76 protein-coding genes, 1 tRNA gene and 2 pseudogenes are annotated in these 89,796 nt (G+C 58.1%); 34 read left to right on the top strand and 45 right to left on the bottom strand.

What is annotated here, in order from left to right; translation table 11 throughout:
• From CKW23_RS26740 to CKW23_RS24055, 3 genes are all read left to right on the top strand, one after another.
• Positions 1–9,294: hemagglutinin repeat-containing protein (locus CKW23_RS26740; RefSeq protein WP_177434671.1), on the top strand; the 9,294-nt coding region annotated here is incomplete at its 5' end.
• Positions 9,295–9,322: 28 nt separating this feature from the next.
• A complete protein-coding gene (locus tag CKW23_RS26375) occupies positions 9,323–9,715 on the top strand; it encodes a hypothetical protein (RefSeq protein WP_143499008.1) in 393 nt (130 codons plus the stop codon).
• Positions 9,716–10,641: 926 nt separating this feature from the next.
• Positions 10,642–11,247: a hypothetical protein gene (locus tag CKW23_RS24055; RefSeq protein WP_025259391.1), complete on the top strand. Its 606-nt coding sequence runs from the start codon at positions 10,642–10,644 to the stop codon at positions 11,245–11,247.
• A gap of 119 nt (positions 11,248–11,366) precedes the next feature.
• On the opposite strand, the gene CKW23_RS24050 is transcribed toward CKW23_RS24055, so the two are convergent.
• The gene (locus CKW23_RS24050; protein ID WP_095068474.1) at positions 11,367–11,771 is read right to left on the bottom strand and encodes a DUF4124 domain-containing protein; all 405 of its coding nucleotides are present in this window, start codon (positions 11,769–11,771) and stop codon (positions 11,367–11,369) included.
• A 140-nt stretch (positions 11,772–11,911) separates the two neighbouring features.
• Here CKW23_RS24050 and CKW23_RS26735 point away from each other — a divergent pair, with 140 nt between their 5' ends.
• Positions 11,912–12,076: a DUF6021 family protein gene (locus CKW23_RS26735; protein ID WP_038399780.1), complete on the top strand. Its 165-nt coding sequence runs from the start codon at positions 11,912–11,914 to the stop codon at positions 12,074–12,076.
• Positions 12,077–12,168: 92 nt separating this feature from the next.
• Here CKW23_RS26735 and CKW23_RS24040 read toward each other — a convergent pair whose 3' ends face one another.
• The 6 genes from CKW23_RS24040 to CKW23_RS24015 form a co-directional block, all read right to left on the bottom strand.
• Positions 12,169–12,537 carry a cytochrome c family protein gene (locus CKW23_RS24040; RefSeq protein WP_025259393.1) on the bottom strand — a complete coding sequence of 123 codons (369 nt, stop codon included), beginning with the start codon at positions 12,535–12,537 and terminating at the stop codon, positions 12,169–12,171.
• A gap of 86 nt (positions 12,538–12,623) precedes the next feature.
• Positions 12,624–12,713, bottom strand: a tRNA-Ser gene (locus CKW23_RS24035).
• A 176-nt stretch (positions 12,714–12,889) separates the two neighbouring features.
• On the bottom strand, positions 12,890–13,639 hold the full coding sequence (locus CKW23_RS24030) for a 3-oxoacyl-ACP reductase family protein (RefSeq protein WP_025259394.1): 750 nt from the start codon (positions 13,637–13,639) through the stop codon (positions 12,890–12,892).
• Positions 13,640–13,726: 87 nt separating this feature from the next.
• Entirely contained in the window at positions 13,727–14,440 is a 714-nt protein-coding gene (locus CKW23_RS24025) for a DUF3142 domain-containing protein (protein ID WP_025259395.1), read from the bottom strand.
• 6 nt (positions 14,441–14,446) lie between these two features.
• Complete coding sequence (locus CKW23_RS24020; RefSeq protein ID WP_095068472.1) at positions 14,447–16,621, bottom strand: outer membrane assembly lipoprotein YfiO; 2,175 nt, start codon at positions 16,619–16,621, stop codon at positions 14,447–14,449.
• Between the two features lie 69 nt (positions 16,622–16,690).
• Positions 16,691–17,230, bottom strand: a complete 540-nt coding sequence (locus tag CKW23_RS24015) for a cytochrome b (RefSeq protein WP_025259397.1) — start codon at positions 17,228–17,230, stop codon at positions 16,691–16,693.
• A 328-nt stretch (positions 17,231–17,558) separates the two neighbouring features.
• Between CKW23_RS24015 and CKW23_RS24005 the strand changes: the two genes are divergently transcribed.
• From CKW23_RS24005 to CKW23_RS23995, 3 genes are read left to right on the top strand one after another with little or no spacing between them, the layout of a single operon-like run.
• The gene (locus CKW23_RS24005) at positions 17,559–18,272 is read left to right on the top strand and encodes an endonuclease/exonuclease/phosphatase family protein (protein ID WP_081741922.1); all 714 of its coding nucleotides are present in this window, start codon (positions 17,559–17,561) and stop codon (positions 18,270–18,272) included.
• Positions 18,269–19,531, top strand: coding sequence for a cardiolipin synthase ClsB (clsB, locus tag CKW23_RS24000; protein ID WP_095068471.1), 1,263 nt, complete (start codon positions 18,269–18,271; stop codon positions 19,529–19,531). Before CKW23_RS24005 ends, clsB begins: the two co-directional genes overlap by 4 nt.
• Entirely contained in the window at positions 19,528–20,508 is a 981-nt protein-coding gene (locus CKW23_RS23995) for a lysylphosphatidylglycerol synthase domain-containing protein (RefSeq protein ID WP_025259400.1), read from the top strand. Before clsB ends, CKW23_RS23995 begins: the two co-directional genes overlap by 4 nt.
• A gap of 100 nt (positions 20,509–20,608) precedes the next feature.
• Here the strand turns inward: CKW23_RS23995 and CKW23_RS27335 are convergent.
• From CKW23_RS27335 to CKW23_RS23985, 3 genes and pseudogenes are all read right to left on the bottom strand, one after another.
• Positions 20,609–21,046: pseudogene (locus CKW23_RS27335) on the bottom strand (methyl-accepting chemotaxis protein); the annotation flags it as partial.
• A 108-nt stretch (positions 21,047–21,154) separates the two neighbouring features.
• Positions 21,155–21,928, bottom strand: a pseudogene (locus tag CKW23_RS27330) (PAS domain-containing protein); the annotation flags it as partial.
• Positions 21,929–22,228: 300 nt separating this feature from the next.
• A complete protein-coding gene (locus tag CKW23_RS23985) occupies positions 22,229–23,137 on the bottom strand; it encodes a MurR/RpiR family transcriptional regulator (protein ID WP_025259402.1) in 909 nt (302 codons plus the stop codon).
• A 294-nt stretch (positions 23,138–23,431) separates the two neighbouring features.
• Here CKW23_RS23985 and iolC point away from each other — a divergent pair, with 294 nt between their 5' ends.
• The 14 genes from iolC to CKW23_RS23920 all read left to right on the top strand — a co-directional run bounded on the left by iolC (position 23,432) and on the right by CKW23_RS23920 (position 40,291).
• The gene (gene iolC, locus CKW23_RS23980; protein WP_095068470.1) at positions 23,432–25,369 is read left to right on the top strand and encodes a 5-dehydro-2-deoxygluconokinase; all 1,938 of its coding nucleotides are present in this window, start codon (positions 23,432–23,434) and stop codon (positions 25,367–25,369) included.
• A gap of 46 nt (positions 25,370–25,415) precedes the next feature.
• A complete protein-coding gene (gene iolE / locus CKW23_RS23975; RefSeq protein WP_095068469.1) occupies positions 25,416–26,315 on the top strand; it encodes a myo-inosose-2 dehydratase in 900 nt (299 codons plus the stop codon).
• A 14-nt stretch (positions 26,316–26,329) separates the two neighbouring features.
• The gene (gene iolB, locus CKW23_RS23970; RefSeq protein WP_095068467.1) at positions 26,330–27,139 is read left to right on the top strand and encodes a 5-deoxy-glucuronate isomerase; all 810 of its coding nucleotides are present in this window, start codon (positions 26,330–26,332) and stop codon (positions 27,137–27,139) included.
• A gap of 26 nt (positions 27,140–27,165) precedes the next feature.
• On the top strand, positions 27,166–28,668 hold the full coding sequence (locus tag CKW23_RS23965; RefSeq protein ID WP_095068465.1) for a CoA-acylating methylmalonate-semialdehyde dehydrogenase: 1,503 nt from the start codon (positions 27,166–27,168) through the stop codon (positions 28,666–28,668).
• Positions 28,669–28,701: 33 nt separating this feature from the next.
• Entirely contained in the window at positions 28,702–29,529 is an 828-nt protein-coding gene (locus tag CKW23_RS23960; protein WP_025259407.1) for a TIM barrel protein, read from the top strand.
• Between the two features lie 71 nt (positions 29,530–29,600).
• The gene (gene iolD / locus CKW23_RS23955; RefSeq protein WP_025259408.1) at positions 29,601–31,538 is read left to right on the top strand and encodes a 3D-(3,5/4)-trihydroxycyclohexane-1,2-dione acylhydrolase (decyclizing); all 1,938 of its coding nucleotides are present in this window, start codon (positions 29,601–29,603) and stop codon (positions 31,536–31,538) included.
• A 42-nt stretch (positions 31,539–31,580) separates the two neighbouring features.
• Complete coding sequence (locus CKW23_RS23950) at positions 31,581–32,591, top strand: Gfo/Idh/MocA family protein (RefSeq protein WP_025259409.1); 1,011 nt, start codon at positions 31,581–31,583, stop codon at positions 32,589–32,591.
• Between the two features lie 38 nt (positions 32,592–32,629).
• The gene (locus tag CKW23_RS23945; protein WP_025259410.1) at positions 32,630–33,646 is read left to right on the top strand and encodes a Gfo/Idh/MocA family protein; all 1,017 of its coding nucleotides are present in this window, start codon (positions 32,630–32,632) and stop codon (positions 33,644–33,646) included.
• Between the two features lie 245 nt (positions 33,647–33,891).
• Positions 33,892–34,062 (top strand): hypothetical protein, encoded by a 171-nt coding sequence (locus CKW23_RS26535; RefSeq protein WP_155951531.1) that lies wholly within the window; start codon positions 33,892–33,894, stop codon positions 34,060–34,062.
• A 62-nt stretch (positions 34,063–34,124) separates the two neighbouring features.
• Positions 34,125–35,066: a sugar ABC transporter substrate-binding protein gene (locus CKW23_RS23940; protein WP_025259411.1), complete on the top strand. Its 942-nt coding sequence runs from the start codon at positions 34,125–34,127 to the stop codon at positions 35,064–35,066.
• 61 nt (positions 35,067–35,127) lie between these two features.
• Positions 35,128–36,711 (top strand): sugar ABC transporter ATP-binding protein, encoded by a 1,584-nt coding sequence (locus CKW23_RS23935; protein WP_025259412.1) that lies wholly within the window; start codon positions 35,128–35,130, stop codon positions 36,709–36,711.
• Positions 36,712–36,756: 45 nt separating this feature from the next.
• Complete coding sequence (locus CKW23_RS23930; RefSeq protein ID WP_025259413.1) at positions 36,757–37,782, top strand: ABC transporter permease; 1,026 nt, start codon at positions 36,757–36,759, stop codon at positions 37,780–37,782.
• 293 nt (positions 37,783–38,075) lie between these two features.
• The gene (locus CKW23_RS23925) at positions 38,076–38,480 is read left to right on the top strand and encodes a TraR/DksA C4-type zinc finger protein (RefSeq protein ID WP_025259414.1); all 405 of its coding nucleotides are present in this window, start codon (positions 38,076–38,078) and stop codon (positions 38,478–38,480) included.
• 329 nt (positions 38,481–38,809) lie between these two features.
• Positions 38,810–40,291, top strand: a complete 1,482-nt coding sequence (locus tag CKW23_RS23920; protein ID WP_025259415.1) for a DUF2235 domain-containing protein — start codon at positions 38,810–38,812, stop codon at positions 40,289–40,291.
• Positions 40,292–40,301: 10 nt separating this feature from the next.
• Here CKW23_RS23920 and CKW23_RS23915 read toward each other — a convergent pair whose 3' ends face one another.
• Complete coding sequence (locus CKW23_RS23915) at positions 40,302–40,538, bottom strand: DUF2789 domain-containing protein (protein WP_025259416.1); 237 nt, start codon at positions 40,536–40,538, stop codon at positions 40,302–40,304.
• Positions 40,539–40,902: 364 nt separating this feature from the next.
• Between CKW23_RS23915 and CKW23_RS23910 the strand changes: the two genes are divergently transcribed.
• Positions 40,903–41,370, top strand: a complete 468-nt coding sequence (locus CKW23_RS23910) for a hypothetical protein (protein WP_025259417.1) — start codon at positions 40,903–40,905, stop codon at positions 41,368–41,370.
• A 59-nt stretch (positions 41,371–41,429) separates the two neighbouring features.
• On the opposite strand, the gene CKW23_RS23905 is transcribed toward CKW23_RS23910, so the two are convergent.
• The 8 genes from CKW23_RS23905 to CKW23_RS23865 form a co-directional block, all read right to left on the bottom strand.
• Positions 41,430–41,810 carry a Na+/H+ antiporter subunit G gene (locus CKW23_RS23905; RefSeq protein WP_025259418.1) on the bottom strand — a complete coding sequence of 127 codons (381 nt, stop codon included), beginning with the start codon at positions 41,808–41,810 and terminating at the stop codon, positions 41,430–41,432.
• A complete protein-coding gene (locus tag CKW23_RS23900) occupies positions 41,807–42,085 on the bottom strand; it encodes a K+/H+ antiporter subunit F (protein ID WP_025259419.1) in 279 nt (92 codons plus the stop codon). Before CKW23_RS23900 ends, CKW23_RS23905 begins: the two co-directional genes overlap by 4 nt.
• Complete coding sequence (locus CKW23_RS23895; protein WP_025259420.1) at positions 42,082–42,570, bottom strand: Na+/H+ antiporter subunit E; 489 nt, start codon at positions 42,568–42,570, stop codon at positions 42,082–42,084. Before CKW23_RS23895 ends, CKW23_RS23900 begins: the two co-directional genes overlap by 4 nt.
• Positions 42,570–44,255 carry a monovalent cation/H+ antiporter subunit D gene (locus CKW23_RS23890; RefSeq protein WP_025259421.1) on the bottom strand — a complete coding sequence of 562 codons (1,686 nt, stop codon included), beginning with the start codon at positions 44,253–44,255 and terminating at the stop codon, positions 42,570–42,572. The genes CKW23_RS23895 and CKW23_RS23890 overlap by 1 nt, the downstream gene beginning before the upstream one ends.
• Positions 44,252–44,596 (bottom strand): Na+/H+ antiporter subunit C, encoded by a 345-nt coding sequence (locus CKW23_RS23885; protein ID WP_007251310.1) that lies wholly within the window; start codon positions 44,594–44,596, stop codon positions 44,252–44,254. The genes CKW23_RS23890 and CKW23_RS23885 overlap by 4 nt, the downstream gene beginning before the upstream one ends.
• A complete protein-coding gene (locus CKW23_RS23880; protein ID WP_025259422.1) occupies positions 44,596–47,538 on the bottom strand; it encodes a monovalent cation/H+ antiporter subunit A in 2,943 nt (980 codons plus the stop codon). The genes CKW23_RS23885 and CKW23_RS23880 overlap by 1 nt, the downstream gene beginning before the upstream one ends.
• A gap of 148 nt (positions 47,539–47,686) precedes the next feature.
• Positions 47,687–47,878: a hypothetical protein gene (locus CKW23_RS23875; protein WP_025259423.1), complete on the bottom strand. Its 192-nt coding sequence runs from the start codon at positions 47,876–47,878 to the stop codon at positions 47,687–47,689.
• Positions 47,879–48,331: 453 nt separating this feature from the next.
• A complete protein-coding gene (locus tag CKW23_RS23865) occupies positions 48,332–49,246 on the bottom strand; it encodes a DMT family transporter (RefSeq protein WP_025259424.1) in 915 nt (304 codons plus the stop codon).
• Between the two features lie 108 nt (positions 49,247–49,354).
• Between CKW23_RS23865 and CKW23_RS23860 the strand changes: the two genes are divergently transcribed.
• Together CKW23_RS23860 and CKW23_RS23855 are read left to right on the top strand one after the other, a co-directional pair.
• Entirely contained in the window at positions 49,355–49,924 is a 570-nt protein-coding gene (locus CKW23_RS23860) for a helix-turn-helix domain-containing protein (protein WP_025259425.1), read from the top strand.
• Positions 49,925–49,962: 38 nt separating this feature from the next.
• Entirely contained in the window at positions 49,963–51,390 is a 1,428-nt protein-coding gene (locus CKW23_RS23855) for an FAD/NAD(P)-binding protein (RefSeq protein WP_025259426.1), read from the top strand.
• Here CKW23_RS23855 and CKW23_RS23850 read toward each other — a convergent pair.
• Entirely contained in the window at positions 51,379–52,485 is a 1,107-nt protein-coding gene (locus CKW23_RS23850; protein WP_025259427.1) for a sigma-54-dependent Fis family transcriptional regulator, read from the bottom strand. The genes CKW23_RS23855 and CKW23_RS23850 overlap by 12 nt on opposite strands.
• Positions 52,485–53,624: an FMNH2-dependent alkanesulfonate monooxygenase gene (gene ssuD, locus CKW23_RS23845; RefSeq protein ID WP_025259428.1), complete on the bottom strand. Its 1,140-nt coding sequence runs from the start codon at positions 53,622–53,624 to the stop codon at positions 52,485–52,487. Before ssuD ends, CKW23_RS23850 begins: the two co-directional genes overlap by 1 nt.
• Positions 53,625–54,017: 393 nt before the next feature.
• On the opposite strand from ssuD, the gene CKW23_RS23840 reads away from it, so the two are divergent.
• A complete protein-coding gene (locus CKW23_RS23840) occupies positions 54,018–54,992 on the top strand; it encodes an aldo/keto reductase (protein ID WP_095068463.1) in 975 nt (324 codons plus the stop codon).
• 65 nt (positions 54,993–55,057) lie between these two features.
• Here CKW23_RS23840 and pssA read toward each other — a convergent pair whose 3' ends face one another.
• Entirely contained in the window at positions 55,058–56,401 is a 1,344-nt protein-coding gene (gene pssA, locus CKW23_RS23835) for a CDP-diacylglycerol--serine O-phosphatidyltransferase (RefSeq protein ID WP_025259430.1), read from the bottom strand.
• A gap of 134 nt (positions 56,402–56,535) precedes the next feature.
• Positions 56,536–57,690 carry a glycerophosphodiester phosphodiesterase gene (locus tag CKW23_RS23830; protein ID WP_025259431.1) on the bottom strand — a complete coding sequence of 385 codons (1,155 nt, stop codon included), beginning with the start codon at positions 57,688–57,690 and terminating at the stop codon, positions 56,536–56,538.
• 255 nt (positions 57,691–57,945) lie between these two features.
• On the opposite strand from CKW23_RS23830, the gene CKW23_RS23825 reads away from it, so the two are divergent.
• The 4 genes from CKW23_RS23825 (at position 57,946) to CKW23_RS23810 (ending at position 60,690) form a co-directional block, all read left to right on the top strand.
• Positions 57,946–58,878, top strand: coding sequence for a 2-hydroxyacid dehydrogenase (locus tag CKW23_RS23825; RefSeq protein WP_025259432.1), 933 nt, complete (start codon positions 57,946–57,948; stop codon positions 58,876–58,878).
• 149 nt (positions 58,879–59,027) lie between these two features.
• On the top strand, positions 59,028–59,762 hold the full coding sequence (locus CKW23_RS23820; RefSeq protein WP_095068461.1) for a CTP synthase: 735 nt from the start codon (positions 59,028–59,030) through the stop codon (positions 59,760–59,762).
• Complete coding sequence (locus CKW23_RS23815) at positions 59,759–60,094, top strand: antibiotic biosynthesis monooxygenase (protein WP_025259434.1); 336 nt, start codon at positions 59,759–59,761, stop codon at positions 60,092–60,094. The genes CKW23_RS23820 and CKW23_RS23815 overlap by 4 nt, the downstream gene beginning before the upstream one ends.
• A gap of 95 nt (positions 60,095–60,189) precedes the next feature.
• Positions 60,190–60,690, top strand: a complete 501-nt coding sequence (locus CKW23_RS23810) for a MarR family winged helix-turn-helix transcriptional regulator (protein ID WP_025259435.1) — start codon at positions 60,190–60,192, stop codon at positions 60,688–60,690.
• On the opposite strand, the gene CKW23_RS23805 is transcribed toward CKW23_RS23810, so the two are convergent.
• The 3 genes from CKW23_RS23805 to CKW23_RS23795 form a co-directional block, all read right to left on the bottom strand.
• Positions 60,660–62,084, bottom strand: a complete 1,425-nt coding sequence (locus CKW23_RS23805) for a short-chain fatty acid transporter (RefSeq protein WP_025259436.1) — start codon at positions 62,082–62,084, stop codon at positions 60,660–60,662. The two genes, CKW23_RS23810 and CKW23_RS23805, sit on opposite strands and share 31 nt — an antisense overlap.
• A 90-nt stretch (positions 62,085–62,174) precedes the next feature.
• Positions 62,175–62,831 (bottom strand): CoA transferase subunit B, encoded by a 657-nt coding sequence (locus tag CKW23_RS23800; RefSeq protein ID WP_025259437.1) that lies wholly within the window; start codon positions 62,829–62,831, stop codon positions 62,175–62,177.
• Between the two features lie 69 nt (positions 62,832–62,900).
• Positions 62,901–63,602 (bottom strand): CoA transferase subunit A, encoded by a 702-nt coding sequence (locus CKW23_RS23795; protein ID WP_025259438.1) that lies wholly within the window; start codon positions 63,600–63,602, stop codon positions 62,901–62,903.
• A 115-nt stretch (positions 63,603–63,717) separates the two neighbouring features.
• Here CKW23_RS23795 and CKW23_RS23790 point away from each other — a divergent pair, with 115 nt between their 5' ends.
• From CKW23_RS23790 to CKW23_RS23780, 3 genes are all read left to right on the top strand, one after another.
• Positions 63,718–64,626 (top strand): LysR family transcriptional regulator, encoded by a 909-nt coding sequence (locus CKW23_RS23790; RefSeq protein ID WP_095068459.1) that lies wholly within the window; start codon positions 63,718–63,720, stop codon positions 64,624–64,626.
• Between the two features lie 68 nt (positions 64,627–64,694).
• Positions 64,695–64,976 carry a hypothetical protein gene (locus tag CKW23_RS23785; protein ID WP_025259440.1) on the top strand — a complete coding sequence of 94 codons (282 nt, stop codon included), beginning with the start codon at positions 64,695–64,697 and terminating at the stop codon, positions 64,974–64,976.
• A gap of 135 nt (positions 64,977–65,111) precedes the next feature.
• Positions 65,112–65,720 carry a LysE family translocator gene (locus tag CKW23_RS23780; protein WP_025259441.1) on the top strand — a complete coding sequence of 203 codons (609 nt, stop codon included), beginning with the start codon at positions 65,112–65,114 and terminating at the stop codon, positions 65,718–65,720.
• A 102-nt stretch (positions 65,721–65,822) separates the two neighbouring features.
• On the opposite strand, the gene ssuE is transcribed toward CKW23_RS23780, so the two are convergent.
• The 16 genes from ssuE to CKW23_RS23700 form a co-directional block, all read right to left on the bottom strand.
• On the bottom strand, positions 65,823–66,404 hold the full coding sequence (ssuE, locus tag CKW23_RS23775) for an NADPH-dependent FMN reductase (protein ID WP_025259442.1): 582 nt from the start codon (positions 66,402–66,404) through the stop codon (positions 65,823–65,825).
• A 229-nt stretch (positions 66,405–66,633) separates the two neighbouring features.
• A complete protein-coding gene (locus tag CKW23_RS23770) occupies positions 66,634–67,722 on the bottom strand; it encodes a polysaccharide biosynthesis/export family protein (protein WP_025259443.1) in 1,089 nt (362 codons plus the stop codon).
• Positions 67,723–67,885: 163 nt separating this feature from the next.
• Entirely contained in the window at positions 67,886–69,298 is a 1,413-nt protein-coding gene (locus CKW23_RS23765) for an undecaprenyl-phosphate glucose phosphotransferase (protein WP_025259444.1), read from the bottom strand.
• Positions 69,299–69,311: 13 nt separating this feature from the next.
• Positions 69,312–70,538: a glycosyltransferase family 4 protein gene (locus CKW23_RS23760; protein ID WP_095068457.1), complete on the bottom strand. Its 1,227-nt coding sequence runs from the start codon at positions 70,536–70,538 to the stop codon at positions 69,312–69,314.
• A 77-nt stretch (positions 70,539–70,615) separates the two neighbouring features.
• Positions 70,616–71,731: a glycosyltransferase family 1 protein gene (locus CKW23_RS23755; RefSeq protein WP_095068455.1), complete on the bottom strand. Its 1,116-nt coding sequence runs from the start codon at positions 71,729–71,731 to the stop codon at positions 70,616–70,618.
• 219 nt (positions 71,732–71,950) lie between these two features.
• The gene (locus CKW23_RS23750) at positions 71,951–73,234 is read right to left on the bottom strand and encodes a hypothetical protein (protein ID WP_236249349.1); all 1,284 of its coding nucleotides are present in this window, start codon (positions 73,232–73,234) and stop codon (positions 71,951–71,953) included.
• 106 nt (positions 73,235–73,340) lie between these two features.
• The gene (locus CKW23_RS23745) at positions 73,341–74,576 is read right to left on the bottom strand and encodes a glycosyltransferase family 4 protein (protein WP_025259448.1); all 1,236 of its coding nucleotides are present in this window, start codon (positions 74,574–74,576) and stop codon (positions 73,341–73,343) included.
• Positions 74,573–75,574 (bottom strand): glycosyltransferase, encoded by a 1,002-nt coding sequence (locus CKW23_RS23740; protein ID WP_025259449.1) that lies wholly within the window; start codon positions 75,572–75,574, stop codon positions 74,573–74,575. Before CKW23_RS23740 ends, CKW23_RS23745 begins: the two co-directional genes overlap by 4 nt.
• Positions 75,575–75,667: 93 nt before the next feature.
• Complete coding sequence (gene rfaH, locus CKW23_RS23735; RefSeq protein ID WP_025259450.1) at positions 75,668–76,177, bottom strand: transcription/translation regulatory transformer protein RfaH; 510 nt, start codon at positions 76,175–76,177, stop codon at positions 75,668–75,670.
• Between the two features lie 4 nt (positions 76,178–76,181).
• Positions 76,182–76,970, bottom strand: coding sequence for a WbqC family protein (locus tag CKW23_RS23730; RefSeq protein WP_025259451.1), 789 nt, complete (start codon positions 76,968–76,970; stop codon positions 76,182–76,184).
• Positions 76,971–77,023: 53 nt separating this feature from the next.
• On the bottom strand, positions 77,024–79,240 hold the full coding sequence (locus CKW23_RS23725) for a polysaccharide biosynthesis tyrosine autokinase (protein WP_025259452.1): 2,217 nt from the start codon (positions 79,238–79,240) through the stop codon (positions 77,024–77,026).
• Positions 79,241–79,693 carry a low molecular weight protein-tyrosine-phosphatase gene (locus CKW23_RS23720; protein ID WP_025259453.1) on the bottom strand — a complete coding sequence of 151 codons (453 nt, stop codon included), beginning with the start codon at positions 79,691–79,693 and terminating at the stop codon, positions 79,241–79,243.
• Entirely contained in the window at positions 79,683–80,615 is a 933-nt protein-coding gene (locus CKW23_RS23715; protein ID WP_095068453.1) for a glycosyltransferase family A protein, read from the bottom strand. The genes CKW23_RS23720 and CKW23_RS23715 overlap by 11 nt, the downstream gene beginning before the upstream one ends.
• Before the next feature lie 3 nt (positions 80,616–80,618).
• Positions 80,619–82,136, bottom strand: coding sequence for a lipopolysaccharide biosynthesis protein (locus CKW23_RS23710; RefSeq protein WP_095068475.1), 1,518 nt, complete (start codon positions 82,134–82,136; stop codon positions 80,619–80,621).
• Positions 82,137–82,141: 5 nt separating this feature from the next.
• On the bottom strand, positions 82,142–83,263 hold the full coding sequence (locus CKW23_RS23705) for a DegT/DnrJ/EryC1/StrS aminotransferase family protein (protein WP_025259456.1): 1,122 nt from the start codon (positions 83,261–83,263) through the stop codon (positions 82,142–82,144).
• A gap of 62 nt (positions 83,264–83,325) precedes the next feature.
• Positions 83,326–84,111, bottom strand: coding sequence for a hypothetical protein (locus CKW23_RS23700; RefSeq protein WP_025259457.1), 786 nt, complete (start codon positions 84,109–84,111; stop codon positions 83,326–83,328).
• An 816-nt stretch (positions 84,112–84,927) separates the two neighbouring features.
• Here CKW23_RS23700 and CKW23_RS23695 point away from each other — a divergent pair.
• Positions 84,928–86,106, top strand: coding sequence for a cysteine desulfurase family protein (locus CKW23_RS23695; RefSeq protein ID WP_095068451.1), 1,179 nt, complete (start codon positions 84,928–84,930; stop codon positions 86,104–86,106).
• 54 nt (positions 86,107–86,160) lie between these two features.
• Positions 86,161–87,960 carry an aminopeptidase P family protein gene (locus CKW23_RS23690; protein ID WP_095068449.1) on the top strand — a complete coding sequence of 600 codons (1,800 nt, stop codon included), beginning with the start codon at positions 86,161–86,163 and terminating at the stop codon, positions 87,958–87,960.
• A gap of 24 nt (positions 87,961–87,984) precedes the next feature.
• Here CKW23_RS23690 and CKW23_RS23685 read toward each other — a convergent pair whose 3' ends face one another.
• The 3 genes from CKW23_RS23685 to CKW23_RS26825 all read right to left on the bottom strand — a co-directional run.
• Complete coding sequence (locus tag CKW23_RS23685; protein ID WP_025259460.1) at positions 87,985–88,299, bottom strand: hypothetical protein; 315 nt, start codon at positions 88,297–88,299, stop codon at positions 87,985–87,987.
• Positions 88,300–88,493: 194 nt separating this feature from the next.
• A complete protein-coding gene (gene rhtA / locus CKW23_RS23680) occupies positions 88,494–89,378 on the bottom strand; it encodes a threonine/homoserine exporter RhtA (protein ID WP_025259461.1) in 885 nt (294 codons plus the stop codon).
• 144 nt (positions 89,379–89,522) lie between these two features.
• The coding region (locus tag CKW23_RS26825) for a hypothetical protein (protein ID WP_218250574.1) at positions 89,523–89,796 on the bottom strand (274 nt) is incomplete at its 5' end.

Here is an 89,796-nt window from a genome sequence, read left to right as displayed (position 1 = left end):
AACGCCGGCGGCACCCTGGCCAGCCAGCAGGCCCAGACGCTGACCCTGAGCGGCGCACTGGATAACCGCGCCGGTTTGATCAGCAGTGAAGCGGCGTTGACGGTCAAGGCCGCTTCCCTGGACAACATGCGGGGCACGCTGTCCAGCGCCGGAGCGCTCAAGGTCACCACCGACGGCGAACTGATCAACCAGACCGGCTCGATCACCACCGACGCGGCCCTGACCGTGGTCAGCGCCAGCCTGGACAACCGCGAAAAAGGCAAACTCTCCGGCCTGGGCGCCACCACCGTCACCACCGGTGCGTTCGACAACAGCCAGGGCGGGCAATTGACCAGCAGCGACACCCTGGAACTGATTGCCGGTGAAGTCATCAACCAGAGCGCGGGCCGTATCGCCAGTGCACTGGCCCTGACCGCCAGCGTCACAAGCCTGGATCAGCAGGGCGGCGAACTGTTCAGCAACACCACCCTGAGTCTGGACCTGAACAACGGCCAGTTGAACAACCAGAACGGCCTGATCAACAGCCCCGGCGCACTGCTGCTGAAAAACCTCAAGGCGGTGGACAACCAGGGCGGTGAAATCTCCAGCGCCCAGGCCTTTACCCTCGCGGCCAAAAGCCTCGACAACAGCGGCGGCAAACTGCTGAGCAGCCAGGGGCTGACCCTGGACCTGGTCGAGTTCTTCAGAAACCTCAAGGGCACCGTGTCGGCCACCGGCCTGAACATCGACAGCGACAGCCTGGACAACGCCGAAGGCCTGATCAGCAGCCGCGCCGGCCTGAAACTGACCGTCGACAACACCCTGAGCAACGTCAAAGGCACCGTGATTGCCGATGGCGACCTTGAAATAAGCGCCGCCAGCGGCGACAACACCCAAGGCCAGATTTCCAGCAAACAAGCCCTCACCGCCATGATCGGCAACCTGCAACAGCAGGGCGGGCAACTCTTTGCCCTGGGCACCCTGAACCTGACCGGCGCCACCCTGAACAACAGCCTCAAGGGCTTTGTCGGGGCCGGAGAGGCCCTGACCCTCACCGTCGATGACGTCGACAACCAGGGCGGCGAAATTTCCAGCCAGCAGGGCATCACCCTGACCGGCCAGACGCTGACCAACACTGGCGGCCAGATCCTTGCGCAACAGTTACTGACCCTCGACATCGCCAAGACCACCAACCGCAGCGACGGTGTGCTGTCCGGCAAGACCGGCCTGACCCTGACCGGCACCTCACTGGACAACACCGGCGGCGTGCTGCTCAGCCCACACGACCTGAGCATCGACCTCTCGGACACCCTCGACAACAGCCAGGGCCTGATCAGCAGCGAAGGCACCTTGACCCTCGACGTCGGCAGCCTGACCAACACGGCGGGCAGCGTGTCCAGTGCCGGCAAGCTGACCCTCGACAGCGCCGGCGCGATCCTCAACCAGGGCGGCGAACTGGTCACCGATGGCGAACTCGACCTGGACAGCACCGCCCTCGACAACAGCCTGCAAGGCACCGTCAGCGCCAAGGGCCGGATCACGATCGACACCGGCGACCTGAACAACAGCCAGAAGGGCCGGATCAGCAGCGGCGAGCGGATGGACCTCACCGCTGCCAAACTGACCAACCACGACGGCAGCATTGCCAGCAGCCAGGCACTGGTTGCGAGCGTCAACAGCCTCGAACAACAGAAAGGCAGCCTGACCAGCGCCACCTCTCTGAGCCTGGACGTCAACCAGGGCCTGCTCGATAACCAGGGCGGCCTGATCAACGCGCCCGGCACCCTGCTGCTGAAAAACCTCGGGGTCGTGCTCAACCAGGGCGGTGAGATTTCCAGCGCCCAGGCCTTCACCCTCAAGGCCCTATCGCTGGACAACAGCGGCGGTACGCTGCTGAGCAACCAGTTGCTGACCCTGCGCATCGCCCAGGCCCTGAACAACGTCAAGGGCCTGATCGCCGCCGCGGGTGTCGATGCCACGGCCGCCACCCTGGACAACACCGGCGGCACCCTGACCAGTCGCAATGGCCTGGACCTCACCGTCACCGGCCAGCTCACCAACCGCGACAACGGCCTGATCAACGCCGCCGAGACCTTGAAGATCACCTCGGGTGACCTCAACAACCGCACAGGACAACTGCTGGCCAACACCGCCCTGACCCTGGACAGCGCCGCCCTCGACACCGGCGCCAAGGGCCTGATCAACAGCCAGGGCACCTTGACCCTCACCGCCGACAGCTTGAGCGCCGACACCGGTGGCGAAGTCTCCGGGCTCGGGGCCATGACCCTGGTCCTCAACGCGATCTCCCTCAATGCCGGTCGCCTGATCGGCAATGCCGGGCTGAGCGTCGACCTCAACGGTGCGGACCTCAACAACAACGCCGGCCTGATCACCGCCACAGGTCCCTTGACCCTCACGCGGGTGCGAAACATCAACAACCAGGGCGGTGAAATCTCCAGCGCCCAGAGCTTCACCCTGACCGGCCAGACCCTGGACAACAGCGGCGGCCAGCTCATCAGCAGCAACCTGCTGACCCTCAATGCCGCCAGCCTGCTCAACCAGAACGGCCTCATCTCCGGCTGGCAAGGGCTGGACGTGACCGCCACCTCCCTGGACAACCGCAACCGCGGCACCCTGTCCAGCCGTAACGGCGCGGTGGACGTGGACCTCAGCGGTGCCCTGCTCAACAGCAGCAATGGCGCGCTGGTCAGCCAGACAGCCCTGACCGTGACCGCCGACAGCCTCGACAACCGCGGCGGCATCCTCTCCAGCGGCGCGGCACAGACCCTGACCGTTACCGGCCTGCTGAACAACAGCCAGAACGGCCTGATCGACAGCGGTGCGGACCTCGCGATCACCGCCAACGCCCTCGACAACAGCGCGGGCACAATCACCAGCCCGGGCAAGGCCACCCTCGACCTGATCGGCGCCCTGACCAACACCGGCGGCACACTCGCCAGCGGCGGTGACTGGCTGCTCAAACGCAGCAGCGCCGTCCACAACCAGGGCGGGCAACTGATCAGCCAGCGCCTGATGACCCTCAACACCGGCGCCCTGGACAACAGTAATAAAGGCACCATCGCGGCCAACGACACCCTGCTGATCACCGCCACCGGCAAGGTCCTCAACCACACCGACGGCCTGATCTACAGCCAGAACGCGGGCGTGGAACTGGACGCCGCGAGCCTGGACAACACCCGGGGCGCGGTACAAGGCCAAAGCACCCTCAAGGTCGAAGTGGGCGAGGGCGTCGATAACCTCAACGGTCGCCTCATTGCCCAGAACGGTGACCTGACAGTAGAAGCCGCCAGCCTCGACAGCCGCGGCGGCGTGTTGTCCAGCCTCAAAGGGCTGTTGACCACGCAGATCACCGGCGTCCTGAGAAACGGCTACGACCTCGCGGCCAACCGTCAGGGCGGCGTCATCCAGGGCCAACGCCTGAGCCTGACCGCCCTGGGCGGCTTCGACAACTACGGCGGCCGCGTCTCGGCCAGCACCGGCGAAGCCTTGCTCACCACCGCCAACCTCGACAACCGCAACGGCGGCCTTTACGCCAAAGGCCTGGTACGGGTCATCGGCAACGACTTCGACAACAGCGGCGACAACGACGGCCAGATCGCCGGCGGCCAGGTCGACCTCAGACTGACCGGCGCCCTGAACAACCGCCTGGGCATCATCGAAAGCGACAGCAGCCTGGCCATCAAGGCCACCAGCCTCGACAACCAGACCGGCCAGATACGCTCACTCGGCACCACTGACGCCGCCGACTTCCAGATCGGCACCCAATTCGACAACCGCAACGGCACCGTGGAAGTCGCCAACAGCAACCTGATCCTCAACGCCGCGAGCTTCCTCAACACCAACGGCAACCTGCTGCACGCCGGTGCCGGCACCTTCGACATCTCCACCGCCAACCTCACCCAGGCCGGCGGCAACCTCGTGACCCGCGGCGGCCTGACCGTCACGGCAGACAACTGGACCAACAGCAGCGTGATCCAGGCCGGGCGCCTGACGGTTAACGTTGGCACCTTCAACCAGACCGCCAGCGGCCAGTTGCTGGCCTCGAGCGCGTTTGTGGGCACGGGTGGAAGCTGGACGAATGAGGGGGTGATTGCCAGTGACGGGACGCTGAGCCTGAACCTGAGCGGGGGGTATGCGGGGAATGGGCGTACGAGCAGCTTGGGCACCTTGGGCCTCACCGCCAGCCAGTTGGCACTGACCAGTACGGCGAGCCTTATGGGCGGCGCCCGGACCGAACTCAATATCAGCGGTCTGGCCAGCAACTACGGGCGACTGACGTCGGCGGCTGATCTGATCATCAATGCCGGGAGTGTGACCAACTACGGCACCTTGGGCGCGACTCAGAACCTCACCTTCAATACTGCAAGCCTGCTTAATAGCCAGGGGCTGATCTTCAGCGGCGGGGATATGCAGGCCAATGTGGGGAGTTTGACCAACCTGAAGGGAGATATTTACGGGCTTGGTAATGTAGTGATCGGCGGTTACGGTGGCGCTGTTCGGGCCACTGAGGTTTACAACATCTCCGGTTCAATGGAGAGCGGCGGAGCATTCACACTCAACGCCGATCTGTTTCAGAATCGTACTGAGGGGACCCTGGCGTCCAGTAGACGCAAGTTAGTATCGGGTTTTATCGCCGCTATGTGTAATGACTGTACAGGGGGGGAGCACGTTCTTACTCTGGCTGTTCGTGAAAACTATGAAAGTGTTGAAAATGATATAAGTGCCTCAGCACTGCTTAGATCCGGTAAGGATTTCGTTTTTCAGGGTGGCAGCTTTCTCAATAGTAAAAGTGTTGTGAGTGCTGGTGGTAATATCAATATAAATGCCAACAGTCTGCAGAATATTGGTGCGCAGAGCGGGACCATAGAGCGCACGCTTATTGTGAATGCTGTGATGTCAAGTGGCGAAACCCAAGGGTATTATTCCAATGTACTGGTACCCTATAATCAAAGAAATAATCCAGATTTTCCTTATGAATATTATCTTGATGTGGCAAACAATATTCATAAAGCCAAACCTGTCTCGGTGCAAATGGATTGGGGAGATGGGTATACAGAACCGTGGGTGGCTCTCAGAGACGTTGAAACGGGCGTTGATGTTCACACAATCGGTAGATATAACATCGTAATGACTGGGCTTCAGCCTGGTTTCGAGGAAGTAACTCTATCCCAGTATGATCCGAACAATCTGCTTGAATTGCCGAGCCAGTTCTCCACATATATATTGGTGAGCGATATTGAAGTCGCCAAAAACAGCAATGCAGCAGGTACAGGCAGCGGTCGTAATGCCGTTATCCAGGCGGGTGGCAATGTGTCGATCACTGCTGCCCAGACCCTGGAAAATAGTGTTATTCATCAGGATTACAGCCTGAATGGTGGCACCAGTAAGGTAGTCGATACCAAAGTAAATGGTATCGGAACCTCCGTTATCAGGTTAAACAGCCAACTACCGCCTGATTTGTCCCAACAACAAGTCAATCCATTAACTCTGCCAGGCTTCAGCCTGCCTACCGGTCAGAACGGCCTGTTCCGCCTGAGTGCCCAGACTGGCAGTAACGTCGCCGCCACTCAAACCAGCACTGCGCCCCAAAACTGGACGCTTGGCAGTGCCAGCGTGTCTGTCGCCCAACGCGAGCAGACCGTTTCCGATACCCAGGCCAGAACCCTTCAGTTCGGGACCGCCGGGCAGGTTTCGACCGCCACTCGCCAACTGGCTGATGTGGTCCGCCAGAACTCGGGCTTGAGCGCCAACGCTTCCGCCTTTGACTCCAGTGCTCCAGTCGATTCAGCGACCCGTCTGGAACTCACCGGCCATAGCGCCGGGTCCACGGGGCTGACACAGGTTGCCGACGTGACCCAGGTTCAGGGCCAGAACGGCACCGCTCCCTTGCCCGGTCAAGGGGCAACAACCGTTCCCGTCATTACCCCTGTGGCTTCCAGCACCACCACGGCTCAGAACGGCACAACCACGTCGACAGCGGTGCCGAGCACCCAGGTCGCCCGTGTCCAGGCCTTGCCCGGTAATACCGCGCCGCCGAATCCACATAAATACCTCATCGAAACCAACCCGGTCCTGACCGACCTGCGCCAGTTCATGAGTTCGGACTACCTGCTGGCCGGCCTGGGCTACGACCCTGAAGCCAGTGCCAAGCGTCTCGGTGATGGCCTGTACGAGCAGCGTCTTGTCCAGCAAGCCATCGTGGCCCGTACTGGCCAGGCGTTCCTGGCGGGGCAGACCTCCAACGAGGCCCAACTCAAGTACCTGATGGATAACGCCATAGCCAGCAAGGAGCAACTGAACCTAGCGGTGGGCGTATCGCTGAGTTCAAAACAAGTGGCCGCCCTGACTCACGACATCGTGTGGCTTGAAGAACATGAGGTGAATGGCGAAAAAGTCCTGGTACCTGTGCTGTACCTAGCCCAGGCCAACAACCGGCTCGCCCCGACCGGTGCGCTGATTGCCGGCAACGACGTCACTCTGACGGCGGGAGGTAATCTCGATAACGTCGGTACATTGCGCGCCACCAATAATCTGTCGGCAACGGCGGGCAACGATCTGGTCAACACCGGCCTGATTGAGGCGGACAATCGTCTTGACCTGCTGGCAGGCAACGACCTGATCAACAAGGCCGGCGGCATCCTGTATGGCCGTGATGTAACACTGACTGCCACTCGTGGCGATGTCATCAACGAGCGGACAGTGACACGCGCTGTCGGCGCGGAGGGATATCAGGATTTTGCCGACAGCGCTGCCCGTGTTGAATCTGCAAACGATCTGACCATCAAGGCCGGGCGCGATGTAATGAGTATCGGCGGCACCCTGCAGACTGGTCGCGACCTCAGCCTGATTGCCGGTCGTGACCTGAATATCGGCGCGACACAAATCGAAACAGCGAAGGTACAAGGCGCGAACACCCAGTCCAGCATCACGCAACTGGGCTCCAGCGTTAGTGTAGGCCGTGACCTGATGGCTCTGTCAGGCCGTGATATCAATGTTGTCGCCAGCGAAATCGACGTCAAACGCGATATCGCCATGGCTGCGACCGAGAACATGACCATCAGCTCGGCGGCAGACGAAACCCACTCCCTGTTCAGAAGTAAAAAACTCACCGTCCAGACTGACCACGTCAAACAGGTCTCCGCCGACTTGAACGCTGGCGGCAGCATTGCGCTGAACGCAGGCCAGGACCTGGCCGTCATCTCCAGCCGAATCACCGCAGGCGAAAACGCCAACCTCTCGGCAGGCGAAAACCTCAGCCTCTTGGCTGCACAGGACAGTGATTACTACCTCTACGACAAGAAGAGCAAAGGCAGTTGGGGGAAAAAGAAAACCAAGCGGGATGAAGTAACCGACATCCGCAATGTCGGCAGCGAAATCACATCAGGTGGCGACCTGACTCTGGAGAGCGGTGGCGACCAGTTGTATCAGGTGGCCAAGCTTACCAGTGGCAATGATCTGACCATTGAAAGCGGTGGCGGTATCACCTTTGAAGGGGTGAAAGATCTGCATCAGGAGAGCCATACCAAGAGCAAGAACAGTGCTACCTGGTTCTCATCGAAAGGCAAGGGCAGAACTGACGAAACCTTGCGCCAGAGTGAGTTGGTGGCTCAGGGCGATATTGTCATTAAGGCTGTGGATGGCCTTCGGATCGACGTCAAACAGGTCAATCAAGAAAGTGTAAGCCAAAGTATTGATGCCATGGTCCAGGCCGATCCGCAACTGGCCTGGCTGAAAGAGGCCGAGAAGCGAGGCGATGTGGATTGGCGTCAGGTCAAGGAAATCCACGAGAGCTTCAAGTACAACAACTCAGGGCTGGGGCCAGCTGCACAGATTGCAATTGCCATTCTGATGTCGTTTGTGATGGGGCCAGCCGGGTTTGGCTTGATGGGGGCTACCGGTGCCGTTGCGAGTAGCGTAGCAACGACGACAGTCACAAGCGCAATCAATAACAAGGGGGATCTTGGGGCCATTCTCAAGGACGTGACCTCTTCAAATAGCATCAAAGGTTATGCTCTGGCAGGGATGACGGCAGGTCTTGTGCCAGCTATTGATCCGACCAATCTGGGTTTTAATCTTTCCAGTGTTAGCGCTGTAACCCAGAAGGTTGTTGTCGAGTCAGCGCTCAAGACCGCGATCATGGGGGGTAGCTTCAAGGATAATCTGGCCGGTTCCGCTGTGAGTGCGGGTATCAGTATTGCCGGTGCGGTTGCTGCCAACGAGATCGGCGATTACGCACTTATCAATGACAGCGGCAAACTCACGAAAGTAGCGATGCATGCTGCGCTTGGCGGATTGATGGCCGAAGCCATGGGGGGGGATTTCCGTACGGGTGCATTGGCTGCCGGTGCGAACGAAGCGCTCGTGGGGTTGCTGGCGGAGAAGTTTCTGCCAGCAGGTCTCGATAAAAACAGTACGGCTTATAAGGCAGGTGTGAGTCAACTGTTGACGGCTTCTCAGTTGATTGGTGTTTTGACGGGGATTGTAACTGGGGGCGATGCGTCAGCGGCTTCTGCTGTTGCTGCAAATGGTACCCTTTATAACTCCCTTAAACACGCCGAGTTAGAGAAACTTGTAGGGGAGGCTCGCGGGTGTGAAGAGAAAGGGAATTGTGCTGAGGTCAAAGAAAATTTTAGAAAGCTAAGTGTTGTTAATCAAGATGAACTGTTGCTGCAATGTGATGTGGATCCTGCGGGTTGTCTGAAAAATAACAGGGATATGCTGGATCATCGTCTTGAATTGTTGGATCGCTTGTCCAAGCTCACAAAAGACTCGGCCATTCCGATGTCTATACGTGCGGATTTGCCTGCATACGCACTTCAGCTTATGACAGAGGTGTCGGCACTCAGGCAGGCTGAAAGTAAGATTTCTCTTGAGGCTAAAGGAGTGTCTCCTGAGACTGCTTCATGGCTTTCAAAACTTCAAGGTGCTGCATTAGGTATAATGTCAGGGGGGAAAGGCGGTTTTGGTACAAATGGAGGGCCGAAGGTTCCAAAAACTGTAGAGGAAATATCAAATCCTCCACAGGCACCTATAATTCCATCAGGCTGGGTGAGTCGGCCAGGACGAAATGGTGGTGAAATTTATTTTCCCGCTGGTACTGATCCTGCGAAGGGAGAGCACATTAGAGTTATGCCACCTGGGTCATCACCTATATCAGGATACGAAAATGGGTATTGGCGTTGGCAAAATGCAGGCAAGCAAGGGATGAATCCTGCGACAGGAAAACCGGGTATAGGACCGGGAGATACGCATATTCCACTTCCACCAGATTCTGTACCACCTACTCGTCGTTGAAAGACCATAGATTTGACTAGGATGAAATATGTACACTTTACCAGATGATTTTGATTTTCAACTTCTTTCCGGGTGTTACTTGGAAATGGTGTGTTTCGGTCTAGGGGTCACAAGGCTGGATTTTTCGCGTCCACAAGTTGCCCCCGGCATACCTCCATATAAAGTTTCCTTTTGTATTGAGGCGGGGCTGGCTTATCAGCTTAATGGTGTGCCGGGGAGGCGTGAATTCACAGACTCATCTACCAGCGCTCCCTTGTTGGATTTTTTGTTGAAAGATGTCGTGTTGGTTGAAGCAGTTGGGAGTGCGACATTGCAAATATCATTTGGCTCTGGTGATGGGGTTTTAGTTGAGGCTGACCCCTGTGCTGAATATGAGTCTTATACAATTTATCTGGATTCTGGTGATGTTGTGGTTGTTTAGTTTGGGGTGGATGACTATGCTAAAGGTGCTCCTTAATTCTGCTTCATAGGGTGCTTAAGATTGATGTGTGAGGTGCTGTAATCGTTATAATAAAAGTAAGTTTTGAAAGGAGGTTTTTAATGCTGCGCTTAATTCTGGTTGGGGGTGTTTTGGGGGGGGTAATGGGGCGATTTGTAAGAGTTAAGTGATACGGTTTTTTTGTTTAGAGAGCATTCTGTGGTAGGGGCGACTCTCGAAAGATGCCCTATTTATAGAGTCGTATTTTAATTATTTTGATTTTCAAAGAGGAGGCATATTGGAGGGTTTTATTTTATTTTGTGGGGGGTGAAAATTCTATTGAGGCTTTGAATCCTGGCTTTGTTTATATTTGTGGTGTGAGTGACATCCTAGATGTAACGTCCTCTCACCCGGATTTTAATAGGTAGCTATTTTCTGAAGAGAACTCTCTAAAGATTTGGTTTGCAGCTATCGGGTTGTTCGGTTTTTAGAGTTGTCGGGCTATGAATTATTTGTGTGGTCGATGAGTAAAAAATAAAGCTCATTGCAGTGGGTGGGGGTGCTATATTGTGGGTGTAGAAGGGGGCTTCTATATTCATTAGGTTATAATTTTTTGAGGAGATTGCATTCCTGTTAGACAGTAATGTCAGGATCTACGATAAGTCACTGTTTTTTTTGGGGGGGTGTGAAGTTTATGCTGCTAGTTTTAAGGGTGTTGTCTGTATGTGCCGCTCTTTCAGGAAAGATGACGTTCAGATCTCATTGGTTAGGAATTGTTAAAAATAAATTTACGGGTATTTGGGTATTGTTTTGTCTGTGGTTGATGCTGCTGAAAATACCTTGTGATAGTTATGGTTGGCGTGAAAGCGCACAGTGACCCCAAAAGGCCATAGCATTTTTTTAGAACTACTTAATAATAAGGTCTTTAAATGATTGGATTTTTAAAGTTAGTCATTCTAGCCCTACTGCTGTCAGGCTGTGCCAGCAATATGAAACACGAGTACCTGGAGCAGCTTAAGACTTCCACAACACCAATCGCTTACTCATTTCCCCAAGCCATCCAGCAGGCTACGTCTACGCCTCTGCCAATTGGCTGGGAAATTTTTCCCGAAAAGTGGCAGATTGGCGCCACCGATCCACGCCTTGCCATCGGCCAAGAGCCTGGAAATTATCGGGTATTTGATTTTCAGATGAAGAAAGGGCAAGCCTATACCATTCATCTCCGAACGATGTGCAATAAGATGTGCCTTGCGCTTTTCAATACTGCTCTGAAACCTCGGGTTGCAGTGGCTAATGCAAAAGGGGATTTGATCGCTGACCATCTGCTTGGCGAAAACTCGATGACTGTCCGGTGGTCAGGCGTCGCTCCCTCAGATGACAAGTATTTCTTGATCGTTGCCGCAGATAATCAAACGCCCGCAGAGTTTTTTTACTATAGCTACAAGTCAATTTCGCCGGGAGTGATTGTGTCGGACGCGATGAGGAGTGCCCCGTTTGGAGAGATTACGGCGTATGTCGAGTTTTCGGCCGACTAGATCGACGAAGCACAGGCTGTTGCTGCCAGCCCTGTCTATGTGCCACTTATTATCTCCCAGGTAAAACGCTAATCAGATAAAAGGGACGATATAACTACATCCCTTTTATCGAACCCCGCTCATTTCCCTACCTTCTTCGACGAATACCCACCCGACGGATCAAAACACTGGCTGTTATAAAGCGGGCTCTTGCACTGCGATACCGCAGTCGGTGGCGGTGGTCTGTCTCGCTGGTATTGCTTGTAGCTTTCCGTCTCGTAGACAGTAACCTTCGCCCGCCCGCTGACTTTCAGAAATTCGGTGGCTTTGAGGTTGACCTTGTGGGCATGGTCCACGGGTTCGCCCTGGCGCAGCATCTTGGGCGGGCCTTGTCTTTGCAGGGAACTGTTTACGTCGCTTTCAGCGCACGGGACTGATGCAAAGCTCACATGGCCTTCAGGTGAGGTGCATTTGAATATTTCGCTGTGGGCGGTGCCGGTGAAGCTCAGCGCTGCGGCTGCCAGCGCCAGTGAAGGCCATTTCATGAAGTATCTCCGTCGAGAGCGCAAGGCTAGCATTTGCGTCTTGTTGCGGCTACCGCTGGTCTGTTGTGTCGCACTCTTGTGGCCAGAGGTTTTCTGACGTGCAGGTATCAGACTCAAACCGATCTGACTGGAGGTACGCAATGACAGGTGATAACTCGAAGACTGGCAACTCAGACGACCCGGATTTCAATACAGAATCCCCCGATGCCGAAGATCCTCAGATGGACCCTGTGAAGCCTGCGAAGACGCCGGCAAAGGAGAAGGGCACTCAGGATGATTACCCGCCTTACAATCCGGAAAAGTAAGGTCAATCACGCCCTTTTAGGCAGTGAAGCAGGTCGATGGGAGGCGGCTGTTCCATGGCATCGCCAGCAAGCTGCCTCCCACAAAAAGCGGGCTACTTATTTGCTTCCAGATACTCCAGCAGGTCTTCCATGCGCTGATCGTTACCCATCCACCAGAGTTTCATGCGGGTGCCGGGAACCATTTCGCTGGGGTCCTTGATGAAGGCGCTGAGCTTTTCGCGGGTCCAGATGATGCCGGAAGCCTGCATCTCGGGGGTGTACTTGTAGTCTGGGTATTGTGCGGCCTGGCGATCGATGATGCCGTTGAGAGGCGGGCCGAATGCGCTGCGCGCCGAGGGGCCGATCTTGTGGCAGCCGGAGCAGAGTCGGGTAAAGACCGCCTTGCCTGCTTCTGCATCGCCAGCAGCCTGGGCGGTTGTCTGGACCAGCAAGGCCAGTATCAATAGCGCGGTTTTTGTCATGTGAATCCCATGAGCATTTTTCAAACGCCGAAAACCACGAAGCCCCTGAGATTCTGTGAATTCAGGGGCTTCGCGTTTTTCTAATTTGGCGGTGAAGGAGAGATTCGAACTCTCGATACAATTTCTTGTATACACACTTTCCAGGCGTGCTCCTTAAGCCACTCGGACACTTCACCGTATCTCTTCAGACTGTTGTGTCTGTCGAGGCGCGCTAATGTAGTCGAAACGTTTTCTGAACGCAAACTTTTTTTCAGAATTTTCATGCGGTTAAGCAAAAAGTGCAGCTTTCAGGTTCATCCCCGGCTTCCTTGCCTGGCGAGGGGACGATGAGGTGGATGTGTTACGGGCCGGGTCAGGCGCTGAAGCCGCCGTCGATGGTCAGGCTGGCACCGGTGATATAGCCCGTCTCCGGGCCAGCAAGGTAGGCGACGAAACTGGCGATTTCTTCACTTTTGCCATAACGCGGGATGGCCATGAAACCCATGAGGCTTTCAGCGAATTCTCCATGGGCCGGGTTCATGTCGGTATCCACCGGGCCTGGCTGTACGTTATTGACGGTAATGCCCTGCGGGCCGAGATCACGGGCCAGGCCTTTGGTCAGGCCCACCAGTGCAGACTTGCTCATGGCATAAGGCGCACCGCCAGCGAAAGGCATGCGGTCGGCATTGGTGCTGCCGATATTGATGATGCGGCCACCTTCGCTCATATGGCGGGCCGCCTCCTGAGTGGCAATGAACACGCCGCGCACGTTGATGGCCAGGATTCTGTCGAAGTCTTCCAGGCTGAACTCATCCAGCGGGCCGACGGCCAGCACACCTGCATTGTTGACCAGAATATCCAGGCCACCAAAGGTTTCGGCGGTGGTCTCTACGGCGTGGCGAATGGCGGTGGCATCGGCGCTGTCGGCACGAATGGCCAGTGCCTTGCCGCCGTTGGCGCCGATGCTGTCCTGCAAGTCGAGTGCATTGATCTCGGAATTGACGTAAGTGAAGGCAACGGCCGCGCCTTCCTTGGCCAGGCGTCTGACGATAGCGGCACCGATACCGCGTGAGCCGCCCTGAACGAGTGCGACTTTACCGGCGAGGCTTGCATGCTGAGTCATGATGTTCTCCTGATCCTGTGCAACGTGGGAGATAGGGTGGAGGTTTCAGCGTAGTCCCCGAACCCTCATCTTGCAGGAGCTATCGCGTTATCGATTCTGCAAGAAAACCACATACCCCCTGAACCACTCGTTGTCTTGCAGATACCCCGGCGCTTGCCATTCGCCGCCCTGAATCAGGCCGATCTTGAACGGCAGGCCGAGGCGGTTCAGGCGTGGCAGGTAGGCGGCGTAGTCGGGGATGCTGTGGCGGCCCTGATAGGTTTGCACCACCACTTCGTCGATCACGCCTTTGAGGTCGCCGATGAAGCGGGCGTCGGCGTTGCTGCTCCAGTCCATGAGGCCAGTGATACTCAGGCGGTATTCGGGTGGCAGACGGCGGCGCAGGTCGCGCAGGAAGTCGACGTATTCATTCAGGTAGCGGGTGCGGGCATCGAAATCGATCTGGATGCCGACCAGGGTATTACCTGCCTGTCTCCAGCGTTCGACCTGGCCAAGCAACTGGCGGTAGACCGGCTCTGGCCAGCGCAGGGTATGGGCGCGATATACCACCCAGAGCTGTTCCTGAGGTAGTCGGGTTACGGCCATTCCCTGTGCGATGAAGTTGACCCGCTGTTGCGGGTCGCGGCGTGAGGTGCTGATCTGGCCTTGCAGCACGTACAGCGTCTTTGCTTTTGCCAGTACTGGCTGCGAGGTCACGCCGCCCCATAGCCAGAAGGCGTCGTAATCCGAGGCATCCACCGCTGCCCAGGCATGCAGCGGGCCAAGCAGCCAGAGCAGCGTCAGAAAACGCCATAAACGCATCGCGATTTACCAGTAGTACTGCAGCGATTTGCTCCAGCGGGTATCGGCGAATTCGCCTTTCAATTGCTTGAACCAGGCCTTGCGTACAGCGGGTTCGACATCCTTGCCGTTACAACTGTTATAGCCCGAGGGCGCATAGCAGTTGATTGCACGAAACAGCGCGTAGGCTTTGTCGTCGCGTGGTGCCTTGGGGTTGGCGATGACCTGCTTGTAGCCTTCGAGTCGGGAGAAGGCCTCACCGGCAAACCCCGGCGCGGTACCGCCCAGGCTGTCGGCGTGACGCTTCTGGTCCAGTGGCATGCTGTCCAGCTGGTTGCGCAGCATGAACTCGCCCAGGCAGTTCAGGCCTTGCGGGCTCTTGCTGTCAGCCTGCAAGACCGCGGCTGTCTGGGCGATGCCCGGGCAGGTGTAGACGGACTGGGCCTTGTCGCCTTGCCAGTGGAAGAGGGCAAGTTCGGGTCCCTTTTCATACACATAACCCAGGCTGTAACCCAGTTTCTCGTCGGGAAGCGTGGCAGGCAATCGCTTGAAGTCCTCGGCAAAGTCAGCATAGCGATTGCGCAACAGGTCCTTGTAAAGCAGGACGAACAGCGCGGTATTGCGCTCGGTGGCGTCCGGGCCCTGGGTGGTCTGTTGGCGCAGTAGATCGGCATCGGCTACATGTCTGAGCAGGGTGTAACGTACCTGTTGCGACTGGATCGAAGAGTCCGCTGCGAAGACTCGGGATAATTGCTCGTCTCGCTCGTAACTCATGGCCAGAGCCAGTTCCAGTTGTTCGCGTTGCAGCGGCTGTTTGGCCAGCGGCAGCAGGTGCTCCCACAAGGCCTGTGCGGCTTTCCAGTCCTGGCGGGCTTGCAGTGCCAGGCCGCGCAGCATCTGCTGGCTGAAACTCAGGTAGTCGAGCGTGGCCGGTGGTTCGCTCGGCAGCAGCGTCAGGGCCTTTGCCGGGTTATCTTCGACATAGAAGGCAAATGCAGCCTGCAAGTACTCATACAGGGCAGGCTGTTCGGCAAAGATCGGCTTCTGCGCTTGCAGGTCTGCTTCGGTCAGTTTCGGGGTCGACTTTTCCCGCATCCACATCAGGTCATTGATGGCCATCAGCAAAGGCGTTTGCACGGCTTGCCGGTTGACCGTCAGCAGCTTGGTATCCACCTCGCTCACCAGTTCATCCAGGGAAACGTTGCGTTGCGCATCGCTGGTTTGGGTCAGTTGCAGGGCGAAATCCCTGGCGAGCTTGTCGGAGTCATTGGCCAGCCAGTGAACGCGCCTCAGCAAGCCTTGAGCCGAAGCGGCGTATTCGCCTTGAGGATAAGTTTGCAAATACCGCTCAAAGCCGCTTTCGGCCCGTTGCAGCGCAGCCTTGTCCAGTTGCTCGTCAGAGCGTTCGCCATATTCATTGAAAGCATTTTGCTGGGCATCGTTCAACGCTGTGCGTGCGCTCATGTACAGCGCGGTCTGCTTGAGCCAGGGCTGTGTGCTGTCGGCAAGGGCCGCAAAGCCTGTCGATGCCTCGGCAAAACGGCCGCTGTAAAAATCGCTGGCGGCTCGCAGATAGGTGGCGAATGCCTTGCCGGTCGAGGACGGTAGATCTGCGGGGATCTTGCTGACCTGCTGGCTGGCGTCCCAGCCGCATACGGTCAGCAATTGCAGGCGGGCATTGGCCAGCGAGCGGCGTTCGCTGTCGTTCAACGCCGGGCTGGCGACCAACTGCTCGATAAAGGCTGTGGCGCTGGTTTGGGTGTTGCTGCGGCAGCGGCTGCCTTCTCCTTGCAGGAACGCATCACCAGCAGTTTCGGTAACTTCGTGCTTGATACCCAGTTTTTCCAGCAATGGAATCAAGGCCGCGCTGACAGGCTGCTCCGGGGATTCAGCTTCGTCCCGGACTTTGATCGCGCCCAGACGATAAAGAGGGAAGGGCACCGGGCCATAACCCTGCGCCAGATCGTCGCTGTTCAGTGCGTGGGGTTGCAGCGCCAGCGCACCCTGATCGGCCAGCAGCAAGCGCAGATTGACCTGACTGTCGTTACCGGGGCTGAGGAAAGCCAGATTGCTGCAGACATCCAGACGCTCCTTGAGGATTGTCCAGTTCGGGTAGCAGGAATCATCGCCGCTGGCTTGAACCTGAGTGCAAAAAACAGAGCCGACAGCAAGGGTCAGAGCAGTCAACAGCCGGGTGCGCATGGGGTGTCCTTGATCCATGGGAGTGAACGCTGGCAATCATACAGTCTGCACAGGCCAATTAATCCTCTCCTACAGCATCCGCTTGAGCGTATTGTCCTTGCGCACGAAGTGATGCCAGATCGCAGCTGTCGCATGCAGCCCGATCACGTAATAAAAGATCGAGGCCAGCAACTTGTGCAGGTCCTCGAACTGCTCGGCTACACGGCCCGAAGTAGGGAATGGCCAGGGGATCAGCACATCTGTCAGCGGGATCGGCAACGCGCCTTTTTCAACCACGACCGTGAGTAGACCGAGCACAGGCTGGGCGAACAGGAATGCATACAGGGCGTAGTGCGACACGGTTGCCGCAAGGCGCAGCACGCCTTCAAGCGGCGGGGTAATACCCGGTGGTCGATGGCGACGGCGTTCTGCAACGCGAAAGAATGCCAGGGCCAATATCGCGATGCCAACCCAGAAATGGCTCTGGACGACGAATACTCGGTATTCCGATCCCTTACCGAACTGGGTACGGCTGAGAATCAAGGCATAAGCCAGCACGATCAGGACGGCCATGGCCCAATGCAGCCATTTGGCCCGGTAGGTATAGCTTTCAGAAGACGGTGAATCCACTGCCGGTATCCTTGTCATGTTGTCTCAAGGCTGATCTTGAATAGCTTAGGCGGTTTCAGAAAGCCTGCTTCAGACACTGTTTCGGCCAGTTGTGCATTAAGTAAACCTCATGCCTTGAAAGCATGGGAGAGGTCCATGTTCGATTGCGTCTTTGGCAGATAGTTGAATCTGCGGCTGCCTGTTCGACAAACGACGGAACCTGTGCATTCGTCCGGCTTCATATGACTTGAATGTCGTGAAGGAGCGAGCCTTGACCAGTGCCAGTCCCAGTCCCCCCTTGGGCAACATAACGCCGGTATCAGCGAACATTTCATTGAATGTGCTGACCATGAACATGCATATGGGTTTCGGCATCTTCAACCGCCGTTTCATTCTGCCGGAGCTGCGTGAGGCGGTGCGCACTGTGTCCGCCGATATCGTGTTCCTGCAGGAAGTCCATGGCGAACACAACAGTCATGCCCGGCGCATCAAGGACTGGCCGACGATTTCGCAGTACGAGTTTCTTGCCGACAGCATGTGGAAGGACTTTGCCTACGGGCGCAACGCGGTGTACCCGGAAGGGCATCACGGTAATGCGTTGCTGTCCAAATACCCCATCGTTCAGCACGAAAACCTCGATATCTCCATTCACGGTACTGAAGAGCGCGGGTTGCTGCACTGCATTCTTGAAGTCCCGCATTACGGGCAGGTTCATGCGGTCTGTGTGCATCTGGGGCTGTTCGAGAGCCATCGGCGGCAACAGCTCAAGCTTTTGGCCGAGTTGATGGAGCGCCTGCCGGCCGGTGTGCCGGTGATCGTTGCCGGCGATTTCAACGATTGGCGCTTGCGTGCCGATGCGTTGCTTGAAGGCACAGGGCTGCATGAAGTCTTTGTCGAGCGTTTTGGCGCGCCGGCCAAGAGCTTTCCAGCCCGCTGGCCGCTGTTGAGGCTGGATCGGATTTATGTACGCAACGCGACGAGCCACAGGCCCAAAGTGCTGTCCAACCGGCCGTGGTCCCATCTTTCCGATCATGCACCCTTGGCGGTGGAGGTGACCTTATGAACAACGATGCCAGGGAGCAGCGAGGGCAGTGGCGCGACGGTAATTGTGTCGAGTTGCTGATCAACGGGGAGGATTTCTTTTCCCGTGTTTTCGAGTGTATCCGTGCGGCTCGCAAGGAAGTGCTGGTCGAGACGTTCATCATTTTCGAGGACCGTATCGGCAAGGGCTTGCAGCAGGCCTTGATCGAAGCCGCGGGCAATGGTGCGCGGGTGGTGGTCACGGTGGACGACTACGGCACTTCGGATTTGAGTTCCGAATTCGTCAAAACCATGATCGATGCCGGCATCCAGATCCAGTTGTTCGACCCGCGTCCGCGCTTCATGGGCATGCGTACCAATCTGTTCCGGCGCCTGCACCGCAAGGTGGTGGTGATCGACGGTGAACTGGGTTTCATTGGCGGTATCAACTATAGCGTCGATCACATGACCGATACCGGGCTCACTGCCAAGCAGGACTATGCCGTGCTGGTCCGTGGCCCGATCCTCGCCGATATCCATCGCAGTGCGCTGCACATGCTCAACCCGACAGTGCGCGCAACGCTGAAGCAGATTCCCCTGAAACTGAAATACGCCGGCAGTGCCCGGATGATGCTGGCCGAACGCGACAACAGCAATCACACCACCGATATCGAGGAGCAATACCTCAAAGCGATTCGAGGCGCGACCCAGCGAATCACCATCGCCAACGCCTACTTTTTCCCCAGCTATCGCTTTCTGCGAGAGCTGCGCAATGCGTCGCGGCGCGGGGTAAAGGTCACGCTGATTCTGCAGGGGCAGCCGGACATGCCGTTCGTGCGGGTCTGTTCACGGCTGACGTATACCTACCTGCTGCGTGATGGCGTGGTGATTCACGAATACAAGCAACGGGCGTTGCACGGCAAGGTCGCGCTGATCGATCGGGAGTGGTCCACCATCGGCTCCAGCAATCTGGACCCGCTTAGTCTGGCGCTGAATCTTGAGGCCAACCTGTTCATTCGTGACCAGGACCTCAACCAGCGCCTGCATGAGCATCTGTGCGAACTCGCTGCTGCACACAGCACCCAGATCAATCTCAAGGGCGCGGCCCGTGGTCAGTGGTGGCGTGCGCCGATGATTTTTCTGTGCTTCCACTTCCTGCGGCATTTTCCGGCCATCGCCGGGTTGTTTCCGGTCCACGGCATGCGCCTCAAGCCCATCAGGGCAGGGGATGTGATGCCCGAGGCGCGTGTCATCGAGCAGCAGGCTCATCAGGATTTGCGAGACAGGGAGCAATCGTCATGACTCAGGTCGCCCAGGCATCAGCCGATAATGGCCACGGGACCCGCTGGAAGTGGGCCAAGCGTGGCTTGAACCTGTTTTTCTTCATCGCCGTGCCGGTGTTGCTGTTCATGCTGGTCAAGAACCTCGACTGGCAGGAAGTCAGCCATGCCTTGCAGTCCTACAAACTCAGTACCCTGAGTATTGCGGTACTGGTAGCGCTGGCCAGTTACCTGACGTATTGCGGGTTCGACATTCTGGCGCGTTATTACACGGGCCATAAGTTGTCGATACAGCAGATCGTACCGGTGACGTTCGTCTGTTACGCCTTCAACCTCAACCTGAGTTCCTGGGTGGGCGGAATTGCTTTGCGCTATCGCCTGTATTCCCGGCTGGGGCTGGATGTGCCGACCATTACCCGAATTCTGAGCTTCAGTCTGATCACCAACTGGCTGGGCTACATGTTGCTGGCAGGGGCCGTTTTCTCGATGGGTTTCCCAAAGTTGCCCAAGGCCTGGGAGGTCGGTACGACGTCCTTGCAACTGATCGGTGTGGGTCTGCTGGTGCTGTGCTTTTCCTACCTGCTGGCGTGCCGCTTTTCCAAACGGCGCTCCTGGAATCTGCGAGGGCAGGAAATCGTTCTGCCTTCCCTCGGGCAGGCGTTGATGCAGGCCGGCCTCGGGGCCTTGAACTGGTCGTTGATGGCGATGGTGATTTACACCCTGCTGCCGGATAACGCGTTCTATCCGGCGATATTGGGTGTGCTGTTGATCAGCAGTATTGCAGGTGTCATTACTCACATTCCGGCAGGGCTCGGGGTGTTGGAAACCGTGTTCATCACCTTACTGGCCCAGGAGTTTTCCAAGGGCAGCCTGCTGGCCGGGCTGATCGGCTACCGGGCCATTTATTTCCTGTTGCCTCTGCTGATTGCCCTGCTGGTGTATGTGGTGCTGGAGAAAAAGGCGAAAAAGCTCAGCGCAAAGAACCAGCAGCGGATGTGAGGTGGGAGGGGCATTGGCCGCGACGACCTGCTTTGACAGCACATCTTCAGTACCTGAATGTGCTGTCGCGGCCAATGCCTCTTGAAGTGACGGCTATCTGTCAGTGCCCCACATCCTGGCGCGCAAACATTTTCACCGCATCGACCGCATGGCTGGTGCCTTCGCTGATCTGGACGATCACCGAGCCGGCCTGATCCGCCAGGTCGACACCCTTGACCGCGTTGCTGCGGGTGTTCTCCATGCTGTCGATGGCCTGGCGGGTTTCGTTCTGGATTACGCCGATCATCTCCGATATTTCGGCCGTGGAGCGGCTGGTGCGTCCGGCCAGTTGGCGAACTTCATCGGCCACCACCGCAAAACCGCGACCTTGATCACCGGCCCGTGCCGCTTCGATGGCCGCGTTCAGCGCCAGCAGGTTGGTCTGCTCCGCAATACTGCGAATGGTGTTGACGATGGTGGTGATCTGCTCCGAACGTTCGCCCAGTTGGGTAACGATGCGTGACGAATCCTCGATATTCACCGAGATCTGGCGCATTTCGTTCGCGGCCTGCTGAATCACCTGGGTGCCTTGTTCGGTGACTTTCCGGGTTTGTACCGAGATGTGATAGGCCTGCGCAGCACTGTCGGTATCGCGCTCATGTTTTTCGACTCGTGCAGTGATGTCTGAGGCGAATTTGATGATTTTCCACAGCTTCCCGTCCGTGTCGTATACGGGGTTGTAACTGGCTTCCAGCCACAGAGTCTGCCCATGGCGGTTGACACGTTTGAACTGGCCGCTGAAGAACTCGCCCTTGTTCAGGCGTTTCCAGAAGTCGGCATATTCGCTGCTGCTGGTGATTTCCGGTGGGCACAACAGCTTGTGGCTCTTGCCGATCAAGTCTTTTTCGCTGTAACCCATCAGGTTCGTCAGGTTGCTGTTGGCACACAGGATCCGACCTTCCAGGTCGAACTCGATCACAGCCATGGCACGGTCGAGGACCAGCAGCTTGTTTTTCGCTTCGCTGTCGGCCTGGACCTTGGCGGTGATGTCCAGCGCGTACTTGACGATTTTCACGGTCTTGCCCGACTCATCCTTGATCGGGTTATAACTGGCTTCAAGCCATACCGTCTCGCCATTGCCGGCTACACGACGGAAAGTCGAGGAGACAAACTCTCCGGCTCTCAGGCGACTCCACAGCTGGCTGTATTCCGAACTGCGGGCGTATTCGGGCGGGCAGAATTTGCGGTGCTCCTTGCCCAGCACGTCTTCGCGACGGTAATGCATGGTGTTCAGGAAGTTGTCATTGACTGTCAGCACAACACCATTGAGATCGAACTCGATGATGGCCATCGAACGATCAAGTGCTTTTAATAGCCAGGCTTGTTGGTCAATGGTCTGCTGGAGGGCAATTAATTCTTTTTTGTTTGAATTAAATAGCATGGCGGCGTGGCTCAGGAGGAAGTTGTAATGAGGGTTCCCGTCCTTCGGCCTGCGGTGCGTAGGGCACTCGTGCGTATCCTTCTGCGATGATGGCACTATAGGTGGCACTTCGGGTGTTTGTACAACGGATTATGAAAAAAACATCCAGATGATAATGATGTTCAACTTTGTAGCTAATACGAACATTGTTTTGTATTGGATCACTTGAACGTTTTATTCAAATGAATGTGTTCATGGTTTTTTGACGCCAATCAAATAACCGGCAGCCTCCCTCTAAAGGCTGCGCCATGAAAGAGTGCCTCAGTCCTCGAACCCTGCCTGTTCATGAATTTCATCCACCTTCAATTCCAGGCGATAGGCCACGGCAATGAACAGTGCCTGGCACAGGCACAGTGTGGCGCTCAAGGAGCGGAAGGCGAACGAACTGCCTTCATTGACCAGCAGCACCGAATTGGCTCGTTTGGCCAATGGCGAAAGGTTGCTGTCGGTGATGATCAGCGTCTTGGCCTGATTGTGCTGGGCGATGCGCAGGCAATGCTGGGTTTCCTTGCCGTAGGGCGTGAAGCTGATGGCAATGACCAGGTCATTGGCCCGCACGCTGCGCATCTGTTCCCGATAACTGCCTCCAAGGCCGGAAATCAGGTGGATGCGCTTGTTGGTGTGTTGCAGGTTATAGACCAGATAATCGGCCACGGCGAAGGAGCGGCGTACGCCTACCACGTAGATATTGTCGGCGTTGACCACCAGGTCCACTGCTTTCTCGAATTCGTCGTCGTCCAGGTCCGCGCCCAGTCGCTCCAGGCCCGACAAGGTGGCATTCACGCATTCGCGAGCCAGATCGCCGCCGCGGGCTTTCTGGGACTTGTTGGCGATCATGTTGCGGATGCGTTGCTGGTAGTTCTGTACCGGCGTGGTCTTGTGGGTATAGGCCTCGCGGAACAGCGCCTGCATTTCACTGAAACCGCTGAAGCCGAAGCGCTGGGAAAAGCGCACGATGGCGGAAGGGTGAACTTCGCATTCCCGGGCAATATCGCTGATGCGATCGACCATGATCCGGTCGCTCTGCTGACTCATGTAGCTGGCGATACGTTTGAGCTGACGTGGCAGGCCGTCATATTCATTGGTGATCAGCCGCAGCAGGCCCTCGGCACTGGTCGGTGGCGTATCGAGGCCTGTGTCCGGCAGGGACGGCTGCTCGGTGCTGTTCATATCTCAATCCTTTTTGCTTGTTCTTTAGGGCGCCACACGCTGTACGAAAATGGCCGAGTGTCGTTGATCGCGCATTGATCTGGCCGCTTTCGTACATAGCCATGAACTATATCTCACCTGTCAGCCAAGTGTGACAGCACTCCGCGCATCGTCATTGGAAAAAATATTCTACTTGAAAAAATTATAGAATAATTATTGATTGATCCGGCGGGACGTTTTAGGCTCTGTTCTACCAAAAGCATTTTGCGCATCCATTGCGTGACATGCAGGCTGATAAAAATAACAGGAGCCACCATGGGCCAGACTCGCTTTGTCAGTGGGCGTCAGTTGGATCTGATCTGCCTCGGACGCCTTGGCGTCGACCTCTACGCGCAGCAGGTTGGAGCGCGGCTGGAAGATGTCTCAAGCTTTGCCAAATACCTGGGCGGTTCGTCGGCAAACATTGCCTTCGGTACGGCTCGACTGGGCCTCAAATCGGCCATGCTCAGCCGTGTTGGCGACGATCACATGGGGCGTTTCCTGGTTGAATCACTGGCGCGTGAAGGCTGTGATGTCAGCGCAATCAAGCGTGATCCCGAGCGTCTGACGGCTATGGTGCTGCTTGGGTTGAAAGATCGTGAAACATTTCCGTTGGTGTTCTACCGCGAAAACTGCGCCGATATGGCCTTGCGCGCCGAAGACATCGACGAGGCCCAGATCGCTTCAAGCAAGGCCCTGCTGATTACCGGCACGCATTTCTCCACCGAGCAAGTTTTCAAGGCTAGCAGTCAGGCACTGGATTACGCCGAAAAGCATAACGTCAGACGTGTTCTGGATATCGATTACCGGCCAGTCCTGTGGGGCCTGGCCAGCAAGGCCGATGGCGAAACCCGGTTTGTTGCCGATCAGCACGTCAGCCAGCATGTGCAGCGCATCCTGCCGCGTTTTGACCTGATCGTCGGCACCGAAGAAGAGTTTCTGATCGCGGGCGGGACCGAGGACTTGCTCGCTGCCTTGCGGGTGGTGCGTGGGCTGACGGCTGCGACTCTTGTGGTCAAGCTCGGACCTCAGGGCTGCACCGTGATTCACGGTGCGATTCCGGCCCGCCTCGAAGACGGTGCCATTTATCCGGGCGTGCGGGTCGAAGTGCTCAATGTGCTGGGAGCCGGTGACGCTTTCATGTCTGGCTTCCTCAGCGGCTGGCTCAAGGATGCCAGTGACGAGCGCTGCTGCCAGTTGGCCAATGCCTGCGGCGGTCTGGTGGTGTCGCGCCATGCCTGCGCACCCGCCATGCCGACCCCGGCGGAACTGGATTACCTGTTCAACAGCCCGGTGCCGATCACCCGGCCGGATCGCGATGTTGTCCTGCAACGTCTGCATCAGGTCAGCGTGCCTCGCAAACAGTGGAAGCAGTTGTTCATCTTTGCCTTCGATCATCGCGGACAGTTAGTCGAACTGGCCCAGCAGGCCGGGCGTGACCCGGGCAGCATCAGTCATCTCAAGCAGCTCTTTATAACGGCTGTCGAGCGTGTCGAAGCTGACCTGCGCAAGCGCGGTATCGAGGCTGATGTCGGTCTGCTTGCCGATCAGCGATTCGGTCAGGACTCACTCAATGCTGCCACCGGTCGCGACTGGTGGGTCGCCCGACCAGTGGAAGTGCAGGGCTCAAGGCCGTTGGCGTTCGAGCATGGCCGCTCCATTGGCAGCAATCTGTTGAGCTGGCCTCAGGAACAGATCATCAAGTGTCTGGTGCAGTACCACCCTGACGACGAGCCGCTTCTGCGTCTTGAGCAGGAAGCACAGATCAGAGGCTTGTACGAGGCCTCGCAAGTCAGTGGCCATGAGTTGCTGCTGGAAATCATCCCGCCCAAGGACCACCCGTCGACTCATCCCGACGTCATGTACCGTGCCCTCAAGCGTTTGTACAACCTGGGCATCTATCCTGCGTGGTGGAAGATCGAAGCGCAGAGCACCGAGGTCTGGCAGCAACTGGATGCCTTGATTCAGGAGCGCGACCCGTATTGCCGTGGCGTGGTGCTGCTGGGCCTCAATGCCCCGGTGGAAGAACTGGCCGTCGGCTTTGCCCAGGCGCGTCACAGCACCTCCTGCAAGGGTTTTGCCGTTGGCCGGACGATTTTCAGGGAGCCGAGTCGCGCCTGGATGGCCGGGGAAATCGACGACGCTACCCTGATCAGTCAGGTGCAGAGTACGTTTATCTGGTTGATCGAGTCCTGGCGCGAAGCCCGCGCCTGACCCCATCCTCATTGACGCAGTGATAACAACAAGAAAAGGTGCAGCCATGCCTGTTTCCGCATCCAACATCCGCATCGGCATCAATCCGATTTCCTGGAGCAACGACGACCTGCCGGCGCTGGGCGGCGAAACGCCGTTGAGCACTGCCCTGAGCGAGGGCAAGGAAATCGGCTACGAAGGTTTTGAACTCAACGGCAAGTTTCCCAAGGACGCCAAAGGTGTCGGTGATGTGCTGCGTCCTTATGGGCTGGCGCTGGTGTCGGGCTGGTATTCCAGCCGACTGGCACGGCGTTCGGTGGCCGAGGAAATCGAAGCCATTGCCTCCCATGTAGAACTGTTGGCGCAGAACGGTGCTTCGGTGCTGGTGTATGGCGAGGTGGCGGACTCCATTCAGGGGCAACGCATTCCTCTGGTCGAACGGCCCCGTTTCCACACCGATGTCGCCTGGCGTGAATATGCCGACAAGCTCACCGAGCTGGCGCGTTTCACCCTTTCCCGGGGCGTGCGCCTTGCCTATCACCACCACATGGGCGCCTACGTCGAGTCGCCTCAGGACATTGATCGCCTGATGGCGCTGACCGGTCCCGAAGTGGGCCTGTTGTTCGATTCGGGCCATTGTTACATGGGCGGTGGCGAACCCTTGCAGGTGCTGGGCAAGCATATTGACCGCGTCTGTCATGTGCATTTCAAGGATGTGCGCAAGCCGGTCGTGCAACTGGCGCGCAACAATCTATGGAGTTTCCCGGACTGCATCGTCAACGGCACCTTTACCGTGCCCGGCGATGGCGATATCGATTTCTCGGCGCTGCTAAAGGTGCTGCTGCAGGCTGGTTATCAGGGCTGGCTGGTCGTCGAAGCCGAACAGGACCCTGCCGTCGCGCCCAGCTATGTCTACGCCAAAAAAGGCTATGACACGCTGCGCCAACTGTTGGTGGATGCTCGATAACGGAGGACTGAACAATGAATCTGTTGACTAAAAGCAAGGCACAGGGGCGCGACATCGTCGAGTTGCAGGACGGCGCGCTGGAATATGTAGGCTTCGCCGCGTATCGCCTGGAAACCGGTGAGCGTTTGTCCCTCAATGCCGAAGACAACGAATTGTGCGTGGTGCTGCTCACCGGCCATGCCAGTGTGAGCGGCGAAGCATTGGGGCAGGGCGCGTTCAGTTGGGAAAACATCGGCGACCGGCACTCGGTCTTTGAAGAGAAGTCGCCGTTTGCCGTGTACCTGCCGCCCCACAGCCAGGCACATTTCACGGCACTGGGACCTGCGCAACTGGCGGTCTGCAAGGCGCCCGGCGACAGTTCCAAGCGTGCCCCGGCGCGCCTTATCACGCCGGACAGCATGAAGCGCAGCGTGCGCGGCAAAAACGCCAATACCCGTTATGTCTGCGACATTCTGCCGGATACGGAGCAGGCCCATTCGCTGCTGGTGGTGGAAGTGCGTACGCCATCCGGGCATTCCTCCAGCTATCCGCCTCACAAGCACGACATGGATAACCTGCCCCACGAGAGCTATCTCGAAGAAACCTATTACCACCAGGTCAACCCGCCACAGGGTTTCGTCTTCCAGCGGGTGTACACCGACGATCGCAGCATCGATCAGGCCATGGCCGTGGAAAACAACGATCTGGTGACCGTACCCAAAGGCTATCACCCGGTCAGTGTGCCTTACGGCTACGAGTCTTATTACCTGAACGTGATGGCAGGCCCCAAGCGTGCCTGGCAGTTCAATAACGACCCGCAGCACAGCTGGTTGCTGGATCTTTAAACCACTTTCGATTTGGAGTCATTCAGATGAGCGAGTCCCCGGTTATCGGCCATTACATCAACGGCCAGTTGAATAACGGTGATGGCGAGCGTTACAGCGATGTGTTCAATCCGGTCAGCGGCAAGGCTCAGTCTCGGGTTGCCCTGGCCAGCCTCAAGACCATCGACGAAGCGGTCGCCTCGGCCCAGGCAGCTTTTCCAGCCTGGGCGGATCAGTCGTCCCTGCGTCGTGCGCGGGTCATGTTCAAGTTCAAGGAGCTGCTGGACAGACATCACGAAGAGCTGGCGCAGATCATTTGTCGCGAGCACGGCAAGGTGCTGTCCGATGCCCGTGGCGAAGTCGTTCGCGGCATTGAAATCGTCGAGTTCGCCTGCGGTGCGCCGAGCCTGCTGAAAAGCGATTTCAGCGACAACATCGGCGGCGGTATCGACAACTGGAACCTGCGTCAGCCACTGGGCGTCTGTGCCGGTGTCACGCCGTTCAACTTTCCGGTGATGGTGCCACTGTGGATGATTCCTCTGGCGCTGGTCACGGGTAACTGCTTCATCCTCAAGCCTTCGGAACGTGACCCTTCGGCGAGCCTGCTGATGGCGCATCTGCTGAAGGAAGCCGGTTTGCCGGACGGCGTGTTCAGCGTCGTGCAGGGCGACAAGGTGGCCGTGGACGGTCTGCTGCAACATCCGGGCATCGAAGCGATTTCCTTTGTCGGCTCGACCCCGATTGCCGAATACATCCACCAGCAAGGCACTGCCCACGGCAAGCGTGTGCAGGCATTGGGTGGTGCCAAGAACCATATGATCGTGATGCCCGATGCCGACCTGGATCAGGCCGCCGATGCCTTGATCGGCGCAGCCTATGGTTCGGCGGGCGAACGCTGCATGGCGATTTCCATTGCGGTGGTGGTGGGCGATGTGGGTCAGCAACTGATCGAAAAACTGCTGCCACGCATCGACCAGCTCAAGGTGGGTGATGGCATGCAGGCCGATTCAGACATGGGGCCGCTGGTCACTGCCGTGCACAAGGCCAAGGTCGAGGGTTATATCGACCAAGGCGTCAAAGAGGGCGCGAAGCTGGTGGTCGATGGTCGCAACTTCAAGGTGCCGGGCGCCGAGCAAGGCTTCTTCGTCGGGGCGACGCTGTTCGATAACGTCACGCCCGAGATGCAGATCTACAAGGAGGAAATCTTCGGCCCGGTGCTGGGCATCGTCCATGTGCCGGATTTCGCCAGCGCTGTAGCGCTGATCAATGCCCATGAGTTCGGCAACGGCGTGTCGTGTTTTACCAGCGATGGCGGCGTGGCCCGCGCCTTTGCCCGCTCGATCAAGGTCGGAATGGTGGGCATCAACGTGCCGATTCCGGTGCCCATGGCCTGGCATTCCTTCGGTGGCTGGAAGCGTTCGCTGTTCGGCGATCATCATGCCTACGGCGAAGAAGGCCTGCGTTTCTACAGCCGCTACAAGAGTGTCATGCAACGCTGGCCGGACAGCATCGCCAAAGGTCCTGAGTTCAGCATGCCAACCGCCAAGTAACCTTCAGACAATGGATTGTGGAGAACAATAACAATGAGCCAGCCCCTGCGCTTTGCCCTCAATCGTATGGTCGCCCCACGCCTGTCCCTGCCGGATTTCGTCGATCTGGCAGTGAAACTGGGGGCCGACGCCATCGAAATTCGCAACGACCTCAAAGGTATCGAGATCGAGGACGGTACGTCGCCACAGACCGTCCGCGCGCTATGTGCTGCCAAGGGGGTTCGTGTGCTGTCGATCAATGCCTTGTACCCGTTCGATGTGTGGAATGACGAGCGTCGGGCCCAGGCTACGAAGCTGGCGCAATATGCCCGAGATTGCGGTGCCGAAGCGCTGGTGATGTGCCCGCTCAACGAACGTGCCGATGCGCGTAATGCCGCGCAGCGTGCCACAGGCCTGCGCACGGCCTTGACCGAGCTGGCTCCGATTCTGCGCGAACACGGGATTCTCGGTTTCGTCGAGCCACTGGGTTTTGAAGAGTGCGCGTTGCGCTTCAAGCGTCAGGCGGTGGATGCGATCAGAGGCGTTGGCGGTCTGGATGTGTATCGGCTGGTGCATGACACCTTCCATCACCACCTGGCGGGTGAGGTTGAGCTGTTTCCCGAGCTCACCGGGCTGGTACACATCTCCGGTGTCGAAGATACCCAGGCGCCCCTCAACAGTATTCGCGACGGGCATCGGGTACTGGTGGGCGAAGCGGACATTCTGGGTAATGCCAGTCAGATCGAACGGTTATTGGCCAGTGGCTACAACGGGCATCTGTCCTTCGAGCCGTTTGCCGAAAGCGTGCATGCGCTGGACAACATTCCCGAGGCCATCGAACAGAGCATGAGTCATCTGTCCCAATGCTGCCTTCGCGGATAAGTCCGCTCCCACACAATCTGTAGGAGCGAATTCATTCGCGAAGAGACAACCACAAGAACAAAGGTGCGAGCATGAGTACAACCCGATTGACCATGGCCCAGGCCCTGGTGAAGTTTCTGGATAACCAGTACGTCGAAGTCGATGGCGTACAGAGCAAGTTCGTCGCCGGGGTTTTCACGATCTTTGGCCATGGCAACGTGCTGGGGATCGGACAGGCGCTGGAGCAGGACAGCGGCGATCTGGTTGTTCATCAAGGCCGTAACGAGCAGGGCATGTGCCATGCCGCCATCGGTTTTGCCAAACAGCATCTACGGCGCAAGATTTACGCCTGCACTTCTTCGGTCGGTCCGGGCGCTGCCAATATGCTGACCGCCGCCGCAACCGCTTCGGCCAACCGTATTCCCTTGCTGTTACTGCCGGGCGATGTCTATGCCAGTCGCCAGCCTGACCCGGTGCTGCAACAGATCGAACAATTCCACGACTTGAGCATCAGCACCAACGATGCCTTCAAGGCCGTCAGCAAATACTGGGACCGCATCAATCGCCCTGAGCAACTGATGAGTGCTGCGCTCAGCGCCATGCGGGTACTGACCGATCCGGCTGAAACCGGTGCCGTGACCTTGGCCCTGCCTCAGGATGTCCAGGCCGAAGCCTACGATTACCCCGACAGCTTCCTGCAAAAGCGTGTGCATCGCATCGACCGTCGCCCGCCAAGCCGTGCCATGCTCGATGACGCGCTGGCGTTGCTCAAGGGCAAGCGCAAGCCGCTGCTGATTTGTGGTGGCGGGGTGCGTTATTCCGGTGCCGCCCAGGCCTTGCAGGATTTTGCGGAACGCTTCGAGATTCCTTTCGTGGAAACCCAGGCCGGCAAGAGCGCCATTGTCTCGGCCCATCCCCTGAACATGGGGGGCATTGGTGAGACGGGCACGCTGGCGGCCAACCAACTGGCCAAAGAAGCAGATCTGATCATTGGCGTCGGCACGCGCTACAGCGACTTCACCACCGCCTCGAAATGGCTGTTCCAGAATCCGGATGTGCAGTTTCTCAACCTCAATGTCGGTGCCTTCGACGTGCAGAAACTGGACGGTGTGCAGGTGCTGGCGGATGCCAGGGAAGCCTTGCAGGCCCTGCATCAGGGTTTGCAGGCCAGCGACTACCGCGCCGCCTGGGGCGACGCCCCCAAACGTGCCAGGGCCGAACTGGATGCTGAAGTCGACCGCATTTATGCCGCCCAATACCAGACCCAGGATTTCACTCCTGAAATCAATGACCACATGGACCCGGCCGTGCTGCGCGAATTCATCGAGCTGACCGGCTCCTGCCTGACCCAGAGCGCTGTGCTGGGCGTGCTCAATCAGAGCCTGCCCGAAGACGCGATCATCGTTGCAGCCGCAGGCAGCCTGCCGGGCGACTTGCAGCGGGCCTGGCGCAGTACCGGCGTCGATACCTATCACGTCGAGTACGGCTATTCCTGCATGGGCTACGAGGTCAATGCTGCATTGGGCGTCAAACTGGCCGCGCCGCAGCGGGAAGTCTTCGCGCTGGTGGGAGACGGCTCCTACATGATGCTGCACTCGGAACTGGCAACCTCGGTTCAGGAGCGGCGCAAGATCAATATCGTGCTGCTGGACAACATGACCTTCGGTTGCATCAACAACCTGCAGATGGGCAACGGCATGAACAGCTTCGGCACCGAGTTCCGTTTCCGTAACCCGGAAACCGGTCTGCTCGACGGTGGCTTTGTGCCGGTGGACTTTGCCATGAGCGCAGCGGCCTATGGCTGCAAGACCTACAAGGTCAGCACCCTTGAGCAACTGCGCGAGGCCCTGGCAGATGCGCAACGGCAGACCGTTTCGACGCTCATTGATATCAAGGTCCTGCCCAAGACCATGATCCACAACTACCTGTCCTGGTGGCGGGTGGGTGTCGCCGAGGTATCCACCACCGGCACCACGGCTCAGGCGTACGAAAAGCTCAACAAGGAACTGGCCAAGGCCCGTCAATATTGATTGCGGTTATTCATTCGGAACACATTCAACAGGAGCACTGCAATGGCTTTGAAATTAGGCGTAATCGGTACTGGCGCAATCGGCCGTGATCACATCCGGCGTTGCAGCAAGACCCTGCTGGGTAGCCAGGTGGTGGCTGTCACCGATATCAATCTCGAACAGGCGGCAAATGTGGTTCGTGAACTGGATATCACAGCCGAGGTCTATGCCGACGGTCATGCGTTGATTGCTGCGCCCGATGTCGAGGCCATTCTGGTGACCTCATGGGGGCCGACCCATGAAGAGTTCGTGTTGGCGGCGATTGCCGCAGGCAAGCCAGTGTTCTGCGAAAAGCCCCTGGCAGTGACCGCAGAAGGTTGCCGTCGTATCGTCGATGCTGAAATCGCGTTCGGCAAGCGCCTGGTGCAAGTGGGCTTCATGCGCCCTTATGACGAAGGCTACCGAGCCCTGAAAGCGGTGATCGACAGTGGCAGGATCGGCGAGCCATTGATGCTGCACTGCGCTCACCGCAACCCGACCGTGGGCGAGAACTACAAGACCGACATGGCAATCACCGACACCCTGATCCACGAGATAGATGTGCTGCGCTGGCTGCTCGACGATGACTATATTTCGGTGCAAGTGGTCTTCCCGCGCAAGTCCTCCAGGGCGCTGGCGCACCTCAAGGATCCGCAGATCGTACTGCTGGAAACCGCCAAGGGAACCCGCATCGATGTCGAGGTCTTCGTCAATTGCCAGTACGGTTATGACATCCAGTGCGAAGTGGTAGGCGAGACCGGTATCGCCAGGCTGCCCGAGCCGTCGCAAGTCCAGTTGCGCAGCGAGGCCAAGCTGTCGAATGCAATCCTGATGGATTGGAAGGACCGTTTTATCGCGGCCTATGATGTCGAATTGCAGGCTTTCATCGATGGTGTGAATGCCGGTAAAGTCGGTGGTCCTTCAGCATGGGATGGCTACGCGGCTGCGGTAACCGCCGATGCCTGCGTCGAGGCACAGCGCAGTGGTGCGATCGTGCCGGTCAGCCTGGCCAGTCGTCCCGGGTTCTACGGCTGAAAAAGAGTTGTCAGCGATAGCAACAACAGGAGGACTTCATGCGAATAGGATTGGTGGGCTACGGAAAGGGCGGCCGTTACTTTCATGCAACGCTGCTTTCAAGTTTGCCCGATGCAACATTTGTGGGGGTCGTGACCCGCTCACCCGAGCGGCGGCAGGAAGTGGCCAACGATCATCCCGATGTCGCGACCTTCGACTCTCTGGCCGATCTGGTCGCCGCCGGTGTTGATGCTGTGGTGATCTCCACACCGCTGGCTTCCCGCCGCGCCCTGATACTGGAAGCCATCGAGTTGGGCGTGAATGTCGTCAGCGACAAACCCTTTTCCGATGACGCAGCCCAGGCCCGTGAGTTTGTAGATGCGGCGAAGCGGCGGGGCGTGCAACTGAGTGTTTATCAGAACCGGCGTTGGGATTCGGACTTCCTGACCTTGCGCAAACTGATCGACAATGACGTGCTTGGCTCCATCAGTCGTTTTGAGTCCAGTATCGAACGCTATTCCCCCAGGTCGGTGGGCAAGACCAGCGGTGGTGGTCTGTTGCGTGATCTTGGCAGCCATCTGGTGGATCAGGCTCTGGTGCTGTTCGGCCCTGTCAGCCGGGTGTATGCCGAATTGCAGTCCGGCGCGCCCGATGCGCCGGACCATGCCTTTTTCATTTCCCTGACCCATGCCAATGGCGTCGTCTCGCATTTGTCCGGTAGTTGTCTGCAAAACACGCCGAGGCCACGCTTCAGGGTCAGTGGAAGCCAGGGATGCTACAGCGTCGAAGGCCTGGACGGTCAGGAAGAGGCCGCTCTGGCGGGGCTGACGCCCAGGTCTGAAGGCGATCGCTGGGGTGTCGAAGAGCACAGGCGCTGGGGCTGGTTCGAGCACGGAGACCACCGGGAGCGGGTTCCCTCGGAGCAGGGACGCTGGCTGGAGTTCTATAAACAATTGCAGGATTCCATCGACGCTGGCGGGCAGAATCCTGTGGATGCAAACGACGCAGTCGCGACTGCCGTGGTGCTGGACGCTGCACGGCTGAGTGCGCAGGAGGGGCGAGTGATCGTCTTGTAAACAGCGCGTTTTTTCAGGGTTACACGCAAGCCCCGGTTCTCTGGAGAGAGCCGGGGCTTGCTGCTATCGACATTCCGGGAGGGTGAAATAAAAAAGAATAAAATTCTAAAATGAGTTGAATTGGAAAATATTTTCCAATAAAGTCGTTTTCAGGTTGCCGACTATCGAATCACCTGCGCTGTCAGACTTATCTGAAGGTCGCAGGGAACAAGCAAACAAAAACAAGACAAAGATAGGTACCGTCGATGAAAACCCCTACCCGCGGCCAACAGGCCATGCGTTCCGCCCCCTCGTCATTCTGGATCTCTGTCATGGAGCGATTCCTTACGCTCGTCGCACGCGGCATGTGCGTGCAGCACAAGGACGCGCAACTGTTCTGCATACCCGGTGCTACGGGTGTTCGTCTGCCGAAATAAACCGCTCTTCGCTACGTCGTTACCAAGTCTGAACAACAACAAGAATTTGGAGACAGACCTTCATGAAGACCAAGATTCGTTTCACCTCCCTGGCTCTGGCCCTGTTTCTGGGCAGCGGCACTGCACTGGCCGACATCAGGATCGGCGTGGCCATGTCGCAGTTCGATGACACCTGGCTGACCTATCTGCGCGAAGACATGAAAGATCATGCCAAGACCCTGCCCGATGGTGTCGACCTGCAGTTCGTCGATGCCCGTGCGGATGTGAACAAGCAGATCGATCAGGTACAGGAGCTCATCGGCAAGAAAGTCGACGCACTGATCGTCAATCCCGTGGATACCGCAGCGACCGCCCGTATCACCAAATTCGCCACGGCAGCCAAGATCCCGCTGGTGTACGTCAATCGTCGTCCCGACGATCCCAAGCTGCCCGAAGGTGTTGCCACCGTCACCTCCGATGATATGGAGGCTGGTCGCATGCAGATGCAATACATCGCCGAAAAACTGGGTGGCAAGGGCAGCGTCATGATCCTGCTGGGGGATCTGGCCAATAACTCGACGCAGAACCGCACTAAAGGCATCAAAGAAGTGCTGGGCAAATATCCCGACATCAAGATTGACCAGGAACAGACCGGTATCTGGTTACGCCAGAAAGGCATGGACCTGACCAACGACTGGATCACCCAGGGCAGAGCCTTCAATGCGGTGCTGGCCAACAACGACGAGATGGCAATTGGCGCTTCCATGGCACTTAAGCAGGCTGGCACCAAGCCCGGCAGCGTGCTGGTTGCCGGAGTGGACGGCACGCCTGACGGTCTCAATGCCGTGAAGCGTGGTGACTTGGCGGTATCGGTCTTTCAGGATGCTCACGGTCAGGCCACAGGCGCAATCGATGCCGCTGTGAAACTGGCCAAAAAGGAAAAGGTCGAGCCGCAGGCCATCCTGATTCCGTATCGCCTGATCACGCCTGAAAACGTCGACGAATTCACTAAAAAGAAACAGTGAAGAGGCCAGGGGAGGGCGCAAGCCAGCCCTCCCACAGCTTGCTGCCTGAGGAGTTTCGATCATGTTCGGTTCCGCTACCGCCACCCACCATGCCCAGCACGAGACGCCGTCCGCTGCTCGTGTCGATGACCCTGCTGCCACTGACGCTTCATCTCCCTATCTGCTGGAAATCAGCAATATCAGCAAGGGCTTTCCGGGCGTCATCGCCCTCAATGATGTACAGCTGCGGGTCCGGCCCGGCACTGTACTGGCCCTGATGGGCGAGAATGGCGCAGGCAAGTCGACCCTGATGAAAATCATCGCCGGGATCTATCAACCCGATACCGGCGAGATACGCCTGCGGGGCAATCCTGTGCGCTTCGATACGCCTCTGTCTGCCTTGCAGGCGGGTATTGCCATGATCCATCAGGAGTTGAACCTGATGCCGTTCATGAGTATTGCAGAGAACATCTGGATCGGCCGCGAACAACTCAACAGCCTGCACATGGTCGATCATCGGGAAATGTACCGCTGCACGTCCGAACTGCTGGAGCGCTTGCGCATAAGGCTCGATCCGCAGGAGCTGGTAGGCAACCTGAGCATTGCCGAGCGTCAGATGGTGGAGATTGCCAAGGCAGTGTCCTATGACTCCGACGTTCTCATCATGGACGAGCCGACATCGGCCATTACCGAAACGGAAGTCGCCCACCTGTTTTCCATCATTGGCGACCTGCGTGCCCAGGGCAAAGGCATCATCTATATCACCCACAAGATGAGTGAAGTGTTCGAGATTGCCGATGAAGTGGCGGTGTTTCGCGACGGCGCCTACATCGGTCTGCAGCGTGCGGAAAGCATGGACGGCGACAGCCTGATCTCGATGATGGTCGGGCGCGAACTGACCCAGCTCTTTCCCGAGCGGGAAAAACCCATTGGCGACCTGCTGCTGTCGGTGCGTGACCTGAGTCTGGACGGGGTATTCCAGGGCGTGTCCTTCGACCTGCATGCCGGCGAGATTCTTGGCATTGCAGGGCTGATGGGGTCCGGCAGGACTAATGTGGCCGAAACCCTGTTCGGTATCACGCCCAGTCAGGGCGGCGAAATACAACTCGATGGCGTGCCGGTGCATATTGCCGATCCGCATCAGGCCATCGAAAAGGGCTTCGCGCTACTGACTGAGGATCGCAAGCTGACGGGGCTGTTCCCCTGCCTGTCGGTCATGGAGAACATGGAAATGGCCGTTCTGGCCAACTATGCCGGCAATGGTTTTGTCCAGCAGAAAGCCCTGCGGGCGCTGTGCGAAGACATGTGCAAGAAGTTGCGTGTCAAGACGCCGTCCCTTGAGCAGTGCATCGATACGCTTTCTGGCGGCAACCAGCAGAAGGCATTGCTGGCCCGCTGGCTGATGACCAACCCCAGAATCCTGATTCTCGATGAGCCGACCCGTGGCATCGATGTGGGGGCCAAGGCAGAAATCTATCGCCTGATTTCCTTGCTGGCCGGTGAGGGTATGGCCGTGATCATGATTTCCTCCGAGTTGCCCGAAGTGCTGGGCATGAGTGATCGGGTCATGGTCATGCACGAAGGCGAAATGATGGGCATCCTCGATCGCAGTGAGGCCACCCAGGAAAAGGTCATGCACCTGGCTTCCGGCCATTTGGTTCACTGAGTTGCCCGTCCGGACGGGCGGCAGAAGAACAAGAGGGAAATGGAAATGAGCAACGCAATTTTGCAGAACAAACCGGCCCTGGCGCCGAACAAGAGCAAACGGCGGCTGCCTACCGAACTGAGTATTTTTCTGGTGCTGATCGGTATCGGACTGGTCTTTGAACTGTTGGGCTGGATCGTGCGCGACCAGAGCTTCCTGCTCAACTCCCAGCGACTGGTGTTGATGATCCTGCAAGTCTCGATCATCGGCCTGCTGGCTATCGGTGTCACTCAGGTCATCATTACCACCGGTATCGATCTGTCGTCGGGCTCGGTGCTGGCCCTGTCGGCGATGATTGCCGCCAGTCTGGCGCAGACGTCGGATTTTTCCCGGGCGGTCTTTCCGTCGCTCACCGACTTGCCGGTCTGGATACCGGTGGTCGTGGGGCTTGGAGTCGGGCTGCTGGCCGGGGCAATCAACGGCAGTATCATCGCAATCACCGGGATTCCACCTTTCATTGCAACGCTGGGCATGATGGTGTCGGCTCGCGGACTGGCGCGTTTCTATACCGAAGGCCAGCCGGTGAGCATGCTTTCCGATTCCTACACGGCGATTGGTCAGGGGGCGATGCCGGTCATCATCTTTCTGGTTGTCGCGGTGATCTTTCACATAGCCTTGCGCTACACCAAGTACGGCAAGTACACCTACGCCATTGGCGGCAACATGCAGGCTGCCCGTACTTCGGGTATCAACGTCAAACGTCACCTGGTCATTGTCTACAGCATTGCGGGTCTGCTGGCGGGGCTGGCCGGGGTCGTGGCTTCGGCGCGTGCGGCGACAGGGCAGGCGGGCATGGGCATGTCCTATGAGCTGGATGCCATTGCCGCCGCCGTGATCGGCGGCACCAGCTTGGCCGGTGGCGTCGGGCGCATTACCGGCACCGTGATCGGCGCGCTGATCCTGGGCGTCATGGCCAGCGGCTTCACCTTTGTTGGTGTGGATGCTTATGTTCAGGACATCATCAAGGGGCTGATCATTGTGGTTGCGGTGGTAATCGATCAGTATCGCAACAAGCGCAAAGCCAAGCGTTGATAGCGGATGGAGCACAAAAGGGCCTTCAACAGGCCCTTTTGTGCTTTTTCCTTTACCGGAACTGATCTCTCTAAGCAGAGTCAGAGGCTCTTCACACAGGTATCAAGGCCTGATTTTCAGGGGCGTCGATGCAGTCGGGGTACAAAATCCCTTCAATTGTATTGCCGACGGGCCAAGCCGGCCTTAGACTGCCGCCCCTCGTAAATTGAGTGCCTGGTGGCGCTTGGAGATCATGGCGCTTTTACGGCAACGTTGAGCCGCTCCTCAATGCACGTTTTTTTATAGAGAAATCAATGACAAAGGAAAAGTTGCTGGCCATGCCGGCCGATGACTACATGAATGCTGAACAGCATGCTTTCTTCGTCGAGCTGTTGCAGGCCATGAAGGTTGAAATCCACGAGCGTATCGAGCAAAGCCGCATTGCTATCGAGAGCCTGGACACCCCGGCCGACCCTGCCGATGCTGCTTCGGTAGAAGAAGAGCGTCATTGGCTGGTCAATGTCATCGACCGTGATCAGCGTATGCTGCCCCAGCTGGAAATGGCCTTGTCGCGCATTGCCGATGACACCTTTGGCTGGTGCGACGACAGCGGCGAGCCTATTGGCCTCAAGCGCCTGCTGATCAGCCCGACGACCAAATATTGCATCGAGGCGCAAGAGCGCCACGAGCAGATCGACAAGCACCAGCGCCAGGCCTGATCCACAGGCTGGAGTGAGGTGTCACCTGACCGGGAGGCTATTTTAGCCTCCCGGTTTTCTTGCGCCTGTCATTTATGGAGGTCACGCAAGAGCGTTGATCAGTGGATTAAAACTTTTGTGTTTATTTTGTGGGTTTTGTTTTTCTGGTTGGTTGTAGTATTTATTTATTGTTTATTTAGAGTGGTGTTGATCCAGTTTGTAGGAGTGCTCTGTAAATCTATCCGTTGCTTGACTGTTTTGTGTTGCTGAGCAAGCTATTTAATCAAGTGTATTTAAATTTGTTAAATAGCGGTCATGCGAAATGGCTGTTTTCTACGGATGGATAGAAGATGAAAAATACAGGGACGGTTAATAAGGGGGGCGCAGTTTCTGACACGGCAGTACTCCGTGTTACGGTGCGTGCAGGCCTTTTCTTCGATGGTACAGGCAATAATCGCGTCAATAGCCAGATAGGGGCTGACTGTCGGGCCATGATGGAGGTCAATGCCCATAAACACATTGTCGAATGTTCGGGCAGGCACACCGACCCCAATAGCAGTTATAGCAACGACCTGAGTAATATTGCCCGCCTGGTTGCACTTTATCGTCATCAATATGTGGCCAGGAACGATGGGCAGGGATTGAAAGCTTATTGGCCCGTTTATATCAGTGGCACGGGAACAACTTCCGGAGCCGGTGATTCTCTTTGGCCGGGGCAAAGTTTTGGCCGTGGTACGACAGGCGTTACCGCCAAGGCCGAGCATGCAATCAAAAAGCTTGGTTCCCGTCTCAAGGCGTTTACGCTCGATAATCCCGGTTGTGTCATTGAAGCCCTTGAGCTGGATATCTTCGGTTTCAGTCGCGGCGCGGCCTCTGCCCGGCATTTCATCAACGAGGTCCTGAAGCAGGCTCAGGGTGCGCTTGAGCCGGTATTGGCAAGTCGCAAGGTCCCCTTGAGTGCGGATTTCGGCTGGGAGAGTGGCAGCGTGAGGCTCAAGGTTATCGGCCTGTTCGATACAGTGGCCGCGATTGGCAGCTTCCGGGATTTCTACACTGTCCGCGACTCTGCCAGCAACCGGGTCAATCTGTATTTGCCACCGGGCTGTGCCCAGCAGGTACTGCATCTGGTGGCGCGTGATGAGTCACGACGCAACTTTGCGCTCAACAGCATCGCCCCTGACTGGAGCCGGGAGATCGTACTGCCGGGAGCCCATGCCGATATTGGCGGTGGTTATCATCCACAGATGGAAGAAAAACTGCTGTTGACCCGGCCCCGCATGAGCGTGCTCTGCCAGTACACCTCCTGTGAGTCGAGCGCGGCCTGGTTGCAGGCGCAGCAAGACTTGCAGGCGCTGGATGCCGGACAGTGGATCGACCCTCTGGACCGCCAGGCCTCGTTGCAGGTGGAATGTTGCGAAACCTATGGTCGTGCGCATACTGCCGCTTTCGGGCTCAAGACCGTGGTGGCTGCTGCCTGTTTACGTCGTCAGGTGTTCGGGCATCTGTCGCGGGTCTATCTGCGGGTCATGCATGCACTGGCTTGTGATGAAGGCGTGCCGTTCGGGCCGGTTCCCGACACTGCTGAGCTGCGGCTCGTTCCAGAGCTGGAAAGCATCTGCCGCAAGTTGATCAGCTATGCCCGCGGCGGTGCCTATACCCTGGACGAGCAGGAAGAGCGCCTGCTGCGCTGGCGCTACATTCATCACTCGGCGCACTGGAATGCGATCATAGGCCGGGTCGGCAGCTTCAGTGATGCCGTATTCGTGCATGCGCCAGAGCCGGGAGGGCGTGTCCGGTATCCCAATACGAATCAGGCTGGATACCGGCATTGACGTGCAGGTGTCATGGGCTCTTGTGCAGCAACACATTGAGTTCGTCGACCACAGGAGCCCAGTCGGCATCTTCGCGAAGTTCTTCCTTCAGGAACCGGGCCTGTTGGGGTGTCCAGAACTCGGCGTCGATCAGTTTCACATCATCAGGCAGTGAATGGTTGGCAATGAAGTTCTGGATGCTATCCTCATCCGAGTCCAGGCCCAGTTGGGCGAACAGGTTGGGCAGAGAGTGGGTTGGCAGTTCCATGTCATCTCCTTGGCTACAGGGTTGGCCTTTGTCCTTTATAGGAGTGCCGACGACGGACAAGAGTTCGACGAACCTTTTATTGATCCGGCGACAGGTGCTAATGTCTGTCTCGCGTGTCGAACCTTGCCGCTTTCCCTGTCTCTGATATCTCTCTGTACAAAAGGTATATATGCCGCTGGCGTTGTCTGTCGGTAGAATCCGCCTCCAGCCTGCCCGGCAGGGTGGCGACCATGGAATCATCGCTCGCAGTTTCAGTGCGTGTCAGCAGGTATTTCAGCCGCTCCAGCGGCTTGTATGGATGCTTATTTTTTGACTGTCCTGGCTTTGTCAGGCAGCTTTATTTTCATGTTCGAGGATTTGTACATTGGCTGTAAGTAACCTGGATACCCATTCTCTGTTTGTGCTCGGTGATCTACGTGCGCAGTTGGTCAAGCAGTTCCAGTCACGTTTTGTCTATGTCACCGAGCAGTCGCCCGACGGCATCTACATGTCTGAAATCGATACCGAAACAGCACTGGTAGTCGATGACAAGCCGCGCCTTGAACTCAAGGTGGGGGATCATTTTCGCGCTTCGGTCCTGCCCAGCCGTGAAGGCGGAAAGTTTGAATTGAAGTTCCGCGATATCAAGTTCACCGTCTACGGGTTGGGCGATTACGCCTATGTCGATATTCCTGAAGGCCACGGCATCGTTTTCAGGGAAGGTCATGGCGTGTTCATGGTCTTTGCGGCCAATGAACAATTGCAGGGCGGTTTGAGCAAGCCTCTGAAAGCGGCCATCGGCAAGGCTGCCAAATGGCGCAAGGGTGAGCTGACCTTCAAGGCCAGCGAGTGATTCAAGCCTGACTGCAAGTCTTCGCGAGCAGGGCCGCCCGCGAAGTGATCAATGACGTTTCAGTTTTTCACTGAGTCTCGTGCGGGACGATCGCCACTGACTTCTGGCGGAACATCGTTATCTCCGGCCATGCGCTTGCGGAACAGTCCGGTACGGGCCAGCAGCAGCGTGGTGACCGGCACGGTGATCGACAGCAGGACTGGAATCAGCCAGGCGTGAATCACCGGTCCTGATTTCAGTGCCGAGAAATAAATGATCGAAGCCAGTGCAACGAGCCAGGCTCCCAACGTGGAGGCAAGGGCCGGTGGGTGCATACGCTGAAAAAAGGTCTTCAGGCGCAACAGGCCCAAGGCGCCGGTCAAGGCGAACACACTGCTGGTAACCAGCAGTAACGAGGTAATGACCTGCACCCAGAAGGGAAGGGTCTGTAGCGAATTCATTCGATCACCTCTCCGCGCAACAGGAATTTGGCCAGGGCAAAGGAGCCGACGAAACCGAACAGGGCGATCAGCAGGGCTGCCTCGAAATAGGTGTCGCTGGCATAGCGTATGCCCAGCACCAGCATCATCAGCATGGCAATGACGTACAGGTAATCCAGAGCCAGTACGCGATCCTGTGCCGACGGCCCCCTGAACAGGCGAATCAGGGTAATCACCATCGCCAGGGCAAAGATGAGCAGGCTGAGCAGAATGGCATTGTCGAGCAGTGCAGTCATTCGAAAATCTCCATCAAGGGGCGCTCATAAGCTGTCTTGAAGTGCTCGATGAATTGCGCTTCATCTTCCAGATCGAACACATGCATCAACAGAATGCTGCGGTCCAGCGCCAGTTCCGACCAGACGGTGCCGGGCACCACAGTCGTGACCATCGCCAGTGCGGCAAGGCCGCTGGGGTCGCGCAGGTCCAATGGCACCTTGACGAACGCCGAGCGTGGCGGGCGACGTTTCAGGTTCCAGACCGACATGAATATCTGCAGGTTCGAGATTACTGTGTCGTAGCCCACCCGCAGGAAAAACTTCAGGATCGTGCCGGGTTTGCGAATGCGTACCGGAGTCGGTCGCAGAGGTGCCATGAGCATCGGAGCCAGGAAGCCGAATATCGCACCCAGCAATATAGTGCCGGGGCTGATGGAAAGGTTCAGCACCAGCCACAACACCCAGAGCGCCAGGGAAAACCATGGGGCGGGGAAGAAGAACTTCATCATGGCTGCACCTGTGAGACGTCTTTGGGGCTGGTCGGCCCTGGCACGGGGCGTGTGGCCATGACCGATTGCACGTACTGCGTGGGCGTATGCAAGGCGGCAGCGGTATCCTGTGTGTAGCGCAACAGCGGTTCTGCCTTGATCGTCAGGGCAATGCACAGACCCAACAGAATAATGATGGGCAGGCACTCATTGCGGCGCAACAGAGGTGAGGGGCTTTCCAGCGGAGTCCAGAAACGCTGGATGCCGAGGCGGGAAAAGGCAATCAGCGAAGCCAGGCCCGAGAAGATCAGCAGGCCGATCAATATCCAGCCTTGAGTGGAAATGGCCTCGTCCTTTGCCACGTCCAGCCCCAACGGGTTGAGCAGGGCGCTGAGCAGGGTCAACTTGCCGATGAAGCCCGAGAGCGGCGGCATGCCGATGATCAGCAGGGCGCAGGCCACGAAGCTCAAACCCAGAAAGGCCATGGTCATGGGAATGACCTGACCGACCACGGCTTTCTGCTCGTCATCCAGGTTGGTGCCCGGTGGCGGGTGCAGGGACTCCATATTGCGTGGCAACTGGTCTGCATCATCTTCGAGATGAATCTCGTTGGAGGAGCGTGAGCGCTCGATCAGTTCACCCAGCAGGAACATCGCGCTCAGCGCCAGGGTCGAGCTGACCAGATAGAACAGCGCACCCGAGGTCAGGCTCGGCTGAGCGAAACCGATGGCCGCCAGCAGGATGCCTGCCGATACCAGAATGCTCAGGCTGGCCAGACGCTCCAGGCGCTGGGCGGCGATGATCGCGACGGCTGCGGTGACGATGGTTGCCATGCCGCCATAGATCAGCCAGTCCCCGCCGAAGAAGGCAGAAGGCCCGGCCTGTTCGGAGAACAGCAGCGTCCACAGGCGCAGCAGGGTGTAGATGCCGACCTTGGTCATGATGGCGAACATGGCCGCAACCGGGGCACTGGCTGCTGAGTAAGCCGGCACCAGCCAGAAGTTCAGCGGCCACATGCCGGCCTTGGCCAGAAATGCGGTGGCCAGAATCGCTGCGCCCGCATGCAGCAGGCCGAGGTCGGATTCCGGCACCTGAGGGATCTTGATCGCCAGATCTGCCAGGTTGAGAGTGCCTGTTACGCCGTAGATCAATGCGGCGCCAATCAGGAACAGCGATGAAGCCAGCAGGTTGATCGAGATGTAATGCAGGCCCGCCGACACCCGGGCACGACCCGAACCGTGCAGCATCAGGCCATAGGAAGCCGCCAGCAAGACCTCGAAGAACACGAACAGGTTGAACAGGTCTGCGGTCAGGAAGGCGCCATACAGGCCCATCAACTGAATCTGGAACAAGGCATGGAAGCTGGCGCCTGCCCGGTCCCAGCGGGCCAGTGCGAACAGCAGCGCACACACGGCGATGATGCCGGTCAGCACCAGCATCAGGGCAGACAGGTGATCCACCACCAGCACGATACCGAACGGCACTTCCCAGTTACCCGGCAGATACACGCCGATGGTGCCCGTGGTGCCGCTCTTCTGGACCCACAACAGCAATGTGATGGAAATCGCCAGCCCGAGCATGCTCGACAGCAGGTTGATGCGACCCTTGAGCGGCCTGTGTTTTTCACCCAGCCAGAGCATCAGCCCGGCGGTCACCAGTGGCAACAGGATGGGAGCAACAATCAGTTGGTTCATCCAGCTCATGCCTTGGGCTCCCTGCCATCAACATGGTCAGTGCCGGTCAGGCCGCGGGACGCCAGCAGCACGACCAGGAACAGCGCGGTCATGGCGAAGCTGATGACGATTGCGGTCAGTACCAGCGCCTGTGGCAGGGGGTCGGTGTAATTGAGCAGATCCTGAGGAATGCCGTCCTTGATGATGGGCTCCTTGCCGATGAACAGGCTGCCCATGCTGAAAATGAACAGGTTCACGCCATAGGACAGCAGACACAGCCCCATCACCACCTGAAAGGTACGCGGGCGCAGTATCAGCCAGACACCGGATGCAGCGAGAACGCCAATGGCGACTGCGATGACTTCTTCCATCAGACGGCTCCTTGTGTAGTCGCGGATTCGGCCGCAGGGCGGACAATCGGTTTCGGCAACTGGGTCGGTCGATGGCTGCGAACCGACTGGTGGGCCAGCGCGGTAAGGATCAACAGGGTCGAGCCGACGACCACGGCATACACGCCCACATCGAAGAACAGAGCGCTGGCGAAATGGACCTCACCGAGTATCGGCAGGTCCAGATGCGCGGTATGGGTGGTCATGAACGGATACCCCAGAGCCATGGAAACCAGTCCGGTGGTGACAGCGCACAGCAGACCGGTGCCCATCCAGCGCAGAGGCCGCAGGCTCATCTGCGCCTCGACCCACTGGGTTCCGGCCACCATGTATTGCAGGATGAACGCCACGGACATCACCAGACCGGCGACAAACCCGCCGCCTGGCTGGTTATGGCCGCGCATGAACAGGTACATCGAAATCATGAACGCGATGGGCAGCAGCAGACGCACCAGCGCAGCCGGCACCATCATGAAACCCAGTGCCGTATCGCTTGCGCTGCGCGGGTTGATCAGATCAGTGACCACGTCACGGGCCAGCAAGCGTTGCTGGGTAGGCAGGGCGATGCTTTCTTTGGGTGGACGGAAACGGCGCAACAAGGCGAATACTGTCAGGGCCACGGCGGCAAGTACCGTGATTTCACCGAAAGTATCGAAGCCCCGGAAGTCCACCAGCATCACGTTGACCACGTTGGTGCCGCCACCTTCGGGCAATGCCCGGCTCAGGTAGAACGAAGAAATGGCGTTGGGGGTCTGGCGGGTCAGCATGGCATAGGACAGCAAGGCCATGCCGACACCGACCAGTGCGGACAGTGTCAGGTCGCGTATACGTCGGGTGCGGGCATTGAGGCGAGTACTGACCGATGGCGCAACATCTTCGTTACGTCGCGGCATCCAGCGCAGGCCCAGCAGAATCAGCACCGTGGTCACCACTTCGACCACCAGTTGGGTCAGTGCCAGATCCGGTGCCGAGAACCAGACAAAGGTGATGCAGGTCATCAGGCCACAGACGCTGACCATGATCAGTGCAGCCAGACGGTGATACTTGCCTTGCCATGCGGCCCCGAGGGCGCAGGCAATCGCGATCAGCCACAGGGTTACAAATACCCCGGAGCCCGGAATCTTCGGTCGGTCACCCCAGGTCAGGCCGCTGAAGTACATCGGGATAAAGCCCAGCAGTGTCGCGGTCAGGACCAGCATGAACAATTGCGGCTGCAGGCGACGGGTGCTGACCTGACGTTCAAAGCGTCGGGCCCAGTGCATCATGATCACCTGGCAACGCTCGAAAAACAGCTTGCCGTTGAGTCGCGATACCAGTGGCGGGCCGACAAAGCGTTCCTGACGGAACGACTTGCGCAGCAGCAGGTACAGTACGATGCCGCCGGCCATGGCGATCAGGCTCATGATCATCGGCGCGTTCCAGCCATGCCAGATTGCCAGGCTGTACTCGGGCAGCGTGTCGCCCACCACCGGTTGTGCAGCAGCGGCCAGCAGTGGCGCGACCGATTGAGCCGGGAAAATACCGACCACCAGACAGGCCATCACCAGCAACTCCACCGGCGCACGCATCCAGCGTGGCGGCTCGTGTGGCAGCAGGGGAAGGTCCTTGGCTGCCGGGCCGAAAAACACATCCACGGTAAAGCGCAGGGAGTAGGCGACGCTGAAGGCCCCTGCAATGGTTGCGATGATGGGCAACGCCATTTCCACCCAGGTCGTGGCGGAAATGAACACGGTTTCGGCGAAGAACATCTCTTTGGACAGGAAGCCGTTGAGCAGCGGCACCCCAGCCATCGAAGCGCTTGCAACCATGGCCAGTGTCGCGGTGTAGGGGATCAGCTTTATCAGGCCGCTGAGACGCCGGATATCCCGGGTCCCGCTTTCGTGGTCGATGATCCCCGCCGCCATGAACAGTGAGGCTTTGAAGGTGGCGTGGTTGAGAATGTGGAACACAGCCGCAACGGCTGCCAGCGGGCTGTTGAGGCCCAGCAGCAAGGTGATCAGGCCCAGATGGCTAATGGTCGAGTAAGCCAGCAGGCCTTTCAGGTCATTCTGGAAAATGGCTGAGTAGGCACCCAGCACCAGCGTGCAGGCCCCGGCCCCGCTGACGATCCAGAACCACTGTTCGGTGCCGGACAGAGAAGGCCACAGGCGCGCAAGCAGAAACACCCCGGCCTTGACCATGGTAGCCGAGTGCAGATAAGCCGAGACCGGCGTCGGCGCGGCCATGGCATGAGGCAGCCAGAAGTGGAACGGAAACTGTGCGCTCTTGCTCAAGGCGCCGATCAGGATCAGGGTCAATAACACCGGGTACAGCGCATGGGCGCGGATCGCGTCGCCTGAGGCCAGCACGCGGTCCAGGTCATAACTGCCCACCACATGGCCCAGCATCAGCGCGCCCACCAGCAACGCCAGCCCACCGGCACCTGTGACCATCAACGCCATGTAGGCACCGCGTCGGGCGTCATTGCGGTGGTGCCAGTAGCCGATCAGCAGGAAGGAAAAGACGCTGGTCAGTTCCCAGAAAAACACGATCTGGATCAGGTTGCCGGAGATCACCAGCCCCAGCATTGCGCCCATGAACGCCAGAAAGAAGGCAAAGAAGCGCGGAACAGGATCGTCCGGTGACATGTAATAGCGGGCATACAAGGACACCAGCGTGCCGATGCCCAGCACCATCATCGAAAACATCCAGGCAAACCCGTCCATGCGCAGGACGAAATTCAGTCCCAGGCTGGGCAGCCAGAAATATTCTTCACGAATCACACCGCCGTCGGCGATCTGAGGGAACCACAACGCCACCTGCACGGCACCGATCAGAGCGATCATGCCCGCGAGCAGGGATTCAGCGTTACGCGCGTTGTGCGGCAAAAGTGCCGCCAGACAGCTGCCGATGAAAGGCAGAAGCAGTAGAACTATCAGAGACATAGGCTTCTAATCTGCAGGGAAATGTCAAGCATCATACGTGCCAGACGTCGCATCTCCAAACCCATGGTTACGGGAATTTCCTACAAGAAGTGTCTGTTTTGAACATTGAGGCGTGTTTAGAGGGACGATATGCGCAGTTCAAGGGGCGTTAATCGCCTGTTGTTGCTGCAAGACACTGATCATTCGTGCGCCAGGTTGGGAGGTGATAGCTCTTTGCTTCGACTTCATCGAATTCAGTGTCGTCTTTACGATCATGGGCCTTGCGTGGCATGACGCCAGAAACATCAACCAGATATTTCAAAACTTCGCCGAGAGTGGGCGAGGTGTATCGTCTTTCCATCATGACTTCCTTGTGTGGGCATCCCTGCCCGTTGGATGTTACTTCTGATTGGGGTTGAGTTGCTTGCCGCGGTTGCCATGCACTTGGGAGTTTGTTTTGTTTGAGCCGCTTGTACCTCGGTTGGAGTTCAGGGCATCAGATCGCTGGTTATCCTGTTGACGCTTCTGAGAGGGTTGTTTCGCTGGCATGAGAATGACTCCTGGGTTGGAGTTCTCAGATTAGTCGAGTACTTGATGCCTGGGCGACGTCGAAAATGGCGACGTGTTTTTGCAAGATATTCAGGGCTCAGTCAAAATCCGGCAAGAGACGCCTGACTGATTTCTAGGAAGCGATATGGAATTAAGGGATATCACCACCTGGCTCAACGATATTCACTATGCGGCCGCCAGTGATATAGCCTAAGAGAGACTTTTCAGTGGCGACTCGTTGCACTTAGCAATTCAAGCCCGGCACTCAGTCTATTTTTCTCAGCGCGTCCACTTCCAGCTCCTGAGCCTTGCTCCGTGTCTTCATTTCACTGACGATCACACCCGCGACAATCAGCGCCGCGCCCAACAGTGCAATACCCGGCAAACGTTCACCAGCCAGCCGTCCGGCAATGCCCGCCCAGACCGGCTCGCCTGCGTAGATAACGGTGGCGCGGGTCGGGGAGACGCTTTTCTGGGCCCAGTTCATGGCGACCTGGATGACTGCGCTCATGGCGCCCAGGCCCACGGCGCTGATGACCAGAAGCCAGGAGAAACCCGGCAGGCTCTCTCCGGTGGGGACGATCATCAGGAACGCCAGTATCGAGGCGGTTGCCAGTTGCACGACGGTGACCCGTCGCACGTCGACCTTGCCCGCATAGGCGCCGATCATGATGATTTCGGCAGCGATCGCCACGGCGCTGATGATGGTGGCAACCTCTCCAGGGCTGAATTGCAGCGAGGCGCCTTCCGGTCCAGACAGCAGCATCAGGCCGCTGAAGGCCAGGGCAATGCCCAGGCTGGGCATCAGGCCGGGACGACGCCCCAGCACCAGCCATTGCAGCAATGGCACGCAAGGGACATACAATGCAGTGATGAACGCCGACTGGCTGCTGGGGATGGTTTGCAGGCCTATGGTCTGCAATCCGTAGCCGAGCATGATCGAAATGCCTATGAATAGGCCTGCCTTGAGTTCAAGCAAGGTGAGGTCACGCATTATTTTCATCGAGAACAGCGCTACGATGCAGGCCGCCGCTGCGAAACGCAGACCCACGAAAAACATCGGGCCGCTGACGGTGAGCGCGTGCTGGACCAGCAGGAATGTGCCGCCCCACAGGACAGTGATCAGGATCAATACCGCTTCAGCCTTGCTGACGCGCGGTACCCGGCGAATGGAGGTCATGACGATTTTCCAGGCTTTTAAAGCCTTGCATGCAATGGGACACGCAACACACAATGCGTCGCAAAATGTGTGCAGTATAATGCGCAAAGGGTCCAGATGAGCAATATCATGCACAAAGAAAACTCCCAGCGTGCCCCTGTGCTGCAGCATGTCAGCCACAACGTTCGCCGCCTGCGCAATGGCGCGGGGCTGAGTCAGAGCGCTCTGGCGGAAAAGTCCGGCGTCAGCCGCCGCATGCTGGTGGCTATCGAAGCGGGGGAGAAGAATGTCAGCCTCGCGACCCTGGACCGGGTGGCCGAGGCGCTGGAAGTGGCTTTCAGTGACTTGATCCAGGCCCCCGAGCTGGCGGATCACAGCCGTATCAATGAACTGGCCTGGGAAGGCACCCGGCCGGGCAGCAAGGCCGTGCTGCTGGCCAAGGCCCTCGCCCGGCGCGAGGTCGAGTTGTGGGAGTTCACTCTCGAGCCCGGGGATGTCTATGCATCCGAGGCAGATCCCGAAGGCTGGAGCGAACAGGTCTATGTCGTCGAAGGGCATCTGACCATTGGCTTTGCCGAGCCGGACAGGCAGCATCGGGTCGGTCCCGGCGAATTCTTCATGTTCCCCAGCAACCAGCCACATATGTATCGCAATGAAGGTGAGATTACCCTGCGTTTTGTACGCAATGTGGTGCTGTAAATACAGACTTCCCTGCAACCAGCCCGAGGCGATGTTCGATGCGAGATGACAAGACCCTGCCTGCCGTAGCCGATGTCCTGATCATTGGCGGGGGCCTGAGTGGCACCATGCTCGCAGTCCAGTTGCTGCGCCAGCCCGGCATGCGACGAATCCTGATCGTCGAGCCCCGTGCCGAGCTGGGCAGAGGAGAGGCCTACAGCGCTACTGAGCCGGGACATACCCTCAATGGCAATGCTGCCCGGATGAGTGCCGACCCCGACAACCCTGACGACCTGACCCACTGGCTGACCCAGTACCTGGCCGATGGCGGCTGGCCTGAGTCAAAGGAGCAATCGGTGCCGGTGTCGGTGCTGTTTCCGCCACGGGGCGTCTTTGGACTGTATGTGCAGCAACGTCTGCGGGAGGCTCAGGCGGTCGGGCAGGTTCACGGCTCCAGTGTCGAGCATGTTCACGGGGAAGCGGTAGATCTGCTGACGAACGAGTCGGGTGTCACAGTCACCCTGGCCGACGGGGCCGAGTTGCAGGCCCGTTTCGCGGTGCTGGCCACGGGAATGTACGCGGCTTCACGTACGCCGCAGCATCATTCCAATGGCCTCAATGCAGCAGCGCTCGATCCTTGGAACGTCGAGGTCATGCGTCGGCTGGATCCGCAGTCCACGGTGCTGATCATCGGTTCCGGGCTGACAATGGTCGATGCCGTGGTGTCCTTGCAGCAGTCCGGGCACCGTGGCCCCATCCGGGTGTTTTCCCGTCATGGCCTGCTGCCTCATGTCCGCCGTCAGCCGCCGGAGTGGGCCGACTTCCTGGACCAGGATCACAGTATTCGCAGTACCCGGCAATTGGTGCGCAAGGTGCGTGAACAGTGTGAGCTGGCCATCGAAAGCGGTATCGACTGGCAAGCCCCTCTGGATACGGTACGGGCCAATATCGGTCGTTTGTGGAACCAGGCTTCCGATCGCCAGCGCCGTCAGTTCGTCAGGCATGTGCGGCCCTGGTGGGAAAGCCATCACCATCGTTCGCCTCCGCCCAGTGCTGCGCTGCTCGCGGACCTGGTGCAACAGGGGCGCCTGACCATTCAGGCGGCCTCTTTGCAAGGGGTGAAGTCCGAGCTTCAGGGGCGGGTACACATTCAGATCCGGCATCGTGGCCAGAGCCAGTCGTCACTGGTTCCCGGAGATGCCCTGATCAACTCCACGGGGATCGAATACGACTGGCGCCGTGTAGACCGTCCCTTGCCACGCCAACTGCTGGCACGCGGCCTGATTCAGCCAGGCCCTCTGGCGTTGGGAATTGCCGCCGATCTCGATGGAGCAGTTCTCGATGCCAAGGGGCGCCGTTTATCGCGTCTGTTTGCCATGGGCCCGCCGCTGCGGGGCATGTGGTGGGAAAGTACCGCGGTGACCGATGTGGCGATCCAGGCCAAGGCATTGGCCTTGCGCCTGACTGATTTGCTCTCAGATCGATAGGTGCAGCATCTGCTCGCCTTGCAGGTTTTCACCGGGGCGACGTTTGTTGACGGCCAGCTCGCCGATGCGAATCAGGTGCGCCCGTGTGACATTGCGGGTCAGCCCCAGCAGGTTGGCGGTGTGTACCTGATTGTGATGGCAGAAGCGATAAGCCGCTCTTAGCAGGGCATCTTCGACTTTCTCATGCAGCGCCCCGGCCTGTTCTTCAAACAGCTTTTGGAAGGCGCGCTTGAGCAGTTCTTCCGCCGACTCATCGGCCCTTGGCGATTCTTCCTGGCGCTCGATCCTAAGGTTCGAGAGACGCAGGTCTTCATGCTGGATGATTCCGTTACGGCAGACCAGCAAGGTGTGGTGGATAACGTTTTCCAGTTCGCGAATATTGCCCGGCCAGCTGTAGCCCTTGAGCTTCAGTTCGGCTTCGGCACTGATGCGTATCGGGCCGTAGTTCAGGCGCTGGCTGTAGATGTCGATGAAGTGTCGGGCCAGCGGCAGAATATCTCCCGGCCGCTCGCGCAGCGGGCTCAACTCCAGATTGACCACGTCCAGCCGGTAATACAGATCCTCGCGGAAATGTCCGGCATTGATGGCTTTTTCCAGTTGCACGTTGGTCGCGGCCAGCACCCGTACATTGATGGGAATGCTCTTGCGCGAGCCCAGGCGTACGACCTCGCGCTCCTGCAAGACACGCAGCAGCTTGACCTGCAGAGGCATGGACAGATCGCCGATTTCATCCAGAAACAGCGTGCCGCCATCGGCCTCTTCAAACCAGCCGGATTTGGCGCTCAGGGCACCGGTGAAGGCGCCTTTCTCGTGACCGAACAGTTCGGCCTCGATCAGGGATTCGGAGAATGCGCCGCAGTTGACCGCCACGAAAGGTTTGTCGCGGCGATGACTGAGTTCATGGATATGCCGTGCAACCAGCTCCTTGCCGGTGCCGGTCTCCCCGATGATCAGCACACTGGCATCGCTGGGCGCCACTTGCTGCACGTGGGCCAGCAAGTCTCGGGATTTCGGGTCCTCGAAAACCTGGGCCGTAGCCCGGATCGAAGTCGCCAGGGCTGGCGAGGGCGGCAAGGTCAGCAGTTGCACAGACATCACTTGGCCTGCGGTGGCAGATCATTGGCGATCATTTCGCCAAAGGGGCCGGTTAGGTTGGTAATGCCGCGTCCTGCCAGGCTGGCGTAAGGCTCGGGCAGCAGCGGGAACACCAGCTCGGCAAAACGATAGGCTTCCTCCAGGTGCGGGTAGCCGGAGAAGATAAAGCTCTCGATGCCCAGATCCGCATATTCCTTGATGCGTGCCGCCACTTCCTGCGGGTTGCCCACCAATGCCGTGCCGGCACCACCGCGCACCAGACCGACGCCGGCCCACAGGTTGGGGGCGATTTCCAGGTTGTCGCGACGACCATCATGCAATGCAGCCATGCGGCGCTGACCTTCGGAGTCGAAACGGGAGAAGGATTTCTGTGCGGCGGCGATGGTTTCGTCGCTGATGTGTTCGATCAGGGTGCTGGCCGCTTTCCAGGCTTCTTCGCTGGTTTCGCGCACGATCACATGCAGACGGATACCGAATTTGACGGTGCGGCCCTTGCGTGCAGCACGCTCGCGGACATCGGCCAGTTTCTCGGCCACGGCGGCAGGTGGCTCACCCCAGGTCAGGTAGACATCCACCTGATCGGCGGCCAGGTCATGGGCAGCGTCGGAAGAACCACCAAAGTACAGGGGCGGATACGGTTTCTGGATCGGTGGATACAGCGCCTTGGCGTTCTGCACGCGCAGATGCTTGCCCTCGAAATCCACGGATTCGCCTTGCAACACGCGACGCCAGATTTTCAGGAACTCGTCGCTGACTTCGTAGCGTTCGCTGTGATCGAGGAAACTGCCATCGCCACGGTTTTCATCCGGGTCGCCACCGGTGACCACGTTGATCAGCAAGCGGCCACCTGAGAGGCGGTCCAGAGTCGCGGCCATGCGCGCCGAGACCGTCGGAGAAATGATCCCCGGACGAATCGCCACCAGAAACTTCAGGCGTTCGGTCAGCGGCACCAGCGCCGAAGCGATGACCCAGGAGTCTTCGCAGGAACGGCCGGTAGGAATCAACACACCGTGATAGCCCAGGTCATCGGCAGCCTGCGCCACCTGCTTCAGGTAATTGAGCGTGACCGGGCGTGCGCCTTTGGTCGTACCCAGAAAATGACCATCGCCGTGGGTGGGAAGAAACCAGAAAACGTTCATGACAATTCCTTGGGAAGATCAGGCAGTGTTGATAGCTGAACAGCACCTACTGTTGCCTCGCAGACAGTTGGCTCACAGCATGGGAGTGGTGCCAGTTATAAAGGCTGCGATTTATTCCGTAAAAGAACGAAAAACAATATTTTTATAATTGGATTGAATATAGGTGTTGATTTTCTGCATTTGCAGCTGCATAGGCGTGCGTTTTCCAGGATATTTCAACGCTTGTCACTGCTCTGCAACTTTGCCTGGGCGGTCCTGTCATTTTTAACGATGAATAAAGAGAGACACGTAACGGGAAGGGCAGGTCCGACCCTTGGCAAGGTATCGAAACAGGCAACGCATCACGCTAAAGAGGTTGAGGCAGCTGGCTGCCGAACCCATCAGGAGAACGCCATGATCCCATCGACCGGATTCACTCGCAGGCGGCTGCTCACTCTTGCTGCCGGTACCGCAGCAGCGATGGCATTCGATACCGCCGCTGCGAACGACAAGCCGCCGACCATTCCCTCTCCGTCTTCACCCTCGAAGCTGACCCAGGAAGGCAAGACTATGCTGACCCGAGCGATCCCCTCCAGTGACGAGCCCATTCCCGTGGTCGGGTTGGGCACTTATCGCGGTTTTGATGTGGCGACTTCAAGCCCGGCCTACAAGCAATTGCGTGCCGTACTCGATGCGCTGTTTGCGGCGGGCGGCAGCGTCATCGACAGCTCGCCCATGTATGGCCGTGCCGAGCAGTCGACGGGCGAATTACTGTCCATCCACGAACCCCGTTCGCCTGCCTTTCTGGCGACCAAGGTCTGGACCCGTGGGCGCAAGGAAGGCATTGCGCAGATGGAGGACTCCTTCCGGTTATTGCAGACCGAGCGTATCGACCTGATGCAGATTCACAACCTGCTGGACTGGAAAACACACCTGCCGACCCTGCGTGAATGGAAGGAGCAAGGGCGCATTCGCTACATCGGCATCAGCCATTACACCTCGTCGGCCTATGACGAAGTGGAAGCTGTTCTCAAGGCCGAGCCGCTGGATTTTCTGCAGATCAACTATGCGCTGGATGATCGGGTCGCCGAGAAGCGCTTGCTGCCGCTATGCCGCGAGCGCGGCGTGGCAGTGATCTGCAACCGGCCGTTTGGCGGCGGAGGCTTGCTTTCGCGACTCAAGGATAAACCTTTGCCTGGCTGGGCCGGGCAGGTGGAAGTGAACAGCTGGCCGCAACTTGCGCTCAAGTTCCTGCTGGCCAATCCGGCGGTGACCTGCGTGATCCCCGGCACCGGCAACCCGCGCTATATGGCCGAGAATGCTGGTGCAGGATTCGGCCCGATGCTGACCGATGCTCAGAGGCAGCAGTTGATTGCGTTGGTGGGTTGACGATTCGCGAATGAATTCGCTCCTGCACACTCTTTAGGAGCGAATTAATTCGCAAAATCAGCCACTTACAGAATCCTGTACAGCAACCGCTCGATTCTGACCCGGCTGACCCGGCGCAGAAACTTGCTCACGCCTTCGGGGTAATTGGCCAGGGTATCCAGCTCGTCGTACTGCCCAACCCGCTGGGTGTTCTGCATCAACTGTTGAATCTCTTCTTCCCGCGGCTTGAGCCACTGGCCCTTCGGGTCATCGATCAGCAGGCCGTTTTCCAGGTCCAGGTTGAAGGCGCGAGGGTTGAGGTTGTTGCCGGTCAGCAAGGTATAGCGATCGTCTACCCAGACGCCCTTGAGGTGGAACGTGTTGTCGCCGTGCTTCCAGAGATGCAGGTTCAGTCGGTGCTGGGCGATGGCCTTCTTGTGCTTCTGGGCGAAGCGACGCAGGCTGATTTCATACAGATAGGGCAGGGCAGAAATGACCTTGAACGGCTCCTCGGGAGGAATGAAGAAGTCGTTGGCGGTCTTGTCGCCGATGATGATGTCGACTTTCACACCGCGCTTGAGGGCGCGATTGATTTCCCGGGTCACCGCCACTGGCATATTGAAATAGGGGGTGCAGATGGTCAGTTGCGTCTTGCTGGCGGCGATCAGGTCGCAGATGGCCCGGTTGAGCGGGTTACGCGGGCCGACGCCTAGCAGCGGCATGATGCGCAGCTCACCGTTTTCCTTGTCGCCTGCGCTGGTTTCGTAGGCGGCGCGCTTCAGGTTGCTGCGAAAAGCCCTGATCTCGCCACGAAGGCTGCGGGAATCGGGGGGCGATTGAAGGTCCAGGCGGTGAACGGCAGGCGAAGGCAGGATTTCACGCTGCACCATGTCCACGAAGCTGTCGGCCAGTTGTGTGTTCTGGATCAGGTGATAACGATCCAGACGGTATTTGTCGAGCTTGTGCAGGTAAACGTTATTGATGCTGGCGCCGCTATAGATGACGCAGTCGTCGATGATGCTGCCCTTGAGATGCAGGACGCCGAACAGCTCGCGGGTCTGCACCGGCACGCCATGGATCGGGACTTCCTCGTCGTACTCCAGATTCTGCGCCTGATACCAGGCCGAGTTTCCTGCCTGACGTCCCGCTCCGATCAGGCCACGCTGGGCACGAAACCAGTCCACCAGCACCACGACATCCAGTTCGGGACGTGCAGCCTTGGCGGCATACAGTGCGTCGAGGATTTCCTGGCCGGCTTCATCCTGTTGCAGATACAGGGCGATGATGTAGATGCGCCGGGTGGCAGAAGCGATCTTCTCCAACAGGCAGCGTCGGTATTCAGCGGCAGAAGGAACAAGGGTGATGGCATCGTCGGACAAGGCAAAACCGCGAAGCGTGGCCAGGGTCGAGCGTCGGAAGTTGGACTGCATAAGCCTCTCGAAGGGATAACCAGCAGCGCACGAGCTTACACCAGACTCGACACAAGGTCGCCGATGAAGTCTGTCGCAATGATGTCTGTTTGTAATGCACAGACCGCGTCGAGTCGCGCGGTCTGTGCGTTCGATCAGTAACCGTTACGTTTCAGAATCGAATCGATGCTGTCTTTGGCCGGGCGGCCATAGAACTTGAGGAGTTCCGTGGTGCGGTTGGTGAAGAAACCGTCGACACCCGCGGCGCTGATCTGCTTGAAGTCAACGGCCTCATCCACGGTGTAGGTGTGGACCACCATGCCTTTGTCGTGGGTGACGTTGTTCATCCAGGGTTTGACCAGGTCCATGTAGCTCTGGTCGCCGCCATCGGCGAGCTGCGAGGATGGACCGGTGCCGATGGCGCCATGAGCCTTGGCCCAGTCGATCCAGGCCACGAATTCTTCCTGGGATTTGATTTCCTGAGCGGCGTAATAGCTGGCCTTGTCCTTGAATCCCGAGTCCTTGAAAGGAACAGTGGATTTGGGTTCTATTGAACCTTCACCGATCCACAGCAACAGCACTTTGGGAACCTTGGGCATTTCCTTCTGCAGTAGCACCAGGCTGGATTTGTCGAAGGTCTGTAGCACGACGCGCCCTGGCGACTGGGCGACGTTCACATGGCCAGCCGCTGCTGCCGGGCGCGGGCTGAGCCAGCCGCGCTTGGCCAGGGCCTTCTTCAGGTCAGCCTCGATGCCCGGAAACTGGGTCGGGACTTTGGTCTCGATATACAGCCCCGGCTTGTTTGCGCCACCTTCGGCGATATCGATCACTTCATCCAGGGTCAGAATCTGCAGGCCTGCATACGTGTCGCGAGCCCGAGACGGGTAGGCCTTGTTGAACCAGCTGCCGGCATCCAGCTCCTTGAGTTCAGCAAGCGTGAAGCTGCTGACCGGGTCCTTGCTGCGCTTTGGATAGACCTGGGCGATATTGGTGGTGCGGTCGAGCGTGTCGTCATGCAGGGCAATCAACACCCCGTCCTTGGTGCGTTGAATATCCATTTCCAGATAGTCCGCGCCCAGATCCCGTGCCAGGGTGTAGGCCGGAATGGTTTCTTCCGGCGCATCGTACGACGCCCCGCGGTGCGCAATGACCGCAGGCCATGGCAAACCGTTCTTCTCACTTATCACCTTGCCCGGAGCATCGGCTGCCGATGCCGTACCTGCCGACAGCATCACACCTGCCATAAGTGCGGTTGCCAACAAACGGTTCAAGGGTTTTTTGTGAGACGGGAATAGGGAAAATCCTTGCATGATCTGCTTGTTCCTTATTTGCATGAAGGGTCATGACGAAGCCACAGCGTGAAGCATTAACAGCATTTACAGGAAATGGGATGACGATTCAAATCGCGTATGAGCCAACGCTGGCAACCTCAGATTTTTTCCTGCATGCGAATTGAGATTTTCCTCCATGAATTGATTTTTAAGACTACACAGAGCATCGCCTCTGCCCAATCCTCCCAAGTCGCGTTACTGTCAGTCTTTTCATGACCCGTTAAGGAAAAGTGCATGACGACGGTACTGGTACTGGTCGAGAGCGTTAATGAATATTTGCCGATTCTGGAGAGCAGCGGTTTTCGCTTGATCCGTGCGCCCACGGCCGCTTTGCGTGCCGAAGCCATTGCTGAGCATGGCCATGAAATTTCCGCTGTAATGACCCGAGGTCCTCTGGGGCTGTTTGCCGAGGAAATGGACGCGCTGCCTCATTTACGGATCATCTGTGTATCGGGTGCCGGTTACGAGAAGGTCGACCTTGCGGCTGCCCAGGCTCGCGGAATCACCGTGACCAATGGCGCGGGGGTCAATGCGCCGACCGTGGCAGACCATACGATGGCGTTGTTGCTGGCGATCGTGCGCGATATCCCTCAGAACGATGCGTCTGTGCGGCGCAGTGAGTGGCGCAAGGTCACGTGCCCGTCATTTGCCGGCAAGCGCCTGGGGATTGTCGGTCTGGGGGCGGTCGGGCTGGCCATCGCCAAGCGGGCTCAGGCATTCGATATGTCGATCCAGTATCACAACCGCAAGGCCCGCAACGATGTGGATTACCTGTGGTACGCGACCGTGCTCGAACTGGCGGCGGCTTCGGATTTCCTGATCATTTCAACCCCCGGCGGCAATGGTACGCAGCATCTGATCGATGCCCGGGTGCTCGAAGCATTGGGGCCGCAGGGCTATATCGTGAATATCGCCCGGGCCAGCGTCGTCGATACCCAGGCCCTGGTCGAAGCCTTGCAACAGCGCCGGATCGCGGGTGCGGGCCTGGATGTCTTCGATGATGAGCCGCAAGTGCCGGATGTCTTCAAGAACCTCGATAACGTGGTGCTGACGCCCCATGTGGGTGGGCTTTCTCCCGAGGCATCGAAGGATATGGTCCTGATGGTCAACAAGAACCTGCTGGCGTTCTTCTCCGGGCAACCGGTTCTGACGCCGGTCCATGATTGAGGCGATCAGCTCCGTTCTCACCCATTAGCAAAACCTGAGTGTGCATTCAGGCATTGAATGCTTGCCACAACGCCAATTCTGATTGCACTCAGGCACGCTTATAGTCCCGACCACACACACACACACACACACACACACATGGGAGGGGCATGGACATGCAAGACGGGAAAGGCACGACGCTGCGAATCGGTCTGGTAGGGGATTTCGATCCAGAGGTGCCTGCGCATCAGGCGATTCCACTGGCGCTGGATATGGCGACCGTCATAGACAGCCCTCAGGTTCAGCATCAATGGCTGCCGACACCGGAGATCCGTGAGGGCGAAATCCTCGCCGGTTTTGACGGTATCTGGTGTGTGCCCGCCAGCCCTTATCGGGATATGCAGGGAGCGTTGACCGCCATTCGTTTTGCCCGTGAGCGGCAGATACCGTTTCTGGGCACTTGCGGTGGTTTTCAGCATGCCTTGATCGAATATGCCCGCAATTGCCTGGGCTGGCAGGACGCCGAGCATGCCGAAACTTCACCGGATTCGCCTCACACCATCATCACTCCCTTGAGCTGTTCGCTGGTGGAAACCACGGCGGCTATTCAACTGCAGCCTGATTCGTTGATTGCTCAAGCCTACGGCACCTCTGAAATTGCCGAGCGCTATCGATGCCGCTATGGCCTGCGGCCTGAGCTGGAAGCCTCGATGTTCGAAAATGGGCTGAAGGTCAGCGGTCGCGGGCCGGAAGGGGATGTCCGCAGTATCGAGCTGCAAGGCCATCCGTTTTTTGTCGCCACTCTGTTCCAGCCGGAGCGGGCGGCCTTGCAGGGCGTGGTCCCGGCGCTGGTGGCGGCTTTCGTTCGGGCCTGTGCCCGTCGTGCTGAAGGAGTTTGTTCATGATCGCTGCACGTTTTCCAGCGCCTTATTACGCGGTGATCTTCACGTCGTTGCGCACGGCTCAGGGTGCCCATGATTATGAAGTGGCCGCCCACAGGATGGTCGAGCTGGCCAGCGAGCAACCGGGCTTTCTGGGAGTGGAGTCGGCTCGCGGTGAGGACGGCTTGGGAATCACCGTTTCCTACTGGACGGACGAGCAGGCCATTCTGGGGTGGAAGCAGCACATTGAACATGCCAGTGTGCGAGAGCAGGGACGTGCGCACTGGTATCAGGCCTGTACCACCAGAGTCTGCAAGGTCGAGCGGGACTATGCCTTTGAGGCCCAGACATACTGAAACAATGATTCAGCCCTTTGGCCCTGTCTGAATCTGCGGGGATATGCCAGCATTACGCTCTTTCAGCCACAAAGCTGCTTTTGTGTGGAGCCCTCATGAACGAAAAAACGGCCCAGCCTGCCGTGCTGCGTATCCCCGAAGGCTTGCAGATCCCGGCCCAGGTGATCTGCCATGCCACCAGCCTGCGTCGGGCGAGTCGGCGTATCTGCCAGTTGTATGACGCGATCATGGCGCCCTGCGGATTGCGTTCGACCCAGCGTTCGATCCTGATGCAGATCGCTCGTAATCAGGCCCTGAGCATGACCGAACTGGCCACGTTACTGGTACTGGATCGCTCGGCCCTGGCCCAGAATCTCAAGCCACTTGAGCGTGAAGGGTTTGTCGTGGTCGAGGTGGACCCTGATGACCGGCGCAGTCGCCTGGTGCGTCTGACCCAGAGCGGCGTGGACAAACTGCTTGAGTCCCAGGCCCTGTGGGAACAGGCCCAGCGTTGTTATGAGACCGCTCTGGGCGCAGAGCGGGCTCATGAGTTGCGTCAGTTGCTGGGCATGGTCCCGGTGGCCGATTATGGCGATGGCATCATCGGCGGGATGTAGGTCAGCGTTGTGCCCAGTGCCCATAGCAATACCAGCACCAGCGGCGTATGCACCAGCAGTTGCACGAACGAGAAGCCGATCAGGTCCCGGGCCTTCAATCCCAGCACGCCCAGCAGCGGCAGCATGTAGAACGGGTTGATCAGGTTGGGCAATGCTTCGGCTGCGTTGTAGATCTGTACTGACCAGCCAAGGTGGTACTTCAGTTCATTGGCGACCTGCATCACATAGGGCGCTTCGATGATCCACTTGCCGCCACCCGACGGGATGAAGAACCCCAGTACCGCCGAATAGATACCCATCAGCACCGCATAGGTGTCGTGGGTGGCAATGCTGGTGAAAAAGGTCGAGATATAGTGCGCCAGGGTCTGGGCATCGCTGCCTTTGACTGTCGTCAGCAAGGCGGCGATGGAGCCATAGAGCGGGAACTGGATCAGCACGCCTGTGGTGGTCGGCACGGCACGGGTCACCGCATCCAGAAAGCTGCGTGGACGCCAGTGCAACAGTGCGCCGAGCATGATGAACAGGAAGTTATAGGTGTTCAGCCCCGAAATCGCAGTAATCGCAGGTTTGGTTGAAAACTCGTTGAAGAGCCAGCCGGCACCTAGCAACACCATCAGAATGATCAGCAGCGGGCTGTATTCCAGCCATTCGCCGGGCCGTGTGCGGGGCGGCAGCGGTGGCAGATTGAAAGCCGGGTCAACGCCGCAGTCCTCTGCAACTTTGGCGGCATTCGGGCCGGGAGCCGTGGCATAGGCGACGATCAGTGAAATGACCACCAGTGCTGCGAGCATGACGCCTGACTGCCAGAGGAAAATAGTCTCGGTGAAGGGGATCACGCCAGTGATCGCCAGAATCGACGGCGGCAGGCTGCCAGGGTTGGCCTGCAGTTGTGCTGCCGAAGACGAAAGCCCAAGCGCCCACACTGCGCCCAGCCCCAGATAGGCCGCAGCACCCGCAGCGCGATAGTCCATGCGCAGGTCGGTGCGACGGGCGAGGGCACGTACCAGCAGGCCGCCGAATACCAGGGAAAGTCCCCAGTTCAGCAACGAAGCCAGCATGGAAATCAGCGCCACCCAGGCCACGGCGGAGCGACCGTTTTTCGGGATGCAGGCCAGTCGATCGATCAGACGCACCGCAGGCGGTGAGCTGGCGACCACATAGCCACCAATGACCACGAAAGCCATTTGCATGGTGAAGGGAATCAGGCTCCAGAAACCATCACCGAAGGCCTTGGCTGCTTCGGTCGGTCTGGCACCGATGGCCAGTGTTGCCACGGTGACGATGGCTACCGCCAGTGCGGCAAAGACCCAGGAGTCGGGGAACCAGCGCTCGGCCCAGGCGGCACAGCGCAGGGCAAAGCGGGCGGAGCGGCTTTCTTCTATATGAGTGGTCACGTGAGGAGTACCTTTAATTATTGTTATAAGCGCGTAGGAGCGAATTCATTCACCATTCGCGAATGAATTCGCTCCTACCGGGTGGGGCTCTCAGAACGTCATTTCAATCACATCATCCGGCACGATCAACTTGCCGGCCGTCTTGGCAACGATCTCTTCCACGCTGACCCCCGGCGCACGTTCACGCAGGATGAAGGCACCGTTTTCGATTTCCAGATAGGCCAGGTCGGTCAGCACCCGGCGGATACAACCGGCACCGGTCAGGGGCAGGCTGCAACGCGGCAGCAGCTTGGATTCGCCGTCCTTGGAGGCATGGGTCATGGTGACGATGATGTTCTCGGCGCCCGCCACCAGATCCATCGCGCCACCCATGCCCTTGACCAGCTTGCCGGGGATCATCCATGACGCGATATTGCCCTCGACATCCACTTCAAAAGCGCCGAGAACCGTGAGGTCCACATGGCCGCCACGGATCATGGCGAAGGATTCGGCCGAGGAGAAAATCGAGGCACCGATGCGTGCGGTCACCGTCTGTTTGCCAGCATTGATCATGTCGGCATCGATGGTGTCTTCAGTGGGAAACTCGCCCATGCCCAGCAGGCCGTTTTCCGATTGCAGCATCACGTCGATGTCTGTGGGGACATAGTTGGCCACCAGCGTCGGGATGCCGATGCCCAGGTTGACGTAGTAACCGTCTTTCAATTCACGGGCGACACGTTGAGCCATTTGTTCGCGGGAAAGTGCCATGGTCTGAACTCTCTTTTTTGTTGTACGCCGCTTCCTGTCTTGAGGAAACAGCCCGCAAATGCGACGTGTTCAGGATTTCCTGACGGTGCGCTGTTCGATGCGTTTCTCGAAGGTGCCCTGAATCACCCGATCGACATAAATGCCCGGCGTGTGGATCTGGGTAGGCAGCAGCACGCCCGGCTCGACGATTTCTTCGACTTCGACGACGGTGATCCGGCCCGCCGTGGCGACCACCGGATTGAAGTTCTGCGCGGTATGACGATAGATCACGTTGCCGAAGTGGTCGGCTTTCCAGCCTCTGACCAAGGCGAAGTCGCCGGTAATGGCCTCTTCCAGAATGACATTGCGCCCGTTGAACTGGCGGGTTTCCTTGCCTTCGGCAACCGGGGTTCCGTAGCCGGTGGCGGTGTAGAACGCAGGGATGCCGGCACCGCCTGCGCGGAGTTTTTCTGCCAGGGTGCCTTGGGGCGTGAGTTCGACTTCCAGCTCGCCGCTGAGCAACTGCCGCTCGAACAGCGCGTTTTCGCCGACATAGGAGGAGATCATTTTCCTGATCTGGTGATCTTCCAGCAGAATGCCCAGGCCGAAACCATCGACGCCGCAGTTGTTGGAAACCACCGTCAGGCCTTTGATGCCCATGCGCTTGATCTGCGCAATGAGGTTTTCCGGGATGCCACACAGACCGAAGCCGCCGCACAACACCGTCATGTCATCGGTCAGGCCGGCAAGGGCCTCTTCATAGGTCGCGACACGTTTATCGAGTCCAGCCATGATGATTCGCCTTTTTTATTGTTGATCGTCAAGGACCGTTGTACCTGCATCTTCTCTCTCGCTCAGTGATTTGTTAATTTTGTTTTTCTGATCAATTGATAAGAAAAGCAAATATATGAACGTCAAACAGCTTCGGGCGTTTCTGGCGGTTGCCCAATGCCTGAGCTTTGCCCAGGCCGGAGAGCGATTGCATCTGTCGCAGCCGGCCCTGAGCCTGACCATCAAGAGCCTGGAGGAGGATTTAGGCGGTCAGTTGCTCACGCGCACCACGCGTACGGTCAGCCTGACCCCGGAAGGCGAAACCCTGCTGCCGCTGGCGCGCCAGTTGCTGGCCGACTGGGACAACACCGAAGAACTGCTGCGCCAGCGCTTCACGCTGCAGATGGGCAAAGTGTCGGTGGCGGCAATGCCTTCGTTTGCGGGCAATCTGTTGCCGGGCGCATTGAAGGTCTTTCGCGGGCTTTACCCAAGGGTCAACGTGGCGGTGCATGACGTGATCAACGAGCAGGTGGTGGAAATGGTGCGCCATCGCCGGGTCGAACTGGGGATCGGCTTTGAGCCCGAATCGAGTAATTCGCTGGTCTTCACGCCGTTTTACATGGACCGTTTTGTCGCCGTGGTCGCAGCGGATTCGCCACTGGCCCGGCGCAAGCAATTGACCTGGCGCGAGCTGCTGCGCGAGGACTTCATCGCCCTGCAACGTCCTTCAGCCGTGCGCCTGCTGCTGGAGGAAGCGATTGCAGCGCAGCACGGCAAGCTTTCGGTGGCCTTCGAGAGTCATCAGTTGTCCACCATCGGCCGCATGGTCGCCAATGGCCTGGGCGTCAGTGCGGTACCTGCGTTATGCATCCAGCAGATGCAGGAACTGGGCGCTCGCTGCATTGCTCTGGTCGAGCCGCGTATCGAGCGGCGCATCGGTCTGATGATGCTGGCCGATCACAAGCTGTCAGCGGCCGCCCATGCGTTGCGTGAGGTCTTGATTCAGTATTCCGCAAAAGTCGATAGCTACTATCACGACGGATGATTTTTGCCTGAGGGAGCCGGGGATTAACCTTTGTTCATTCCCGAAAACGAGTCAGTCTGGAGGCTCCCATGAATCATTTCTTTGCTCTTGGTCTTGTCGTGTTCTTCAGCGCTGTGCTGCTGGGCGGCTGTTCAACTCATCACTCGGTCGAGTTACGTCCCTACACCGCTGAGGAAACTCATCAACTGGCACTGGAAGACCTGAACCGTCGCGGCCTGTCTTTCGACGAATATCACGCACGCAAGGCGCAACTGATGGCTGATCCGTCCATTCAACAGGTTCGCGAGTTTGATAAAGCCGGTGAAGTGAGCGTTGATCGTGGAACCTTGCTGGAAGGCGGTCGCGGCTGAAAGCGGCTTAACAATTTTGCAAAAATAGATTTTTAATGAAACTGTACCTGTAAAAGTTTGCCACACTGTCCGTGTGTTTGCAGGTGATGCTCCGCTAGGGTGAGCGCCTGACTTCACCCTCTTCTGGACAGTGCGATGTTTCTCTCTTTCGATCTGCTGCTGGCTTTCGCATTGTTTGCGTTTGTCGCCTCCGTGACCCCTGGCCCCAACAATACGATGCTACTGGCATCGGGGGTGAACTTCGGTTTCCAACGTACCCTCCCGCATATGGCGGGGATCAGTATCGGCTTTTTCGTCCTCATATTGTCGGTGGGTTTTGGCCTGGGCGGTCTGTTCAAGACCTGGCCTGTGCTCTACACCATCCTGCGCTATGTGGGCGCGGCCTATCTGCTGTACCTGGCCTGGAAAATCGCGACTTCGGGTCCGGCCTCCGATTCTTCTGAACAGCGTGGCGAACCCTTGGGCTTTCTCCCGGCGGCGTTGTTCCAGTGGGTCAATCCCAAGGCCTGGGTAATGGCGATTGGCGCGATCAGCACCTACACGCCGGTGGAAGGGTATTTCACCAATGTGCTGGTCATCGCGTCGGTATTTGCCCTGATCGGCTTGCCTTGCGTCTGCATCTGGGCCGGGTTCGGCAGTTTGCTGCGCAACGTCTTGCGCGACCCTCTGAAGCTGAGGATCTTCAATGGCGTGATGGCGGTTTTGCTGGTGGTGTCGCTGTATCCGTTGGTGCTTGAGCACTAGGCTTTTGAACTGCCCCCCCCAAAATCATTGTCTGGGATTGTTCGCGAATGAATTCGCTCCCACACACATAAAACCTGTGTGCGAATTCATTCGCGAAAGCAGCTACAACGCCAATTGCAAATGCCCGCCTTGCTGTTTTCTGCGTGCCTGAAGCCGATGCTGCAAGCCCAGCAGGAAATGCTCCAGCCCTTCACGCAGGCGTTCGGTGAGAATTTCATCCAGCTCACCGCCCAGTTCGTTATCGCTGTAACTGATCTGGCTATCGATGGCGAAGATACCGTGCAGCACTTCCTGTGATTTCAGCGCGGAAAGCACCGGCTTGAGGGCGTAATCCACGGCCAGCATATGGGCGATGCTGCCGCCGGTAGCCAATGGCAGCACCACTTTGCCGAGCAGGGCCCGCTCGGGAAGCAGGTCCAGCAGGGTCTTGAGGGCGCCGGAGAACGAGGCCTTGTAGACCGGCGTGCCGATCAGCAGGCCATCGGCCTGGCGGACGGCTTCGATAAAGTCCTGGACCTGAGGGCTGTCGAACTGGGCGAAGAGCAGGTCTTCAGCCTTGAAGTCACGGATGCGCAGCGTCGTGACATTGACGCCCTGATTTTCCAGCCAGCGACCGGCATGGGCCAGGACGACGCCGGAGCGGGATTTGGGGGAGGGGCTGCCTGAAAGCGAAACGACCAACATGCTGAATTCCTTGCGATAAGCGTATACCTGCAAAGCAGCATGTGTGCCAGCCTCGTATTTTTACCAAGCTATTGAAAATAAAGGATTTATTTTTAGGTGAGGTCTAGGCATTGCAAATGCTTGATGCTGAATCGGCAGGCAAGTGCTGATCCGCTGTTGCTGGGCAGACACTTTCGGCGGGCAAAAAAATCCCCGCACAGGCCAGTGCAGGGATGTTTTATGGTCAGGTTCAGTTCGTGAACGCTGCGCCTGTCTGGACCACGCTGGCTGAGCCGAGCAATTGACTGATGAACCGGCTCCATCGCGTGATATTGGCAGGTCCGACGAACACCACGTCCTGGGCCTGGAGTTCAAACTGGCCGGCCAGCAGGTAAGCGGTGGGCTTTTCGGCATTGAGGTGATAGACCGTGGACGCCGCATTGGCCTGGTTCTCGGCACCACGAATCACATACACCGCGTCGCCATCGGCACTTTCCGGGCTCAGACCGCCGGAACTGCCCAAGGCTTCGAGCAGCGTCACGCTGGTGGTGCCGAAGGAAATGACCTGCGGGTTACGCACTTCGCCCAGCACGTAGATCTTGTTCTTGGAGTTGCTGTTGAGGTGCAGGTAGTCGCCATCCTTGAGAAATATCTTGCTCAGTTGCGAGCCCTGGCGGTTCAGCGAGTCGATATCGATCAAGTAGTCCCGGCCATCGCGCCTCAGGCTCAGGCCTGCCAGGTTGGCATCGGTGAGATCAATGCCGGCGGTGCTGACTGCCTGCACCAGACTCAAGGGAATGTTGGTGATCGATTGCGGGCCGGGGGTCTTGAACGAACCCGAGAGCAGGACGCGCTGGCTGTTGTAGCGCAGCACTTTCACGTCCACCTTGACCTCGGTGTATTGCGGTGCCAACCCCATGCGCAGTTGTTCGCGAATCTGGCTGACCGTCTTGCCTCCCGCCCTGATCCGGCCGACATAAGGGAAGAACAGCGTGCCGTCGCTCAGTACTTCCCGAGTGTTGGCGTCCAGTTGGTCCTGTGAGCCCGGAGCTGTCAGTTCTGGATGCTCGAAGACCGTTACCAGCAAGGTATCGCCCGGGCCGACCACATATTCCGGGGTTTTGTAATTCAGCAGCTCAGGAGGCAGGGCCACCGCATTGGAAGCGATGCGTTGCTGCTGTTGTTGCAGGCTCTTGGGGGTGATATTGACCAATTGAGCCTTGGGGCCGTCCGGATCATCCGTTGTGACGTCCTCTGAAGTCATGTGTTGGCCGGGGGCAAACACACATCCCTGCAGTATCAGACCGCAGAGCAGCATAACAACCAGGTTTCTATTCATATGAGAGTTCCTTGCTGACGGTGCATCTGGCACCACGATGATTTCATTGCTTCCCTGTTCCACATGTCGCTGCGGCTTGATGTCTGGTGCGCGCACATACCTCCCTCCGGCGTCGGGTGCCCGGAATCCTTCGTTTCGTTTGGGGTAAGGTCTGTCGAACCGGTCAGAAGGCGTTCTTGTTGAGAAAACCTTTGAACAGGGTCAACAGGATGATTTTGAGATCCAGCCAGACTGACCAGTGCTCGATGTATTCAAGGTCGAACTCGACACGCTTCTGCATCTTGTCCAGCGTGTCGGTTTCGCCACGCCAGCCATTGATCTGTGCCCAGCCGGTAATGCCCGGCTTGACCTTGTGCCGCAGCATGTAGCCGCTGACCTGCTTGCGGTATTGCTCGTTATGCGCCACGGCATGAGGGCGCGGGCCGACGATGGACATGTCGCCGCGCAGCACATTCAGAAACTGCGGCAGCTCATCGAGGGATGTCCGGCGCAGAAAAGCCCCCAGCGGTGTGATGCGCGCATCGTTGCGGGTGGCCTGGCGCACGACTGCCCCGTTTTCCTGAACATTCATGCTGCGAAACTTCCAGACCATGATTGGTCGTCCGTCCAGGCCGTAGCGCCGCTGGCGAAACAGGATCGGGCCAGGTGACGTCAGCTTGATCGCAATGGCAATCAGCAACATGGGCAGGGCAATCAACAGCAGAATCAGGATCGACAGCAGAATATCCTCGGCCCGTTTGACCAGGCTCCAGGCGCCATCCATGGGCGAATCGAAAATGCTGATGCTGGCCAGGCCATTGATACTTTCGCTGCGCGCATGCAGCAGCTCGAACATGAAGACATCCGGGATCAGGTACACCGAGGCGGTGGTGTCGCTCAAACCTGTGATCAGCTCACGCAGGTGTGGCTCACCGCTGAATGCCAGAGTGATGTAAACCTTGTCGATCCTGCCTTCTCGGGCGTCGTCGATCAGTTGTTCGAGATTGCCCAGCACCGGTACATGATGATCGTTGTTATTGAGTTCCATCTGGCGGGGGTGCGAGTCGTAGAAGCCCAGCAGATTCAGGCCCATCCACGGCGCGCTGGAAATGGACTGCGCCAGCCGGGCACCGACCTGACCGGTACCGACAATCGCGACCCGCCTTGTATTGAAGCCGTGACGCCGCAAACCATGCAGAACCCGGCGAATCAGCAGCCGATAGCCACACAGGGCGGCCAGTACCAGCGCGAACCAGGTCATGTGGCTGTTATCGGGCATCCGGAAACTGCTGAGCAGCAAATAGTCTACGGACAGCAGAATAACGAACGTCAGTGCCCAGTAATTGAAGACCTTGGCCAGCTCCCGCAGGATGCGTTCGCCGCGCCATGATCCATAGAGTTGGTGAAACTCGCTCAGCCAATGGAAAACCAGTACGGCGAGGATGATCTGGAACCAGATTTCGGCAGTGCTGGCGGCCGGTTGTTGCTGACTCTGCCAATAGCCGATCAGCACAATGATTGTCAGATCCAGCAAACGATGAGCCACTGATAAGGCTGATTGGTGGGCATGCAGGATGCCGCGGACTGGGGTGCGCATTTAGTGGGCTCGCTCAAACGGATTCGGCTGGAACGACTCGGGGCGACACTTCGTTGTTGATCAGGTTCGGGCTGTTCGGATTCAGCCAGTGCCGGGTCGGCAGTTGGGTCAATTGCGTGGCGCTCAATCGGCTCTCGACGAACGACAGCATTTCCTGCTCAAAACGCCGGACCGAGAAGCGCTCGGCGTTGGCACGGCAGGCCTGGGCACTGATGAGCGATTGCGCGGACTCGAATTCGGCCACGGCAGCGATCAGCGATGCCATGTTCTGCTGCCGATAGAACACGCCGGTGGGGTGAGGGTGGTCCAGCCCGTGGACTGTTTCCAGCACGCCGCCCTTGCCAAAGGCAATCACCGGTGTGCCGCAGGCCTGAGCCTCCACCGGGCTGATGCCGAAATCCTCTTCGGCCGCGAACACGAATGCCTTGGCGGCGCGCATGTGCTCAAGCAACACCGCTGCCGGCTGAAAACCCAGCAATCGGACGTTGGGTGCCTTGCTGGCGATGGCCTGGGCCTTGGCCATGTCCGGGCCATCGCCCACTACCACCAGTTGTTTGTCCGGCATGGCGGCAAAGGCTTCGATGATCATTGGCAAGCGCTTGTAAGGCACCATGCGTGAGGCGGTGAAGTAATAGTTCTGCCGAGGACCTTCCTGGAAGGTGAAGCTCTGGGTGTCTACCGGCGGGTAGATCACCGTGGATTCACGGCGGTAAGCCTTGCAGATCCTTGCGCCAATGAAGCGCGAGTTGGCGATGAAGTCATCGACGCCGGTGGCGGTGCGTTGATCCCACATGCGCATGTAATGCAGCACCAGCCGCGCCAGCTTGCCCTTGAGGCCCTTGTCCAGGCCCGACTCGCGCAGGTATTGATGCTGCAGGTCCCAGGCATAGCGAATAGGCGAGTGGACATAGCTGACATGCAACTGGTCGGGACCGGTGAGCACACCCTTGGCCACGGCATGGCTGCTGCTGATGATCAGGTCATAGCCGGACAGATCCAGTTGCTCGATGGCCAGTGGCATCAATGGCAAGTAGCGCTGGTATCGGGTTCTGGCGCCTGGCAGATTCTGGATAAAGGTGGTCCTGGCGACCTTGCCGCCCAGATGGGCGCGGTCTTCGTCGCTGAGAAAGTCGATGACCGCAAACAGATCCGCCTCGGGCCAGATATTGATCAGTGAAGCCAGCACGCGCTCGGCACCGGCATAGGTCACCAGCCAGTCGTGGACGATAGCAATTCTCATGGAGATTCCTTGCTCTGTAGCTCGCTCTACTTCAGGCGCAGGCTGATCGCGTCTTGGCGTGGCAGTTTTATTGAGATTCAGCTTTTTCCCGAAGGGGTTTCCGGCACGGAGCGGGCATTGGCGGCGTGTTGAGGGGATGAGCCCAGCAGGGCATCGATGCGCTGTGACAGGCGTATGGCCGAGCTTTCCCAGGAAAAGCGCGTCACGTTCTTCAGGCCGTGTGTGCGCAATGCCTTGCGTAACGGCTCATCGATCAGCACCCGCTGCATGGCGGCAGCCATGTGGCTGACATCCAGAGGGTCGAAATACAGGGCGCTGGATTGCAGCACTTCGGGGATCGAGGCCGCATTGGCCGCCAGCACCGGGCAACCGCAGGCCTGGGCTTCCAGCGGCGGAATGCCAAAGCCTTCGTACAGAGAAGGGAAGACGAAAGCCGTGGCGCCCTGGTACTGCCTGATCAGTTCGGCATCGCTGAGGCGTCCCAGAAAGCGGATCCGTGGGTCCCGGCAGGCCAGGCGTTGCAGGTCCGGGTCTGCAAAGACCCCGTGGGCGCCGCCGACGATGTGCAACTGGACATCTTCATGCCCGCGCAAGCTCATGAAGGCCTGGATCATTCGGTGGAAGTTCTTGTGCGCACTTGGGGATGACACGGCCAGCAAGTATTTCCCGGTATCTTGCGCAGGGGGCTGAGGGATGAAGGCGTCGCTGACGGCGGCGGGCAGAACCAGAACCTTTTTTTCCGGGAAACCGTAGAACCGGGAAATCTCGCCTCTGGAAAAACTGCTGCTGGTCACAAGCGTTTTGATCCGCGAAAGCAGGAGCGGCGTGATGATCCGGTAAACGGTCCTGAAGGTTCGTGTGTAACTCTGCGGGAAGCGTGCATAGGTAATGTCGTGATGGGTCGCAATCTGATTGCTGTAAAGAACCGGGCCGGTGCTGCAGGTCGACAGCAGCAGCGGGCTGCCCTGGCGACGCAGGTACAGCGGCAGGTCGATTTGTTCCCACAGATGACCGCTATTGCGTCCGATGCAGCGCACCTCCAGCGCCTTGGCGCTTTCATGACGCTTGATCCCGTGGGGGGTGACAAAAACCAGATCGTTGCGTATCTCCTTGAGTGCAAGGCATAACTGCTCTGCGAAGCGCTGGACCCCGCCTATTTCCTGGGTAAGAAACCGGGCATTGATAAAGATCATTAAGTGCATCCTGCAAGGTAGTGGGTGGTGTGTGTTCGCTTGACGCACTGATGCTGATCAGTTGAGGCACAAACAAAACCTCTGGGAGGCAGCTTGCTGGCGAAAAAGGCCTGAAAACCGGCAGATAATCTGCGTCTGAAGAAGTCGCCAGCAAGCTGCCTCCCACAAAGTGATTTATCGCCTTTACTGATCGGCATTAGCTTGACGCAAGGGGGGGCTTCAGTGTGCGTCGTGAGCGAATAGCGCTGGTCTTGTGCCCAGACTGATTATTTTTGGAAACTCATTGATCGGAACCTGTGCCGAGCAGCGTGCGTCATTGCAGTTCCAGGGGATATCGGTGTCGAACTGACCTCTTTCGGGCTGGCCGCTGTCGATGATGCGTACTGTGCCGTGCTGCATGCTGCTGGCCTCCACATGGGTCAGCCTCGGTACGCCGGTGGTCCAGGCCACCAGTATCTGTTCGGCGCCCTTGGCGAATCGCAGCAGATACGTGCTGTCCAGCTCGCGGCTTTTTTCAGCGTCATAGCGGTATTCGAGAATCGTACTGCTGATGGCCTTGAGCGTCAGGTAGGCCGGTTTCAGGCTCAGGTCGTACTTGAGCAGACCGAAGTTCTGCTGCGGGTCATTGCTGTCCCGACCGCTGTCGATCAGGCCGTACCACCACAGACCCTTGATGTCCGGCACGGTCTGGGCCAGGAAAAAACTGCGGGCCAGGAAGGCGGCCTGGGTCTGTTCGCTGATGCCGCATTTGCCCGTGTTGGTGGGCCAGCCCATTTCTGTCAGGTACAGAGGCACCGGGCGGGCGGCCAGGGTTCGCAGGTCGGCGTCGATCCAGCGTAACCAGGCGATCCAGCGTTCGGGCGTGTGGCGTTCTTCGTGACGGCAATGCACATAAGGGTGCAGTGACAAGCCATCGACCTGGTTGAGGATGCCGTTCTGGATCAGCCTGTCGGCAAACCCCAGGTCCATGCCCAGGCTGGTCACTGCGCCTGCCAGTATGGTCACTGGCTGCTTCTGTTTACGGATGCGGGCGACGCTTTCCTCGATCAGGTTGTTGTAGTCCTTGGTGGCCCATGCATCGACGGGGTTGTCCCGGTCCCACTCATTCCAGATCTCGTAGAGGTCGACGCTGTCGGCCAGTTCCCGGCTGACGAAGCTGACGTAGTTGGCGAATGCCAGGCTGACCGGGGGATGGCGGGGTTTTGCATAGTTTTCGTAATACGGGTTGCCGTAGCCGAGCACCAGCAAGGGGCGCAAGCGGTGTTCCTGAGCCTTGCTCAAGTATTCTCGCCAGGCAGGGTCGATACGCATCAGGCCGCGCCGGGGTTCGACGGTGGTCCAGTAGGCATCGTCGCGAACCGAAGTGACGCCTGCTTCCTCCAGCAGCCTCAAGACCTTGGCCGAATTGCCATTGTCGTTCATCAACTGGGTATCGACGCCGATGATGAAGGGCTCTTCTCCCTGTGCGATACGGATCGAAAGCAGCCACGGCAGAAAAACCATCAACAGTTTTCGCCAACAGGATGCAGGTGTTTTTGACATGGGTTGTCTCAATGAAGAGGCACGGTCCGGAGCGCTTGCTCAGTGGGGCACGGGCTGATGGATGTCACTACGCGGTATCGGGCAGGGAATGCAGCCGGGGCAATGCGATCCTGTCCTGCAAGGTCTGGATCAGAATGTTTTCGTACTGGTCCAGCATCAGTTCCAGGCTCAGAAAGTCAGCGACACTGTGACGGGCCTGAGCGCCAAGACGTGCCAGCAATCTGGGTTGCTGATGCAGCTTGAGCATGGCCAGCCCCAGCGAGTCCGGGTCGTCGGGGCTGCAAAGCAGGCCATTGAGTTGATCCTTGATGATCTCGGTCAGGCCGCCCATGCGGCTGGCAATGACCGGTTTTGAATGGGCGCAGGCTTCCACGGCGACCATGCCGAATGGCTCGTTCCACATGGAGGGCACGATGGCCACGTCGATCATGCTGTAGAAAACCTCGGGGTTCTGGTAGCCGACGAAGCTGATGTTCGGTGACGTGGCCATTGCCTTGAAACGCTCCTCGTCACTGATCTGCCCGCGCCCGGCGATCTGCAGGGTGGCGTTGAACGGCAGATGCTGGAACTGATCGATCAGCCAGCCGACGCCCTTGGGGTCCGACAAGGTACCGATATAGCCGAAGCGCAGAGGCGAATCGGGCTCGGTTGCCCGGACTTGAGAGTCATTGGCCGGGCACGGGCTGGCGTTATAGACAACGTAGCTTTTTGAACCCTTGAAATACCCCTTTTCCTGCAGGCTGTTGAGCAGAAAGCGGCTGACACCTACCACGGCGTCCACTTGCGAAGAACGTTCGTCGTGACCCGTGCGAAACCGTGTGCAAAGCCCGCACTGTTTCCGGCAGCTATGACCTTTCTTGAACATGGTGCTGCTAGGGCAAAGCAGGTACATGTCATGCAGGACCTGCACGACCGGAATGCTGGCCTGGCTGATTTCATCCCAGGCCGAAACCGACCAGCCGGTGAGGTTGTGGCACATCACCAGATCGGGCTGCTCCAGTGACAGAACACGCTTCACATGGTCGCGCATGCCGGGGTTGTAGCGATCGCGCAGGTGCCAGCCAAGCCGGGCCAGACGTCCCGGCCGCTGTGCCGTGAAATGCCAGTACGTATTGTGCAGACCGGCACGATAGACCTTGATCTGGTTGACCGCGTCCATGTGCAATCCGGCCCTGGCGGTGGTACACAGTACCGTTACGCCATGACCGCGCTGCTGCAGGCCTTCGACCATGCGTTGCAGGATGATTTCGGCACCACCGCCGATATCGGGGGCATAAAGGCTGCTGATGAACAGGATTTTCATAGTGGATACGTCCTGTTCAGGCCCAGCACGCCGGCTTCTCCGTCACGTATGGCTTTTTCGATCAGGTTCAGGCGTTTCCCGGCGTCGCAGCGGCGGGCAATCAGCCTCAGCAGACAGAAGAATATCCCGCGGTTGAGCCGGTAGAGCAGCGATGACGAGGCCCAGACATTCTTGTCGAACCAGGCCTGGTTGCGGGCACCGTAATAGGCGCGCAGATCCGAACCGCCCAGCAGGTAGTTCTCATAGACATTGCTGCTGCGAGCCTTGATGTTCCAGGAGTCTTCCAGATCGTCGAGCAAGGCTTCGGGCACCAGAAAGATCCGCCCGCCGCCCGCTGTTATGCGCCAGGTGTATTCGCTGTCGTCGGCATACAGCTTCAAGGCATCGAGGGGCAATCCGATCTTCTGGTACAGACTGCGATGAGCCAGCAGGCCGCCGTAGGTTGCAAAGGGCAATTGCACCATGTGTGGCGCGCCTTGCAGGGCTTGAGGTCGTCCCCAGGGCAGGCGCCGCCAGATCTTGTAGGGCAGTTGCGCGATATGAAACCCAAAAAAGCTCGAGCGCCGCTGGATGGCGAAACGCTGAGGTACGCCTGAAGCAATGTCTGCCTGATGTGTCGGACGGAAACCTAGAACGGCAGCCTTGTCCTTGCCATCGATCTGTTCGCGCTGATGCAGGTATTTATGCAGGATCGAAATGGCATTGATGGTCGGCGCGTTGTCATCGTCCATCAGCCAGATGTACTCGGCCCCTGCATCCAACGCGGCCTGGATACCCACCGCATAACCATTGGCCGAGCCGGTATTGTCGGGCAGATAGATCACCTGCACCTGGCCGGGCCATTTGTTGCTCAGGGATTCCAGAGGCGCCACTGAGGCATTGCTGACAATGATGACGCGCTCTATCTGCGGGCTTTCCAGCGAGCGGCTGACGAGTGTGTGCAGGTATTTGAAACGATCACCATAGGTGAGCGTCACCAGCGTGGTTCGGTTGATCATGGTGAGGTTCCAGGATGGAGGTCTGTGTAGGAACGAATTCATTCGCGAACAAGTGACGTCGCGGATAAATCCGCTCCTACGGAATGGTTGGGTTCAGGCCCTGGCCTGCATCGGCGACAGGCTGCTGAGGGGGATCACCACTTTCTGCTGACGTTGCAGCAGATTGAGCAGGATCACTGCACGCTCGGTCCCTTCGGCTGCCAGGAAAATCGCTTCGACATCGCAGAAACCGCCCGCGGTCACGCGCACCGATTCACCCTGGGCATACATCGCCCTGGGTTTGGGCACCAGCAGGCGCTGGCGGATCTGTTCGATCAGATGATCCTGAACAGGCACCGGATGCCCACCGAACGTCACGATGCGCGCCACACCACGGGTCGAGCGAATCGGGTACCAGTTGTCATGGACCTGATGCATGCGAATGAACAGGTAGCCCGGAAACAATTCTTCTTCGGTCTTGGCGATGCGCTTTTTGTTGTCACTGACGGTCAGTGGCCGGTAGCACTCGAAATGCTGGCGTTGCAAGTGCTCCTGAGCACGGCCTTCCTGTCGGGGTTTGGTCTGTATCAGGTACCAGCGGGCGCTGCTATGGGAATCGGACATGATTTCACTCCACTGCAAGTTGTGGAGACAGGGTCGATACCGCTTCGGTACCGATCTGGATATAGGCGTCGTTGGCGGCAACACTTTCATTGTTGCTGTAACGGGTCAGCAGCTCCTGAACGCGCTCCAGGCTGTTGAACATCAGCACATCGATGATCGACAGGTTGGCCACGAAAGGGTGGGCAGACTGCGAATAGACAATCGGGTCCATCTTGAAAAACCGCAGCAGCAGGCCGTTGTGGGCGAAATGGTCGCGGTCGTACAACTCCATACCGCCGATCGGGTTGAGAACGGTGGTCGCCGAGAAGATGTGCGCAATATTGATGACCCGGTCCTGCTTGTCTGTGCATGACACCAGTTTCAGATCGGAGCCGCGCAGGATAGGCGTGATGATTTGCAGGTATGAGCACAACTCGCGGATGGAATGTTCGGCGTACAGCGCAAGGTTCTGTTGCGGAAAGCGAATCAGGCGCTCGATCAATGGCATCACCTGAGCGAAATAAGGCGCCTTGCGATAGCTCTGGGTTATCAGGTTGATGAGGCGACTGGCTTCCTCGTTGAAGTTGTCCACCAGATGACGCTGCATGATGGGCAGCGCGAAGTGGTCCTTTTTCAACGGGAAGCTGATCAGCCGGGCTTCGCCGTTGCACAGGATACGGTTGCGGTTGACCCAGCCTGCACGGATATATTGCAGATCGTCACCCAGGACGAAGACATCTGCGGCTGCGATGAGCTGAAAGTAACCCAGATAAGGAAACAGGTATGGCTGCATCATTGCTATGGTCCTGGCCATGTGTAACTCCTTTAGGTGGATGGCGTGAGTTATGCGTCGAGGCTTGGGTTATTTCATTTGTGAACCGGGTTGTAGCTGTATCCATAGGCAGCACAGTCGTAATCGGAACTCGATGCCTTGCGCACCACGGCATTGAAAATGGCGCCCTTGATCAGAATGCCGTTCTGCCCGAGCCGGCGTTTGCAGGCTTCGATTTCCTTGATGGTGGTCACGCCGAAACGGGCCACCAGCAGGCAGGTGCCCGCCTGACGGCCCACCAGGGTCGCATCGGTCACGGCAAGGATGGGTGGGGTGTCGATCAGGATCAGGTCGTAGAGTGGTGAAAGCTCGTTGAGCATTTTGTTGAAGTTGTCATGCATCAAGAGTTCTGAAGGGTTGGGCGCTGCGAAGCCGCATGAAATGAAATCCAGATGACGAATCTGCGTGTGGTTGATGACTTCGGTGCAGTGCAGGCGCGCGGCCAGGGTGTCGGACAGCCCGTGCTTGGGTTGCAGCCCCAGTACCCGGTGCAGATAACCCTTGCGCATATCGGCGTCGATCAGCAGCACCCGCTTGCCGGTCTGGGCGATGATGGCCGCCAGGTTGCTGGAGACGAACGACTTGCCGACGCCGGGAGACGGGCTTGAAATCATCAGCACGTTATTACGGGCTTCGAGCATGGCGAAGTGCAGGCTGGTACGCAGGCTGCGCAGGGATTCTATGGCCAGCTCGGTCGGTGCGGCGATGCTCAGCAGTTTCGAGTCCTTGCTGGCAACGCGGCTTTGCAGATTCTTCTCCAGACGTTCCTGCTGGCGGGAGTAGGGGAGTGAGGCGTAGACCGGCATGCCGATGTTTTCGATGAACTCGGCACTTTCCACGCCACGATAGAACGCCTGGCGTACAAAGATGATGGATACGGCCACCAGCCCGCCGAGCAGGGTGGCGATCAGCACGATCAGGGTTTTCATCGGCTTGACCGGTCTTTCGACGTTGGTATCGGCGTTGTCGATCACTCGCACGTTACCGATGCTGCCGGCCCGCAGAATGTCCTGTTCCTGGCTCTTGTTGAGCATCAGGGTGTAGGTCTGGCTGGTGACCTGCATGTCACGGGTCAGGCGCAGCAATTCCTGCTGAGTGAGTGGTAAGGCTTCGATCTTTTTCAGCAGGCCCTGCTTCTGTTGCTCCAGTTGGGTCATCTGATTCATCAGGCTGCGGTAGGTCGGGTGTTCGCGGGTATAGAGTCGTTCCAGTTCCACACGCTTGAGCTTGAGTTCCGACAACATGGAGTCGAGCTTGACCACCTGATCGAGCACACCTTTGGTTTCGATGCTCAGGTCCACCGACTTGGCGCTGGTCTGGAAGTTGTTCAGGGCTACTTCCGACTCTTCCAGTTGCTTGCGCACCATCGGCAATTGCGAGCGCAGGAACTCCAGGCGCTGCGCGGCTTCGGCAGAACTGCGTTCGACGTTCTGGCGGACATACAGACGGCTGATTTCGTTGAGTATCTCGTTGGCCTGTTTGGCGTCCTGATCCTCGATGGAGAGGTAGATGATTCCCGAGTCCTTGCCGGCTTCGGTGATCTTCAGGCGTTTCTGGTAAATCAGTGCCGCGCTCAGGGTACGCAGCCGGGAGACCGTGAATTCGGTACCGGGACGGGCCTGAATATCCGCGACCTGGATCTTCACGCCGCGACCTTCGACGGTCCTGTGGGTGGCGCCGCTGAGCAACAGGGCATGGTCCTTGTCATAAAGTGCAAAGGTGCCGGGCTTGCCTGCCACCAGTGTCAGGTCTTCCCCCAGAAGGTCTTGCGGAACCTCCAGTTGAAAGATATCGATCTTCTCGCCGCCCCAGGCGTATTGCTCCAGTCCGAACATCGGCTCGGCCAGGGCACCTTCGTATTCCGGTTTGAAGGTGCGATACAGGTAAGGACCGACGACCGGCAGAACGTTGGGTTTCTGGATGATATTGAGCTTCAGGTCGTCGACGACCTTGCCCAGCAAGGCCCGTGACTTGATCAGTTCGATCTCGGTCATGGCCTGGGAAACCGACATGGGTTTGTTGCTGACCTCGGGTGTGCCTTCGATCCCCACTTTCTTGGGTTCGATCTGGATCATGGCATTGGCCTGGAAAATCGGTGTGGCAAGAATCGCGTAGGCCAGGCCGACCATGAAGAACAGGCTGACGATCCAGATGATCAGACCCTTGTGGTCGAACAGCATGCGCAAGATAGTTGCCAAATCGACCCGGGTGTCCTGGTAGTAATCCAGAGAGGAACGGTTCATGACGGTCATTTATCTTGTTTCTCCTGACTGAAGATAAGGAAGCCAGTCGTCAACGCATCGCGAAAGATGCTCATAGGTCTTTTCAAAGGCTGACTTGGGCCCCCGGTAGGGGTCGGCTATTTCCTGCTGGTGTTGCCACTTGCCGATCAGAAACGTCTTGCCACGGACTTCCGGCGCCAGTTTCAGAATGTTGAGAATGTGCGGCTGCTCCATCAGCAGGATCAGATCTGCCTGACGCAGTAGTTGCCGATTCACCTGACGCGCTTCATGGCGGCGTGTCGGGACGCCATGAACCTGCAATACGGTTTTTGCCAGTGGGTCGATGGACGAGCCCGGCATCGTGCCGATCCCTGCCGAATGGATATGCACCGCGGATGACGACAGGCGATGGCGCAGCAGGGCTTCGGCCATGGGGCTGCGGCAGATATTGCCGACGCAGACCACCAGCACATTACTGAACATGGTGCTTGCCGTTTGACGGGATCAGCCTCTTGCTGAGGTTGACGATGAAGTTGCGCGCCACCATCAGCAGCGCCTGAAACTTGTTGCGCGGTACCAGCGCCGCCAGCGACAGGCTGACCACCTGCATCAGGAAGTGCTCATACAACGGCTGATTGCCCAGCCGGTTGTAGTAATTGGCCAGGCTTGAAAAGGTCAGCAGGCTCATGTGGATCTTTCGCTTGTTGCTGCGCATGGAGAAGATCCCGCCGGGATGCAGCCGGTAAGCAGCGGGTTTGATCTCGGCGATGAACTTGCCCTTGCCGAAGGCCCCCAGCAATGACCACCAGCACAGGTCGTTGAGAGGGGCGATCAGTGGTTTCAGCTCGGGCGGCATGCTGGAGAACACGTTGCGAAAGCAGACCGTCAGGGTAGAAAGAGGCCGCGCCATCTGCAGTTCGAGGGCCGTGGCGTCGGCGCGTAGCTTGCCCTGCAACTGGACGCCATATTGACCGTGCTCGTCGAAGGCAATGGCGTCGTGATAGGTGATGACGTAATCGGGATGGCTTTCCAGAAAGTCCACCTGCAACTGCAGCTTGCGCGGGTCGGTCCAGTAGTCGTCGGCTTCGCAATAGGCGATGTAGCGGCCACGGGCCTTGGCGAACAGTTCCGGGACGCAGGGCTTGCCTTGACGATACTGATTCTCCTCCTGATAAAAGGGGCGAATGATCGTCGGGTGGCGCTTGGCGTATTGCGCAATGATCTGCGCGGTGCTGTCGGTTGAGGCATCGTCATGGATCAGGATTTCAAAGTTGAAGCTGGTCTGCTGGGACAGAAAGCCATCCAGTGTCTGGGTGATGAACGCCTCCTGGTTGTAGGCCGGGCAGACGATGCTCAATAACGGTTCGGCGTTGTCAGGGCGCGTATTTTTCACAGTGGCATCCATGGCTCATGTACTCGGTTTGCTGAACAAGATGTAGATCTTCATCGCCAGCGGTTTGTAGCTTGCTGCCACCAGCGCCAGGGTGATGAGGCCGCTGGCGGCGAGGCCCAGCAGCACGGTCGTGCGGCTCTGTTGTTGCGTGATCATGCGAAACACCGGCTCGCTGCAGATCAGCCCGACGGCGGTCATGGCACTGATTCGCAGGGTGTCGCGCAGCCATTGCCCGTGAATGCCGGGTGCCAGACGCTGGTGAACGATCATCGGCCAGATCGCGAACGACACCGCACGCAGTGAAAAAAAGGCCAGCGCTGCGCCGTAGGCTCCCTGGTAATGAATCGCGACAACCATGACGGGCACTGTGATCACGGCGGAGATGACGCTGTACCAGATGTGCAGCCGCATCTGTCCATAGGCGTATTGCAGGTAGAACTGAAAGGCGCTGGCCGCCATGATTGCGCTGCCCAGTGCGTACCAGCACAGAACCGAGCGCCCCCATTGAGCGGCAGCCTGATCGCCGGTCCAGGCATAGATCAGCGGCTCGGCGTGCGCGGCAACAATGGCGGCCAACGGGAACAGAAAGGTGCAGACAAAACGGTTGGCTGCCAGAAACAAGGCATGCATGTCCTGCTGACGATCTTCAGCCACCAATACCGTCAGGCGGGGTAGCAAGGCCTGCACCAGCGGGTTGGTCAGCATCATGATGCCGGTGGTGATCAGCGCGACCAGCGAGAAATACCCGTATTGATCCAGCGGCAGTATTTCCGAGAGCAGTACCTTGTCTATCTGGGTCAGCACGATCCACAGGATGCTGCTCAGAGAAATGCTGGCGGCGAACGGCAGGATCGGTCTGACCAGCCGCCAGTCAATGCCTGTGAGCCAGTGGGCAACCGGCATCTGACGCCAGGCCCGTGTAGCGAATATCAGGGTTTCGAGCGCAGCAACAGCGGCCTGGAATTCAAAGAAATCCTGCGGGTCCTGAGAAAAGCTGCTCACCAGCAACAACCCGCCGAAGTAGCGCAGGGTCGCGATGGCGATGTTTACCCCATTGAGCCAGGCATGTTGTTCGAGCCCCTGAATACCGCTCTTGTACAGCGTTGAGTACAGGCGCAAGGCGATGACCACGCCCATCAGGCCGATGCAGTTGATCAGCGTCTGGGGCTGCAATGCCTGGGCATTGAGCCAGTGCACGGCAATCCATGGGCTGGCGGCATAGACAGCCACAGCACTGAACAGCGCCAGCGGCAGAAACATGATCTCGAACGAGCGCAGTATCCGCCCTTGATGCCTTTCGCTGGCCGGCGTGCCCTGATGCTGGGCCACGGCACGTACCAGACTGGGCGACATACCGGCATCGAGCAATTGCAGCCAGGCCTGCATGACAGTGAAGAAACCGATCAGGCCATACGCCTCGGCGCCCAGATGGCCGAGGTAGAACGGCATGATCAGAATGCCCACCAGCATTACATAAGCCTGCCCCGCGTAATTGAGCGCGGTATTGCCGATGACGGAGCGTTTGCTGAACATGGGCATCAGATGACCTGGGCAATGGCAGGGCTTTGGTAGCTCACGCTGCCCAGGCTGCATTCTTCGATCAGGGTATGAATGACCCGGTCCTGATCGTCACGCGGCAGGCCGGGGTAGATGGGCAGGCACAGCACACGCTCGCTCAAGGCTCGTGACACGGGTTGCCCAGGCTGCGGCTGGAGGTATTCGAGGGTGTCCAGAGACGGGTAAAAGTAGCGGCGCGGGTTGATACTGCGGGCGTTGAGCGAGGCACGTACCCTGAGCAGATGCTGCTCGTCCTGCAGGGCCACCGGGAAGTAGCTGTTATTCAACTCGCTGTCGGGCTCGGGTCGTTGCAGGTCCAGGTAACTTTCCAGACGCGAGCTGTAGCGATGGGCGATTTCAGCACGTTCTTCGAGGATATTCTCGATATTGTCCAGAATGCACAGCCCCATGGCGGCCGAGAACTCGTTGAGCTTGGCGTTGATGCCAATGCCGTCGATCTTGTCGACATCAGCAATGCCGAAGTTGCACAGCAGATAGACGCGTCTGGCCAGTTCGTCATCGTTGGTGATGATCGCGCCGCCTTCGATGGTGTGAAACAGCTTGGTCGCATGAAAACTCAGGGTGCTGATGTCGCCCCGGTTGAGCACTGACTGACCGCCATGACGCACTGCGAATGCATGGGCGCCGTCGTAGACCACCTTGAGCCGGTGCTTGCGCGCAATCTGCTCGATGGCGTCGACGGCGCAAGGATTGCCGAACACATGGGTCCCGACAATCGCACGGGTGTCTTCGGTGATCGCGCTTTCGATGTGTTGTGGCGAGATGTTCCAGGTATGGGGGTCTATGTCCGCGAAGATCGGCCGGATACCTTCCCATTGCAGGGAGCTGGTGGTCGCCACGAAACTGAAGGGTGTGGTCACGGCGCTGCCGCTCAGGCCCAGGGCGCGATAGGCGACTTGCAACGCCAGGGTGCCATTGTTGGTCAGGATGATGTGCTTGACCCCAAGGTAATCCTTGAGCCGGCTTTCCAGTTCGCCCACCAGTGGCCCGTGGTTGGTCAGCCAGCCTCGTGCGTAGATACCTTCGACATACGTCTTGAACTTGTCGATATCACCCAGGTAAGTCTTGGTTACGTTAATCATCGAAACCTCCATGTCGCTTGTCGGATCGTTCTGTTGCGGTGGGCGCCTGTTCCTTGCCTTAGCTAGGGAGAGGTCGGTTCTGGAGGCGAAGAACTGGTTTGTGCGCTGACACGTGCTGCCCGGCCCTGATTCATGCCCAGAATCAGGCGGGTGAGCGTGCTGCCGCTGTGGGGGTCGCCGAAATGCAGGATGGCCGTGGCCCGTTTCAGACCAGGACTGCATGGCTGGTTGGCGTGCAAGGAGCGATAGCCCCAGAACAGATAGATATTGCCGGGCTGCAGTTTCAGGACTGTCGGCCTGAGCCAGCCGCGATTGATGGCGGCACAGGTCAGCCAGCGGCTGAAGCGGTTCTGTAACAGTGCCTTCTCGACGACATTGCGCGCCACGTTGTTGCGCAGCTTGCGTGCGTTGGTGAACAGCATCAGGTCGCCGCATTCTTCGCCGTCGACCGGGATGTAGATCGGAATCAATGCGGTGACCAGACTGGCATCGAAGTGAAAGCAGTTGGACTCCCGTACTCCCTGGGAACCCTGTATGCAGCGCAGTACAGGGAATATCTGCTCGCTGGGGCTTTCCTGCAGGGCGGCATGCCGGTAGAGGCTGGCCATGAGCTGTTTGAATGTCGGGTCTGACCAGAGGCTGGCCAGCAGGCTTTCGCCCAGGCTTTTTTCGCCATGGTAGGCAAAGTACTCACCCGGATGCTTGGACGCCTGGCTGTCGGTGAAGGCCCGCAACTGCTCCAGGTCGGTGTCGCTCAATATGTTCGTGAGGGTAGTGAATCCCTGTGCATCTATATCGTTGGCCAGGTGTTGAATCTGTAGGGCGTCGAAAGCGGGTATCAGTGGCATTTCAGTTACACCTTTGGGCAGGTGGAGGCGAAAAACCAAAAGCGAAACTGCTGGCCTGGTTATTGGATTTACCGGATGTCCGGGCACGCTACCGCCCGAATCCTCGGGATCCGGACTTGCATTCATTCAAATGACACCCACTCCAGCCTGATTGAACGAATCCGTTCCAGTCGAGCGATTGCTTCAGACAAAGCTACCGCCACACCGAACGTGTTCAGTAATTTCAAGGGTTTCATGAGTCAACAGACATCCAGCGGGGCGAGGGCAAGGCTCCGTGGAAACAACTAACATCGTGGGCAGAACAAGAAAGCTACGGCGTGGCCCGATCCTGCGTTGTGCTCTGTGGCATTTACGTACAGTCCAGGATGGGGCTGACAGTCCTATATATTGGTAGCGTCAGCCAATCTGTCAAATTATTTCGTCAGCTTTCTGTTAAATACTTGATAAATCGTTTCATTAAATAAATAAGTCATTGATTTAAAACGGAGTCAAAAAAATAACGTATGCCTCATAAGAGGGCGGTGTCATTTTTTGGGCATATTTACACAACAGCGGGTGTAACATTTGTACAAGAGGATCCAGAGCGCTGAGCATAGGTGCTGTCGACACGTTTGCAGAGCACCTTTTATTCCTTATTTGAATATACAAATAATAATATATAATTTTTAGTTCTATGTGATTTCATGCAATATTGATGCTGTGATATGTAACGTGGCGTGCTTTGAGGATGGTCTCAGGGTTTGAACCGGATCGAAGGGATATGTCGATCATGTAAGCAGTTCGGGATGCCGGGCTGGGCAATTCAGAGGGCTGTACATGCAAAATTCTGCGCTTTATTTCGATTACGCTGCCACCACCCCCGTGGACGAGCGCGTGATTCAGGTGATGGTCAAGTGTCTGGGAATAACGGGCAATTTCGGCAATCCCGCTTCCAGTTCTCATTCATATGGCCAGCAGGCGCGCCTGACAGTCGAATACGCACGCGAGCAGGTGGCCGGGCTGGTCGGTGCCCAGGCCGGGCAGATTATCTGGACGTCCGGCGCGACCGAGTCCAATAACCTGGCGCTCAAGGGCGTGGCACAGGAGCAGGCACTGCGCACGTCAAAGTCCGGCGGGCACATCATCACCAGCCAGATCGAACACAAAGCCATCCTCGATACAGCCCAGCAGCTCGAAGCCGGTGGCTACGAGGTGACCTACCTTGCCCCAGATGCCGATGGCCTGATCACTCCCGACGCTGTTAGTGCAGCTCTGCGTGACGACACCTTTCTGGTGTCGCTGATGCTGGTGAACAACGAACTGGGAACCGTCAGCGACATCGCCGCAATCGGCGAGCGGGTCCGGGCACACGGCGCGCTGTTTCATGTGGATGCGGCCCAGGGTGCCGGCAAGCTGGCGATCAACCTGGCGGAACTGGCCGTGGACCTGATGTCGTTTTCGGCGCACAAGATCTATGGTCCCAAAGGTATTGGCGCCCTGTATGTCGGCCCGCGTGCCGAGCAGCGTGTTCTGGCCCAGATCCATGGCGGCGGTCATGAATGCGGTCTGCGTTCCGGAACCCTCGCGACTCACCAGATTGCCGGAATGGGCGCAGCCTTCGCCCTGGCAGCCGATTCGCTGGAGCAGGAAATCGCCCATATCGAGCGTCTGAATCTTCGTCTGCGTGAGCGTCTGGCAGATATTCCTGGCGTAAGAATCAACGGCAGCCCTGATCAGCGTATTGCACATACCCTGAGCCTGACCTTCGGCAAGAGCGACCTCAATATCGCTGCCCTTGGCAACGGCCTGGCTTTCTCATCCACCTCGGCCTGCAACTCCGCGAAGAACACGCCTTCGCACGTGCTGCTGGCGCTGGGGCACAGCCCGCAGGCGGCGAGTCAGACCATTCGCCTGAGCCTGGGACGTTTCACCCACGAGCAGGATATCGAGCGCGCCGTGGAGTTGATTCGTGCCTCATTGATCCAGCCTGCGTTCTGGGCGGTTGCTCAGTCTTGATTGGTGCTCCATTATCTGACCCGATATAGCGATTAAATCGGGTCAGGAGAGTCAATGAGTACGCAATCCACAGGAGTGGCAGAACGTCTGGCGCAGACGCGCGCCTTGATGAGTAGGGAACAGATCGATGCCTATCTGGTGCCCTCGGCAGATCCCCACCTCTCCGAATATCTGCCTGGCTATTGGCAAGGTCGGCAATGGCTTTCCGGTTTCCATGGCTCCGTGGGAACGCTGGTCATCACTCAGGATTTCGCCGGTGTCTGGGCCGACAGTCGTTATTGGGAACAGGCGACCAAGGAGCTGGCGGGCAGCGGTATCGAACTGGTCAAGCTGCTTCCCGGCCAGCAAGGTCCTCTGGAGTGGCTTGCCGATCAGGCCGGGGCTGAAACGGTGGTTGCCGTCGACGGTGCCGTGCTGGCTGTCGCTTCCTCTCGCAGTCTTGCCAGCAAGCTGTATGCCCGTGGCGCCAGGTTGCGCACGGACATGGACCTGCTCAATGAGCTGTGGAAAGACCGTCCTGCCTTGCCAACCAATCCCGTATTCGAGCATCTGCCGCCATACGCGACCCTTGAGCGGGGCGAGAAACTGGCCCGAGTGCGTCAGACCATGCTTGAGCGTGGGGCCGATTGGCATTTCATCGCGACCCTGGATGACATTGCCTGGCTGTTCAATCTGCGCGGCACCGATGTTTCCTACAATCCGGTCTTTATCTCTTTTGCGCTGATCGGGCCTCAGAGCGTCACGTTGTTCGTGGCCTCGGACAAGGTGGGCGATGATGTGCGCCAGAGTCTTGTGCGCGACGGTATCAACCTGCTGGAGTACACGCAGATCGGCGCAGCATTGCGTGAAGTGCCAAAGGATGCGCGTCTGCTGGTGGATCCGGCACGAGTGACCTGTGGCCTGCTCGATTACCTGGACAGTGAAGTGACGCTGGTCGAAGGGTTGAATCCGAGCACCTTGTTCAAATCCCGCAAGACCGAAGCTGATACACGGCACATTCGCCAGGTCATGGAGCAGGACGGTGCAGCGCTGTGCGAGTTCTTTGCCTGGCTTGACGCGGCATTGGGGCGCGAGCCCGTGAGTGAGCTGACCATCGACGAAAAACTCGGCGAAGCTCGTCAGAAACGTCCTGGTTATGTGTCGCCAAGTTTTGCCACCATCGCGGGATTCAATGGTAACGGGGCAATGCCGCATTACCGTGCCAGTGAAGAGGAGCATGCGCAGATCGAGGGTGACGGCCTGTTGCTGATCGACTCTGGTGGACAATATCTGGGCGGCACCACCGACATTACGCGCATGGTTCCGGTAGGGATGCCCAGCACCGAGCAGAAGCTGGACTGTACGCGAGTGCTCAAGGGCGTGATTGCTCTGTCCCGGGCTCGTTTTCCGAAGGGGATTCTGTCGCCGTTGCTGGATGCCATTGCCCGGGCGCCGATCTGGGCCGATGAGGTCAATTACGGTCATGGCACCGGGCACGGTGTCGGCTATTTCCTGAATGTGCACGAAGGGCCGCAGGTCATTGCCTATCAGGCGGCAGCCACGCCACAGACAGCAATGTTGCCGGGGATGATCACGTCCATCGAGCCGGGTACTTACCGGCCGGGTCGCTGGGGAGTGCGAATCGAGAACCTGGTCATCAACCAGGAAGCGGGCAATACCGAGTTCGGTGAATTTCTCAGGTTCGAGACGCTTACGCTGTGCCCGATCGATACGCGCTGCCTGGAAATCTCACTGCTGAGCCAGGACGAGCGCAAGTGGCTCAACGACTATCATGCTCACGTCAATGAGCGCCTGAGCCCGTTGCTGCAGGGTGCGGCCCTGAAGTGGCTGCAGGTCCGCACAGCGGCGGTTTGATACCTGTGTTGAGGCGTCGAAGCCTCAGGGCTTCGACGCGGCCTGGCCTATCGGCGAGCTTTTGCGGCAAACAATGATCATGCTGCGGCTGGTATAGCCTGCCGGGTTCAGACCGAACGGGTAATCGCCCGGATCTTCCACCACATCGCCGGACTTGGCGATGACCTTGTAGCTCCTGGACTCACAGGCATTCGTAGCCAGTTCGTTGCATTTTTCCCAGGATGAAGACAGGCCCGAGCAATTGATGTGGATACCGCGCTTGCCTTGCTTGACAGGGTTGGACGTTGTCGCACATCCGGCGACGGCGAGTAACGCCAGTACGATAAAGATGTATTTCATGCCCTTCCTTAACTGGTCATTATTCAAAGCCAGCGTCTGGCCTGAGTTCTTGTGATCACATAATGACGTTCGTAACGTGATGTCTCGATGGCATTATCTGCGAAGCGAGAAATCATAAAGGCTTAAACATGGCTCATGCGCGTGACAAATACTAGTGCTCTGTCACCCAAAAGCATATCCATTTTCCTGAAGGCTCAATCTGCAGGCACGAGCTGCGGTTTGCCTGACGTCGACGTCAGGGTGGCGCCGATGGATGCCATGATGATGGCTAGAATTGCCAGCCACTGGACCAGTGTCAGGTGTTCGCCAAGGAAAAGAATGCCTGACAAGGCGGCAAACACCGGCTCCAGGCTTGCCAGCATTCCAAAGGTCTGTGCGGGCATGCGGGTCAGTGCGACCATTTCCAGGCTATAAGGCAATGCAGTGGACAGAATCGCGACCCCCAGAGCGGCAGGGATCAGGGAAATGTCGAGCAGTGCCGAGCCTGCATGTACCGCTCCGATCGGAGCGATGAAGATCGCTGCAATGATGACCCCCAGTGCTGCGGTCTGGACCCCGTTGTCGGCACCGGCTTTCTGGCCGAACAGGATATAAAGCGCCCAGCACACACCGGCGCCCAGCGCATAGCCTGCGCCGAGCAGATCAATGCTGGCACTCGACTGGCCGATCGGTATGAGCAGTAACAGACCGACAACGGCCAATACCACCCAGAGAAAGTCGATGGCTTTGCGTGAAGAGAGCAGGGCGACAGCCAGTGGCCCGGTAAACTCCAGGGCGACTGCAATGCCCAGCGGAATGGTTTGCAGGGACATATAGAAGAGAAAATTCATCCCGCCCAGTGCGATTCCGTAAATGACCACCGTGCGCAATGAGTTGGCAGTGAGGCGCGCTCGCCATGGACGCAAAATCACCAGCAGGATCAAGCTGGCAAAGACCAGTCGCAGCGTGGTGGTCCCTTGTGCGCCTACGGCGGGGAAAAGACTTTTGGCCAGCGAAGCGCCGCTTTGAATGGAGGCCATCGCAATCATCAGCAATCCCAGGGGAAAGATGATGGAGGCGATACGAGGCTTGTTGGTCATTTCGGGTGTGTATCCAGAGTAAGCGGGGGGTAGTGAGGACAGTATGATGCTTAATAAAGTGGGGTTGCGCAATATATTGCGCAGTTGGTGTGGTGTTCTTATATAGAAGGGAGGCTGGAGAGGCTTGTTTTGCCGAAATCGAAATTAACGGTTGACGGGCGATTTAATGTCTCTATAATTCGCCCCACTTCCGGCGCAGACGGAACTGAAAAAGCCTTGTAAATCAATAGTTTGCAAGTGTTTAGCGGTTCTGGAGTCGAGTTGGAAGTGCTTCGATCGAGGTTGGATCGACAGCGGTGTGAGAAAGCGTTTGACACAGCCTTCGGGTCCTGTAGAATTCGCCTCCCGCTGACGAGCAACCTGAGGTTGATCGAAGCGCAAGTGGTTGAAGTTGCAAAGGAAACTTTGAAACTTGTTG

The organism is Pseudomonas sp. Irchel 3A18 (assembly GCF_900187465.1).
Lineage (GTDB): Bacteria > Pseudomonadota > Gammaproteobacteria > Pseudomonadales > Pseudomonadaceae > Aquipseudomonas > Aquipseudomonas cichorii.
This window is presented reverse-complemented; position numbering and strand designations above follow the sequence as displayed.

What these genes read in the sequence shown, in the direction of transcription:
- CKW23_RS26375 (WP_143499008.1), top strand. Translation starts at nt 9,323, where the DNA reads ATGTACACTTTACCAGATGATTTTGATTTTCAACTTCTTTCCGGGTGT.
- CKW23_RS24055 (WP_025259391.1), top strand. Translation starts at nt 10,642, where the DNA reads ATGATTGGATTTTTAAAGTTAGTCATTCTAGCCCTACTGCTGTCAGGC.
- CKW23_RS24050 (WP_095068474.1), bottom strand. Translation starts at nt 11,771, where the DNA reads ATGAAATGGCCTTCACTGGCGCTGGCAGCCGCAGCGCTGAGCTTCACC.
- CKW23_RS26735 (WP_038399780.1), top strand. Translation starts at nt 11,912, where the DNA reads ATGACAGGTGATAACTCGAAGACTGGCAACTCAGACGACCCGGATTTC.
- CKW23_RS24040 (WP_025259393.1), bottom strand. Translation starts at nt 12,537, where the DNA reads ATGACAAAAACCGCGCTATTGATACTGGCCTTGCTGGTCCAGACAACC.
- CKW23_RS24030 (WP_025259394.1), bottom strand. Translation starts at nt 13,639, where the DNA reads ATGACTCAGCATGCAAGCCTCGCCGGTAAAGTCGCACTCGTTCAGGGC.
- CKW23_RS24025 (WP_025259395.1), bottom strand. Translation starts at nt 14,440, where the DNA reads ATGCGTTTATGGCGTTTTCTGACGCTGCTCTGGCTGCTTGGCCCGCTG.
- CKW23_RS24020 (WP_095068472.1), bottom strand. Translation starts at nt 16,621, where the DNA reads ATGCGCACCCGGCTGTTGACTGCTCTGACCCTTGCTGTCGGCTCTGTT.
- CKW23_RS24005 (WP_081741922.1), top strand. Translation starts at nt 17,559, where the DNA reads ATGAACATGCATATGGGTTTCGGCATCTTCAACCGCCGTTTCATTCTG.
- clsB (WP_095068471.1), top strand. Translation starts at nt 18,269, where the DNA reads ATGAACAACGATGCCAGGGAGCAGCGAGGGCAGTGGCGCGACGGTAAT.
- CKW23_RS23995 (WP_025259400.1), top strand. Translation starts at nt 19,528, where the DNA reads ATGACTCAGGTCGCCCAGGCATCAGCCGATAATGGCCACGGGACCCGC.
- CKW23_RS23985 (WP_025259402.1), bottom strand. Translation starts at nt 23,137, where the DNA reads ATGAACAGCACCGAGCAGCCGTCCCTGCCGGACACAGGCCTCGATACG.
- iolC (WP_095068470.1), top strand. Translation starts at nt 23,432, where the DNA reads ATGGGCCAGACTCGCTTTGTCAGTGGGCGTCAGTTGGATCTGATCTGC.
- iolE (WP_095068469.1), top strand. Translation starts at nt 25,416, where the DNA reads ATGCCTGTTTCCGCATCCAACATCCGCATCGGCATCAATCCGATTTCC.
- iolB (WP_095068467.1), top strand. Translation starts at nt 26,330, where the DNA reads ATGAATCTGTTGACTAAAAGCAAGGCACAGGGGCGCGACATCGTCGAG.
- CKW23_RS23965 (WP_095068465.1), top strand. Translation starts at nt 27,166, where the DNA reads ATGAGCGAGTCCCCGGTTATCGGCCATTACATCAACGGCCAGTTGAAT.
- CKW23_RS23960 (WP_025259407.1), top strand. Translation starts at nt 28,702, where the DNA reads ATGAGCCAGCCCCTGCGCTTTGCCCTCAATCGTATGGTCGCCCCACGC.
- iolD (WP_025259408.1), top strand. Translation starts at nt 29,601, where the DNA reads ATGAGTACAACCCGATTGACCATGGCCCAGGCCCTGGTGAAGTTTCTG.
- CKW23_RS23950 (WP_025259409.1), top strand. Translation starts at nt 31,581, where the DNA reads ATGGCTTTGAAATTAGGCGTAATCGGTACTGGCGCAATCGGCCGTGAT.
- CKW23_RS23945 (WP_025259410.1), top strand. Translation starts at nt 32,630, where the DNA reads ATGCGAATAGGATTGGTGGGCTACGGAAAGGGCGGCCGTTACTTTCAT.
- CKW23_RS26535 (WP_155951531.1), top strand. Translation starts at nt 33,892, where the DNA reads ATGAAAACCCCTACCCGCGGCCAACAGGCCATGCGTTCCGCCCCCTCG.
- CKW23_RS23940 (WP_025259411.1), top strand. Translation starts at nt 34,125, where the DNA reads ATGAAGACCAAGATTCGTTTCACCTCCCTGGCTCTGGCCCTGTTTCTG.
- CKW23_RS23935 (WP_025259412.1), top strand. Translation starts at nt 35,128, where the DNA reads ATGTTCGGTTCCGCTACCGCCACCCACCATGCCCAGCACGAGACGCCG.
- CKW23_RS23930 (WP_025259413.1), top strand. Translation starts at nt 36,757, where the DNA reads ATGAGCAACGCAATTTTGCAGAACAAACCGGCCCTGGCGCCGAACAAG.
- CKW23_RS23925 (WP_025259414.1), top strand. Translation starts at nt 38,076, where the DNA reads ATGACAAAGGAAAAGTTGCTGGCCATGCCGGCCGATGACTACATGAAT.
- CKW23_RS23920 (WP_025259415.1), top strand. Translation starts at nt 38,810, where the DNA reads ATGAAAAATACAGGGACGGTTAATAAGGGGGGCGCAGTTTCTGACACG.
- CKW23_RS23915 (WP_025259416.1), bottom strand. Translation starts at nt 40,538, where the DNA reads ATGGAACTGCCAACCCACTCTCTGCCCAACCTGTTCGCCCAACTGGGC.
- CKW23_RS23905 (WP_025259418.1), bottom strand. Translation starts at nt 41,810, where the DNA reads ATGAATTCGCTACAGACCCTTCCCTTCTGGGTGCAGGTCATTACCTCG.
- CKW23_RS23900 (WP_025259419.1), bottom strand. Translation starts at nt 42,085, where the DNA reads ATGACTGCACTGCTCGACAATGCCATTCTGCTCAGCCTGCTCATCTTT.
- CKW23_RS23895 (WP_025259420.1), bottom strand. Translation starts at nt 42,570, where the DNA reads ATGAAGTTCTTCTTCCCCGCCCCATGGTTTTCCCTGGCGCTCTGGGTG.
- CKW23_RS23890 (WP_025259421.1), bottom strand. Translation starts at nt 44,255, where the DNA reads ATGAGCTGGATGAACCAACTGATTGTTGCTCCCATCCTGTTGCCACTG.
- CKW23_RS23885 (WP_007251310.1), bottom strand. Translation starts at nt 44,596, where the DNA reads ATGGAAGAAGTCATCGCAGTCGCCATTGGCGTTCTCGCTGCATCCGGT.
- CKW23_RS23880 (WP_025259422.1), bottom strand. Translation starts at nt 47,538, where the DNA reads ATGTCTCTGATAGTTCTACTGCTTCTGCCTTTCATCGGCAGCTGTCTG.
- CKW23_RS23875 (WP_025259423.1), bottom strand. Translation starts at nt 47,878, where the DNA reads ATGGAAAGACGATACACCTCGCCCACTCTCGGCGAAGTTTTGAAATAT.
- CKW23_RS23865 (WP_025259424.1), bottom strand. Translation starts at nt 49,246, where the DNA reads ATGACCTCCATTCGCCGGGTACCGCGCGTCAGCAAGGCTGAAGCGGTA.
- CKW23_RS23860 (WP_025259425.1), top strand. Translation starts at nt 49,355, where the DNA reads ATGCACAAAGAAAACTCCCAGCGTGCCCCTGTGCTGCAGCATGTCAGC.
- CKW23_RS23855 (WP_025259426.1), top strand. Translation starts at nt 49,963, where the DNA reads ATGCGAGATGACAAGACCCTGCCTGCCGTAGCCGATGTCCTGATCATT.
- CKW23_RS23850 (WP_025259427.1), bottom strand. Translation starts at nt 52,485, where the DNA reads ATGTCTGTGCAACTGCTGACCTTGCCGCCCTCGCCAGCCCTGGCGACT.
- ssuD (WP_025259428.1), bottom strand. Translation starts at nt 53,624, where the DNA reads ATGAACGTTTTCTGGTTTCTTCCCACCCACGGCGATGGTCATTTTCTG.
- CKW23_RS23840 (WP_095068463.1), top strand. Translation starts at nt 54,018, where the DNA reads ATGATCCCATCGACCGGATTCACTCGCAGGCGGCTGCTCACTCTTGCT.
- pssA (WP_025259430.1), bottom strand. Translation starts at nt 56,401, where the DNA reads ATGCAGTCCAACTTCCGACGCTCGACCCTGGCCACGCTTCGCGGTTTT.
- CKW23_RS23830 (WP_025259431.1), bottom strand. Translation starts at nt 57,690, where the DNA reads ATGCAAGGATTTTCCCTATTCCCGTCTCACAAAAAACCCTTGAACCGT.
- CKW23_RS23825 (WP_025259432.1), top strand. Translation starts at nt 57,946, where the DNA reads ATGACGACGGTACTGGTACTGGTCGAGAGCGTTAATGAATATTTGCCG.
- CKW23_RS23820 (WP_095068461.1), top strand. Translation starts at nt 59,028, where the DNA reads ATGGACATGCAAGACGGGAAAGGCACGACGCTGCGAATCGGTCTGGTA.
- CKW23_RS23815 (WP_025259434.1), top strand. Translation starts at nt 59,759, where the DNA reads ATGATCGCTGCACGTTTTCCAGCGCCTTATTACGCGGTGATCTTCACG.
- CKW23_RS23810 (WP_025259435.1), top strand. Translation starts at nt 60,190, where the DNA reads ATGAACGAAAAAACGGCCCAGCCTGCCGTGCTGCGTATCCCCGAAGGC.
- CKW23_RS23800 (WP_025259437.1), bottom strand. Translation starts at nt 62,831, where the DNA reads ATGGCACTTTCCCGCGAACAAATGGCTCAACGTGTCGCCCGTGAATTG.
- CKW23_RS23795 (WP_025259438.1), bottom strand. Translation starts at nt 63,602, where the DNA reads ATGGCTGGACTCGATAAACGTGTCGCGACCTATGAAGAGGCCCTTGCC.
- CKW23_RS23790 (WP_095068459.1), top strand. Translation starts at nt 63,718, where the DNA reads ATGAACGTCAAACAGCTTCGGGCGTTTCTGGCGGTTGCCCAATGCCTG.
- CKW23_RS23785 (WP_025259440.1), top strand. Translation starts at nt 64,695, where the DNA reads ATGAATCATTTCTTTGCTCTTGGTCTTGTCGTGTTCTTCAGCGCTGTG.
- CKW23_RS23780 (WP_025259441.1), top strand. Translation starts at nt 65,112, where the DNA reads ATGTTTCTCTCTTTCGATCTGCTGCTGGCTTTCGCATTGTTTGCGTTT.
- ssuE (WP_025259442.1), bottom strand. Translation starts at nt 66,404, where the DNA reads ATGTTGGTCGTTTCGCTTTCAGGCAGCCCCTCCCCCAAATCCCGCTCC.
- CKW23_RS23770 (WP_025259443.1), bottom strand. Translation starts at nt 67,722, where the DNA reads ATGAATAGAAACCTGGTTGTTATGCTGCTCTGCGGTCTGATACTGCAG.
- CKW23_RS23765 (WP_025259444.1), bottom strand. Translation starts at nt 69,298, where the DNA reads ATGCGCACCCCAGTCCGCGGCATCCTGCATGCCCACCAATCAGCCTTA.
- CKW23_RS23760 (WP_095068457.1), bottom strand. Translation starts at nt 70,538, where the DNA reads ATGAGAATTGCTATCGTCCACGACTGGCTGGTGACCTATGCCGGTGCC.
- CKW23_RS23755 (WP_095068455.1), bottom strand. Translation starts at nt 71,731, where the DNA reads ATGATCTTTATCAATGCCCGGTTTCTTACCCAGGAAATAGGCGGGGTC.
- CKW23_RS23750 (WP_236249349.1), bottom strand. Translation starts at nt 73,234, where the DNA reads ATGGTTTTTCTGCCGTGGCTGCTTTCGATCCGTATCGCACAGGGAGAA.
- CKW23_RS23745 (WP_025259448.1), bottom strand. Translation starts at nt 74,576, where the DNA reads ATGAAAATCCTGTTCATCAGCAGCCTTTATGCCCCCGATATCGGCGGT.
- CKW23_RS23740 (WP_025259449.1), bottom strand. Translation starts at nt 75,574, where the DNA reads ATGATCAACCGAACCACGCTGGTGACGCTCACCTATGGTGATCGTTTC.
- rfaH (WP_025259450.1), bottom strand. Translation starts at nt 76,177, where the DNA reads ATGTCCGATTCCCATAGCAGCGCCCGCTGGTACCTGATACAGACCAAA.
- CKW23_RS23730 (WP_025259451.1), bottom strand. Translation starts at nt 76,970, where the DNA reads ATGGCCAGGACCATAGCAATGATGCAGCCATACCTGTTTCCTTATCTG.
- CKW23_RS23725 (WP_025259452.1), bottom strand. Translation starts at nt 79,240, where the DNA reads ATGACCGTCATGAACCGTTCCTCTCTGGATTACTACCAGGACACCCGG.
- CKW23_RS23720 (WP_025259453.1), bottom strand. Translation starts at nt 79,693, where the DNA reads ATGTTCAGTAATGTGCTGGTGGTCTGCGTCGGCAATATCTGCCGCAGC.
- CKW23_RS23715 (WP_095068453.1), bottom strand. Translation starts at nt 80,615, where the DNA reads ATGGATGCCACTGTGAAAAATACGCGCCCTGACAACGCCGAACCGTTA.
- CKW23_RS23710 (WP_095068475.1), bottom strand. Translation starts at nt 82,136, where the DNA reads ATGTTCAGCAAACGCTCCGTCATCGGCAATACCGCGCTCAATTACGCG.
- CKW23_RS23705 (WP_025259456.1), bottom strand. Translation starts at nt 83,263, where the DNA reads ATGATTAACGTAACCAAGACTTACCTGGGTGATATCGACAAGTTCAAG.
- CKW23_RS23700 (WP_025259457.1), bottom strand. Translation starts at nt 84,111, where the DNA reads ATGCCACTGATACCCGCTTTCGACGCCCTACAGATTCAACACCTGGCC.
- CKW23_RS23695 (WP_095068451.1), top strand. Translation starts at nt 84,928, where the DNA reads ATGCAAAATTCTGCGCTTTATTTCGATTACGCTGCCACCACCCCCGTG.
- CKW23_RS23690 (WP_095068449.1), top strand. Translation starts at nt 86,161, where the DNA reads ATGAGTACGCAATCCACAGGAGTGGCAGAACGTCTGGCGCAGACGCGC.
- CKW23_RS23685 (WP_025259460.1), bottom strand. Translation starts at nt 88,299, where the DNA reads ATGAAATACATCTTTATCGTACTGGCGTTACTCGCCGTCGCCGGATGT.
- rhtA (WP_025259461.1), bottom strand. Translation starts at nt 89,378, where the DNA reads ATGACCAACAAGCCTCGTATCGCCTCCATCATCTTTCCCCTGGGATTG.